This window comes from Streptosporangium sandarakinum (assembly GCF_050942225.1).
GTDB classification, from domain to species: Bacteria; Actinomycetota; Actinomycetes; order Streptosporangiales; family Streptosporangiaceae; genus Streptosporangium; species Streptosporangium nondiastaticum.
The window spans coordinates 4740512-4855404 of record NZ_CP192034.1; the positions used below are offsets into that span (position 1 = coordinate 4740512).

Annotated in this window: 100 protein-coding genes and 1 pseudogene (1 of these 101 cut by a window edge); 50 read left to right on the forward strand and 51 right to left on the reverse strand. The window is 73.0% G+C overall.

Going from position 1 to position 114893, the window contains the following annotated elements; translation table 11 throughout:
* Positions 1-14: 14 nt before the first annotated feature.
* From ACQP10_RS22360 to ACQP10_RS22395, 8 genes are all read right to left on the reverse strand, one after another.
* Complete coding sequence (locus ACQP10_RS22360; protein ID WP_346022313.1) at positions 15-266, reverse strand: zinc ribbon domain-containing protein; 252 nt, start codon at positions 264-266, stop codon at positions 15-17.
* A gap of 179 nt (positions 267-445) precedes the next feature.
* Positions 446-1927, reverse strand: coding sequence for a PucR family transcriptional regulator (locus ACQP10_RS22365; protein WP_433539649.1), 1482 nt, complete (start codon positions 1925-1927; stop codon positions 446-448).
* A gap of 43 nt (positions 1928-1970) precedes the next feature.
* Positions 1971-3839 (reverse strand): nitrilase-related carbon-nitrogen hydrolase, encoded by a 1869-nt coding sequence (locus ACQP10_RS22370; RefSeq protein WP_433539650.1) that lies wholly within the window; start codon positions 3837-3839, stop codon positions 1971-1973.
* A gap of 378 nt (positions 3840-4217) precedes the next feature.
* Positions 4218-5318: an alcohol dehydrogenase catalytic domain-containing protein gene (locus ACQP10_RS22375; protein WP_389998920.1), complete on the reverse strand. Its 1101-nt coding sequence runs from the start codon at positions 5316-5318 to the stop codon at positions 4218-4220.
* Positions 5318-6763, reverse strand: coding sequence for a purine-cytosine permease family protein (locus tag ACQP10_RS22380; protein ID WP_346022317.1), 1446 nt, complete (start codon positions 6761-6763; stop codon positions 5318-5320). The genes ACQP10_RS22375 and ACQP10_RS22380 overlap by 1 nt, the downstream gene beginning before the upstream one ends.
* Positions 6763-6930, reverse strand: coding sequence for a hypothetical protein (locus tag ACQP10_RS22385; RefSeq protein ID WP_179828456.1), 168 nt, complete (start codon positions 6928-6930; stop codon positions 6763-6765). The genes ACQP10_RS22380 and ACQP10_RS22385 overlap by 1 nt, the downstream gene beginning before the upstream one ends.
* 221 nt (positions 6931-7151) lie before the next feature.
* A complete protein-coding gene (locus tag ACQP10_RS22390; protein WP_399500848.1) occupies positions 7152-9467 on the reverse strand; it encodes a phosphoketolase in 2316 nt (771 codons plus the stop codon).
* A gap of 80 nt (positions 9468-9547) precedes the next feature.
* Positions 9548-9832 carry a DUF427 domain-containing protein gene (locus tag ACQP10_RS22395; protein ID WP_179828451.1) on the reverse strand — a complete coding sequence of 95 codons (285 nt, stop codon included), beginning with the start codon at positions 9830-9832 and terminating at the stop codon, positions 9548-9550.
* A 288-nt stretch (positions 9833-10120) separates the two neighbouring features.
* Here ACQP10_RS22395 and ACQP10_RS22400 point away from each other — a divergent pair, with 288 nt between their 5' ends.
* On the forward strand, positions 10121-11170 hold the full coding sequence (locus ACQP10_RS22400) for an NAD-dependent epimerase/dehydratase family protein (RefSeq protein WP_179828449.1): 1050 nt from the start codon (positions 10121-10123) through the stop codon (positions 11168-11170).
* A 141-nt stretch (positions 11171-11311) separates the two neighbouring features.
* Complete coding sequence (locus tag ACQP10_RS22405; protein WP_346022319.1) at positions 11312-12277, forward strand: DUF72 domain-containing protein; 966 nt, start codon at positions 11312-11314, stop codon at positions 12275-12277.
* Positions 12278-12372: 95 nt separating this feature from the next.
* Here ACQP10_RS22405 and ACQP10_RS22410 read toward each other — a convergent pair whose 3' ends face one another.
* The 14 genes from ACQP10_RS22410 to ACQP10_RS22475 all read right to left on the reverse strand — a co-directional run bounded on the left by ACQP10_RS22410 (position 12373) and on the right by ACQP10_RS22475 (position 24704).
* Complete coding sequence (locus tag ACQP10_RS22410) at positions 12373-12672, reverse strand: WhiB family transcriptional regulator (protein ID WP_386149604.1); 300 nt, start codon at positions 12670-12672, stop codon at positions 12373-12375.
* 148 nt (positions 12673-12820) lie between these two features.
* Complete coding sequence (locus ACQP10_RS22415) at positions 12821-14266, reverse strand: DUF2254 family protein (protein WP_389998930.1); 1446 nt, start codon at positions 14264-14266, stop codon at positions 12821-12823.
* Positions 14267-14372: 106 nt separating this feature from the next.
* Positions 14373-16037, reverse strand: a complete 1665-nt coding sequence (locus ACQP10_RS22420; RefSeq protein WP_433539651.1) for a catalase — start codon at positions 16035-16037, stop codon at positions 14373-14375.
* A 168-nt stretch (positions 16038-16205) separates the two neighbouring features.
* Positions 16206-16598, reverse strand: a complete 393-nt coding sequence (locus ACQP10_RS22425; RefSeq protein ID WP_179828439.1) for a ChaB family protein — start codon at positions 16596-16598, stop codon at positions 16206-16208.
* A 140-nt stretch (positions 16599-16738) separates the two neighbouring features.
* Positions 16739-17833, reverse strand: a complete 1095-nt coding sequence (locus tag ACQP10_RS22430; protein ID WP_433539652.1) for a DNA topoisomerase IB — start codon at positions 17831-17833, stop codon at positions 16739-16741.
* A gap of 509 nt (positions 17834-18342) precedes the next feature.
* On the reverse strand, positions 18343-18540 hold the full coding sequence (locus tag ACQP10_RS22435; RefSeq protein ID WP_433539653.1) for a hypothetical protein: 198 nt from the start codon (positions 18538-18540) through the stop codon (positions 18343-18345).
* 75 nt (positions 18541-18615) lie between these two features.
* A complete protein-coding gene (locus tag ACQP10_RS22440; RefSeq protein ID WP_399500842.1) occupies positions 18616-19035 on the reverse strand; it encodes an SRPBCC family protein in 420 nt (139 codons plus the stop codon).
* Between the two features lie 53 nt (positions 19036-19088).
* Positions 19089-20099: an aldo/keto reductase gene (locus ACQP10_RS22445; RefSeq protein WP_433539654.1), complete on the reverse strand. Its 1011-nt coding sequence runs from the start codon at positions 20097-20099 to the stop codon at positions 19089-19091.
* Between the two features lie 189 nt (positions 20100-20288).
* Complete coding sequence (locus ACQP10_RS22450; protein ID WP_433539655.1) at positions 20289-20780, reverse strand: VOC family protein; 492 nt, start codon at positions 20778-20780, stop codon at positions 20289-20291.
* Positions 20781-20946: 166 nt separating this feature from the next.
* Positions 20947-21081, reverse strand: coding sequence for a hypothetical protein (locus ACQP10_RS22455; RefSeq protein WP_346022327.1), 135 nt, complete (start codon positions 21079-21081; stop codon positions 20947-20949).
* A gap of 1 nt (position 21082) precedes the next feature.
* Positions 21083-22096: a TIGR03571 family LLM class oxidoreductase gene (locus tag ACQP10_RS22460; RefSeq protein WP_399500840.1), complete on the reverse strand. Its 1014-nt coding sequence runs from the start codon at positions 22094-22096 to the stop codon at positions 21083-21085.
* Between the two features lie 78 nt (positions 22097-22174).
* A complete protein-coding gene (locus ACQP10_RS22465; protein ID WP_399500839.1) occupies positions 22175-22996 on the reverse strand; it encodes an aldo/keto reductase in 822 nt (273 codons plus the stop codon).
* Positions 22997-23122: 126 nt separating this feature from the next.
* Positions 23123-24319: an MFS transporter gene (locus ACQP10_RS22470; protein WP_433539656.1), complete on the reverse strand. Its 1197-nt coding sequence runs from the start codon at positions 24317-24319 to the stop codon at positions 23123-23125.
* Between the two features lie 178 nt (positions 24320-24497).
* Complete coding sequence (locus tag ACQP10_RS22475; protein WP_433539657.1) at positions 24498-24704, reverse strand: VOC family protein; 207 nt, start codon at positions 24702-24704, stop codon at positions 24498-24500.
* Positions 24705-24931: 227 nt separating this feature from the next.
* Here ACQP10_RS22475 and ACQP10_RS22480 point away from each other — a divergent pair, with 227 nt between their 5' ends.
* Positions 24932-25396 (forward strand): MarR family winged helix-turn-helix transcriptional regulator, encoded by a 465-nt coding sequence (locus ACQP10_RS22480; RefSeq protein ID WP_433539658.1) that lies wholly within the window; start codon positions 24932-24934, stop codon positions 25394-25396.
* A 154-nt stretch (positions 25397-25550) separates the two neighbouring features.
* On the opposite strand, the gene ACQP10_RS22485 is transcribed toward ACQP10_RS22480, so the two are convergent.
* Positions 25551-26321, reverse strand: a complete 771-nt coding sequence (locus ACQP10_RS22485) for a hypothetical protein (protein ID WP_362759020.1) — start codon at positions 26319-26321, stop codon at positions 25551-25553.
* A 123-nt stretch (positions 26322-26444) separates the two neighbouring features.
* On the opposite strand from ACQP10_RS22485, the gene ACQP10_RS22490 reads away from it, so the two are divergent.
* From ACQP10_RS22490 to ACQP10_RS22525, 8 genes are all read left to right on the forward strand, one after another.
* A complete protein-coding gene (locus ACQP10_RS22490; RefSeq protein WP_346022333.1) occupies positions 26445-27449 on the forward strand; it encodes an AAA family ATPase in 1005 nt (334 codons plus the stop codon).
* Between the two features lie 268 nt (positions 27450-27717).
* On the forward strand, positions 27718-28644 hold the full coding sequence (locus tag ACQP10_RS22495) for a DUF58 domain-containing protein (protein WP_346022334.1): 927 nt from the start codon (positions 27718-27720) through the stop codon (positions 28642-28644).
* Positions 28641-29588, forward strand: a complete 948-nt coding sequence (locus tag ACQP10_RS22500) for a VWA domain-containing protein (RefSeq protein ID WP_346022335.1) — start codon at positions 28641-28643, stop codon at positions 29586-29588. The genes ACQP10_RS22495 and ACQP10_RS22500 overlap by 4 nt, the downstream gene beginning before the upstream one ends.
* 116 nt (positions 29589-29704) lie before the next feature.
* Positions 29705-30316, forward strand: a complete 612-nt coding sequence (locus tag ACQP10_RS22505) for a class I SAM-dependent methyltransferase (protein WP_346022336.1) — start codon at positions 29705-29707, stop codon at positions 30314-30316.
* Between the two features lie 122 nt (positions 30317-30438).
* Positions 30439-30999, forward strand: a complete 561-nt coding sequence (locus ACQP10_RS22510) for an RNA methyltransferase (protein ID WP_389998950.1) — start codon at positions 30439-30441, stop codon at positions 30997-30999.
* 178 nt (positions 31000-31177) lie between these two features.
* Entirely contained in the window at positions 31178-31975 is a 798-nt protein-coding gene (locus ACQP10_RS22515; protein ID WP_346022338.1) for a glycerophosphodiester phosphodiesterase, read from the forward strand.
* 171 nt (positions 31976-32146) lie between these two features.
* Entirely contained in the window at positions 32147-33508 is a 1362-nt protein-coding gene (locus ACQP10_RS22520; RefSeq protein ID WP_389998953.1) for an MFS transporter, read from the forward strand.
* A gap of 145 nt (positions 33509-33653) precedes the next feature.
* Complete coding sequence (locus ACQP10_RS22525; protein WP_179828419.1) at positions 33654-33998, forward strand: RNA polymerase-binding protein RbpA; 345 nt, start codon at positions 33654-33656, stop codon at positions 33996-33998.
* 88 nt (positions 33999-34086) lie between these two features.
* Here the strand turns inward: ACQP10_RS22525 and ACQP10_RS22530 are convergent, their stop codons facing one another.
* The gene (locus tag ACQP10_RS22530) at positions 34087-34758 is read right to left on the reverse strand and encodes an NAD(P)-dependent oxidoreductase (protein WP_433539659.1); all 672 of its coding nucleotides are present in this window, start codon (positions 34756-34758) and stop codon (positions 34087-34089) included.
* Here ACQP10_RS22530 and ACQP10_RS22535 point away from each other — a divergent pair.
* The 4 genes from ACQP10_RS22535 to ACQP10_RS22550 all read left to right on the forward strand — a co-directional run bounded on the left by ACQP10_RS22535 (position 34723) and on the right by ACQP10_RS22550 (position 37661).
* Positions 34723-35205, forward strand: coding sequence for a TetR-like C-terminal domain-containing protein (locus ACQP10_RS22535; protein WP_433539660.1), 483 nt, complete (start codon positions 34723-34725; stop codon positions 35203-35205). The two genes, ACQP10_RS22530 and ACQP10_RS22535, sit on opposite strands and share 36 nt — an antisense overlap.
* 328 nt (positions 35206-35533) lie before the next feature.
* A complete protein-coding gene (locus tag ACQP10_RS22540) occupies positions 35534-36346 on the forward strand; it encodes an isocitrate lyase/PEP mutase family protein (RefSeq protein WP_433539661.1) in 813 nt (270 codons plus the stop codon).
* Between the two features lie 62 nt (positions 36347-36408).
* Complete coding sequence (locus ACQP10_RS22545; protein WP_346022342.1) at positions 36409-37071, forward strand: NAD(P)H-binding protein; 663 nt, start codon at positions 36409-36411, stop codon at positions 37069-37071.
* A gap of 149 nt (positions 37072-37220) precedes the next feature.
* Positions 37221-37661: a type II toxin-antitoxin system PemK/MazF family toxin gene (locus ACQP10_RS22550; protein WP_433539662.1), complete on the forward strand. Its 441-nt coding sequence runs from the start codon at positions 37221-37223 to the stop codon at positions 37659-37661.
* A gap of 26 nt (positions 37662-37687) precedes the next feature.
* Here ACQP10_RS22550 and ACQP10_RS22555 read toward each other — a convergent pair whose 3' ends face one another.
* On the reverse strand, positions 37688-38593 hold the full coding sequence (locus ACQP10_RS22555; RefSeq protein ID WP_433539663.1) for an NAD(P)/FAD-dependent oxidoreductase: 906 nt from the start codon (positions 38591-38593) through the stop codon (positions 37688-37690).
* A 293-nt stretch (positions 38594-38886) separates the two neighbouring features.
* Between ACQP10_RS22555 and ACQP10_RS22560 the strand changes: the two genes are divergently transcribed.
* From ACQP10_RS22560 to ACQP10_RS22620, 13 genes are all read left to right on the forward strand, one after another.
* A complete protein-coding gene (locus ACQP10_RS22560) occupies positions 38887-39642 on the forward strand; it encodes a DUF3152 domain-containing protein (RefSeq protein ID WP_346022345.1) in 756 nt (251 codons plus the stop codon).
* Positions 39643-39776: 134 nt separating this feature from the next.
* On the forward strand, positions 39777-41117 hold the full coding sequence (gene gdhA / locus ACQP10_RS22565; RefSeq protein ID WP_179828404.1) for an NADP-specific glutamate dehydrogenase: 1341 nt from the start codon (positions 39777-39779) through the stop codon (positions 41115-41117).
* Positions 41118-41515: 398 nt separating this feature from the next.
* Positions 41516-42274 carry a CHAP domain-containing protein gene (locus tag ACQP10_RS22570; RefSeq protein ID WP_433539664.1) on the forward strand — a complete coding sequence of 253 codons (759 nt, stop codon included), beginning with the start codon at positions 41516-41518 and terminating at the stop codon, positions 42272-42274.
* 9 nt (positions 42275-42283) lie between these two features.
* Complete coding sequence (locus tag ACQP10_RS22575; RefSeq protein ID WP_433539665.1) at positions 42284-43336, forward strand: YhjD/YihY/BrkB family envelope integrity protein; 1053 nt, start codon at positions 42284-42286, stop codon at positions 43334-43336.
* 69 nt (positions 43337-43405) lie between these two features.
* A complete protein-coding gene (locus ACQP10_RS22580) occupies positions 43406-44317 on the forward strand; it encodes a LysR family transcriptional regulator (protein ID WP_179828398.1) in 912 nt (303 codons plus the stop codon).
* 108 nt (positions 44318-44425) lie between these two features.
* On the forward strand, positions 44426-45385 hold the full coding sequence (locus ACQP10_RS22585; protein WP_346022348.1) for a sugar-binding transcriptional regulator: 960 nt from the start codon (positions 44426-44428) through the stop codon (positions 45383-45385).
* 319 nt (positions 45386-45704) lie between these two features.
* Positions 45705-46799, forward strand: a complete 1095-nt coding sequence (locus ACQP10_RS22590) for an ABC transporter substrate-binding protein (protein WP_346022349.1) — start codon at positions 45705-45707, stop codon at positions 46797-46799.
* Positions 46800-46815: 16 nt separating this feature from the next.
* Entirely contained in the window at positions 46816-47604 is a 789-nt protein-coding gene (locus tag ACQP10_RS22595) for an ATP-binding cassette domain-containing protein (RefSeq protein WP_179828394.1), read from the forward strand.
* Positions 47601-48836 carry a sugar ABC transporter permease gene (locus ACQP10_RS22600; RefSeq protein WP_346022350.1) on the forward strand — a complete coding sequence of 412 codons (1236 nt, stop codon included), beginning with the start codon at positions 47601-47603 and terminating at the stop codon, positions 48834-48836. The genes ACQP10_RS22595 and ACQP10_RS22600 overlap by 4 nt, the downstream gene beginning before the upstream one ends.
* The gene (locus ACQP10_RS22605) at positions 48836-50323 is read left to right on the forward strand and encodes an FGGY family carbohydrate kinase (RefSeq protein ID WP_433539666.1); all 1488 of its coding nucleotides are present in this window, start codon (positions 48836-48838) and stop codon (positions 50321-50323) included. The genes ACQP10_RS22600 and ACQP10_RS22605 overlap by 1 nt, the downstream gene beginning before the upstream one ends.
* Positions 50320-51774: an FGGY-family carbohydrate kinase gene (locus ACQP10_RS22610; protein ID WP_433539667.1), complete on the forward strand. Its 1455-nt coding sequence runs from the start codon at positions 50320-50322 to the stop codon at positions 51772-51774. The genes ACQP10_RS22605 and ACQP10_RS22610 overlap by 4 nt, the downstream gene beginning before the upstream one ends.
* The gene (locus ACQP10_RS22615; RefSeq protein ID WP_179828386.1) at positions 51771-52385 is read left to right on the forward strand and encodes a histidine phosphatase family protein; all 615 of its coding nucleotides are present in this window, start codon (positions 51771-51773) and stop codon (positions 52383-52385) included. Before ACQP10_RS22610 ends, ACQP10_RS22615 begins: the two co-directional genes overlap by 4 nt.
* The gene (locus ACQP10_RS22620; RefSeq protein ID WP_428837526.1) at positions 52382-53404 is read left to right on the forward strand and encodes a 2-hydroxyacid dehydrogenase; all 1023 of its coding nucleotides are present in this window, start codon (positions 52382-52384) and stop codon (positions 53402-53404) included. The genes ACQP10_RS22615 and ACQP10_RS22620 overlap by 4 nt, the downstream gene beginning before the upstream one ends.
* Before the next feature lie 167 nt (positions 53405-53571).
* Here the strand turns inward: ACQP10_RS22620 and ACQP10_RS22625 are convergent, their stop codons facing one another.
* Genes ACQP10_RS22625 through ACQP10_RS22645 form a run of 5 tightly spaced genes read right to left on the reverse strand, consistent with a single transcriptional unit; the run spans position 53572 to position 58708 of the window.
* The gene (locus tag ACQP10_RS22625) at positions 53572-54465 is read right to left on the reverse strand and encodes a serine hydrolase (RefSeq protein ID WP_346022354.1); all 894 of its coding nucleotides are present in this window, start codon (positions 54463-54465) and stop codon (positions 53572-53574) included.
* Between the two features lie 55 nt (positions 54466-54520).
* Entirely contained in the window at positions 54521-56125 is a 1605-nt protein-coding gene (locus ACQP10_RS22630; protein ID WP_433539668.1) for an N-acyl-D-amino-acid deacylase family protein, read from the reverse strand.
* Positions 56122-56874 (reverse strand): amino acid ABC transporter ATP-binding protein, encoded by a 753-nt coding sequence (locus tag ACQP10_RS22635; RefSeq protein ID WP_179828915.1) that lies wholly within the window; start codon positions 56872-56874, stop codon positions 56122-56124. Before ACQP10_RS22635 ends, ACQP10_RS22630 begins: the two co-directional genes overlap by 4 nt.
* A gap of 23 nt (positions 56875-56897) precedes the next feature.
* Positions 56898-57836 carry an amino acid ABC transporter permease gene (locus ACQP10_RS22640; RefSeq protein ID WP_346022356.1) on the reverse strand — a complete coding sequence of 313 codons (939 nt, stop codon included), beginning with the start codon at positions 57834-57836 and terminating at the stop codon, positions 56898-56900.
* Entirely contained in the window at positions 57827-58708 is an 882-nt protein-coding gene (locus ACQP10_RS22645) for an ABC transporter substrate-binding protein (RefSeq protein WP_346022357.1), read from the reverse strand. Before ACQP10_RS22645 ends, ACQP10_RS22640 begins: the two co-directional genes overlap by 10 nt.
* A gap of 145 nt (positions 58709-58853) precedes the next feature.
* On the opposite strand from ACQP10_RS22645, the gene lysA reads away from it, so the two are divergent.
* The 3 genes from lysA (at position 58854) to ACQP10_RS22660 (ending at position 65888) form a co-directional block, all read left to right on the forward strand.
* Positions 58854-60134 carry a diaminopimelate decarboxylase gene (lysA, locus tag ACQP10_RS22650; protein WP_433539669.1) on the forward strand — a complete coding sequence of 427 codons (1281 nt, stop codon included), beginning with the start codon at positions 58854-58856 and terminating at the stop codon, positions 60132-60134.
* Positions 60135-60426: 292 nt separating this feature from the next.
* A complete protein-coding gene (locus tag ACQP10_RS22655; protein ID WP_189248796.1) occupies positions 60427-60627 on the forward strand; it encodes an MbtH family protein in 201 nt (66 codons plus the stop codon).
* Positions 60628-60791: 164 nt separating this feature from the next.
* Complete coding sequence (locus ACQP10_RS22660; RefSeq protein ID WP_433539670.1) at positions 60792-65888, forward strand: amino acid adenylation domain-containing protein; 5097 nt, start codon at positions 60792-60794, stop codon at positions 65886-65888.
* 250 nt (positions 65889-66138) lie between these two features.
* Here the strand turns inward: ACQP10_RS22660 and ACQP10_RS22665 are convergent, their stop codons facing one another.
* Entirely contained in the window at positions 66139-66675 is a 537-nt protein-coding gene (locus ACQP10_RS22665; RefSeq protein WP_433539671.1) for a YbhB/YbcL family Raf kinase inhibitor-like protein, read from the reverse strand.
* Positions 66676-66926: 251 nt separating this feature from the next.
* Between ACQP10_RS22665 and ACQP10_RS22670 the strand changes: the two genes are divergently transcribed.
* From ACQP10_RS22670 to ACQP10_RS22685, 4 genes are all read left to right on the forward strand, one after another.
* A complete protein-coding gene (locus tag ACQP10_RS22670) occupies positions 66927-67127 on the forward strand; it encodes an MbtH family protein (protein ID WP_433539672.1) in 201 nt (66 codons plus the stop codon).
* Between the two features lie 212 nt (positions 67128-67339).
* Positions 67340-72310: an amino acid adenylation domain-containing protein gene (locus ACQP10_RS22675; RefSeq protein ID WP_433539673.1), complete on the forward strand. Its 4971-nt coding sequence runs from the start codon at positions 67340-67342 to the stop codon at positions 72308-72310.
* A 32-nt stretch (positions 72311-72342) separates the two neighbouring features.
* On the forward strand, positions 72343-77769 hold the full coding sequence (locus ACQP10_RS22680) for an amino acid adenylation domain-containing protein (protein WP_433539674.1): 5427 nt from the start codon (positions 72343-72345) through the stop codon (positions 77767-77769).
* Positions 77766-78854: a TauD/TfdA family dioxygenase gene (locus ACQP10_RS22685; RefSeq protein ID WP_179828365.1), complete on the forward strand. Its 1089-nt coding sequence runs from the start codon at positions 77766-77768 to the stop codon at positions 78852-78854. Before ACQP10_RS22680 ends, ACQP10_RS22685 begins: the two co-directional genes overlap by 4 nt.
* A gap of 247 nt (positions 78855-79101) precedes the next feature.
* Here ACQP10_RS22685 and ACQP10_RS22690 read toward each other — a convergent pair whose 3' ends face one another.
* A complete protein-coding gene (locus tag ACQP10_RS22690; RefSeq protein WP_389999002.1) occupies positions 79102-79515 on the reverse strand; it encodes a pyridoxamine 5'-phosphate oxidase family protein in 414 nt (137 codons plus the stop codon).
* Positions 79516-79611: 96 nt separating this feature from the next.
* Between ACQP10_RS22690 and ACQP10_RS22695 the strand changes: the two genes are divergently transcribed.
* Both ACQP10_RS22695 and ACQP10_RS22700 read left to right on the forward strand, forming a co-directional pair.
* On the forward strand, positions 79612-79965 hold the full coding sequence (locus ACQP10_RS22695; protein WP_389999006.1) for a VOC family protein: 354 nt from the start codon (positions 79612-79614) through the stop codon (positions 79963-79965).
* A gap of 78 nt (positions 79966-80043) precedes the next feature.
* Positions 80044-81009: a helix-turn-helix transcriptional regulator gene (locus tag ACQP10_RS22700; RefSeq protein WP_179828362.1), complete on the forward strand. Its 966-nt coding sequence runs from the start codon at positions 80044-80046 to the stop codon at positions 81007-81009.
* A 67-nt stretch (positions 81010-81076) separates the two neighbouring features.
* On the opposite strand, the gene ACQP10_RS22705 is transcribed toward ACQP10_RS22700, so the two are convergent.
* On the reverse strand, positions 81077-81553 hold the full coding sequence (locus ACQP10_RS22705) for a PPOX class F420-dependent oxidoreductase (protein WP_389999009.1): 477 nt from the start codon (positions 81551-81553) through the stop codon (positions 81077-81079).
* A gap of 194 nt (positions 81554-81747) precedes the next feature.
* Between ACQP10_RS22705 and hypF the strand changes: the two genes are divergently transcribed.
* Complete coding sequence (hypF, locus tag ACQP10_RS22710; RefSeq protein WP_433539675.1) at positions 81748-84201, forward strand: carbamoyltransferase HypF; 2454 nt, start codon at positions 81748-81750, stop codon at positions 84199-84201.
* Positions 84202-84557: 356 nt separating this feature from the next.
* Here the strand turns inward: hypF and ACQP10_RS22715 are convergent.
* Both ACQP10_RS22715 and ACQP10_RS22720 read right to left on the reverse strand, forming a co-directional pair.
* A pseudogene (locus ACQP10_RS22715) lies at positions 84558-85220 on the reverse strand (CoA transferase); the annotation flags it as partial.
* Positions 85221-85336: 116 nt separating this feature from the next.
* Complete coding sequence (locus tag ACQP10_RS22720; protein WP_399501404.1) at positions 85337-86296, reverse strand: oxidoreductase; 960 nt, start codon at positions 86294-86296, stop codon at positions 85337-85339.
* A gap of 99 nt (positions 86297-86395) precedes the next feature.
* Here ACQP10_RS22720 and ACQP10_RS22725 point away from each other — a divergent pair, with 99 nt between their 5' ends.
* Positions 86396-87010, forward strand: coding sequence for a TetR/AcrR family transcriptional regulator (locus tag ACQP10_RS22725; protein WP_346022368.1), 615 nt, complete (start codon positions 86396-86398; stop codon positions 87008-87010).
* Here the strand turns inward: ACQP10_RS22725 and ACQP10_RS22730 are convergent.
* The 4 genes from ACQP10_RS22730 to ACQP10_RS22745 form a co-directional block, all read right to left on the reverse strand.
* On the reverse strand, positions 87007-87186 hold the full coding sequence (locus ACQP10_RS22730) for a hypothetical protein (protein WP_399501402.1): 180 nt from the start codon (positions 87184-87186) through the stop codon (positions 87007-87009). The two genes, ACQP10_RS22725 and ACQP10_RS22730, sit on opposite strands and share 4 nt — an antisense overlap.
* Before the next feature lie 32 nt (positions 87187-87218).
* Positions 87219-88403, reverse strand: a complete 1185-nt coding sequence (locus ACQP10_RS22735; RefSeq protein ID WP_179828357.1) for an acyl-CoA dehydrogenase family protein — start codon at positions 88401-88403, stop codon at positions 87219-87221.
* 18 nt (positions 88404-88421) lie between these two features.
* Positions 88422-89831 carry a CaiB/BaiF CoA transferase family protein gene (locus tag ACQP10_RS22740; RefSeq protein WP_433539676.1) on the reverse strand — a complete coding sequence of 470 codons (1410 nt, stop codon included), beginning with the start codon at positions 89829-89831 and terminating at the stop codon, positions 88422-88424.
* A 132-nt stretch (positions 89832-89963) separates the two neighbouring features.
* Positions 89964-90929 (reverse strand): LysR family transcriptional regulator, encoded by a 966-nt coding sequence (locus ACQP10_RS22745; RefSeq protein WP_433539677.1) that lies wholly within the window; start codon positions 90927-90929, stop codon positions 89964-89966.
* Positions 90930-91132: 203 nt separating this feature from the next.
* Between ACQP10_RS22745 and ACQP10_RS22750 the strand changes: the two genes are divergently transcribed.
* Positions 91133-92383: a serine hydrolase domain-containing protein gene (locus tag ACQP10_RS22750; protein ID WP_389999021.1), complete on the forward strand. Its 1251-nt coding sequence runs from the start codon at positions 91133-91135 to the stop codon at positions 92381-92383.
* Between the two features lie 49 nt (positions 92384-92432).
* Here the strand turns inward: ACQP10_RS22750 and ACQP10_RS22755 are convergent, their stop codons facing one another.
* Both ACQP10_RS22755 and ACQP10_RS22760 read right to left on the reverse strand, forming a co-directional pair.
* The gene (locus ACQP10_RS22755) at positions 92433-93338 is read right to left on the reverse strand and encodes a helix-turn-helix domain-containing protein (protein WP_346022373.1); all 906 of its coding nucleotides are present in this window, start codon (positions 93336-93338) and stop codon (positions 92433-92435) included.
* A gap of 108 nt (positions 93339-93446) precedes the next feature.
* Positions 93447-93692: a DUF397 domain-containing protein gene (locus tag ACQP10_RS22760; RefSeq protein WP_179828352.1), complete on the reverse strand. Its 246-nt coding sequence runs from the start codon at positions 93690-93692 to the stop codon at positions 93447-93449.
* A gap of 158 nt (positions 93693-93850) precedes the next feature.
* On the opposite strand from ACQP10_RS22760, the gene ACQP10_RS22765 reads away from it, so the two are divergent.
* On the forward strand, positions 93851-94426 hold the full coding sequence (locus ACQP10_RS22765; RefSeq protein WP_346022374.1) for an ATP-binding protein: 576 nt from the start codon (positions 93851-93853) through the stop codon (positions 94424-94426).
* Between the two features lie 102 nt (positions 94427-94528).
* Complete coding sequence (locus tag ACQP10_RS22770; protein ID WP_346022375.1) at positions 94529-95347, forward strand: SAM-dependent methyltransferase; 819 nt, start codon at positions 94529-94531, stop codon at positions 95345-95347.
* Positions 95348-95355: 8 nt separating this feature from the next.
* Here the strand turns inward: ACQP10_RS22770 and ACQP10_RS22775 are convergent, their stop codons facing one another.
* The 3 genes from ACQP10_RS22775 to ACQP10_RS22785 form a co-directional block, all read right to left on the reverse strand.
* A complete protein-coding gene (locus tag ACQP10_RS22775) occupies positions 95356-96990 on the reverse strand; it encodes a RecQ family ATP-dependent DNA helicase (protein ID WP_389999029.1) in 1635 nt (544 codons plus the stop codon).
* A gap of 188 nt (positions 96991-97178) precedes the next feature.
* On the reverse strand, positions 97179-97850 hold the full coding sequence (locus ACQP10_RS22780; RefSeq protein ID WP_346022377.1) for a fasciclin domain-containing protein: 672 nt from the start codon (positions 97848-97850) through the stop codon (positions 97179-97181).
* A gap of 329 nt (positions 97851-98179) precedes the next feature.
* On the reverse strand, positions 98180-98815 hold the full coding sequence (locus ACQP10_RS22785) for a hypothetical protein (protein ID WP_346022378.1): 636 nt from the start codon (positions 98813-98815) through the stop codon (positions 98180-98182).
* 18 nt (positions 98816-98833) lie between these two features.
* Here ACQP10_RS22785 and ACQP10_RS22790 point away from each other — a divergent pair, with 18 nt between their 5' ends.
* Positions 98834-99037 (forward strand): hypothetical protein, encoded by a 204-nt coding sequence (locus ACQP10_RS22790; protein ID WP_433539678.1) that lies wholly within the window; start codon positions 98834-98836, stop codon positions 99035-99037.
* Here the strand turns inward: ACQP10_RS22790 and ACQP10_RS22795 are convergent.
* Complete coding sequence (locus tag ACQP10_RS22795; RefSeq protein ID WP_433539679.1) at positions 99013-99672, reverse strand: VC0807 family protein; 660 nt, start codon at positions 99670-99672, stop codon at positions 99013-99015. The two genes, ACQP10_RS22790 and ACQP10_RS22795, sit on opposite strands and share 25 nt — an antisense overlap.
* A gap of 175 nt (positions 99673-99847) precedes the next feature.
* Here ACQP10_RS22795 and pgm point away from each other — a divergent pair, with 175 nt between their 5' ends.
* A complete protein-coding gene (gene pgm, locus ACQP10_RS22800; RefSeq protein WP_346022381.1) occupies positions 99848-101485 on the forward strand; it encodes a phosphoglucomutase (alpha-D-glucose-1,6-bisphosphate-dependent) in 1638 nt (545 codons plus the stop codon).
* Positions 101486-101601: 116 nt separating this feature from the next.
* Here pgm and ACQP10_RS22805 read toward each other — a convergent pair whose 3' ends face one another.
* The 4 genes from ACQP10_RS22805 to ACQP10_RS22820 all read right to left on the reverse strand — a co-directional run bounded on the left by ACQP10_RS22805 (position 101602) and on the right by ACQP10_RS22820 (position 104879).
* A complete protein-coding gene (locus ACQP10_RS22805) occupies positions 101602-102477 on the reverse strand; it encodes a diacylglycerol/lipid kinase family protein (protein WP_346022382.1) in 876 nt (291 codons plus the stop codon).
* A 74-nt stretch (positions 102478-102551) separates the two neighbouring features.
* Positions 102552-103055: a hypothetical protein gene (locus ACQP10_RS22810; RefSeq protein WP_346022383.1), complete on the reverse strand. Its 504-nt coding sequence runs from the start codon at positions 103053-103055 to the stop codon at positions 102552-102554.
* A 118-nt stretch (positions 103056-103173) separates the two neighbouring features.
* Entirely contained in the window at positions 103174-104067 is an 894-nt protein-coding gene (locus ACQP10_RS22815; RefSeq protein ID WP_346022384.1) for a TIGR03620 family F420-dependent LLM class oxidoreductase, read from the reverse strand.
* Positions 104068-104156: 89 nt separating this feature from the next.
* The gene (locus ACQP10_RS22820; RefSeq protein ID WP_179828332.1) at positions 104157-104879 is read right to left on the reverse strand and encodes an NADPH-dependent FMN reductase; all 723 of its coding nucleotides are present in this window, start codon (positions 104877-104879) and stop codon (positions 104157-104159) included.
* 430 nt (positions 104880-105309) lie between these two features.
* Between ACQP10_RS22820 and ACQP10_RS22825 the strand changes: the two genes are divergently transcribed.
* A complete protein-coding gene (locus ACQP10_RS22825; RefSeq protein WP_433539680.1) occupies positions 105310-106530 on the forward strand; it encodes a collagen-binding domain-containing protein in 1221 nt (406 codons plus the stop codon).
* On the opposite strand, the gene ACQP10_RS22830 is transcribed toward ACQP10_RS22825, so the two are convergent.
* Positions 106445-107587: an anhydro-N-acetylmuramic acid kinase gene (locus tag ACQP10_RS22830; RefSeq protein WP_433539681.1), complete on the reverse strand. Its 1143-nt coding sequence runs from the start codon at positions 107585-107587 to the stop codon at positions 106445-106447. The two genes, ACQP10_RS22825 and ACQP10_RS22830, sit on opposite strands and share 86 nt — an antisense overlap.
* 68 nt (positions 107588-107655) lie before the next feature.
* On the opposite strand from ACQP10_RS22830, the gene ACQP10_RS22835 reads away from it, so the two are divergent.
* The 3 genes from ACQP10_RS22835 to ACQP10_RS22845 all read left to right on the forward strand — a co-directional run bounded on the left by ACQP10_RS22835 (position 107656) and on the right by ACQP10_RS22845 (position 110877).
* Positions 107656-108666: an N-acetylglucosamine kinase gene (locus tag ACQP10_RS22835; RefSeq protein WP_433539682.1), complete on the forward strand. Its 1011-nt coding sequence runs from the start codon at positions 107656-107658 to the stop codon at positions 108664-108666.
* 85 nt (positions 108667-108751) lie between these two features.
* The gene (locus ACQP10_RS22840) at positions 108752-109927 is read left to right on the forward strand and encodes a UDP-N-acetylglucosamine--N-acetylmuramyl-(pentapeptide) pyrophosphoryl-undecaprenol N-acetylglucosamine transferase (RefSeq protein ID WP_399501394.1); all 1176 of its coding nucleotides are present in this window, start codon (positions 108752-108754) and stop codon (positions 109925-109927) included.
* Between the two features lie 209 nt (positions 109928-110136).
* Complete coding sequence (locus ACQP10_RS22845) at positions 110137-110877, forward strand: hypothetical protein (RefSeq protein WP_399501393.1); 741 nt, start codon at positions 110137-110139, stop codon at positions 110875-110877.
* A 192-nt stretch (positions 110878-111069) separates the two neighbouring features.
* On the opposite strand, the gene ACQP10_RS22850 is transcribed toward ACQP10_RS22845, so the two are convergent.
* The gene (locus ACQP10_RS22850; protein WP_389999063.1) at positions 111070-112626 is read right to left on the reverse strand and encodes a glycoside hydrolase family 10 protein; all 1557 of its coding nucleotides are present in this window, start codon (positions 112624-112626) and stop codon (positions 111070-111072) included.
* Between the two features lie 246 nt (positions 112627-112872).
* Here ACQP10_RS22850 and ACQP10_RS22855 point away from each other — a divergent pair, with 246 nt between their 5' ends.
* Positions 112873-114459 (forward strand): glycoside hydrolase family 3 protein, encoded by a 1587-nt coding sequence (locus tag ACQP10_RS22855; protein ID WP_389999066.1) that lies wholly within the window; start codon positions 112873-112875, stop codon positions 114457-114459.
* Between the two features lie 77 nt (positions 114460-114536).
* Positions 114537-114893, forward strand: partial view of a MurR/RpiR family transcriptional regulator gene (locus tag ACQP10_RS22860; protein WP_346022392.1) — the beginning only. It continues 537 nt past the right edge of the window; 357 of the gene's 894 nt are visible here — the first part of the coding sequence; the start codon lies at positions 114537-114539; its stop codon lies off the right edge, out of view.

The window sequence follows — 114893 nt, forward strand, 5'->3', positions numbered from 1 at the left end:
GAACACAGCGGATATCAGCGCAGGGACGCGCCGACGCCCCGACGAAGGCCGTCCATCTCGTCCCGGGAGACGTCGTAGGCGGCTCCGCAGTAGGTGCACTGCATCATGTATCTCTTCCGCACCGGGAAGAGCGGAATGAAGAACAGGCTGAACTTCGTCACCCGCTTCGCCAGCGCCTGAGCCGCGGTGTTGCCGCAGTTACGACAGACGAGAGTGACCATGCCAAGCCGCTGGATCGCGGTACGAAGACCGAAGATGAACAACATCACCCGCTCCTACCCGCCCCAGCCCAACTTCCACGTCGAACCCGCGAGGGGGCGCCGGTGTCTGGACCGAGGAGGGAGCGAGCGCAGCGAGCGAACGACGAGGGAAGACACCGGACTCCAGCCCCCGAGCCGCGACACGAAGTGTCGCCATGAGCGCAGCGAGCGAACGACGAGGGAAGTCAGCGGTCACCAGCCCCCGAGCCGCGACGCGCCAGCGTCGCAATGAGTAGAGAGAGGGCGAGGCGGTCGGTCGGTGAGTCGAGGTCCAGGCCGGTCAGTTTCGCCAGGCGGCGCAGCCGGGCGCGCAGTGTCTCGCGGTGCACGCCGGCCGCGGCCGCGGCCGGGTCCCAGTGGTGGTTGGCCTCGACCCAGGCCCGGGCGGCGGCGATCAGTGTCTCGCCGTCGGCCGTCTCGGTCACGGGTGCGAGCAGCGCGGCCGCGAACCGCTCCGCTTCGGGTGAGGCCAGCAGCCGGTCCAGTTCCATCACGGGTGTGTCGGCGTAGCGCACCACCGGCCGGTCCGGGCCGGTCAGCTCGGCGGCCAGGCTGGACTCGCGGATGCCGGCCGGGACCTCGTCGAGCGGCCTGGGCGCGGCGATCCCGGCGCGGGCGCCGTCGAGCAGAGGCTCCAGCCGTTCCTCGGTGAACCCCGGGATGACGAGCACGACCGTGCCGGCCCGGCCGTCGCCGGCCGCCCAGCCGCCGGCCGCCACGATCCGCTCGGCGGCGCGGCGATGGCCGGGGCCGGCCAGCGTGACGGCCGCGAACTCCTCGGGCAGCGGCAGGTCGGCCGCGGCGGCCACCCGCGCGGCCGAGCGGGCGTCGCCCTCGGCCAGCAGCCCGGCGATCGTCCGGCGCAGTTCGCGTTCGCCGCCCCGGTCGAGCACGGTGAGCAGGGCGGCGGCGGTGCCGATGATCCCGGCGGCCCACATGGGCCGTTCGCCGGCCGAGAGCGCGCCGACGCAGAGCGTGCCGCGCCGCTCGCGGGCCGGGCCCAGTGGGACCGCGGTCACCGGCTCGCCGTCCAGTTCGACCTGGAGGATGTGCCGTCCGGACCGGTCGCCCTGGCGGGCCAGTTCGGTGAGCGCCTCGGCGGCGGGGCCCGCGCCGGCGGGCGCGCGCAGCGCCACGGCGTGCCCGGCGTCCAGTACGGCGACCCAGCCGTGCAGTTCCCGCGCCAGCCGGTCGGCCACGGCCTGCCGTCCGGCGTATCCGGCTTCGGCGAGCTGCTGCTGTACCTTTCTGGCCTGTTCGGCCTCGCGCCGCGCCTCTGCGGCGTTCAGGTCGGCCACGGCCCGGTCCACCGCGACGAACGGCGTGCGGCGCGGGACCTCGATCAGCGTCAGCCGGTGGCGGCGGGTGGCGTGGACGACTTCGGCGGGGACCTCGGTGAACCAGGGGTCGAGGCCGAATCCGACGGCGCGGGCCCCGGCCTCGGCGAGCCGGGTCGCCCACCGTTCGGCCGCCGCGGCGGGGTCGTCCTGGTCGCGCAGCCACATGCCGCTGGTCAGCAGCAGTTCGGCGCCGTCAAGCCAGGGTGTGGGGTCGGGCTGCTCGGACACCGCCACCCAGCGCACCGGCTGGTCGAGCCCTTCGTGGCCCAGGACCACCCGCAGTCCGAGGCGGGCGTTGGCCAGCAGCCGTCGGATCGTCACCGCCATGGCTTTCCACCGTCCTCCGCGCGGCCGCCCCGGCGGCCGCCGGTCAGCGGGGCCGTCGCAGCATCTCCGCGCCGAACAGGTCGGTCCGGCGCCGTGCCAGCTGCGGTTTCACCGCGCACGCCTCCCCCGCGCCGTCCGTGCCCCGCACCGCGCATCGCAGCTTCGTCCAGCCTATCCCCGTGTTCAGCGCCTCCTTTCGGGGCACCGTGACGTGGTCGGGGCCGAAGACGCCGCCGGGTGTCGTGCCGGCGTTGGCCAGGGCGATCCAGACGTGGGAGTCGCCGGCGCGCAGCCGGGCGGGGTGGGCGAAGGCGGGCTCGGGGTCGCGCAGCGCGGCCGGGTTCAGCGGCACCCGGGTGCCGGGGAAGGGCACCGGGTAGGGCCAGTCCACCGCGGCGGGCACCGCGAGGACGTCGGCGCCGAGGACCGCGAGCGCCCGCGAGGGTTCGAAGGGTTCCAGCTCCTCCCCCGCCAGCAGCCCGAGCGAGCCCCACGGCCGGGTGACGACCGCCGGGGGCGCGTCGCCGGGCTCGGCCCAGGCGGCGTGCGCGCCCAGGTGGGTGACGTGGCGGCGGGCGGCCTCGCCGCCGGGGGTGACGAGCGTGACCGCGTACCGGACCGGACCCGGCCGGCCGGCCGAACCGTCCGCGCTCTCCGCGTTCCCGGCGTCGCTCCCGCCGTCGCCGGGTACGGCCAGCGCGGTCACCGCGTCGCAGCGGTGCCGTTCGCACCAGGCGCGCAGTTCCTCCAGCGCGGCCCGGGCCCGGCCCGGGTCGGGGACGCCGCCGGTCAGGTGGAAGGCGGGCAACACGGCGAGGTCGGTGCCTTCGGGCGGGGCGGGCAGATCGCCGGTGGGCCCGGCCAGTACGGCGACGCCCACGGACGGCCCGTCTCCGGCTGCGGCCCCGGGCATGATCCCGGTCCCGGCTACGGCCGCGTCCCCCGTCGCGCCCTCGGGCACGGTCCCGATCCCGGTCTCCGCCCCGCCGGACAAGGACAGACCGCTGGACAAGGGCAGGCCGCCGGGCGGCGTGGTCAGCGCCTCACGCTCGGCGCGCGGCCAGGTGGTCGAGCGGGCCAGCGGGCCGTACTCCGCGGGACGCCGGGCGGCCAGCCGCCGGTGGCGCGCGGTGGCCGCGGCGGTCAGGTCGAGGGTGGCGGTGACGAACCCGGGACCGTCGTCCAGGGCGGCGGTGACGTCGCCGGTGTGGTCGAGCACACAGCTTCCGCCACTGAACTGGAAGGAGTTGCCGGCGAGGGTCTCGGCACCGGCCTGGTCGGCGGCGACCAGCGGCAGGCCGTTCTCCCAGGCGCGCAGCCGCCAGGTGGCGCTGGGGCCGGGCTCGGCCACCCATGCGGTGGGCAGCGCGATCCAGTCGGCGCCGCGCAGCGCGGCGTACCGGGCCGGCTCGGGATAGTCGATGTCGGCGCAGATCAGCGGAGTGACACGACCCGCAGGGGTGTCCCACACCGGCGGCGACAGGTGGCCGTCCACCGCCCACAGGGGGTCGGGGACGAACGCCTGCGTCTTGCGGTAGGAGCCGACCGGCCCGTCGGGGCCGATGAGCACGCACGCGTTGTGCAGAGTGCCCAGCTCGGGGTCGAGTTCGGGCATGCCGAGCACGATCCAGGCACCGGTGGTACGGCACAGCCGGGTGAGCCGGCGCACCGACGATCCGTCCACGGGCTCGGCGAAGGGCCGCACGTGCTCCTCGGAGGACCACAGGTAACCGGTCAGGGCCATCTCGGGGGTCACGACCACCCGCGCGCCGGCCGCGGCGGCCGCCGCGACGAGATCCTCGATCGCCTCCAGGTTGGCGGCGACGTCGCCGTGCGCCGACTGGAGCTGGACGGCTCCGACGGTGACCGTGCCGGGTGCGCCGGGCCTGGGCGGGGTGGTGATCGCGGTCATGGTCTCCGATTCTCCGGTCGGTCCAGGAGTAGTGCTCATGGCGACGCTTCGTGTCACGGCTCGGGGGTCGTGTTCACGGCGACACTTCGTGTCGCGGCTCGGGGGCTGTGTTCACGGCGACACTTCGTGTCGCGGCTCGGGGGCTCATGTCCGGTGTCTTCCCTCGTCACTCCGTCGCTCCGCTCCTGCGTTCCTCGGTCCAGACACCGGCGCCCCCTCGCAGGCTCCTCAATCCAGACACCGGCGCCCCCTCGCAGGCTCCTCGGTCCAGTCAGCGGCGCCCCCTCGCGGGGAGCGGAGGGGGACGCCCGCCGCGGGGTGGCCGGACGGACGGGGGAGCATCCGGTCCGTGCCGCCCCGCGGCGGGCGGGAGCGGCGTCAGTCGAAGACGATGACGCTGCGGGTGCGGGTGCCGTCGCGCATCGCGTCGAACGCCTCGTTCACCTCGTCGAGCCGGACGCGGTGCGAGATGAGCGAGTCCAGCGGCAGCTTACCCGCGAGGTAGAGCTCGGCCAGCCGGGGGAAGTCCAGGCTCGGCACGGCTCCGCCGTAGTTGGAGCCGATGAGGGTCTTGCCCGCCTCGGCCAGTTCCAGCACGTCGATGCCGGCCTTGGCGCCCTCGGGCGGCAGACCGACGAGGACCCCGACGCCGCCGGGCGCCAGCAGCGACGGCAGCGTCTCGATGGTCTCGACGCGGCCGATCACCTCGAAGGCGTAGTCGGCGCCGCCGTCGGTCAGCTCGGCCACCTGGGCGGCGACGTCTTCACCGGCGCGCAGGGTGTGGGTGGCGCCGAACGAGCGGGCGGCGGCCAGCTTCTCCTCGGCGGTGTCCACCGCGATGATCGGGTGGGCTCCGGCGAGCGCCAGGCCCATGATCACCGCCAGGCCCACGCCGCCGCAGCCGACGACGACGGCCGAGGAGCCGGCGGGCACCCTGGCGTTGTTGACGACCGCGCCGACGCCGGTGGTGATCGAGCAGCCGATGAGGCTGGCGACGTCGAACGGCACGTCGGAGGGGATGCGGACCGCGGCCGACTCGGGCACGACGGTGTACTCGCTCATCGTGCCCACGGCGAGGTAGGGGTAGACGACGTCGTCGCCGTCGCGCAGCCGGGTGGTGCCGTCGGGCAGCAGGCACTCGGGCGCCCGGGTGCCGGTGCACGCCCACGCCTTGCCGGCCGCGCAGGCGCGGCAGCGGCGGCAGGGGTAGTACCACGACAGGATGACGCTGTCGCCGGGGGCCAGGCCGGTGACGCCCTCGCCGACCGCCTCCACGGTGCCGGCGCCCTCGTGGCCCATCACCGTCGGGGAGGGCAGGTTCCACTCGCCGTCGAGGACGTGCCGGTCGGAGCCGCACACGCCGGAGGCGCCGAGCCGTACCAGGACCTCGCCGGGGCCCGGGTCGGCCACCTGGATCTCCTTGATCTCCAGGCGGTTGCCGCGGCCGTCGTGCACGGCCGCCAGGGCGGTTCTGGGCATCAGGACTCCTTGTGCGTGGTGACGGGGACCGCTCCGGCGACGGCCGGGGCGAGGTGCCGGCGGTTGAGCGCACGGCTGAGGACGATGTGCGCGACCGCGGCGACGACCACGGCGGGCACCGAGGCGGTGAGCCAGTTGAAGGCGGGCAGCGTGTCGAGGGTCTGCGGGTTGTACAGCACCACGTAGGCGGCGGCGCCCAGCGCGGTGGAGATCAGCCCGGACAGGTTGAACCCGCCGGTGAAGTGGTACGGGCTGGCGGCGCGGTGCGCGTACAGGCCGCGCAGGTCCAGCCGCTGGCGGCGCACCACGAAGTAGTCGGCGATGACCGTACCGCAGATCGCCGCGAGGAAGGCGCCGCTCCAGGTGACGAACACCAGGAACCGGTCGTACAGCAGGTTCGGCCAGAAGCTGATGATCGCCGGGAGGAGGAAGAATCCTCCGGTGAGCCATTCCCAGCGGAATCTCGCCAGCAGCTCGCCGCCGGCCTGCCGCAACGCGAGGCAGGTCGAGTAGACGATGGAGGTGAGACTGGTGAGGTTGGCGAAGGCGATGAACAGCAGCGCCAGCATGCCGAGCCATTTGCCGCCGAGGGGGACCATCCACACGGTGGGGTCGGGGTCGCCGAGGGTCAGCGCGGCCGCCATGCCCACGACCTGGGCCACGATCGTCGCGCCGAACAGGCCGATGAAGCCCGGCCACAGTGCGCTGCGCGGGCGGTCGGTGAGGCGGGCCAGGCTGCCCATGACCGGCCACCACGACAGGCCGACGCCGAGGTTGAACTCGACGGCGAGGGCGAAGTTCAGCCCCTCGCTGGGGAACGGGTTCAGCGGCTTGGCCGCCAGCAGGTCGTTCCACGAGGTCTTGGTGAGCACCAGCACGATCATGCCGACGGTCAGCAGGGCCAGGCCGGGCGAGACGATGCGGTTGAGGAACCGCATCGTCAGCGGACCCTTGGCCAGGACGATCCAGGCGATCGCCAGCGCGAGAAGGGCCAGGATGGTCACCGGCAGCGCGTTGGGGCCGATGTCGGTGCCGAACACCTGGTTGGACACCTGCGTGGTGGCCCGCCCGAACATCACGCCGAGCAGCGCCGACCAGCCCATCTCGGTGAAGAGCACGACGGTGAACACCAGGACGGCGACCCCGCCGAACCCGAACACACTGCGCAGCAGGGTGTACTGCTCCACGCCGTAGCGCTGGCTGGAGACGACGCTGCCCAGCAGCATCACGGCGACGCCGATGGCGTTGCCGATGATCATCGCCGCCAGGCCCTTCTGGAAGCCCACCAGCGCGGCCGTGGAGCCGCCGACGAGGAACGCCCACGTCGCGATGGCCAGGCCGACGTTCACCCAGGTGAAGTCGGTGAAGTTCCAGACCCGCTCGCTGCGCAGCACGGGCAGCGACCCGAAGGTCGCCTCCTTGGCGACGTCTTCGTTGGCCGACATCACGCCATCACCCACCCGGCGATCGTGAGGGCCACGACGATGGCGGCCAGCAGCCACAGGTCGGCCGCGGCGAGGGGCGCGTGCGCCGGGTCGCCCGACTCGTCGCGTTCGAGGGTGACGAGCCGCCTGTCCAGCTCGGCCCGCAACGCGGAGTCCTTCACATCCATACGGTTAACCTCCAGGAACGGTCGCCCGACGGCGCCGGTCGTCTCCCGCGGACCGGCCGCGTGTGACGCGGAGCTCATCCGGCGGTTAACTCACCGTAAAAGGTGGTTCCTGAAGGTGTTCCCGCTGTATTTCCGCTGTTCGGGCGGCGATGATGGCGGATTTACCGTACGGCGGGGCCGTCGGGGACGGTCCGGAGCGGCCGTCCCCGGCGGCCGGCGGGTCAGTAGGGCCAGATCCAGTCGCGGATGTCGGTCGGGTCCTCGCCGTACTCGCGGGTGTGGGCGCGGGCGCGCAGGCGCTCGTCGGCCATCCGCTGGCGCAGGTGGGCGGCGGTGGCGCCGAGCCCGGGCACCCGGTCGATGACGTCCATGACCAGGTGGTAGCGGTCGATGTCGTTGAGCATCGCCATGTCGAAGGGCGTGGTGGTGGTGCCCTCCTCCTTGTAGCCCCGCACGTGGAGGTTGTCGTGGCCGTTGCGGCGGTAGGTGAGCCGGTGGATCGACAGCGGGTAGCCGTGGAAGTTGAAGATGATCGGCCTGTCGGTGGTGAACAGCGTGTCGAACTCGGTGTCGGACATGCCGTGCGGGTGCTCCGACTCCGGCTGCAGCCGCATCAGGTCCACGACGTTGATCACCCGCACCCGCAGCTCGGGCAGGTGCTCGCGCAGCAGCGCGGCGGCGGCGAGGGTCTCCAGCGTCGGCACGTCCCCGGCGCAGGCCAGGACCACGTCGGGCTCTGACCCGTCGTCGGTGGAGGCCCACTCCAGGATGCCCAGACCCCGGGTGCAGTGCGCGACCGCCTCCTCCATGGTGAACAGGTCCAGCACCGGCTGCTTGCCCGCCACGACGAGGTTGACGTAGTCGCGCGAGCGCAGGCAGTGGTCGGCGACGGACAGCAGGGTGTTGGCGTCCGGCGGCAGGTAGATCCGCACCACCGAGGGCTTCTTGTTCATCACCACGTCGAGGAAGCCGGGGTCCTGGTGGCTGAAGCCGTTGTGGTCCTGACGCCAGACGTGCGACGACAGCAGGTAGTTCAGCGAGGCGACCGGCCGCCGCCAGGGGATCTTCTGCGACGACTCCAGCCACTTGGCGTGCTGGTTGAACATCGAGTCGACGATGTGGATGAACGCCTCGTAGCAGTTGAACAGCCCGTGCCGGCCGGTCAGCAGGTAGCCCTCCAGCCAGCCCTGGCACAGGTGCTCGCTGAGCACCTCCATCACCCGGCCGTCGGGGCCGAGGTTCTCGTCGGTGCCGAGGGTCCGGGTGTCCCAGGCCCGGTCGGTGACCTCGAAGACGGCCGACAGCCGGTTGGAGGCTGTCTCGTCCGGTCCCATCAGCCGGAAGTCGTCGGGGTTGGCGGCGATGACGTCGCGCAGCAGGCCGCCCAGCACGCGGGTCGGCTCGGTGAGCTGCGTCGCCGGGGACTTCACCGCGACGGCGTGGTCGCGGAAGTCGGGCAGCACGAGCGGGCGCAGCAGCTCGCCGCCGTTGGCGTGCGGGTTGGCGCTCATCCGGAGCGGCCCGGCGGGCACCGTCTCCAGCACCTCCGGCACGGGCCGCCCGTCGGCGTCGAACAGCTCCCCGGGCCGGTAGGAGCGCATCCACTCCTCCAGGGCCCGCAGGTGTTCGGGGTTGTCGCGCACCCCGGTCAGCGGCACCTGGTGGGAGCGCCAGGTGCCCTCGACCTGCAGGCCGTCCACCTCGCGCGGCCCCGTCCAGCCCTTCGGGGTGCGCAGGATGATCATCGGGAGCCGGGTGGCGCGGCCCTCCTTGTACTCGGCGATCTCGTCGAAGACCCGGTCCAGGGTCTCGGCCATCAGCGGGTGCATGGCGGCCGGGTCGTCACCGGCGACGACGTGCGGGCGATAGCCGTACCCCTCCATGAGCTTGACCAGCTCTTCCTCGGGGATGCGGGACAGGATCGTCGGGTTGGCGATCTTGTAGCCGTTGAGGTGGAGGATCGGCAGGACGGCGCCGTCCCGGGCGTGGTTGAGGAACTTGTTGGAGTGCCAGCTCGCGGCCAGCGGGCCGGTCTCGGCCTCGCCGTCACCGACCACGCAGGCCACCACGAGATCGGGGTTGTCGAAGGCGGCGCCGAAGGCGTGGGCCAGCGAGTAGCCCAGCTCGCCGCCCTCGTTGATGGAGCCGGGCACCTCGGGGGCGACGTGGCTCGGGATGCCGCCGGGGAAGGAGAACTGCCGGAACAGCCGCCGCATCCCCTCGGCGTCCTGCCGGATGTGGGGGTACTTCTCCGTGTAGGTGCCCTCCAGCCAGGCGTGCGCGACCGCCGCCGGGCCGCCGTGTCCGGGGCCGACGATGTAGATCATGTCCTGGTCGCGCTCGGTGATGATCCGGTTGAGGTGGGCGAAGCAGAAGTTCAGCCCCGGTGTGGTGCCCCAGTGGCCCAGCAGCCGGGGCTTGATGTCCTCGGGCCGGAGCGGTTCGGACAGCAGCGGGTTGCCGAGAAGGTAGATCTGCCCGACCGACAGGTAGTTGGCGGCCCGCCAGTAGGCGTCGACGTGAGCGAATGCATCCATACACCGACAGTTCCTCAGCGGAGGGTTTCAAACCCTCGTCCGTCCGGTTCTCCCACGCGGGAGAACCGGACGGCCCGGCCTCAGTCGGTGACCTCCACGCCTCTCCAGAAGGCCACCCGGTCCTTGATCTGGGCCGCCTCGGGCTTGGGCTCGGCGTAGAACCACGCCGCGTCGGGGTTCTGCTTTCCGTCCACCTCCAGCGTGTAGTAGTTCGCCGTGCCCTTCCAGGGGCAGACCGTGGTCGTCTCCGACGGCCTCAGGTACTGCGGGAACACCGACTCGATCGGGAAGTAGTGGTTGCCCTCCACGACCCGGGTGTCGTCGCTCCGCGCGATGATCTCGCCGTTCCACCGTGCTGTCGCCATGCTCCCAGGCTGACACATCGCCGCCCGGAGATCCCGCGCCGCCCTCCCCCGGCCGGAAAGCACCACCCTTTCCGATCGGAAAGCACCACCCGCCCGGCCGGAAAGCACCACCCCTCCGATCGGAAAGCGCCCTCCCCTGATCGGAGAAAACCGTCTCCCGGCCGGGAAGCGCCACCCGCCCGCCGCGTGCCGGGGCTCCGCGCGGCGGAACTCTGCCGCCCTGCCGCATACGGCAAAGCCATCACCCGGTACGGGTTCGACCGCGCAGGCCGGGGCATTCCCGTACATATGCGCGTAGTAGTCGTCGGCGCCACCGGGAACGTGGGCACCAGCACGGTGTCCGCCCTGGCGGCCGATCCCGAAGTCACATCCATCGTCGGCCTGGCCCGGAGGATCCCGGACTGGAGTCCCGACAAGACGACATGGCGTTCGGTGGACGTCTCCACCGGCGACCTGGACACGCACCTGGCGGGAGCGGACGCCGTGGTGCACCTGGCGTGGCTGTTCCAGCCCACCCGGGACCCGGTGACGACCTGGCGGTCCAACGTGCTGGGCAGCATCCGGGTGTTCGAGGCGGCCGCCCGGCAGGAGGTCCCCGCCCTGGTCTACTCCTCCTCGGTGGGCGCCTACTCCCCCGGCCCGAAGAACCGGCCGGTCGGCGAGGACTGGCCCACCAACGGCTGGCCCGGCGCCGCCTACGGCCGGGAGAAGGCCTACGTGGAGCGGGTGCTCGACACCTTCGAACGGGACCATCCAGGCACCCGGGTGGTGCGGATGCGGCCGGGCTTCGTCTTCAAGCGGGAGGCGGCGACCGAGCAGCGGCGGCTGTTCGGCGGGCCGTTCATCCCCCAGCGGCTCGTACGGCCCGGCCTGATCCCCTTCGTCCCGGACAACCCGGGCCTGAGGTTCCAGGCGGTGCACGGCGAGGACGCCGGCGAGGCGTTCCGGCTCGCGGTCACCCGGCCGGTGTCGGGGGCCTTCAACCTCGCCGCCGAGCCGGTCGTCGAGCCGTCGACGCTGGCCGAACTGCTGGGCGCCCGGCTGCTGCCGGTGCCCGACTGGGTGCTCAGGGGAACCGCGGCGGCCGCCTGGTACGCGCGGCTGATCCCCGCCTCGCCCGCCCTGGTGGACATGGTGCTGAAGATGCCGGTCATGGACGTCACCCGGGCCCGTACCGAGCTGGGCTGGCAGCCCCGCCACACGGCGGTCGACGCGCTGCGGGAGCTGTTCGAGGGCCTGCGGGGCGTCGAGGGCATGGCGACGCCGCCGCTGTCGACGGAGACCGGCGGCCCGGCGCGGACCGGCGAGCTGAGCACCGGGGTCGGCAAGCGGCCGTGACCGCGGCGTCCCGTCCCCGCCGGACGGCCCGGCCCGGTGTCCCGGGCGCCGGGCCGGCCGCCGCGGCCACGGTGGGGGAAGGCGTCCGATGGGGTCGCCGCGACGGGTGACGGAGCCGTGCCGCGGGGCAGGGATGCGGGCATGACGACACCGCCCTCCTTCCCGCACACCGCCCCGCCGCCCGCCGCCCGGCGGCCCGGGGCGGGCCGGATCCTGGCCGGCACGGCCTCCTGGACCGACCGGTCGCTGCTGGAGTCGGGCTGGTATCCCGCGGACGTCTCCACCCCGGCCGAGCGGCTGGCCTACTACGCCTCGCAGTTCCCGATCGTCGAGGTGGACGCCACCTACTATCACCCGCCCGCCCAGCGCACGGTGGAGGCCTGGCGGGACCGGACGCCGCCGGACTTCACCTTCAACATCAAGGCGTTCTCGCTGCTGACCGACCACCCCACCCCGCCCCGGTCCCTCTACGCCGACCTGCGCGACCGCGTCGGCACGGCCAAGCGCAACCTCTACCTGCGCGACGTCGGCCCGGAGATCACCGAGGAGGTCTGGCAGCGGTTCCTGTCGGCGCTGGCGCCGCTGCAGGAGGCGGGCAAGCTGGGGGCGGTCCTGTTCCAGTTCCCCCCGTGGTTCGCCATCGGGGCGGCCCAGCGGCGCTACATCCTCGACTGCGTACGGCGCTGCCGTCCGATGCGCGTCTGCGTGGAGTTCCGCAACCGGACCTGGATGGAGCCGGAGCGCAACCGCGAGGAGACCCTGGAGTTCCTCGCCTCGCACGAGATCCCCTACGTCTGCGTCGACATGCCCCAGGGGCATCCGTCGTCGGTCCCGCCGGTGCTGGCCGTGACCGCCGGCGACCTGGCGGTGGTCCGCCTGCACGGCCACTCCGACCGATGGGTGGGCGGGACGAAGGAGGAGCGCTTCGCCTACCTGTACTCCGAGGAGGAGCTGGCGCGGTGGGCGGAGAACGTCCGGCTGCTGTCCGCCGAGGCCGCCGCCACTCATGTGATCTTCAACAACTACTGGGGTGACGGCTCGCAGCGCAACGCGGCACGGCTGGCCGAGCTCACCGGCCGGGACGGGTCAGGCGGCGGGGCGGCCTGAGGGAGCCCCGACCGGCGTACGGAGGGTCCCATCCGTGAAGCGGGGACGGCGGAGGGCGGCCCCGCCGGGGGCAGCGGACCCGCTGGGGGCGCGGGTCAGCTCCGGGCGGCCGCCTCGGCCTTCGCCCTGGCCTTGCGGCGCACCCCCGCCATGAGCGCCCTGCGCTCGTCAGGGGTGGTGCCACCCCAGACCCCGTACATCTGCTGGGTGTTCAGGGCGTAGTCCAGGCAGCGCCGCTTGACCGGGCAGCGGTTGCAGACGGCTTTGGCCTGCTCACACTGCTCCCGGCCGGGGCCTTCGAAAGAGACGGGGAAGAAGAGCTCCGGGTCCTCCTCCAGGCACAGGGAACTGCGGGACCAGTGGATGATGGGCACGACGTTGCCCTGTCCAGACATAGGCGATCCAATGAAGGTGAAAGGCGTGATGATTCGCAACTTGGCTTCTGGCTCGCGTGCCCACGGGAGATACATTCATACCTTTTAAGGCGAAAAATCGCGTTACTTTGCCAGCTGTTTCCCTACCCCGCCGCTCACGCCCCGCCGCTCAGCGGAACCGGAAGGACAGCGGGCCGGTCGGCGTCGAGTCGTCGAGGGAGTCGAGCATGTCCCCCTCCTCCCCAAGGCCGCTCTCCCGAGCCAGGCGCGGGCCCATCTCCCGCACCTCGTCGGCCAGGTCCTCCCGGCCGATCGCGTCCAGCGTGGCCCGCAGCTTGGCCAGGCCGTGCCCCATCTCCACGCTCGCCACGTGCGACAGCGTCGCGGGCAGCGCCCGTTGCAGGCTCCTGACCGCCACGTCGCGGTCCCGGCCCTCCAGCTGCGGCAGGATGTCGGCGAGGGTGGACAGCGCCGCGGCGCACGTCTGGTGCTGCCGGGAGGAGGTGCTCACCACCACCAGGTCCACCAGCGCGGTGACGATCCGCCGCTGCGCCACGTCCTCGTAGACCACCGGCAACGGCCCGCCGTACAGCTCGGCGTCGGGCACGCCCGCCGCCGCCCACCGGGCCGACAGGTCGCGCAGGGCCCCGATCGCCGCCACCGCCACGTCGGGGTTCTGCCGGGTGGAGTTGGCGGCCCAGGCGACGTGGCCGAGCTGCTCGACGGCGTGGTCGGGGTCGACGCCGGCGTTGCGGGACCGGTCGATCATGACGCAGGACAGGATGTTGTCGGCGACGTGGGCGCGGCGGCCGGCGTCCCCGCCCCGGATGTGGGCGACGATGTCGCCGTAGGCGAGCAGATCGCCGATCCGCACCCGGAACTCCACCTCGATCTCCTCCCCGGTGCCGCGCAGCAGGTCCTGCAGGCGGGCCGTGCTGATGTCGATCACGTACCCCGTCTCGCGGGTGGTCACCGAGGTCGGCTCGCCGTCCAGCGTCCGCCTGCGGCGGGAGCGGGCCACCAGCGGCATCTGGCGCAGCCTGGCCCGGATGGCGAGGTCCTGGATCGAACGCACCACGGAGGTGGGCCGCATCTGGTCGATCACGCCGTAGCCCATGAACACCAGCAGGACCAGCGCCCCGGCGGCCAGCACGACCGCCAGCATCGCCCCCACCCCGATCCACTCCGGGCGCGAGACGGCCATCACGAGATAGGTGAAGGTCGCGCAGCCCGCGAAGTAGCCGAAGTACGCCTGGTTGGCCCTGCGCCGCAGGAACTGGTCGAAGACCACCGGCGCGACCGAGGTGGACGTGTGGGAGATCGCCACCAGCAGCGCCGACAGCGTGAGCGTGGTCACCGTCACCAGACCGGAGGCGATCACGCTCAGCATCCTGAGCAGGTTGGCGTGCGGGAACAGCCGGAGGAAGAGGTCGTGCACGGCCCCGTGCGACCTCGACAGGGCGATGTCGGCGAAGACGGACACCGCGGCCAGCCCGACGAATCCGAGCACCATCAGCAGCGGTGTGAACAGGAACTCCGTCGCCGACAGCCGCCAGCGGACCCGCAGGTCCTGGGCGGGCGGCACGAACCTCTGGAGATGGGGGGCTTCGGGCACCGTGATCGACTGCCCCGGCGCGATGGCGGCAAACGCCGTAGAACCCCGTAGAACCCGCGGAAACCGGCGCCCGGACTCCGCGTCCGGGCGCCGGATCCGGCGGCCGTCAGGCCGTCTCGGCCATCCGCGCCCGCTCGTTGGGCACACAGTGCGTCATCTTCAGACCGCTCACGTCACGCGGACCGTTCTTGCCCAGGTTGGACAGCCGCCCCAGCTCCTCCTCGCTCAGGTCCTGGGTGGCCAGCGGCTCCAGGTGGGCGACGTCCTCCGGCCTGATGTCCAGCCCCTCGCCGACGCGCAGGCCCAGATCGTCGTCGATCATCAGGAAGTGCCAGACCATGCGCTCCTGGATGGGACGCTCGGCCTGCGACAGCAGGGTGACGAAGTTCAGCACCAGGTCGTCGCGCTCCCACTGCTCCATCAGCGCGTAGCGCTGGCCGGCCTGGGTGTAGTCGTTGGTCCGCGGGATGCGCTTGCGCGTCAGCCGCCCGGAGAGGACCGGCCCCTGCTCGTCGTGCGTCGGATAATGCGCCTCACGCAGCCCGCCGATGATGGACGGCTCGTAGTTGACGTGCGGGCTCTCCCCCTGGCCGTCGACGTAGAAGGTCATCTCGCCGTCGCGCTGGTTGGTCCGCACCTGGGCGTTCTTCGCCTGGTTCACCGGCAACTGCAGGTAGTTCGGCCCCACCCGGTGACGCTGGGTGTCGCTGTAGGAGAACGTCCGGCCGACCAGCATCTTGTCGTCGGAGAAGTCGAGCCCGTCGACCAGCACGCCGGTGCCGAAGGAGATCTGCTCGTTCTCGGCGAAGTTGTTCTCCACACCGCGGTTGAGCACCATCCGGCCGACCGGCAGCGCCGGGAACTCGTTCTCCGGCCACACCTTGGTGTCGTCCAGCGGGTCGAAGTCCAGCTCGGGATGCTCGTCGTCCGACATGATCTGCACCAGCAGCTCCCACTCGGGGAACTCGCCGCGGTCGATGGCGTCGCGCAGGTCCTTGGTGGCGTGGCCCAGTTCCTTGGCCTGCACGGCCGCCGCGTCCGCCGCCGTCATGCTCCGCACGCCCTGTTTGGGCATCCAGTGATACTTCACCAGGTGCGTCACGCCCTCGGCGTTGACCCACTTGTAGGTGTTGACCCCGAAGCCCTGCATGTGCCGGTAGTCGGCCGGGACGCCCCGCGGGCTGAACAGGTTCACCAGCATGTGCATGCTCTCCGGTGTCTGCGACATGAAGTCGAAGATCCGGTTGGGCTCCTGCCGGAACGTCACCGGGTCCGGCTTGAGCGCGTGGATCACGTCGGGGAACTTGATGGCGTCCCGGATGAAGAACACCGCCAGGTTGTTGCCGACGAGGTCCCAGTTGCCGTCCTCGGTGTAGAACTTCACCGCGAACCCGCGCGGGTCACGCGCCGCCTCCGAGGAGTCCCGGCCGCCGATCACCGTCGAGAAACGTACCGCCACGTCGGTGCGCTTGCCCGCCTCCTGGAAGAGCTTCGCCCTGGTGAACCGGCTGATCGGCTCGTCACCCAGCTTGCCGTACGCCTCGAAGAAGCCGTAGGCCGTCGTCCCCCGGGCGTGCACCACCCGCTCGGGGATGCGCTCCCGGTCGAAATGACTGATCTTCTCAAGGAACTGGTAGTTCTCCAGGGTCGCCGGGCCCCGGGCGCCGACCGTACGCTGGTTCTGGTTGTCATAGACCTGGTGCCCCTGCCGATTGGTCAGCGTCGGGCGCTCGCCACCCGGCTGCGACCCCATGCTCGACACGTCCGTCATGACGACGTTCCCTTTCCGTGTGGCGATCACTTCGGCGTACCGAGCCTCTCGGCACACGGAGTCCCCATATCCGGCGGTGTGCGGTTTATAGCGGGGAAGGAAAAGAATCTCCGTAACATGGAGACCCGCGTGAACGGTACGCGGCCGTCACGCGGGCATCCGGTTCCCTCAGCGGGACTTCGCCGTGGCCCTCCGATTGGCCTTCTTGATCGCGTCCACCAGCTCCTCCTTGCTCATCGAGGAGCGTCCGGGCACATCCAGGCGCTTGGCGACCTCGTACAGGTGCTGCTTGGACGCCTTGGCGTCGACCCCCTCGGCGGTCTTGCCGCGCTTCGGAGTGCTCTTGGCCGCCTGGGAGTCGGAGGGCCCCTTGCGGGACTTCTCCTCCCAGTGGTCGCCGACCTTCTCGAAGGAGTGCTTCAGCGCCGCGAACGCCGTACGATGCGCCCGCTCCCCCTCACCGTAGGTCTCCACCGCCGAGTCATGGGCCTTGCTCCAGGTCTCCTGCGCCTTCTTGGGAGAACGCTGGATGGTGGACGGCATTTCCTTCCGTGCCGGCATCGGAATCACCTCTCTCCCTCGTTCACCGGCTCCCTGCCCGCGTCACCGCCTTTCATGCGACCCCGGCCTTCACCCGATCCCGGCCTTCACGCGACTCTCCGCCTTCACGCGACTCTCGGCCTTCACACGCCTTTCCGCTTTCAGACGCCCCCGGCCTTCGCGCGACCCTCGGCCTTCACGCGGTCCCTGCGCCGGCCGCCCCCGCGCCGCGCCTTCCCGCGGGAGCCCTCCCGGGCCGAGTCCCGCAGCAGGGAGATCACCGCCTGCTCCACGCCGCCGTGCGTGGCCAGCTGCCCGAAGGCGGCGTCGGCGCCGAGCTTTCCGAGCGCGGGCCCGATGGTCCGGCCCCTCTCGTAGGCCTCGATGACACGCGGGTCGATGTAGGAGGCGCGGGCGACGGCCGGGGTGTTGCCCAGGTAGCCCGCCACCTCGTTCACCACCCGGCTGATCGCCCGCCTCCGGCCGGTCCTGGACCTGGCGCGGGCGGAGACCGCCAGGCCCACGGCGGCCAGGACCGTCCCGTGCCAGGTACGGAAGTCCTTGGCCGACACCTCGGTCTCCAGCGTCTCGCGCAGGTAGGCGTTGATGTCGTCGCTGCGCACGTCCACCCAGCGGGAACCGTCCCGGTAGCGCAGCAGCTCCCCCTCCTCCGCGGCCCGGTGCAGGGCGGTGACCACCTTGCACACGTCCGCGTCCATGATCTCCACCTCCCGCTGCTTGCCGCCCTTGGCCGGGTAGGAGCAGACGACGTGGCCCGCCGAGCAGGTGACATGCTCCATCCGGAGCGTGGCCAGCCCGAACGACTCGTACGCCTCCCCGCCGACCCGGAAGAAGCCGATGTCGAGCATCCGGGCCGCGGCCGCCAGCACCCGCTCACGCGTCAGCCCCCGCTGCCCCAGATGCTCGGCGACCCGCTCACGGAACTTGGGCAGCCGCTCGGCCATCTCCAGCACCCGGTCGAACTTCAGCCGGTCCTGCTCCCTGCGCCAGTCGTCGTGGTAGCGGTACTGGCGGCGCCCCGCGGTGTCGGTGCCCACCGCCTGGATGTGCCCGTCGGACCATCGGCAGATCCACACGTCGGTCCAGGCGGGCGGGAGCACCAGCGCCCGGATCCGGTCGAGGGCGCGGCGGTCGCGCACGGGCCTGCCGTCGGCATAGTGGTAGCTGAACCCGCGGCCCCTGCGCCGCCGTACGATGCCTGGTTCCGCGGGATTACTCTGGCGAAGTTCGGTCACGGCGGTTTCCCTACCCTGCTCATGGCGACGCTAGCGTGTCGCGGCTCGGGGCTGTGTTCATGGCGACACTTCGTGTCGCGGCTCGGGGGCTCAAGCCCGGCGCCTTCCCTCGTCACTCCGTCGCTTCGCTCCTCCGCTCCTCAGTCCAGACACCGGCACCCCCTCGCGGGCTCATGGCGACACTTCGTGTCGCGGCTCGGGGGCTCAAGCCCGGCGCCTTCCCTCGTCACTCCGTCGCTTCGCTCCTCCGCTCCTCAGTCCAGACACCGGCACCCCCTCACGGGCTCATGGCGACACTTCGTGTCGCGGCTCGGGGGCTCAAGCCCGGCGTCTTCCCTCATCACTCCGTCGCTTCGCTCCTCCGCTCCTCAGTCCAGACACCGGCGCCCCCTCGCGGGCCCATGGCGACAGTTGCGCGGGCTGGGGCTGACGCCGTGAGTGTCCGCGCGGCACGCTGCGTGAAGAAGGTGCAGGGTGATGGCCGCGCACGGCGCGGGCCATCGTGGTACTCATGGGCCGACCCGGGTGAGCACGGCGATGAGTCGAAGCAGGCCGTAGGCGGCCGTCAGGGTCTCGGCGTTGAGCACGACGGCGCGCCCGCCTCTGGTGGCGCCGGGAATGAGGGCGGCCAGGTCCTCCGAGCGCGGCTGATGCGGGTCGACCCCGATGTCGACGGGTTCGCAACCGCAACGGATGATGCTCGTCATGCTGCCGGACCGCCTGGCCGACGCTCTGCCGCAGGCGGTCGTTGGCCGGTCGTGGCCTCATGGGATGTTCGGGGTTCAGCCCGTCAGCGCGTTGTGCAGGGCTTCGAGCCCGTCGCGGTAGATGGTGGTGAACAGGTCGACCGCCTCGCCGTCGCTCACCCCGACCGGGGTGAAGCATCCGGACCACAGCACCTCGGCGGCGTCCTCGCGGCCGGGGACCGGGTGGACCCGCAGGGTGGACAGGTAGCCGGTGACGGGGAAGGGCGCCTCGACGATGGCGTAGGTGTAGTGACGCTCCGTCTCGCTGAAGGCCATCAGGCGTTCGATGATCACCTCACCGTCCGGGTTCGTCAGCCGGCGGGCGCGGCCGCCTTCGAGCATGGCGCTCTCGGGGATGTAGGGAAGCCAGTCGGGCAGGGCGTGGAACCCGCCGATGAGATCCCAGACCCGCTGCGGGGAGGCGGACAGGACGCGGCTGACCGAGGTCGATGCCATGGACGTTCTCCTGATGGTCGTGGCGGTACGGGTGGCCGGGTTCGCGGGCGGGCTCAGGCGCCGCCGGGGAGCGGTGCGGCGGGGCTGACCAGGCCCTGGGCGCGCAGTTCCTGCCAGAACGCGGCGGGGACGGTCTCGTTCAGGGCGGCGACGTCCTCGGCGATCCGGCTGGGACGGGTGGCGCCGGGGACGGCGGCGGCGGACACCGGGTGGGCGAGGGAGAACTGCAGGGCGGCGGCCTTGATGCCGATGCCGTGCCGCTCGGCGAGGGCCCTGAGTTTCCCGACGCGCTCGATGATCTCCGGCGGGGCCTGCTGGTACTCGAACTGGGTGCCGCCGGCGAGGACGCCGGAGCTGTAGGGGCCGCCGACGACCATGTCGACGTTCTGCTCCTGGGCCATGGGCAGCAGGCGCTGCAGGGCGTGCTCGTGGTCGAGGAGGGTGTAGCGGCCGGCGAGCAGGAACCCGTCGGGCCGGGGCTCCTCCAGGGCCAGGGTCAGCTCGATCGGCTCGGTGCGGTTGACGCCCAGGCCCCAGGCCTTGATGACGCCCTCGTCGCGCAGCCGCGACAGCACCCGGAAGGCGCCGGTGCGGGCCTCCTCGAACTTCTGCAGCCACAGGTCGCCGTGGAAGTCCTGGGCGATGTCGTGGACCCAGACGATGTCCAGCCGGTCGACGCCCAGGCGCTTGAGGCTGTCCTCGATGGAGCGCTCGGTGGCCTCGGCGGTCCACTCGTCGAGCATCCGGTTCGGGCGGCCGTGCTCGAACAGCCCGCCCTTCTCCCCGAGGTCGGGGACCTCGGTCTCCGGCTCGTCGAGGACGACCCGGCCGACCTTGGTCGACAGGACGTAGGAGTCGCGGGGCTTGGTGGACAGCAGGGCGCCGAGCCGGGCCTCGGCGAGGCCGGCCCCGTAGAAGGGCGCGGTGTCGTAGTAGCGGATGCCCTGGTCCCAGGCCGCCTCCAAGGTGGCGAGGGCCTCCTCGTCGGGGATCGCGCGGAACATGTTGCCGAGGGGAGCCGTGCCGAACCCGAGCCGGCCGGGAAGGATTTCGGTAAGTGACATGACATTTCTCCTTTCACCGTGCCGGCGCTGTGCCAGGCTCCTGAGCGGGGGGATGGTTCATCCGGCCGCCCGCGGCTCCGCGTACGGCACGGGGCGGCCTACGGCGACCTGGCGACGCGGCCGGCGGCTCATACCGGAGGCCGGCGACATGCCGGAGGCCCGCCCAGTCCGGCGGCCGCACAACAGGCTTCAATTGGAGGATCCGCCCTCGGTCCGGACGATCTCCAGGCCGGTGCCGTCCGGGTCGTTGAAGTAGGCGACCCGGGTGCCGAGTGCTTCGTCGGGGGTGACCTCGCCCGCGAGGAGCGTGTGGTCGGCGCCGAGGAAGTTGCGGCCGGCCTCTTTCATGCTCTGGTGCACCGCGTTGAAGTCGTCGGCCTTGAAGCGCGGGTGCATGGAGCCTGGGCGGTTCGCCGCTCCGTTCGTTCGTTCACCGAGCGGTTCCTGGAACCGGATGAGGTCGATGCCGATGTCGTCGAGATCGACCGTGGCGTACCGCGGTTTCGCGACGGGCGGTCCCTGCGATCCACCGAAGGGCACACTGTGCATGGTCTCGTCCGCGACGCCGGGCTCCCGCCCGGTGAGGGCTTTGCAGAATGCGATCGACGCGCCCAGGTCCGAGGCCGAGATCCCGACGTGGGCGGCTCGGGTGAGGTCCATCGGAGTGCTGGAAACGGCCACGACCCATCCTTCTCGTTCGCGCCCTGCCTTCTCAGCGGTGGTGCTGATCGGTGCAGGTCAGGTCCTGTGGGTCCCCCTGGAGTCAAGTTCCCTGCAGGCGGGGGGTGCCACTCCGAGTGAGTAAAGACTTTTCCTGATGGCTGGACAGCCTTCTTTGTCTGATCCGTCATGGATGTGCGGTACTCCTTGTTCGGCCGGGGATCACCTCCTGGTGCTCGAACGGCGTGCTGCGCCGCTCGGTGTGCCGCTTGGCCCGCGAGACGTCCTCGATCCCGAGCTGCCCGCTGAGACGCGCCGGCATCTCAGCGGGCACTTTCCCGGGCGGCGTGGACGGGGGCCGCGGCGAAGCGGGGCAAGACCTCTTCGGCGAGTTCGTGCAGCATCTCGTCGACGGGGCGGTCATTGGGGCGGAGGTTGAAGGAGACGTGGGCGACGCCGAGGTCGGCCATGGTTTCCAGGTGCTCGACCAGGGCCTTGCGGCCTGTGCTGAGGCCGAGCCGGATGGGGCGGGCCGGGGCGTCGGGGGCGTCCTGGAGGGTGAGTGCCATCGGGGTGAGGTACGGCTTGCGGCTGTCCGTCGACTCCCGCCACTCACGCGTCTTCAGCCGCAGCGCGCCCAGCTCGCGCGGGTAGTTGAGGGAGGCGTCGGCGTGTTCGGCGATCCAGTCCGGGGTCTGCTGGGCGCCGCCGGCGACGGCGATCGGTATGCCCGACCGGTGCACCGGCTTGGGCAGGACCTCCAGTTGCCGGTCGCCGCCCAGGCCCGCAGCGGGCCGCTCCAGCGGGCCGTGGCGCCAGGCGGCGCGCAGGGCATCCACACCCTTGCGGAATGCCTCGCCCCGGGCGTGGAAATCACGTCCGAACAGCGGGTACTCCACGGGGCGATCGCCGCTGGCCAGGCCGAGCAGCATCCGGCCGCCCGACAGGACGTCGACGGTGGCCGCCGCCTTGGCGACCAGCAGCGGTTCGCGCAGAGGCAGGACGACGGCGCCGGTGCCGAGGACGACGTTCCGGGTGGTGGCGGCGAGGTGGCCGAGGTGGGTGAAGATCTCGAAGACGGTGCCGGCGTCGCCGAACTGGACGGGGTCGTAGAGCGGGACGTCACGCAGCCATAGGGCGGCGAAACCGAGCCGGTCGGCCAGTTGGGCGAGCCGGGTGTGCTCGGTGAGGTCGGGGACGCCGAACGGTCGGCCGGCCTCGCGGTCGGCGCGCTGACGGGCGGGTCCCCAGTCGTTGTCGAGCGGCAGTTCCAGGCCGATGGTGAGGTGGCCGTCGGCGGGGGCGAGCTGGGCGAGTGCGGGATGAAGGGGTGTCATGGTGGAACCTCGGATGCGGTGGCAGCGGGACCGTTCCGGGCCGGTCGGGGCCGCCGGGAACGGCGGGGCTGCGATTCGTCAGTTGAACCGGTCCGGGTGTGGGCCGGTGCGCAGGTTGCGGTCGGTCGCGGCGATCGCTGCCATGTCCTCGTCGGTCAGCTGGAAGTCGAAGACGTCGAGGTTCTGGCGGATACGGGTCGGGGTGACCGACTTGGGAATGACGATGTTGCCCAGCCGCAGGTGCCAGCGCAGCACCACCTGGGCGGGGGACTTGCCGGTGCGCTCGGCGATCGCGGTGATCGCCGGGTCGTCCAGGACGGCGCCTTGGGCGAGCGGGCTCCATGCCTCGGTGGCGATGTCGTGCTCGGCGTGGAAGGCGCGCAGCGCGGCCTGCTGGAGGCCGGGGTGCAGCTCGACCTGGTTGACCGCGGGGACGAGCGCGCTGTTGTCCAGCAGGCGCTTGAGGTGGACGGGCTGGAAGTTCGACACGCCCGCGGCGCGGACCCGCCCCTCCTGGATGAGGCGCTCGATGGCCCGCCAGGAGTCCAGGTAGAGGTCGCGGGCGGGGGTGGGCCAGTGGATCAGGTAGAGGTCGAGGTGGTCGAGGCCGAGCTTGGCGAGGCTGGCGTCGAAGGCGGCCAGGGTGGCGTCGTATCCCTGGTCGGCGTTCCACAGCTTGGTGGTGACGAACAGCTCCTCGCGCGGCAGGCCCGAAGCGGCCAGCGCCCGGCCGACGCCGGCCTCGTTGCCGTAGATCGCCGCGGTGTCGATGCTGCGGTAGCCGGCCTGAAGCGCGGCGGCGACGGCGGAGGTGGTCTGGTCGTCGGGGATCTGGAAGACGCCGAAGCCGAGCTGAGGGATCTGGACGCCGTTGTTCAGCGTCACGGTGGGGACGGTCATGGATCGTTCAGTTCCTTACGGTTGCGGTCGATGAGGGGGCAGCGGACGGTCTGGGCGCCGATGAGGCCGTCTTCGAAGGGGTACGGGTCATCGGGTGGGTTCCTCCGGTGCGGCGGTGGCGAAGGATCAGTGGTGGACGGCGGTGGGAACGGGCATGACGGCCGCCGTGTCACGCACAGGGGCGCGGCGTTCCAGGACCGCGGACCAGAAGGCGAGGCCCAGCGCGGCGGCGGCGAGGACGGCGCCGACCCAGTTCGGGGCGGTGTAGCCGAGGCCGGCGGCGATGACGATCCCGCCCAGCCACGCGGCCAGGGCGTTGCCGAGGTTGAAGGCGCCGATGTTGACCGCGGAGGCCAGCGTCGGCGCGCCGTGCGCCTGGTCGAGGACACGCTTCTGCAGCGGCGGAACGGTGGCGAAGCCGAGCGCCCCGACGAGCAGGATGGAGATCGCGGCGAGGATCTTGCTGTGCGCGGTCACGGTGAACAGCGCGAGCACGACCGCGAGCCCGCTAAGAGTGGTGTACAGCATGGGCATCAGCGCCCGGTCGGCGTATCGGCCGCCGAGCAGGTTGCCGAGGAACATGCCGATGCCGAACAGCACCAGCAGCCAGGTGATGGCGCTGTCCGAGTAGCCGGCGACCTGGGTCATCATCGGCGCGATGTAGGTGATCGCCGCGAAGACGCCGCCGAAGCCGAGCACCGTCATCGCCATCGCGAGCAGCACCTGCGGGTTGCGGAACGCGGTCAGCTCCCCGCGCAGGCGGGCGCCCTGGGGCCGGGGCATGGCGGGTACGAGGGCGGCGATGCCGAGCAGCCCGGCCACGCCGAGCGCGGCGACGATCGCGAAGGTGGTGCGCCAGCCCACCGCCTGCCCGATGAAGGTGCCCAGGGGCACGCCCACGATGTTCGCGACGGTCAGCCCGGTGAACATGGTGGCGATGGCGCCGGCCTTCTTGCCCGGGGCGACCAGGTCGGCGGCGACCACCGAGCCGATGCCGAAGAACGCGCCGTGGGCGAACGAGGCCACCACACGGCCGCTCAGCATCAGCCCGAAGCCCGGCGCCAGCGCGGAGAGCGCGTTGCCGGCCACGAACAGGCCCATCAGCAGGATCAGGACCGTCTTGCGGCTGATCCTGGTGCCGAGCATCGTCATGAGCGGGGCGCCGATGACGACGCCGATCGCGTAGCCGGTGACCAGGAGGCCCGCGGTGGGGATGGACACCCCGTAGTCGGCGGCGATCTCGGGCAGCAGGCCCATGATCACGAATTCGGTGGTGCCGATCCCGAAGGCCCCGATGGCCAGGGCGAGGAGTGCGAGAGGCACGAGCGTAGCCCTTCACGTACGATTGCTGGTGCATGTTACAAGCTCAAACAATAATTGCAGACGCGTCATAAATGCAAACGCGGGTACTCTCCTTGCGCCTGATATCCCGATCCGCCCGGGATGCGGCGGCGCGCCGGCGCCGTCCCGGACAGGAGACGGTCCAGGCCGCACCCTCGCCTCAGGCCTTCGCCCGCCCCCCCGGACGGATGATCGCCACCGGACAGGGCGGGTGGCGAGGCCCGGATCGCCGGCGGGCGAAGCCGCCCTTCGGCTGGATGACCTCCAGGTTCGCGCCGTCCGGGTCGTTGAAGCAGGCGACCCGGGTGCCGACCGGCTCGGGGCCGATGTCCGCGAGAAACGCCTGGAGCCGACTCCCCGCAGACATGGGTTGTCACGTCACGTGGGCAAAGGCCGCTCCCGACGAAGGGCGGCCCGTTTCACCCGAGCGCGTTCTCGATCTCGCGCGAGGACGGACGGCCATGTCGATCCCGCTCCATGCCGGCACGACGGCCGCCACCCAGAGATACTTGCATAAGCGCTATACAGGATCTCGCCGATAATCCCAGGAAAGGGATATTCTCGGCTTCGACCGCACCGGAAGGAACCCGAGCCATGACCGCCACGGATCCCGCGCTGACCGCCCTCGCCAACGGATGGGCGGCCCTCTCCCTCCTGCACGGCAGGATCGAGACGCACATCGAGCGCGCCCTACAGTCCGCGCACGACCTCACCGTGCGAGAGTACTCATTGCTCGATGTGCTCAGCCGCCAGCACAGCGGCGAGGGCGGGCACCTCCAGATGAAGCAGGTCGCCGACGCGGTCGTCCTCAGCCAGAGCGCCACCACCCGCCTGGTCACCCGCCTGGAGGACCGCGGCCTGCTCTCCCGCTACCTGTGCCCGACCGACCGCCGCGGCATCTACACCGATGTCACCGAAGCGGGCCTGAATCTCTTGCAACAGGCCCGGCCGACCAACGACGCCGCCCTCAGAGAGGCGCTCGACGAAGCCTCCAAGAACCCCGAGCTGGCTCCCCTGGTCACGGCGGTCAAGGCGATGAACCTGACACGTCCAGCCTGACACGTCGGCTTCCCCGATCCCCCTTCGGCCTGGAGCACGGCGAACCCGGCGTGCGCCTGCCTGGTCGGCCCGAGCCGGCGGGAGATGTCGCGCCGGGACCAGCCCTGAGCGTGCGTTGTCCACCTGCAGCGTTTCCAACCCGGCCAGGGACCGGTCAGATGGGGGCGCCGTCGTCCTCGTCGCCCTCCCGGGGGCCCGGGGTCCCCGTACCGCTCTGCGAGGGGGACGGCGACGGCGACACGGTGGGCCGGTTGGGGTCCGGGGTGCCCGGGACCGGCGGCGGGGTCGGCACGAACACCGTCGCCGGCAGCGGCCTGCGCGGCGTCTGCGCCTCGCCCTCGGCACGCAGCAGCAGCCACGCCATCACCACCGTCATCACCAGCAGAACGGTCAGCACCACCCCGGCCAGGACCACCGATCGGCGGGGCTCGGTGGGCGGCGGGGCGGGCTTCGGCGGGCCGGGAAGCGCGGGCACGCGGTCGCTCACCCAGTACGGCGCGAAGTCCGGGCCGTGCCGCTCGCCGATCAGCATGCCGCGCACCAGCACCGGCTCCAGGAACCGCTCGGCGCCCGCCCGGGACGGCTCGTACGGCGTGGCCACCCACGGTGCGCTCCCGCCGTTCATCCCGAGCACCGGCGGCGCGTCGGCGGCGAGCGCGGTCCGGCCCCTGGTGGCCCTGGCCACCCACCCCCGCACGACCGAACGGCCGGACGCGGCCTCGCGGATCGCGGCGACGAACCTGTCACGGGCCGCCGGGTCCAGCGCCGCCCCCCGGGTCAGCACCGCGACCGAGACCGCCCTGCCGTCGGGGGCCTGCCCGAGGTAGACGAGCCCGGCCGGCCCCGCCCACAGGCGGGCTCGAAGGACGAAGGGCCCGAGATGGGGCGGATCACCGTACTGGAGCGGACTGGCCACGACTGCCATGAAAGCACACGCCCGCCGCCGCCCGCGGCCCGCGCGAGCCGCGGGCGGCGGGCCACGCGGAGACCGGGGGAAATACCCCCGCCCAGCCGTGCGGCGCGGGTTTTCATTTGGTGGAATGTCACCATGACCGTCGCCGAAGAACTGCCGCGCGAGATCGACACCGGACTGCTGCGCGAGGCCCTCGCCGAGGTGCGGCGGGTCATCGTGGGTCAGGACCACATGGTGGAGCGACTGCTGGTCGCGCTCCTCGCCCGCGGGCACTGCCTGCTGGAGGGCGTGCCGGGCGTCGCCAAGACCCTGGCCGCCTCGACGCTGGCCACCGTGGTGGGCGGTGACTTCGCGCGCATCCAGTTCACCCCGGACCTGGTGCCCAGCGACATCGTCGGGACGCGCGTCTACCACCCGTCACGGGAGTCCTTCGACATCGAGCTCGGCCCGGTGTTCGTCAACTTCCTGCTCGCCGACGAGATCAACCGCGCCCCCGCCAAGGTGCAGTCCGCGCTGCTGGAGGTCATGGCCGAGCGGCAGGTCACCCTCGCCGGCCGGACGCATCCCCTGCCACGGCCCTTCATCGTGCTCGCCACCCAGAACCCGATCGAGTCCGAGGGCGTCTACCAGCTCCCGGAGGTCCAGCGCGACCGGTTCCTCTTCAAGATCCGCGTCTCCCATCCCAGCGCCCAGGAGGAGCTGGAGATCCTGCACCGCATGAGCGTCACCCCGCCCGCCCCCAAGGCGGTGCTGGACCCCGGGCGGCTGATGGGGCTGCAGGCCATGGCCGACCGGGTCTCGGTGCACCAGCTCGTCGCCGACTACGTCGTCCGGCTGGTCATGGCCACCCGCTCACCCGCCGAGTACGGCCTGGCCGACCTGGCGGAGAGCGTCGAGGTCGGCGTCAGCCCCCGCGCCACCCTCGGCCTGGTCGCCGCCGGACGCGGCCTGGCCCTGCTCCGGGGCCGCGACTACCTGCTGCCCGACGACATCCGCGACGTGGCCGTGGACGTGATGTCCCACCGGCTGATGCTCACCTTCGACGCCCTCGCCGACGGCGTGGACCCCGACGACGTCGTCAGACGCATCCTCGCCGCCGTCCCCCCACCCCTGGTCGTCTGGAACCAGCCCGCCCGATGACCCGGAAAACCAAGGTCATGACCCTCGAGGTGAGGGACCCGCCATCCGGACCCAGAAGCGAGAAAACCCGCGAGGGGGCGCCGGTGTCTGGACTGAGGAGAGAGCGAGCGAAGCGAGTGAACGACGAGGGAAGACACCGGACTCAAGCCCCCGAGCCGCGACACGCAGCGTCGCAATGAGCGCAAAAGACACCGGACATGAGCCCCCGAGCCGCGACGCGCAGCGTCGCCATGAACACAGCCCCCGAGCCGCGACGCGCAGCGTCGCCTTGAGCAGGCTGGAGTTGACGATCGTCCGGCGGTTGGACGGGTTGCTGCACGGTTCCTACGAGGGGCTCATCCCGGGTCCGGGCAGCGAGGCCGGTGACAGCCGCGTCTACGTCCCCGGTGAGGACGACATCCGCCGCATGGACTGGGCGGTGACCGCCCGCACGGGCGTCCCGCACGTGCGGGACCTGATCGCCGACCGGGAGCTGGAGACCTGGGCGCTGGCCGACCTGTCGCCCAGCATGGACTTCGGCACCGCCGTCATGGAGAAACGCGACCTCGTGGTCGCCGCGATCGGCGCGATCGGCTTCCTGGCCGGGCGGATCGGCGACCGCTTCGGCGCCTACGTCCTGCACGACGAGCACATCCACCGGATGCCCGCCAGGAGCGGCCGTCCCGCCCTCTACGGGCTGCTGCACTCGCTGGCGGAGGCCCCCCGGGGCCGCCCCGTCGCCGACGCCCCCGACCTCGCCGAGGCGGTCGAGGTGCTCGCCTCGGTACGGCGCCGCCGCGGGCTGCGGGTGATCGTCTCCGACTTCCTGGGCGCCGAGCCCGTCCTCGATCCGCGTCTGGAGCCGCCCTGGGAGCGGCCGATGCGCCGGCTGGCCGCCCGCCACCAGGTGCTGGCCGTCGAGGTGATCGACCCGCGTGAGCTGGAGCTGCCCGGGGTGGGGCTGGTGAGCCTCGTCGACCCCGAGACCGGGCGGACCCGCGAGGTCCGGCTCACCGGCAGGCTGCGGGCGGCCTACGCCGAGGCGGCCGCCGCCCAGCGCGCGGCGACCCGCGCGACGCTGCGCCGCTGCGGAGTGGCGCACCTGGTGCTGCGGACCGACCGCGACTGGATCTTCGACATCGCCCAGTTCGTCCTGCGGCAGCGGCGCACGGCGCACCTGGCGCACCGGCATCCGACGTCAGGAGTGGCACGGTGACCTTCCTCTCTCCGGCCTGGCTGTGGCTGTTCGCCGCGCTGGCGCTGGTCGTGGCGGGCTACGTGGCCGCCCAGTTCGCCCGCCGGCGTCACGCGGTGCGCTTCACCAACCTGCCGCTGCTGGCACTGGTGGCGCCGGCCGGGCCCGGCTGGCGACGACACGTCGCCCCCACGCTGTTCCTGCTGATGATGGCCCTGCTGGTCCTGGGCGCGGCCCGGCCGGCCGACTCGGTGCGGGTCCCGCGCGACCGCGCCACCATCATCATCGCGCTGGACGTCTCGCTGTCGATGGAGGCGGGCGACGTCGCACCCAGCCGGATCACCGCCGCCAAGCAGGCCGCGCAGAAGTTCGTCAAGGACCTGCCCGAGCGGTTCAACGTCGGGGTGGTCGCCTTCGCCCGCTCCGCCTCGGTCGTGGTCTCCCCCACCACCGACCACCAGGCGGTCAACACCTCCATCGGCAACCTCAGCACCCGGGCCGGAACCGCGATCGGGGAGGCGGTGTTCAACTCGCTCGACGCCGTCCGCTCCTTCGACCAGCAGGCGGTCACCGACCCGCCGCCCGCCGCGGTCGTGCTGCTGTCCGACGGCGACAACACCTCCGGCCGTACGGTGGCCGAGGCGGTCGAGGCGGCGGCCTCCGCCCGGGTGCCGGTGTCCACGATCGCCTACGGCACTCAGGACGGCACCGTCACGATCGACGGCCGCGACGTCAACGTCCCGGTGAACAAGGCGACCCTGCAGAGTCTGGCGGAGGGCACCGGCGGCCGTGCCTACGAGGCGGAGTCGGGCAGCCAGCTCCGGGAGGTCTACGAGCAGATCGGCACCTCGCTCGGCTACCAGACGGTCGAGCAGGAGGTCACCCAGTGGTTCGTGGTGGCGGCGGCGCTGACCGGCATGGCGGTCGCCGCGGCCTCGATGCTGCTGGGCACGCGGCTGCCCTGACCCGGCCGCCTCCCGGCCGTGGCCGCTCCCCGCCCCGGACGCCGGGCGGCCCGCCGACGGGTCCCGGGGACACGGCCGCCCCGGCGCGGTCCCGGGCGTTGGTAACGTTCTACGACGTGGCACATTACTTCGAGGAGCGTCCCGAGACCGCCAGCCGTCCCGGCTCGGTCACGCTCGTGCTCCCCGACCTTCACCTGAGGATGGAGACCGACAGCGGGGTCTTCTCCCCCGAACGGGTCGACCAGGGCACCCGGATCCTGCTGGAGACCGTGCCACCTCCCCCGGCCGAGGGCGACCTGCTGGACCTCGGCTGCGGCTACGGCCCGATCGCCCTGACCATGGCCTCCCGCGCGCCCGCCGCGACCGTCTGGGCCGTCGACGTCAACCGCAGGTCGGTCGACCTGTGCGCCAGGAACGCCCGGAGCGCGGGCCTTGACAAAGTAAGGTCAGTGCATGTCGACGAGGTCCCGCCGGAGGTGCGGTTCCGGGCCATCTGGTCCAACCCCGCCATCCGCATCGGCAAGACCGCGATGCACGAGATGCTGACCCGCTGGCTGTCGCGGCTCACCCCCGACGGCGTCGCCCACCTCGTGGTCCAGAAGCACCTGGGGTCCGACTCGCTGCAGCGCTGGCTGAACGAGCAGGGCTGGCCCGCCACCCGAGCGGCCTCCCGCTCCTCCTACCGGGTCCTCAGGGTCGAGGCCCGCCCCGCGGACCGGAAGGGCTGAGACCCGCCCCGGCGGGGCCCTGCCTCCCCCGGGCGCCGGCCGTACGGCCCGGTGACGAACGACCCCGGCGAGCCGCGGCGCGCCCGGGTGAACCACGACGAACGAGGAACGGTGAACGAACGATGACCGCGAATCCGCGCAGGCAGCTGCGGCAGACGGACGTCAAGCGGCTCAACCGCACCTGGCGCAGGCACACCGAGGGGAGGCTCGCCCTGATCGTGGAGTCGGTGACCGGCCCGTTCAACATCGGCTCGATCTTCCGTACGGCCGCCGCCTTCGGGGTGGAGCACGTCTGGCTGGCGGGCAACGCCACTCCCCCGACCAACCCCAAGGCGCAGAAGACCGCGCTGGGCACCGACCGCCTGGTGGCGTGGGACGAGCCGGTCCCCGTCCTGGAAGCGGTGCGGGCCGCGAAGGACGACGGCTTCAGGGTGATCGCGGTCGAGCTGACCGGGGACGCGGTGCCGCTGCACGAGGCGAAGCTCGACGGCGACGTGTGCCTGGTGGTGGGCAGCGAGGACCACGGCTGCTCCCCGGCGCTGCTGGAGGCAGCCGACGGCGTCTGCTACATCCCGCAGGTCGGCCGGGTGGGCTCGTTCAACGTGGGGGTGGCCACCGCGATCGCGGTGGCCGAGGCCCGCCGCCAGGAGTGGGCCGCGAAGGGCATGCCCACCGGGAACTGAGCCCGCTCCCGGCGCGGCGCGTCCGGGAACCGGCCCCCTGGCGGGTGAAGCCGGCTCCCGCGGCGTCCGGCGCCGCGGGCACACGGCCGCGGGCGCCCGCTGTTTCACCGGGGCCACCGCGAACGTTCACCGCCCGTCCCGGTGACGCGCCCCGCCCTCAGGCGGCATACTCCTGCACGTGCAGCGCCGTTATGCCTTCCTCGACCATCCCGGCCCGCTCGCCTTCGCCCACCGGGGCGGGGCGGCCGAGGGCCGGGAGAACAGCCACGCCGCGTTCGCCCGCGCCGTGGAGCTCGGCTACACCTACCTGGAGACCGACGCCCACGCGACCGCCGACGGGGTGCTGCTGGCCTTCCACGACCACACCCTCGACCGGGTGACCGACCGGCGCGGCCGGATCTCCGACCTGCCCTACCGGGTGGTCCGGCAGGCGCGGATCGGCGGGGCCGAGGAGATCCCGCTCCTTGAGGACCTGCTGGGCTCCTGGCCCGGGGCGCGGTTCAACATCGACGTCAAGGAGACCTCGTCCATCGGGCCGCTGGCCCGGGTGATCAGGCGGACCAACGCCTACGACCGGGTCTGTGTCACCTCCTTCTCGGAGGAGCGGCTGGCCCGGGCCCGCGCCGCGATCGGCCGTGACGTGTGCTCCTCGCTCGGCCCGCTCGGCGTGATGTCGCTGCGCGCCGCCTCCTCCACCACCCGCTACGGCCGGCTGCTGGCCCGCCTGGCCCGCGCCGGGGTGCCGTGCGCCCAGGTCCCGCTGGGCTTCCGCGGCCTGCGGGTCACCACGCCCGCCCTGATCCGCACCGCGCACGCCCTGGGCATGCAGATCCACGTGTGGACCATCAACGACACCGGCGAGATGGATCGCCTGCTCGATCTCGGCGTGGACGGCGTGATGACGGACAACATCTCCGGCCTGCGCCGGGTGCTGGAGGAACGCGGCCTGTGGCACCCGGCGGGCCTGCCCGTCTGAACGCCCCGGCCGTCCGTCCGAACGGCCCGCCGCCCACCGACAGCCCCGGCCGCCCATCCGAACACCCCCGCCGCCCACCCGAAAGTCCCGGCCACCCGTCCGAACGGCCCGGCATCCACGGCCTTCCCGATCTTCCAGTTCCAGCCTCCCCCCAGTGAACCGAGGACCGTCATGACCGCCGAAAAGGTCACCGAGGACCTTTCCCCGTCCCCGAACCGCCTGCGCGAGCAACGCGGCTGGTACTTCTACGACTGGGCGAACTCCGCCTTCCCCACCACGGTCCTGACCGTCTTCCTGGGCCCGTACCTGACGACGATCGCCGAGACCGCCGCGGCGGGCCGGCCGTACGTGGACGTGCTCTGGTTCGACGTGCGGCCCAGCGCCTACTACTCCTTCGTGGTGGGTTTCTCGGCCGTTCTGCAGATCTTCCTGATGCCCGTCGCCGGGGCTCTGGCCGACCACACGGGCCGCAAGCGGGAGATCATGGGCCTGTTCGCCTATCTCGGCGCCGGGGCCACCGTCTGCTTCTGGTTCCTGTCGGGCGACCGCTATCTGCTGGGCGGCGCGCTGTTCGTGATGGCCAGCGTCTCGTTCTCGGCGGCGTTCGTCGTCTACAACTCGTTCCTGCCGGAGATCGCCGCGCCGGACGAGCGCGACCGGGTCTCGGCCATGGGCTGGGGTTTCGGCTACCTCGGCGGCGGCCTGCTGCTCGCCGTCCATCTGGGCCTGTTCCTCTACCACGACACCTTCCACGTGACGGAGGGCGACGCCGTACGGCTGGCGCTGGCGTCGGCGGGCCTGTGGTGGGGCGGGTTCACGGTCATCCCGATGCTGCGGCTGCGCAACCGGCGCGCGCTCGCCCAGGGCTCCGAGAGCGTGGGCCGGGCCGTCACCGGCACCTTCCGCCAGCTCGGCCGCACGATCGTGGAGCTGCGCCGGTACCCGCTGTCGCTGGCGTTCCTGGTGGCCTATCTCATCTACAACGACGGCGTGCAGACCGTCATCTCCTTCTCGGCCACCTACGCCGACAAGGAGCTCGGGCTGGGCCAGACCGTGCGGATCGGGGCGATCCTGATGGTGCAGTTCGTCGCCTTCGGCGGCGCGCTGCTGCTCGGCCGGCTGGCCGCCTCCTACGGCGCCAAGCGCGTCGTGCTGGCCGCGCTGGTCGCCTGGACCGGCGTGGTGGCCGTGGCCTATTTCCTGCCCAAGGGGGCGGCCCTGCCGTTCTTCGCGCTCGGGTTCGCCATCGCGATCGTGATGGGCGGCACACAGGCCCTGTCGCGGTCGCTGTTCTCGCACGTGATCCCGGCGGGCAAGGAGGCGGAGTACTACAGCCTGTACGAGATCAGCGACAAGGGCTCGACGTTCCTCGGGTCGTTCACCCTGGGCCTGGCGCTGCAGCTCACCGACAGCTACCGGCTCGGCATCGTCTCGCTGGTCATTTTCTTCGTGGTGGGTTTCGTCCTGCTCGCCGCGGTGAACCTGCCCCGGGCGATCCGCGCGGCGGGCAACCAGGTGCCCGAACGCCTCTGAGACATCTTCCCAAAAGCGCATCGCAGACCCGGCAAGGAACGCGCGATTGGATCTCCTCGTGTGTGGGAATCCACACACGGTATCAAGCGTTGTACGCCGTGGGAGACAAACCCCTCACGACGGGGCCCTCAGGAGGCATTGAGACATGGGCGAGCGTGCGCTACGCGGTACCCGACTCGGGGCGACCAGCTACGAGAACGACCGCAACACCGATCTGGCTCCGCGCCAGGAGGTGTCCTACATTTGCCCGAAGGGCCATCGGTTCGACGTCCCGCTCGCCGCCGAGGCCGAGATCCCGGCGACGTGGGAGTGCCGCATGTGCGGCGCGAACGCCCTGCGGGTGGACGGTGAGCTCCCGGAGGCCAAGAAGGCCAAGCCGCCGCGGACGCACTGGGACATGCTGCTGGAGCGTCGCACGATCGAGGACCTTGAGGAGGTGCTCAACGAGCGCTTGGCGATTCTGCGCGCCCAGCGCCGCAAGAGCGCCTGATCCGACGACCTGACGCGAGACCCCCGGCCCACGGCGAGGGCGCCGGGGGTCTCGTGCTGTCCGGGCGGGGCGGGCGGATCCGGCCGGTTCAGTAGCCGATGGTGAAGCGCCGCTGGACGAAGCGGGGTAGTTCCGCCTCGTCGATGAGTGCGACGGCGGCGTCCTCGGAGGAGATGCGGCTGCGTCCGGCGGCGTCGAGGACCGGCTGGTCTCCCCCGATCCGGAACCGTCCGGTGCGTCGGCCGGGGGCGATCTCCTCGGCCGGACTGAAGTAGGTCCAGAGCCGGTTGGAGGTGCGCAGGACGTTCAGGGCGTCCCGATGCCCGCGCACGGCGGCGGCGTACTCCCTCGGCAGTCCCGCCCGGTCGAGGCTCTCGTGCAGGAGTTCGTCGGAGTCCGCCCGTACGAGGCCGGGCTCGACCTCCAGGCTGCCGGCACCGCCGATCACGATCAGCCGGGTCCGGGGGTGGCTCTCCAGCGCCTTGAGCAGTGCTCGGGCGGCGGCGGCGTAGACCGTGGGATCGGCGATCGAACGCGACACGGTGTCGGCGAAGTCGGCAGCGGCGTTTCCGGGCTGGTATCCACTGATCAGGACGTCCAGTCCGGGCAGGACCGCGGCGATGCTCCCGGCATCGAGGACGTCGATGTTCTTCCAGACGATGTTCTCCCGCTCCTCGTCGATCCGGGTGGCGTCGCGGGTGAGCGCTGTGACGTAGTGCCCCCGGTGGAGGGCTTCGGTGACGACGCTCCCGCGGCGCATCCGGCCGATCGGATCCAGGCGTGGGCGCGGGCCTTCCGGGGGTGGGCCCTGGCCAATCCCGAGGGTTTCCGCCTCATCTACGGCGACCCGGTGCCCGGCTACCAGGCACCCGAGGGCGGCGCCGCCCCGGATGCCGCGCACCGGGTCTGCACGGGCATCGCCGCCCTCGCCGACGCCGCCTGGCCGCACACCGGACGTCTTCACGCGCGCAGCGACTTCCAGTGGTCCGACTTCGACGCCGGGCTGCTCGGCAAGGTCCGTCCGGCGTTCCCCGAACTGCCTCCGGCCGGCGTGGCACTCGCGCTGCGCATCTGGGGCCACCTGCACGGCCTGGTGTCGCTGGAGATCTACGGGCACCTGCGCACCCAGACGGTCAACCCCGACAAGCTCTTCCACGAGGAGCTGGCCCAGCTCGTCCGGTCGCTGGGCGTCGAACCCGAGGAGTGACGGCCCTCGGCACCTCCGGAGTCGTTCGCGGCCCCGGCGACCCGCGACCGGGACACCGCGTTCACCACGCGGCCGTGGCCGCCTCCCCCGGCGGGCACCCGGTGGGCACCGGCCACGGACGGGTGCCGGCCCCGGTTCCTCCCGGTGGGACGACCGTACGGGCAGGCGGCGGGCGGCCATACGCCCGGCGTACGGCCCGGCGGTCATACGCACGGCGGTCATACGGCGGGCGGCGGGTGGCGGGCTTCCGGAGGCGCGGGAATGGCCCGGTCCGGTGACGTGGAATCGGCTCTGGGGCCGGGCCTCTCCGGTCCTCTAGGGTCGGATCATGACCATCGCCGAGGACACGACGAACGACCGGCCCGCCCCCGGCAGGGCCGCGGCGCTGCGCGCGCTGCACGTGCCGGGGGACCCCTTGGTGCTGCCCAACGTCTGGGACGCCGCCTCGGCCCGGATCGTGGCGGCGGGCTTCCCGGCCGTCGCCACCGGCAGCGCCGCGGTCGCCCCGGTGCTCGGGTACGACGACGGGGAGGCGGCCCCGGCCGCGGAGATGCTGGCCGCGATCGCCCGGATCGTCCGCGCGGTGGCCGCCCCGGTCACCGCCGACCTGGAGCGCGGCTACGGCCTGGCGCCCGCGGAGCTGGTGGAACGGCTCGCCGCGACCGGCGCCGCCGGCTGCAACCTGGAGGACTCCGACCCGCGAACCGGCGAGATGGTCGACGCCGCCGAGCAGGCCGTCTTCCTCGCGGCCGTCCGCTCCGCCGCCTCCGCCGCGGGCGTGGACTTGGTGATCAACGCGCGGGTCGACGTCTACCACCACGGCTCCGGCTCCCCCGCCGAGCGGCTCGCCGAGGCCGTACGGCGGGGCCGTGAGTACCTGGCGGCCGGCGCCGACTGCGTCTACCCGATCTTCGTCTCCGAGCCCGCCGACATCGGCGCGCTGGCCGAGGGGATCGGCGGCCCGATCAACATCATGTTCCGCCCCGGCACGCCGTCACTGGCCGAGCTGGCCGGGCTCGGGGTCGCCCGCGTCAGCTTCGGCCCCGGTCTGTACCGGGCCGCGCAGGAGCACACCGCGCGACTGGTCGCGGCGATCCGGGAGGGCCGCAGCCCCTACGACCCGGAGTTCTCCGGGCGGTGACAGGCGCGTCCTCCGGGGTACGACGAGCCGTATTTCCACGACGTGTGTCAGAGGAGGCTCATATGCGTACGGTCATCGCCGGTGGCCACGGGAAGATCGGGCTGCGGCTGGGGCGGCTGCTCGCCGGGCGGGGGGACGAGGTCGTCAGCCTGATCCGCGACCCGGCGCAGGAGGACGACGTCCGCGGGACCGGGGCCGAGCCCGTCGTGTGCGACCTGGAGAAGGCGGGGGTGGAGGAGGTGGCCGCCCTCCTCGCCGGGGCGGACGCCGCGGTGTTCGCCGCCGGGGCCGGGGCGGGCAGCGGCGTGCCGCGCAAGGACACCGTCGACCGCGCGGCCGCGGTCCTGCTGGCCGAGGCGGCCGAGCGCGCCGGGGTCCGCCGCCTCGTCCAGATCTCCTCGATGGGGGCCGGGCAGCCGCCCCAGCCGGGCAGCGACGAGGTCTGGGCGGCGTACATCGACGCGAAGACCGCCGCCGAGAACGACCTGCAGGGCCGCCGCGACCTCGACTGGACGATCCTGCGTCCCGGGACGCTGACCGACGATCCCGGAGCCGGGCGCGTCACGCTGTCGCACCCGCCGGTGCCGCCCGGGCGGGTGTCCCGCGACGACGTCGCCGCGGTCATCGTGGAGCTGCTCGACTCCCCCGGCCCGCACCGCCACATCGTGGAACTCGTCGGTGGCGACGTCCCCGTCGCCGACGCCGTCCGCGGCCTGGCCTCCTGACCGCCCGCCCGGACCCGCCGGGACCGGGCGGGCCGATCGCGTCCGAGTGGATTCGGGCGGGTCCGGGCGGGTCCGGGCAGTCCAGCCGGACGTCCCCCTCGGCCCGCCCCCGGCGACTCCGCCGGGGGCGGGGTCATTAGGATGTCCGGATGCGTGATCTCGGTGAGGACCCGCGGCCGGCCCGGGGGGCGGTCCGCGAGGTCTACGGCGTGGACCGGACGGCGACCCTCGACTACTCCCCCGATTTGGACGGCCTGGCCGACCCGGGTGAGATCGTGTGGGCCTGGGTCCCCTACGAGGAGGACCCGGACCGGGGCAAGGACCGGCCGCTGCTGGTCGTCGGCCGCCACCGGCGGCGCCTGCTGGCGATGATGCTGTCCAGCCACGGCGACGACGACCCCCGCGAGTGGCTGGAGCTGGGCGCGGGTTCCTGGGACCGCGACGGCCGGGTCTCCTACCTGCGGCTGGACCGCGTCTTCGCGCTTGAGGAGGATGACATCCGCCGCGAGGGGGCGGTCCTCGACCCGGCCCGCTTCGCCCGCGTCGCCGCCGCCCTCGGCAGGATCCACGGCTGGTCCGTCGCCCGCTGACGGCCGGTCGGGACCGGTCAGGGCGTCTAGGCGGGCTCCACCGCCCAGGCGCCGCAGGCGTCGGAGATCATCGTGAAGGCCGCGACCGATCCGGCCGCGGCCGATTCGATCGCCGCCTGCGAGTCGGTGATGAGGTCTCCGGCGGCGTACAGGCCGGGCACGTTGGTGCGGCGGCACTCGTCGGTCTTGACGTAGCCGTCGCCGCCGAGCACCAGGCCCAGCCGCTCGGCCAGGCGCGTGATCAGCGGGACGGGCCGCTGGCCCGGCTGCCACAGCAGGGTCTGCCGTTCGACGAGCGTGCCGTCCTCCAGCTCGACCGTGTGCAGCCTGCCGCCGGTGTGGTGGAGCCTGCGGATCCTGCCCTCGACGACCCTGGCCTCGGGGACCGGCTCGGGCAGGGCGCCGTCGGCCAGGACGATCACGTCGTGGCTCCAGGCGGAGAAGCCCGCGGCGGCCGTCCTGGCGAAACCGGGGTCGGAGGTGACCACGCCCCAGGCGCGGTCCCGGTTCTCCCAGCCGACGCAGAACGGGCAGTGGATGACCGTCCTGCCCCAGCACTCGTCGAACCCCTCCACCTCGGGGCGGACGTCGATCACTCCGGTGGCGAGGAGCACCTGGCGCGCCCACAGCGGACCGCGGCGGTCGGACAGGACGGTGAAGCCCCCCTCGGGGTCGAGGATCACGTCGGTCGCGGTGGTCTCGTACATGTCGGCCATGCCGTACCGCGCCAGGTCGGTCCAGGCGCGGCGGCGGTACTCGTCGGGGGTGAGGCCGTCGAGGCCGACGATGCCGTGCACTCCCCTGGAGGGGGCGTTGCGCGGTGGTCGCCTCGTCTCCAGGACCGCCACCCGGCGCACCGAGCGGCCCAGCGTCATGGCCGCCGTCAGCCCGGCCGGCCCGCCGCCGATGATCGCCGCGTCGTAGTGCTGCACGGCGTGCTCCTTTCCGCCGGATCCACCGGCTCGGATCCGGTGCCTCCCGGTCCGCCGCCTCCGCCGCGGGCTCGCCGCGGCCCGCCGGGCGGGGACCCGCTTCCATGACCGTCTGCCTGGCAGTACCCCGGAACCCTGGCAGTACCCAGGAACTCGGGCGGTACCCCGGAACCGGACCGGGAGTCAGTCGCCGGGTGCCCGCGTGGGCCTCCCGGCTGATCGCTGACGGCGGGAGGTAATAAGGTTTACGGCCTATGTCCAGGAAGGTACAATTTTATGACCGCAAACCTTTTGTGGGCTTTCTTGCCCTCAGTATTTCAGCGACGCTGCTGGCCGGCGGCGCCACCCTGCTGAGCGGTCGTCTCGAACCGGTCCCGGACACACCCGGCACATCCGAGGCCCTGCCCCGGGTGCCGGTGACCCCCACCCCGCCCCCCGCGCCGACGGCGTCACCGCGGTCGTCCCCCGGAACGGACCGTCCCTTCCTCCTGGCCAACGGCCGCCGGCAGCCGCAGCGGATGAAGGTGCCGGCCTCGGCGGGCGGCCGCTACGCCGTCGTGGGCGGCGGGGCCGAGCCGCCGGCGGGCGGCAGAGGACGGGTGATCCGCTACATCGTCGAGGTCGAGCGCGGCCTGCCGTTCGACGGGCGGGAGTTCGCCGAGGCCGTGCACCGGACCCTGAACGACTCGCGGAGCTGGGGGTTCCGGTTCAAGCGCGTGGCGCGCGGGCCGGTGGAGATCCGGGTGTCGCTGTCCAGCCCCGCGATGACCGACCGGCAGTGCCTGCCGATGATCACCAACGGCATGCTGTCCTGCTGGAACGGCAGACGCGCGGTGATCAACGCCATGCGGTGGAACCAGGGCGTGCGGGGCTACAGGGGCGACGTCGCCACCTACCGGGAGTACGTCATCAACCACGAGGTGGGCCACGGCCTCGGCCACGGCCACACGCCGTGCCCCGGGCGCGGCCGGCGGGCCCCGGTGATGCTCCAGCAGACCAAGTCGCTGTACGGCTGCCGCCCGAACGCCTGGCCCTCCCCGGGCCGCTGACCGGCCTTCGGCGCCTGGCCGGCCGCCCTGCGGGCCCTCCCCGCGGGGCGGCCGGCCTCCGAAGATCAGCGGATCCGCGTCGCCTACTCTTGGCAGAGATCACTGTGATCGCTGCCAACACGAGGGGACGAGCGATGCTGCACGAAAGACTGGCGTCGATCTACGATAACGTTCTGAGCCGCAACCCGGGTGAGATCGAGTTCCACCAGGCCGTTCGCGAGGTGCTGGAGAGCATTGGACCGGTGCTCGCCAAGCATCCCGAATACGCCGAATCCAAGATCATTGAGCGCATCTGTGAGCCGGAGCGCCAGATCATCTTCCGCGTGCCGTGGGAGGACGACCGGGGCGAGGTGCAGATCAACCGGGGTTTCCGGGTGGAGTTCAACAGCGCGCTGGGCCCCTACAAGGGTGGCCTGCGCTTCCACCCCTCGGTCTACCTCGGCATCGTGAAGTTCCTCGGCTTCGAGCAGATATTCAAGAACGCGCTGACCGGCCTGCCCATCGGCGGCGGCAAGGGGGGCTCCGACTTCGACCCCAAGGGCCGCTCCGCGCGTGAGGTGATGCGTTTCTGCCAGAGCTTCATGACCGAGCTCTACCGCCACATCGGCGAGTACACCGACGTCCCGGCCGGTGACATCGGGGTCGGGCAGCGCGAGGTCGGCTACCTGTTCGGCCAGTACAAGCGGATCACCAACCGCTACGAGTCGGGGGTGATCACCGGCAAGGGGCTCAGCTACGGCGGCGCGCAGGTGCGGACCGAGGCGACCGGCTACGGCTGCGCGTTCTTCGTGGAGGAGATGCTGAAGGCGCGCGGCACGTCGTTCGACGGCCGGCGCGTCGTGGTGTCCGGGGCCGGCAACGTCGCCCTCTACACGATCGAGAAGGTGGAGCAGCTCGGCGGCGTGGTGGTCGCCTGCTCGGACTCCTCCGGGTACGTCCTCGACGAGAAGGGCATCGACCTCGCGCTGCTCAAGCAGGTCAAGGAGGTCGAGCGCAGGCAGCTGGACGCCTACGCCGAGCGCCGCGGCGGGGCGCTCTTCATGGCCGGCCGCTCCGTGTGGGAGGTGCCGTGCGAGGTGGCGATGCCGTCGGCCACCCAGAACGAGATCACCGGTCGCGACGCCGAGGCCCTGGTGGGGGGAGGCTGCATCGCGGTGGGCGAGGGCGCCAACATGCCCACCTCCCCGGAGGGAATCCGGGTCTTCCAGGAGGCGGGGGTGGCCTTCGGTCCCGGCAAGGCGGCCAACGCGGGCGGCGTGGCCACCAGCGCGCTGGAGATGCAGCAGAACGCCAGCCGCGACTCCTGGAGCTTCGAGTTCTCCGAGCAGCGCCTGCGGGAGATCATGTGTGACATCCACGCCCGCTGCCTGGAGACCGCCGACGAGTACGGCATGCCGGGCGACTATGTGGCCGGGGCCAACATCGGCGGGTTCAAGCAGGTCGCGGACGCGATGCTGTCGCTCGGCCTGATCTGAGGCCGCGCCCGCCCCGCACGGGGCCTCCCGGCGCGGGGCCTCCCAGCGCGGGTGGATTCCACCGGGCCGGTCGGTCCCGCCGGGCCGTCGCCCGGTCCGGCGGGTCTCCGGTCCGGGCGACGGTCCCCCGGTCCGGGCGACGGTTTTTCGGTCCGGGCGACGGTCTCCCGATTCGGGCCGGCCCCCGGCTGGACCGAGCCTTCCGGGCGGGCATGACAGGTCGGAAATGCCGGCCGTTCCCGTGACCCAGCGGATCTGGTAGCAAAATGCCGGACAAATAGCTCTTTTATCGGAAAAGGCCATCTTCTTCGCGTCGCACGGAATACAGTCCGGATTGTCGGACGGCGCCCACCCTTCGCGGAAGGGCGGAGGACACGCGGACGGGGTGGCTGACGGCCTTGGATCCGATCGGTGACGCACTGCTGAAGGCCATGGCGCCGGAGCTCGGGTACCGGCAGCGGGACGGGCAGCCCACCGTGTTCGGCCGGTGGTACTCGGCCAACGTCGTCCGGGACGCCGAGTACGAGAAGGCCCCCTGGTGCGACATGTTCATCGCCTGGGCCGCGGCGAAGGCCGGCGTCGCCGACTACGTCGGCCGGTTCGCCTGGACCCCCTCCCACGCCCGATGGTTCACCACGCACGGCGCGTGGTCGCGCACGCCCGAACCGGGGGCGCTGGTCTTCTTCGACTGGTCCGGCGGCGGGGACATCGGCGGCATCGACCATGTGGGAGTGGTCGAGAGCGTGGAGGGTGGAACGATCCACACGATCCACACGATCGAGGCGAACGTCGACGGCTCCCGGCTGAAGCGCAAGACCCGTGACGAGAGCAAGGTCGTCGGCTACGGCCTGCCGCGCAAGGTCAGGGAGAGCCTGACCGGCGCGCCCCCGGCCGAAGGGGCGCCGGTCCCCTCCGGGGTCACGCGGATCGAGGTGCGCCCGGCCCCCGGCCCCGGCGCGCCCGCCATGGCCTTCAGTACGGGGCCGTACGGCGTGCCGGCGGAGACGGTGCCGGTCGCCGGGCTGCTGGCCGTACTGCTCGTCGCGACGTTCCTGCTGACCAGGCGGCGGCCCCGTCCCGGGGCGGGCCGGCACCGCAGGCGGGGCCGCCGGCCGGACGGGGTGCCGGAGGGCGGTAGAGCGGCGGGCGCCGGGTAGTGTCCCGCCATGACGGTCACGGGATTCGCCGGGCGGATGGCGGCGTTCTGGACGCGGGCCCGCCGCCGCAACGGCTGGCTGGACCACCTGGTGCGCGCCGGGGTGCGGTACGACCAGGCGGACGGCGGGCGACTGTCGGCCGCGCTCACCTACTACTCGTTCTTCGCGGTGTTCGCGCTCGGGCTGCTGGGGTTCTCGATCATCGGGCACGTGCTGGACGACCCGAAGGTCATCACCACAGTGCAGGTCTTCCTGAGCGAGAACTTCCCCCGCCTGGACGTGGCGGCGCTGCGCGACGCCCGGGGCACGGCCGGGGCGATCGCCCTGGTGGGCCTGCCGTTGACCGGTTTGTTCTGGGTGGACAGCATGCGCTCGGCGATCCGGGCGATCTGGCGGCTGGAGGAGTATCCGGGCCCCTACCTCCTGCGCCAGGTGATCGACCTGGGCGTGCTGGCCGGGCTGGGACTGCTGCTGTCGGTCTCCCTCGCGGTGTCCTTCGCCGCCGAGTCGCTGCTGAACTGGATGTTCCTGCACACCGTGGGCGTCACCGACGACGCGACGAGATGGCTGCTGTCGGCGGTCTCGTTCGTGCTCGGCCTGGCGGTGAACACGCTGCTGGCCGCCGCCCTGCTCACCGTGACGCCCCGGCTGCGGCTGCCGCTCGGCCGGGTGCTGGGGCCCGCGCTGTTCGCCACCGCCGGGCTGGAGATCCTCAAGACCATCGGCCAGTTCTACCTGGAGACCACCGCGGCCAACCCCGCCTACCAGGTCGTGGCGGGCGCCGTCGGGATGCTGGCCTTCCTCAAGATCCTCAACCAGATCATCCTGTTCGCCGCCGCGCTGTGCGCCACCGGCACCGGCGGGCGGGTCGTCGATCTGGCGGCCCGCACGGAACGGCCCGAACGGCCCGAACAGACTGAACGGCCCGAACAGGCTGAACAGGCTGGACAGCCCGAGCGCTCCGGGCATCCGGAGCACCCCGGGAGCCCCGGAAGCCCCGGGAACCCTGGGCATCCGGAGCGTTCCGAGCGCCCGGCCGTGACCGCCGTCCCGGACGCCTGACCGGCCCGTTCCCCGGCCGGCGACCGCGCCGACTCCCTCATATCCTGACAATTACCCCATACTGAGGCGGTGTTGAGCAGTCACCGCCTCCGGGTCCTGCTGGAGGTCTTCCGTACGGGGAGCATCGCCGGTGCCGCGCGCGTCCTGCGGCTCTCACCGTCGGCCGTCTCCCACCAGCTGTCCCGGCTGGAGGAGGAGGCCGGGGTGGGCCTGGTCGAGCGGGGCGCCCAGAGCCTGCGGCTGACCGCGGCGGGCCGGCGGCTGGCGACCCGCGCCCAGGAGGTGCTCGACATCATCGAGGCCGCCGAGAAGGACCTGCTGGCGCAGGCCAGGGCCGACGCCGGGCAGCTGCGGATCGGGTTCTTCGCCTCGGCGGGGTACCGGCTGCTGCCGCTGGCGCTGTCGGCCTTCACCGCCCGCCATCCGGCGGTGGAGCTGGACCTGGTGCTCGGCCAGCCCCACGAGCTGATGCCCGACCTGGAGCGCGGCGCGCTCGACGTGCTGGTGGTCTTCGAGCACGCGCTCGACCCGTGGAAACCGCCGGAGGGGGTCGAGGTCACCCACCTGTTCGACGAGCCGCAGCTGCTGGTCGTGCCGCCCGGTCACCCCGCGGGCAGATCGCAGCGGGTACGGCTCGCCGACCTGGCCGGGGAGCCGTGGATCACCACCTACGGCACCGGCACCCCGGTCTCGGTGCTGGAGCGGGCCAGCGCGCTGGAGGGCTTCAGCCCGATGATCCGCTGCCGCAGCGACCACTACGAGGTCACGCTCGGGCTGGTGCGGGCCGGGCTCGGGGTCGCGCTGGTGCCCAGCCTCGGCGCGCGGGGCGCCCCCGGCGTCCAGGTGTGCCGGCTGGACGGGCCCCGGCTCTACCGCAGGATCGGCGCGGCGGCCCGCCCGACCAACCCCAACCCGGCGCTGCGCTCCTTCATCGACTACCTGCGCGACGCCTCGGCCCGGCTCCGCAACGCGTCGCACTGATCACCGGGCCGCGCCGGGGATCGCTAGCCTTTCCCTCGGAGGGCGCGCAGGTATAGTCAACGCTCATCCGTTCAGCACATATGTTCAGAGCCTAGGGAGAGCCCGCCCATGAACGCCGCCGACGCCGCACCGGAGGCACAGGCCCGGTTCCCCCAGGAGCTGATGTACGCGGCGGCGTCGCAGTACTACCTTGAGGACGCCACCCAGGCCGACATCGCCAAGCGGCTGGGCGTCAGCCGGGCCACGGTGAGCCGGCTGCTGACCGAGGCGCGCCGGCACGGCATCGTGGAGATCCGGGTGCACCGGCCGGCGACGCTGGAGGAGGGCCCGCTGGCCGCCGAGGTGGCCGCCGCGCTGGGCCTGCGGCGCGTCTTCCTGGTGCCCAGGGTCGGCGGCCCGGCGCTGGGCCCGTGGCTGGCCCCGGGCCTGGCCAGGGCGCTGGCCGCGGCGGGCCTGGAGTCCGGCGACGTGCTGCTCGTCTCCTCCGGCAGCACGGTCTACGAGTGCGCGCGGGAGAGCCTGGGGCGGTTCCCCGGCGTCACGATCGCCCCGGCCGTGGGCGGCCAGGAGGACCCGCAGCCCTGGTTCCAGACGAACGAGACCACCCGCCTGCTGGCCGAGCGCGTCGGGGGCGTGCCCAGCTACCTGTACGCGCCCGCCCAGCCGGGCCCCGAGCTGTTCTACTCCCTGCAGCACGAGCCGTCGGTGCGCAAGGTCATGGACCTGTGGGCGCACGCCAGGTGCGCGATCGTCGGCGTCGGCTCGCCGCCGCTGACGCGCCAGGTCGTGCCCGCCTTCGTGCCCCGCCACGCCGACGGCCTGCGCGACGCCGTCGGCGACGTGTGCTCGCGCTTCTACGACCGCGACGGCGAGCCCGTCGGCTACCCGGGCAGCGAGCGGCTGGTGGCGACCAGCCTGGAGCAGCTGCGCCGCATCCCCGTCTCGATCGCGGTGGCGGTCGGCCCGGAGAAGGTCCTGTCGATCGTCGCCGGGGCCAGGGGCGGCTACTTCAACCAGCTCGTCACCGACGCCCTGACCGCGGAGAGCCTGCTGTCGGCGACCCGCTGACGAGAGGCGGCCCCCTGACGAAAAGGTCCTGGCAGAAGGGGCCCCGCCGTACCGCGCCGTCCGCCGCCGGGCCCGCTGACGGACGGTGACGCCCCCGCGCGCCCCGCGCTCCGGGAAGGAGCTCCCCGGTCACCACGCGCGGATGAAGACCAGGTCACAGGCTCGGAAAATCCCTGAACACTTTTGCTGGACAAATATTCCGGACACGGCTAGCGTGTTCGGCCACGGCGCATCACCGCGTGTAGCGGACCGTGCCCGACCTCGGGGGACCGCGTAGCAGATCCGCTCCGCGAGGACACAGCAAGCAAGGGAAGAATCCGTGAAGAAAGCTCATATGCGGACATCGGCGTTCGCCGCGGTGGCGGTCATCGCAGGCATGGCGCTCACCGCCTGTGGTTCCGACTCCACCGGAGCGGACGGCGGCACCGGCGGCAGCGGTGGCGGGAGCGCGGAGAATGCCAAGGTGGCCTTCCTCATGCCCGACCTCGCCTCCACCCGGTACGAGCTGGCCGACAAGCCGCTGTTCGAGGCGAAGATGAAGCAGCTGTGCCCAAGCTGCACCGTCATCTACCAGAACGCCGACTCCGACGCCTCCAAACAGCAGCAGCAGGCCAACTCGGCTTTGGCCCAGGGCGTCAAGGCCATCGTGATCGACCCCGTCGACTCCGCCGCCGCCGCGACCATCGTCAAGTCGGCGCAGGCGCAGAACGTGCCGGTCATCGCCTACGACCGGCCGATCCCCACCACCCCGGCCGACTACTACGTCTCGTTCGACAACGAGAAGATCGGCTCGATGATCGGCCAGTCCCTGGTCGACCACCTGAAGAAGGAGAACGCCGAGGGCGGGATCCTCCAGGTCAACGGCTCCCCGACGGACGCCGCCGCCGGCCTGATCAAGAAGGGCATCCACAGCGCGGTCGACCCGAGCGGCTTCAAGCTGCTGGCCGAGTTCGACACCCCCGACTGGTCGCCGGAGAAGGCCCAGGGCTGGGTCAGCGGCCAGATCACCAAGTTCCGCGACCAGATCGCGGGCGTGGTGGCGGCCAACGACGGCACCGGAGGCGGCTCGATCGCCGCGTTCAAGGCGGCGGGCGTGAAGGTGCCGCCGGTCACCGGCAACGACGCCGAGTCGGCCGCCGCCCAGCGCATCATCTCCGGCGACCAGTACAACACGATCTCCAAGCCCATCAAGACCGTGGCCGAGGCCGCGGCCGACGTGGCCTACCAGTTCGTGCAGGGCAAGAAGCCCGCGGGCAAGACCACCCTCTACGACACTCCCTCGGAGCTGTTCACCCCCACGGTCGTGACCAGGGACAACATCAACGAGGTGCTGTTCCAGAGCGGAATCATGAAGGCGTCCGAGGTGTGCACGGGTGAGTACGCCAAGGGATGCGCCGAGCTCGGCATCAAGTAGATCTCGAGGAGCCCCTTTGTCCGCCACCCAGCAAAAAGACAGCGTCCTGTCCCTGCGCGGGATCAGCAAGACCTTCGGTGCGGTCGCCGCGCTCACCGACATCGACCTCGATGTGGCGGCGGGTCAGGTCGTGGCCGTCGTCGGGGACAACGGCGCCGGCAAGTCGACGCTGGTCAAGGTCCTGTCGGGCGTGCACTCGCCGGACTCCGGCACGATCACCTTCGACTCGAAGACGGTCGGCATCCCGAGTCCGGCGGCCGCCCACCGGCTCGGCATCGCCACCGTCTTCCAGGACCTCGCGCTGTGCGAGAACCTCAACGTGATCCAGAACCTCTTCCTCGGCCAGGAGCTCCGCCCGCTCCGGCTGAACGAAGTGGCGATGGAGACGCGCTCGTGGGAGCTGCTCCGCCAGCTCTCGGCGAAGATCCCCAGCGTGCGGGTGCCGGTGGCGTCACTGTCGGGCGGCCAGCGGCAGACCGTCGCGATCGCCAGGTCGCTGCTCGGCGACCCGAAGATCATCATTCTCGACGAGCCGACCGCCGCCCTGGGCGTCGCGCAGACGGCCGAGGTGCTCAACCTGGTCGAACGGCTCCGGGAGAACGGCCTGGGCGTCATCATGATCAGCCACAACATGGCGGACGTGAAGGCGGTCGCCGACACCGTGGCCGTGCTGCGGCTGGGCCGTAACAACGGGGTGTTCGACGTGAACGACGTCTCGGTCGAGGACATCATCGCCGCCATCACCGGCGCCACCGACAACGTGGTGTCGCAGCGCCGGGCGCGCCGCAAGGAGGGGCTCTCATGACCACCACGCTCGCCACCGACCGGCAGGACGAGCGGCTGCAGAGCCGCGAGGGGCTGCGCGGCGCGGTCACCGACGTGATCGAGCGGGCCCGCGGCGGCGACCTCGGCGTGATCCCCGTCGTGGTCGGCCTCGTGGTGATCTGGGCCGTGCTGCAGATCCTCAACCCGGTCTTCCTGTCCAGCACCAACCTGGTCAACCTCACGCTGGAGTCGGCCGCGGTCGGCGTCATCGCGCTCGGCATCGTGTGCGTGCTGCTGGTCGGGGAGATCGACCTGTCGGTCGGCTCGGTCAGCGGCCTGTCCGGCGCGGTGCTGGCGGTGCTGTTCGTCGACAAGGGGCTGCCGGTCTGGGCGGCCATCCTGGCGGCGATCGCGCTGAGCGCGGCGATCGGCTGGGTGTACGCCCAGCTGTTCAACCGCTTCGGGGTGCCGAGCTTCGTCATCACGCTGGCCGGGTTGCTGGCCTTCCTCGGCCTGCAGCTGTACGTGCTGGGCACCAAGGGATCGATCAACCTGCCGTTCGACTCGGCCCTGGTGAACTTCGCGCAGCTGGCCTTCGTGCCGCAGTGGCTGTCGTACACCTTCGCGGTCGTCGCCGCGGCCGGGCTGTTCGCCAGCGGCTACCTCCACGCCCGGGAGCGCCGCCGGGCGGGCCTTTCGGCCAGGACCACCTCCATGCTGGCCGTACGGAGCCTCGCGCTGCTGGCGGTGCTGGCGTTCGTGGTCTGGTACCTCGGGCGGACCCGCGGCGTCGGCTGGATGTTCGTCCTGTTCGTCGCGCTGGTGCTGGTCATGCACTACCTGCTGTCGCGCACCAAGTGGGGCAGGTCGGTCTACGCCGTCGGCGGCAACGTGGAGGCGGCACGGCGGGCCGGCATCAACGTCCGGGCCGTCTACACCTCGGTGTTCATGCTCTGCTCCTCCTTCGCCGCGGTGGGCGGCATCCTGGCCGCCGCCCGGCTGGCCGCCGCCAACCAGAGCAGCGGCGCCGGCGACGTGAACCTCAACGCCATCGCCGCCGCCGTGATCGGCGGGACGAGCCTGTTCGGCGGGCGCGGCACCGCGTTCGGCGCGCTGCTCGGCATGATCGTCATCCAGTCGATCTCCAGCGGCCTGACACTGCTGAACCTCGACTCCTCCATCCGGTTCGTGGTGACGGGCGTGGTGCTGCTGCTGGCCGTGGTCGTCGACTCGGTCGCGCGCAAGTCGCGGACCTCCCACGGGCGGGCCTGATGGCGGCGATCTGCGTCGACGCCGGAACCACGGTGGTCAAGGCGGTCGGCTACGACGAGGCGGGGGCGGAGGTCGCGGTCGCCCGGCAGGAGACCGGCGTGTCCCGCCCCGCGCCGGGCCACGCCGAGCAGGACATGAACACGGTCTGGGCGGCGGTCGCGCGCACGGTGCGCGCGGTCGCCGACCGGCTCGCCGACGCCTCGGCCGGGACCGTCGACTTCGTCGCGGTCACCGCCCAGGGCGACGGCGCCTGGCTGGTCGGCCCCGACGGTGAGCCGACCGGCCCGGCGATCCTGTGGAACGACGGCCGGGCCACGGCCGCGGTGGACGCCTGGAACCGCTCCGGCGCGGCCGGGCGCGCATTCCGCGTCAACGGCTCCGCCGCCGCCTCGGGACTGCCGCACGCCATCCTCACCTGGCTGCGGGAGCACGACCCCGAGCGGCTGGAACGCTCGGCGGCCCTGCTGACCTGCGGCGGATGGATCTTCTCCCGGCTGACCGGGGAGACCGCCGCGGACGAGTCCGACGCCTCGGCGCCGTTCATGGACCTGCGCGCCCGCGCCTACTCCCCCGAGCTGATGGCGCTGTTCGGCCTGGAGTGGGCCGCGCGGCTGCTGCCAGAGCCGCGCGGCGACGCGCGCCGCGTCGCCGCGCTCACCGCGTCCGCCGCCGCGTCGCTGGGCCTGCCCGCCGGGACCCCGGTCGTGATGGCCCCCTACGACATCGTCTCCACCGCCGTCGGGGCGGGCGCGGTGGGCGACGGCCGGGCGTGCAGCATCCTGGGCACCACGCTGTGCACCGAGACCATCGTCGCCGAACCCGGCCTCGACGGCCCCGCCGTGGGCATCACGATCGCGGCCCCCGGCGGCTACCTGCGGGCCTTCCCCACCTTCGCCGGGGTCGAGGTGATCAACTGGGTCTGCCGCCTGCTCGGGCTGCCCGGTCCGGCCGCCCTCGGCGAACTGGCCGCGGCGAGCCCGCCGGGCGCGGGCGGGCTGGCGTTCCTGCCCTACCTGTCCCCCGCCGGGGAGCGGGCGCCGTTCTGCGACCCGCTCGCCCGGGGCTCCTTCCTCGGCATGTCGTTCGACCACGACCGCGAGCACATCGCCCGCGCCGTGTTCGAGGGCCTCACGTTCGTCGTCCGCGACTGCCTGGACGCCTTCGGCCCCGCCGTGCGGGAGCTGCGGGTGTGCGGCGGCGGCTCGGCGAGCGACCTGTGGGTGCGGATGATCGCCGACGTCACCGGCCTGCCGGTGCTCCGGCCGGCCGACGCCGAGGTCGGCGCCCGCGGCGCCTTCCTCGTCGGCCTGGCCGCGACGGGCGCCGCCGCCGATCTTAAAGAGGCGGCCGGGCGCCACGTGCGGCTGCGCGACGCCGTACGGCCGCGGCCCGGTGCCTACGAGACCTTCTACCGGGACTTCCTCGCGCTGCGCGAGACCGCCGCCCGGTCCTGGCCACTGCTCGCCGAGACGCGGAGCCGCTCATGAGCGTGTGGATCGGCATAGACCTGGGCACGCAGAGCGTGCGCGTGATGGCCGTCACCGGCGACGGCCGGGTGCTCGGCGCGGCGAGCAGGCCGCTGACCAGCCACCGCGACGGCCCCCGGCACGAGCAGGACCCCGAGCAGTGGTGGGAGCAGCTGGCCGCCGCCGCCCGCGAGGCGCTGCGCGACGTGCCGCCCGGCCCCGTCGGCGGCGTGGCCGTGGACGCCACCTCCGGCACGATCCTGCTCACCGGCGACGACGGCCGGCCCCTCACCCCCGGGCTGATGTACGACGACCGGCGGGCGGCCGACGAGGTCGATCGGGTCAACGAGGCCGGCGCGCACGTCTGGGACCGGCTCGGCTACCGCCGCATGCAGGCCAACTGGGCGCTGCCCAAGCTGCTGTGGCTGCTGCGCGACGCCCCGGCCGGGGCGCGCCTGGCGCACCAGAACGACTTCGTCAACCGCCGCCTGACGGGCCGGCCGGTCGCCACCGACCTGAGCAACGCGCTGAAGACGGGCGTCGACCTGATCGGCGAGCGCTGGCCGTCGGACGTCCTGGACGCCCTCGGCGTCCCCGCCTCCGTGCTGCCCGGCGTGGTACGGCCCGGCACCGTGCTCGGCGAGGTCTGCGCCGGGGCCGCCGAGGCCACCGGCATCCCGGCGGGCACGCCGGTGGTCGCCGGCACCACCGACGGGTGCGCGGCGCAGCTCGGCGCGGGCGCCCTCACGCCCGGGAGCTGGAACTCGGTGATGGGCACCACGCTGGTGCTCAAGGGCGTCACCCGGGAACTGGTCCACGACCCGCTGGGCGTCGTCTACTCCCACCGCGCCCCGGACGGCTCGTGGCTGCCGGGCGGCGCGTCCAGCACCGGCGCGGGCGTGCTGGCCCGCGACCTGGCCGGGCGCGACCTCGACGCGCTCAGCCGCCTGGCCGCCGGGCGCTTCGGATCCGGCGGCTCCTCCGCCGACCCGTCCGCCACCGTCTACCCGCTGGTCTCGCGGGGAGAGCGGTTCCCGTTCGCCGCGCCGGAGGCGGAGGGCTTCACCCTCGGCCACGTCGGCGACGACGTCGACCGCTACGCCGCGATCCTGCGCGGCGCCGCCTACATCGAGCGGCTCTGCTTCGACTACCTCGATCTGCTCGGCGCCCCGGTGGACGGCGAGATCGTGCTGACCGGCGGCGCGACCCGCAGCGCCTACTGGAACCGGGTCAGGGCCGCCGTGCTGGGCCGGCCGGTGACCCTGCGGGAGAACGCCGAGCCCGCGCTCGGCATGGCCGTCCTCGCCGCCGGGCCCGCCTCGGCGGCGCGGATGGTCCGCACCCGCGAAATCGTCGAACCCGGCGGTGAGGACCTGCGCGAGCACTACCTGCGGTTCGTCGCCGAACTGGAGGACCGCGGCTGGCTGCCCACGGAGGCCGCCGCTCACGCCCGGAGAAGGAGCACCCGATGACCCGGCTCGTACTGGCCCGCCACGGCGAGACCGTCTGGCACGCCGAGAACCGCTACGCCGGCGTCACCGACGTCGAGCTGACCCCGCGCGGCCACGAGCAGGCCGGACGGCTGGCCGCCTGGTCCGCCGCGGCCGGGCTCGCCGCCGTCTGGACGTCCACGCTGAGCCGGGCCCGGATCACCGCCGAGGCGAGCGCCCGCGCGGCGGGCGTCGAACCGCGGGTGGACGCCCGGCTGTGCGAGCTCGACTTCGGCCGGGGTGAGGGGCTGACCTCCGCCGAGATGCACGAGCGGTTCCCCGAGGCCCGCGCCGCCTTCGAGGCCGATCCCGCCGCCCATCCGCTGCCCGGGGGCGAGGACCCCGGGCGGGCCGCCGCCCGGTTCACCGCCGCCCTGGGCGACATCGCCGCCGCCCACCCCGGCGGGCGGGTGCTGGTGGTGGCCCACACGACCGCGATCAGGCTCGCGCTGTGCGGGCTCATCGGGGTACCGCTCGGTTCCTACCGGCGGCTCTTCCCGCGCCTGGACAACTGCGCCGTCACCGAGCTGCGCCTCGACGGCGGGCAGGTCGCGATCCTGCAGTTCAACTCTCCGATTGGAGCCGTTCGTTGACCATCCGAATCCTCGCCGCCGGTGACCACTTCGTGCGCAGCGACCTCCTGGCGGACGCGCTCAGGCAGGTGGTCCCCGGCGGCGCCGACATCCGCGAGCTGACCCTGCCGTGGCCGGTCGTGCCGTTCGGCCGGGTGGGCGAGGTCGACGAGGCGTCCGACGTGGAGGAGGAGCTGATCGAGGCGCTGCGCGGCGTGGAGATCTGCGTGACCCAGATGGCGCCGCTGACCCGGCGGGTCCTCGACGCCTGCCCCGACCTGAAGCTGTTCTGCGTCAGCCGGGGCGGCCCGGTCAACGCCAACCTCCAGGCCGCCACCGAGGCCGGGGTGACCGTCACGTTCGCGCCGGGCCGCAACGCGGTCGCCACCGCCGAGCACACGGTGGCCATGCTCCTGGCCGCCACCCGGCGCATCCCGCAGACCAACGCCGACCTCGCCCGGGGCGTGTGGCGGGGCGACTACTACATGTACGACCACGTCGGCCCGGAGCTGGAGGGCGGCACGGTCGGCCTGGTCGGCTACGGCGCGATCGGCAGCCGGGTGGCCCGCATGCTGGAGGGGTTCGGCGCCGAGGTGCTGGTGTACGACCCCTACGTCACCGGCGTCCCCGGCCAGGTGGGGCTGGAGGAGCTGCTGCGCCGTTCCCGCTTCGTGTCCCTGCACGCCCGGGTCACCCCGGAGACCACCGGCATGATCGACGCGAAGCGGATCGCGCTGATGCCCGCCGGATCGGTGCTGGTCAACTGCGCCCGGGGCGCGCTGCTCGACTACGACGCCCTGTGCGACGCCCTGGACTCGGGTCACCTGTTCGGCGCCGCGGTGGACGTCTTCCCCACCGAGCCCATCCCCGAGGGGTCCCGCCTGCTCACCACGCCCAACCTGGTGATGACCCCGCACCTGGCGGGGGCCAGCAAGGAGACGGCGGCCAAGGCGGCGCGGATCGTCGCCGAGGACGTGGCCCGCTACCTGCGCGGCGAGCCGGTCGCCCACCACGCCAATCCCGCCCTCGCCGCCTCCTGAACCGCCGCTCCGGAGGCCGTTCCCGGCGTGCCGGGGTTCCCTGAGGACCCGGCGCGCCGGCCTCCCGGGGTGGCGCGGCGGGCGCACCCGCCCGCGCCCGCCGGCTCGTGAGAACGCCCGGACCCCCGCGACGGGGATCCGGGCGTTCGGGCTTTCCCGATGGAGCCTCAGGAGGTGAGACCCGCCAGGCGGGCGATGGCCAGGCCCGCCCGGCGGGCGCTCCGCACCAGGGCGTGCTCGCTCCCGGCGGGCCCGTTGGCCACCACGGCGTAGCCGATCCGACGCTCCGGGCCGATCATGACGCCCACGTCGGCGCGCACGCCGGTGTCGGTGCCGGTCTTGTTGGCCACCCAGACCATCCCGCGCGGGGGCGCGGCGGGGATCACGCGGTCCTCGGGCTCGTGCGGCAGCAGGGCGGGCACCAGGCTCCGGTCGGTGTTGTGCGCCATCCAGCGCAGCATGGTCCGGCTCCACTCCTCCGCGCCGTCGAGCCGGGCGGCGAACCGGGCCAGCTCGCCGGCCGTGCCGAGGGCGAAGGCCGGCGGGTGCGACGGCAGCCGGGGCTCGCGGATCCGGTCCAGGACGCGGGTGCGCGTGAAGCCCAGCCCGGCGGCGACCTCGGCGACCCGGTCCAGGCCGATCCGGCGCAGCAGCGCGTTGGTGGCGGTGTTGTCGCTCACCGAGGCGACCAGCACCGCGAGATCCCCGACCGGCCAGCGGTCGCCGGACAGCGCGCCCATCAGGCCGGAGCCGCCGCAGCGGTCATCGGGGCGGATCTCCACGGTCTCGGCCTCCTCCAGCGCGCCGGCGGCGATGTCCCGGGCCGCGGCGGCCAGCAGCAGCAGCTTGCCGGTGCTGGCCAGGACCAGCTCGGCGTCCTCGTGGCGGGAGATCATGCCGGGCACGGACACCGCGACCGTGCCGGGACCGTCAAGGCCGTCCAGGTCGCCCGTGACATCCAGACCGTCCAGGCCGCCCGTGTCGTCCAGGCCGTCCGGAGTGTCCGGTCCCGCCGGGCCCTCCCGGTTCGCCGGGCCGTCCGGCGTGCCGTACTCGGTCATCGTCCCGTCCCCTCCGTCGTCCGCCGTACGGTGCCCGTACCGCCGTGACCGGTTCTCATACCGCAAGCACCGCCCCGGGCCGGACGCCGGTCCCGGCGCCGTCGCGGACCACCGTCTCACCGGCGACGAGCACCGAGTGGACGCCCGCCGGCGGCAGCAGCGGGTCGGCGAAGGTGGCGCCGTCGGCGACCGTGCCGGGGTCGAAGACGACCAGGTCGGCGTGGGCGCCGTCGGCGATCACGCCGCGCCCGGCCAGCCCGAACCGCTCCGCCGCCATGCCGGTCATCTTGTGCACCGCCGTGGGCAGGTCGAGCAGGCCCAGCTCCCGGACGTAGCGGCCCAGCACCCGCGGGAACGTCCCCGCCCAGCGCGGGTGGGGCCGGCCGCCCGGCTTGGGCACCCCGTCGGAGCCGATCATCGAGTACGGCGCCGCCAGCACCCGCCGCACGTCGTCCTCGATCATCGAGTGGCTGATGATGGTGACCTCGCCCTGCTCTGCCACGAGCAGGTCGGCGGCCATGTCGAGGGGGTCCTGTCCGCGGGCGGCGGCCAGCTCGGCGATCGTGTGCCCCTCCGTCTCGGAGTGGCGGGGCGCGCAGGCGACCGAGATGCGGTCCCACCCGCCGTTGCCGACGGTGTTCTCCCAGCCGGGCACGCCCTCGGCGATGGCCCTGCGCATCAGGTCACGCTGGCCGGGGTCGGCCAGGCGCACCGTGAGCGCGGCGACCCCTCCCTCGGAGGCCCAGGGCGGGAGCATCGCGGCCAGCGCCGTGCTTCCCGCAGTATAGGGATAGACGTCGCAGGTGACGTCCATCCCTCCGGCGCGCAGCGCGGCGATCCTGGGCAGGGTCCGCTCGGTCCGCCCCCAGGCGTACTTCCCGGCGGTCTTGTGGTGGGAGACGTGCAGTGCCGCGCCGCTGCCGCGGGCGATCTCCACGGCCTCCTCCAGCGCCTCCTCCACCCGGGACATCTCGTCGCGCAGGTGGGTGACGTACGGCTTGCCGTGCCGGGCGGCGACGGCCGCGAGCGCGGTCACCTCGCCGGTGCCGGCGTAGGTGCCGGGGGTGTAGATGAGGCCGGTGGACAGGCCGGCGGCGCCCGTCGTCAGCGCCCGGTCCAGCAGCGCGCACATGGTCTCCAGCTCGGCGGCGGTGGCGGGCCGGTCCACCGGTCCCATCACCCCCGAGCGCAGCGTGCCGTGGCCGACCAGCGAGGCCAGGTGGTTGGCGCGGGGAACGGCGGCGTGCGCGGCGGCGAACTCGGTGAAGCCCTCGTACATCCCGACGTCGCCGCCGAAGGAGACGCGGGTCTCGGCGCGCATCGCGGCCAGCCGTTCCGGCAGCGCGGGAAAGAGGCTGGAGCCGCAGTTGCCGCAGATCTCGACGGTGACGCCCTGCAGCACGGAGGCGCCGGCCAGGTCGCGGCCCGTCTCGCCGCCGATCAGGGTGACGCCGTCGGAGTGGGTGTGCACGTCGATGAACCCGGGCGCGACGGCCAGTCCGGTGACGTCGCGCACCTCCCGGGCCCCGGCGCGGGAGCCGGGCGGCAGGAGGGTGAGGCGGCCGGCGTGGACGCCGACGTCGGCGTGCCGGGCCGCGCCGGGACCGGCGGTGCCGTCGATCACCAGGCCGCCGGTCAGCAGCAGGTCGAGGTCGCTCAAAGCACCTGCCCCAGGAAGGCGCGGAAGCGCTCGTGGCGGGGGGCGGCGAGCACCTCGCGGGGGTTGCCGCGCTCGACGACCACTCCCCCGTCGATGAAGATCAGGTCGTCGCCGACCTCGCGGGCGAAGCCCATCTCGTGGGTCACCACCATCATGGTCATGCCGCTGGCGGCCAGGTCGCGCATGACGGCGAGGACCTCCTGGACCAGCTCGGGGTCGAGGGCGCTGGTCGGCTCGTCGAAGAGCATCAGCTTGGGGTCCATGGCCAGGCTGCGGGCGATCGCCACGCGCTGCTGCTGGCCGCCGGAGAGCTGGGCCGGGTAGTGGCCGGCGCGGTCGGCCAGGCCGACGCGTTCCAGCAGCTCCATCGCCCGGGTGCGGGCCTTGTCTTTGGGGACGCCCCTGACCACGACGGGGCCCTCCATGACGTTCTCCAGCGCGGTGCGGTGCGGGAACAGGTGGAAGCGCTGGAAGACCATGCCGATGTCCTGCTTCTGGCGGGACAGGGCGGCGGGGCTGAGGTGGTGCAGCCGGCCGTCGCGCTCGGCGTAGCCGATGAGGTCGCCGTCGACCCAGATGCGGCCGGAGTCGATGGTCTCCAGGCGGTTGACGCAGCGCAGCAGCGTCGACTTGCCGGACCCGGAGGGGCCGACGACGCAGACCACGCCGCCCACGGGCACGTCCAGGCTGATGCCCTTGAGCACCTCGACCGCGCCGAAGCACTTGCGCACCGAGCTGATCCGCACCATGGGCCGAGTGCCGGTTCCGGTCGTCACGCGTTCCCCCTGCCGAACGGCCGCAGGTTGCGGCGGATCCTGGTCGGCAGCGCGTGGTGACCGCGCTCGAAGCGCTTCTCGAGGAAGTGCTGGCCGACGCTCGCGATGGTGGTGAGCACCATGTACCAGATGGAGGCCACGATCAGCATCGCGATGACCTCGAAGTTGCCCAGGTAGATGCGCTGGGAGACGGTGAGCAGCTCGGCTCCGGCGATGACCGAGACCATCGAGGTGGTCTTGAGCATCGAGATGAACTGGTTGCCGGTGGGCGGGACGATCACCCGCATCGCCTGGGGCAGCACGACCCGGCGCAGCACCTGCCGGTGCGACATGCCGAGCGACTCGGCCGCCTCGCGCTGGCCGGGGTCCACCGAGCGGATGCCCGCCCGGACGATCTCGGCCATGTAGGCGCCCTCGTTGATGCCGAGGCCGAGCAGGGCCGCGGTGAAGGGCGTGATCAGCTCGTTGGCCTGCCACTCGAACAGCTTGGGGCCGTCGAAGGGGACGCCGATGCCGAAGGTGGGGAAGACCAGGCCGATGTTGAACCAGAAGATGAGCTGGACCAGCAGCGGGGTGCCGCGGAAGAACCAGGTGTACAGGGTCGAGGCGCCCCGCAGGACGGCGCTGCCGGACAGCTGCATCACCGCGGCGAGGACGCCCAGGGCCAGGCCGATGGCCATCGACAGCACGGTGAGCTGGATGGTGACCCACAGGCCGCCCAGGACCCGGCCGTCACCGAGGTAGGCGACGATGACGTCCCAGTGCAGGTTCTCGTTGACGATGATCGTGTAGGCGAGCCAGACCAGGAAGAACCCGGCGACGAGTGCCGCGATCCACCGGCCGGGCCGGGGCGGGCGGATCGCGTCGATGGGCAGGTCCGGCTCCTGGGCGGCGGCGGAGGTCCCGGGTTCTCCGGGGATCTTGGTCACTTCCACGGCTTGGTGTTCACCATGACCTCGGGGACGGCGTTGGCGGCCACGCCGTACTTCTCCAGGATCTGCCGGTAGCCGCCGTCGGCGATCAGCTCCTGCATTGCCTTGGCCACGGCGTCGCGCAGGCCGGCGTTGCGCCGGTCGATCGCGATGCCCCAGGGGCCGGCGTCGTACTGCTCGGACAGCACGTCGTACTTGCCGGTCTCCTTGGCGTACATCGCCGCGACGGGAGAGTCGACGATGGTGGCGACGGCCCGGCCGGAGTCGATGCTCAGCAGGCCGGTGGGGGCGTCCTCGCTCTGGATGATCTTCATCTTGTCGGCGCACTTGGCGTCCTGGCGCTGGCCGATGGCGAGGTTGGAGCTGCCCTTGGCCAGCACGACGGACCGGCCGCACAGGTCCTCAAGGGTCTTGATGCCCTCGGGGTTGCCCTTCTTGACCATGATGGCGCCGCCGGCGTTGAAGTAGTCGACGAAGTCGACGGCCGCGCGGCGCTCCTCGGTGTCGCTCATCGAGGACATGGCGATGTCCCAGTTGCTCGCCTGCAGGCCGGGGACGAGGCCGTCGAAGGCGGCGTTGGTCACCTTGGCCTTGAGCCCGAGCTTGGCGGCGATGGCGGCGGCCAGGTCGGGGTCGACGCCGATGAGCTCCTGGGTGCCCTCCTTGTACATCTCCATGGGCGGGTAGCCCTCCGAGGTCGCCATCCGGAGCTCGCCGGTCTTGCGCACCGACTCGGGCACCAGGTCCTTGGCGGACTTGCCGGCCGCCGCGGCGGCGCCGCTCGTGTCGCTCCCCGACGACGAGCGCCCGCAGCCGCCGGCGAGTGCCGAGACGACCAGCGCGGCAGCAACGACTGAATACAGGCGCTTTGTCACGGAACCTCCTGCTTTGCGAATAGTGCAGCTCATCGTGCCGACGGTGGATAACGACCCGAACACACCTGAATGCTTGCGAGTCTGAGCCCCGAAATATTCGATGCTCGGCCCGCGCGGCGACCGCCCGGCCCTACCGTCGTCACCCATGAGCCTGGTGATCGAGAACGGCTGGCCGCGCACCGCGGAGTGGACCGGCGGGGAGCTGCGCCTCGGCGGGATCGGCGTGCGCGACCTGGCCGCCGAGTTCGGCACGCCCGCCTACGTCCTCGACGAGGAGGAGTTCCTCGCCCGCTGCGCGCTGTGGCGCGACGCCCTCCCCGACGGGGAGGTGCACTACGGCGGCAAGGCGTTCCTCTGCCCGCAGGTGGTGCGCTGGCTGGACGGCGCCGGGCTCTGCCTCGACGTGTGCACCGGCGGCGAGCTGGCCGTCGCCATGGCCGGGGGCATGGACCCGGCGCGGGTGGTCTTCCACGGCAACAACAAGTCCGTCGCCGAGCTGCGCCGCGCCGTCGCCTGGGGCGTCGGCTGCGTGGTCGTGGACTCCTTCACCGAGATCGAGCGGCTCGCCGCCCTGGCCGCCGAGGCCGGGACGCGCCAGCGCGTGATGATCCGGGTCACCCCGGGCGTCACGGCCCACACCCACGAGTTCATCGCCACCGGCGGCGACGACTCGAAGTTCGGCTTCTCACTGAACGCCGGCCTGGCCGCCGAGGCGGTCCGCCGCGTCCTGGCGGAGGACTCGCTGGAGCTGGCCGGCCTGCACTCCCACATCGGCTCGCAGATCACCGACCTCGGCGGCTTCGCCCTGGCCGCCGGCCGGATGGCCGCCTTCCTCACCGCCTGCGAGGACGAGCACGGCGTGACCATCCCCAAGCTGGACCTGGGCGGCGGCCTGGGCATCGTGCACCGGCCGGGCGACCCGGTGCCGCCGAGCCCCGCCGAGGTGGTCGCCGCGCTGCGCGCGGCCGTGCCCTCCCGGGTACGGCTCGCCGTCGAGCCCGGCCGCTCCATCGCCGGGCCCACCGCCGTCGCCCTCTACGAGGTCGGCACCGTCAAGGACATCCCCGGCGTGCGGACCTATGTCAGCGTGGACGGCGGGATGAGCGACAACCCGCGCCCGGCGATGTACGGCGCCGCCTACACCGCGGTCCTGGCCTCCCGCGCCTCGGACGCCCCGGAGCGGCCGATCACCGTGGTCGGCAGGCACTGCGAGAGCGGCGACGTGCTCGTCCGCGACCTGCCGCTGCCGGCCGACGTGCGGCCGGGCGACCTGCTGGCGATCCCCGCCTCGGGCGCCTACCAGCGGTCGATGGCCAGCAACTACAACCACGTGACCAGGCCGCCGGTGGTCGCGGTGCGCGACGGGGCGGCGCGGGTGATCGTGCGCCGTGAGACCGAGGAGGACCTGCTCCGCCTCTACGTCTGACCTGGGGCGCGGGCCGGGGTCCGGCGCGTGCGGGCATGCGACGGCGAGGCGCGGCCGGTCATCGTTCTTCTCCCCCGTCTCCTGCCGGTGATTCCCGGCATAGCGGGATCTTGTGGTGTTTCTCCGGCGCTGTCAAGGGTTGACAGCGCCGCGGTCTCGAACGGCATACTCCGGATTCGCACTACTTCAACATAGGACAGGTGTGTCCGGCCATCGGTGGGCCCCGCGTGGTACCGCTGCGTCCGATCGACCGGATGGCACGGACGACCACACCTGACGGCACGGAGTTCACATGAGCAACCCGTTCGAAGAAGAAAACGGCCGCTACCTCGTTCTGGTGAACGGCGAGGGACAGCACTCCCTCTGGCCGGTTTCCATCGACGTCCCGGGCGGCTGGGAGGTCGCGCACGGTGAGGACAGCCGGCAGGGCTGCCTCGACTTCATCAACGCGCACTGGACCGATATGCGGCCGCGCAGCCTTTCCGGGTCCTGAGTCGGCGGAACCCGCACGTCCGCCCGGCACATCGCCGGTCTTCCTGCTTTTCGCGGCTTTTCCGGAGCGCGGAACCACGGTCCGCGCTCCCGGCCCGCGCCTCCCGGGCCACGAGATTCCCTCCTCCCCGCAGGTCCACCGCCATGCTCCAAAATGGAGGTTTCGTGAAATACCCCTCTTTATCGGCCAATCTTGCTGAAATCTTCGAGGCGCGGGTGGCGGCCGACCCGCACGCCGAGGCGGTGGTCTGCGGCGAGGTCCGGCTGAGCGCGGCCGAGCTCAACGGCCGGGCCAACGCCCTGGCCCGCCGCCTGCTCACCGCCGGCGTCGGACCCGAGACCCCCGTACTGGCCCTGCTGCAACGCTCCGCCGACGTCGTCGTCACCATGCTCGCCGTCGTCAAGGCCGGCGGCGCCTACGTCCCCCTGCACCCCGCCCTGCCCGTGACCCGGATGCGCTGGATCGCCGAACAGACCGGCGCACCCGTCCTCGTCACCGACACCGCCAACGCCGGACACGACCTGGCCGCACACCTCACCCCCCTGATCGTCGGCACCGACACCGACCCCGACAACCTCGACCTCGACATCGCCGCCGACCGGCTGGTGTACGCGATGTTCACCTCCGGATCCACCGGCACCCCCAAGGGCGTCGCCGTCACCCACCGCAACATCCGCTCCTTCGCCACCGACCGGCTGTGGGAGAGCCCCGCCCAGCGACGGGTGCTGTTCCACACCGCCTCCTCCTTCGACGTGTCCATGTACGAACTGTGGGTGCCCCTGCTGGGCGGCGGCACCATCGTCGTGGCACCCCCCGGCGTCGTCGACGCCGCCACCCTCACCTGGGCCCTGGACCGGGAGGGGGTCAGCGCCGTCTTCCTGACCACCGGCCTGTTCAACGTCCTGGCGCAGGACCACCCCGGCCTGCTGGCCCGCGTCCCGGAACTGTGGATCGCCGGTGAGGCCGCCTCCCCGGCCACCGTGGAGCGGGTGGTCCTCGCCGGGGGCAACGTCTTCAACGGCTACGGCCCCACCGAGACCACGATCTACGTCACCGCGCACCACGTCACCGAGCCCGGTCCCGTCGTGCCGATCGGCCGGCCCCTGGACGACACCCGCGCCTACGTCCTGGACGACCACCTTCAGCCCGTCCCGCCCGGCGTCCCCGGCGAGCTCTACATCGCGGGCGAGCATCTGGCGCGCGGCTACCTGGGCCGGCCGGATCTGACCGCCGAACGCTTCGTCGCCTGCCCCGAGGAGCCCGGCGAGCGGATGTACCGCACCGGCGACCTCGTCCGCCGGCTGCCCGACGGAACCCTCGACTACGTCGGCCGGGTGGACAACCAGGTCAAGATCCGCGGTATCCGGATGGAGCTGGGCGAGATCGAGGTGGTCCTGGACCGCCATCCGGACGTGGCCCAGACCGTCGTCCTGGCCCGGGAGGACCGTCCCGGCGACAAGCGGCTGGTCGCCTACCTCGTCCCGCGCGCCGCGGACACGGGAACGGACGCCGGCGTCGGCGCCGATGCGGACGCGGAGGGGTTCACCGGCCGGGTGCGGCGTTTCGCCGAGGACAACCTGCCCGCCTACATGGTCCCCTCGGCCTTCGTGGTCATGGACGCCCTGCCGCTCAACCACAGCGGCAAGGTCGACCGCCGCGCCCTGCCCGCCCCGGAGACCACGGCCTCCGGCACGGCCCCTCGCACCCCCGTCGAGGAACGGCTCTGCGCGCTGTTCGCCGAACTGCTGGCCGTACCCGGCGTCGGCATCGACGACGACTTCTTCGCCCTCGGCGGCCACTCCCTGCTCGCCATGCGCGCCGTCACCGCCATCCGCTCCGCCTTCTCCACCGAGCTCCAGATCCGCGAGATCTTCGAGGCGCCGACCGTCGCGGATCTGGCCGTACGGATCGAGAAGGCGAAGACCGACGGCGCGGTCCGCGCCCGGCCGGCGCTGGTCCGCGCCGAGGACGGTGACCGCTCGGAGCTGTCGTTCGCCCAGTACCGGGTCTGGCTCGTCGACCAGCTCGCCGAGAACGCGAGCCTCTACACGATCCCGCTGGTGCTGCGGCTGTCGGGCCGGCTGGACCGGGAGGCGCTGCGCGCCGCGGTCGCCGACGTGGCCCGACGGCACGAGACGCTGCGCACCGTCTTTCCCGCCCGGGAGGACCGGCCGACGCAGCGGGTGCTGGAGAGCATTCCGGACCTGACGGTGACCGAGGTCGCCGAGGCGGAGCTGGACGCCGCGATCCGGCGGACGGTGCTGCGGCCGTTCGACCTGGCGTCGGAGCCGCCGATGCGGGCGGAGCTGTTCGCGCCGACGTACGCGGGGGACGCGCGGGCCGTACGGTCACCGGGGACCGCCACACAGCCGGCCGGAACGGCGGAGCCCGGCGACGGCGGTGAGCACGTCCTGGTGCTGGCCTTCCACCACATCGCGATCGACGGGTGGTCCCTCGGTCCGCTGGAGCGCGACCTGGCCACGGCCTACGCCGCCCGGGTGCGCGGCCAGGAACCCGGCTGGGAACCACTGCCGGTCCGCTACAGCGACTACACGCGCTGGCAGCGCGAACTGCTCGGCGACCCCGCCGACCCCGGCAGCCTGATGGGCGAGCAGACCGCCCACTGGCGCGCCACGCTGGCCGGGATGCCCGACGAGATCGCGCTGCCCGCCGACCGGCCCCGGCCCGCGACGAGCGAGCACCGGGGCGAGGCGGTGTCCCTGAGCCTGTCACCCGAGTTGCACGCCCGGCTGCTGGCGGTGGCCCGGGGCGGGCAGGCGACGCTGTTCATGACGTTGCAGGCCGGGCTGGCGGCGCTGCTGACCCGGCTGGGCGCCGGCGCCGACGTGCCGATCGGCGCCCCCGTGGCCGGCCGCACCGACGAAGCCCTGACCGACCTGGTCGGCTTCTTCACGAACACGCTGGTACTGCGCACCGACACCTCGGGCGACCCGACCTTCCGCGAGCTGCTGGCCCGGGTCCGCGAGACCGACCTGGCCGCCTTCGCCAACCAGGACGTGCCGTTCGAGCAGCTCGTGGAGGCGCTGAACCCGCCCAGGGTCTACAGCCGCCCGCCGCTGTTCCAGGTGATGCTGGCCCTGCTCAACACGCCCGGCGCGGGCGCCGAGCTGCCCGGGCTGACGATGGCGCTGGACCCGGCGTACTCGCTGTACGGGTTCGGCGGCGCCAAGTGCGACCTGCTGCTCGGTCTGACCGAGGACTTCACCGCCGACGGCACCCCGGCCGGGGTGGACGGTGTGCTGCAGTACGCCACCGACCTGTTCGATCAGGACACGGCCGAGACGATCGCGGCGCGGCTGGTGCGGCTGCTGGAGGCCGTCGCCGCCGACCCCGACGCCCCGATCGGCGCGGTGGACCTCCTCGACCCCGCCGAACGCCGCATGCTGCTCACGGAGTGGAACGACACCGCCGCCCCCACCCCGCAGGGCAACCTGGCCGAACTGTTCGAGGCTCGGGTGGCGGCCGACCCGCACGCCGAGGCGGTGGTCTGCGGCGAGGTCCGGCTGAGCGCCTCCGAGCTCAACGGCCGGGCCAACGCCCTGGCCCGCCGCCTGCTCGCCGCCGGCGTCGGACCCGAGACCCCCGTACTGGCCCTGCTGCAACGCTCCGCCGACGTCGTCGTCACCATGCTCGCCGTCGTCAAGGCCGGCGGCACCTACGTCCCCCTGCACCCCGCCCTGCCCGTGACCCGGATGCGCTGGATCGCCGAACAGACCGGCGCACCCGTCCTCGTCACCGACACCGCCAACGCCGGACACGACCTGGCCGCACACCTCACCCCCCTGATCGTCGGCACCGACACCGACCCCGACAACCTCGACCTCGACATCGCCGCCGACCGGCTGGTGTACGCGATGTTCACCTCCGGATCCACCGGCACCCCCAAGGGCGTCGCCGTCACCCACCGCAACATCCGCTCCTTCGCCACCGACCGCCTCTGGCACGGCCCCGCCCACCGGCGGGTCCTGTTCCACACCGCCTCCTCTTTCGACGTGTCCATGTACGAACTGTGGGTGCCCCTGCTGGGCGGCGGCACCATCGTCGTGGCACCCCCCGGCGTCATCGACGCCACCACCCTCACCTGGGCCCTCGACGAGGAACACGTCACCGCGATCTTCCTGTCCACCGGCCTGTTCAACGTCCTGGCCCCCGACCACCCCACCCTGCTCGCCCGCGTCCCCGAACTATGGATCGCCGGCGAAGCCGCCTCCCCCACCGCCGTCGCCCACGTCCTGGCCGCCGGCGCCACAACCGTCTACAACGGCTACGGCCCCACCGAGACCACCGTCTACGCCACCGCCCACCCCATCACCACCCCCGGCCCCGTCGTCCCGATCGGCCGCCCCCTGGACAACACCCGCGCCTACGTCCTGGACGACCACCTCAACCCCGCCCCACCCGGCGTCCCCGGCGAGCTCTACATCGCCGGCGAACACCTGGCCCGCGGCTACCTGCACCGCCCCGACCTCACCGCCGAACGCTTCATCGCCTGCCCCCACGGCCGACCCGGCGAACGGATGTACCGCACCGGCGACCTCGTCCGCCGACTGCCCGACGGAACCCTCGACTACCTCGGCCGCGTCGACGACCAAGTCAAGATCCGCGGCATCCGCATCGAACTCGGCGAGGTCGAGAACGTGCTGGGCCGCCATCCGGACGTGGCCCAGACCGTCGTCCTGGCCCGGGAGGACCAGCCCGGGGACAGGCGGCTGGCCGCCTACCTCGTCCCGCGCGCCACGGACGCGGGAACGGGGACGGATGCCGCCGCCGGGGCGGACGGGGCCTCGGGCGCCCACCCGGGCGTGGGCGCGGAGGAGTTCATCGGCCGGGTGCGGCGCTTCGCCGAGGACAACCTGCCCGCCTACATGGTCCCGGCCGCGTTCACGGTCATGGACGCCCTGCCGCTCAACCACAGCGGCAAGGTCGACCGCCGCGCCCTGCCCGCCCCCGCCCGGCAGGAGGCCGCCGCCGTCGCGTTCGTCCCGCCCCGCACCGACGCCGAACACCTCGTCGCCGACGTCTGGACCGACGTGCTCGGCAACACCCGCGTCGGCGTCCACGACGACTTCTTCGCCCTCGGCGGCAACTCCCTGCTCGCCATCAGGGTGCGGTCGCGCATCAGATCCGCGGTGGACCTGGAGATCCCGATCAACGTGATCTTCGCCAACCCCACCGTCGAGAAGCTGGCCGACGCCGTGGAGGCACTGCTGATCGCCGACATCGAGGCCGGAGGTCACTAGGACCTGTCTTGTGGATCCTCGTCACGGCGAGAATCCACGGAGCAGAACCCCGAGCCCGCCGCCCGGCCGCCGCGGCATGCCGATCCGGTATGCCGCGGCAGGCCGGGCGAGCCGTGCCGGATGCCCGAAGGACATCGGACGGCCGGAGGGGAGCGGTGTCCGGAGGAGACGGGGTGCCGGAAAAGCGTTCGGGCCCCTCACCCGCCGGTGAACCGGGGCGGGTGAGGGGCCCGAGGCGCCGAACGGCCGGTCAGACCGCGGAGTCCGGCACGCCGTACTCCGCGACGAGCACCGCGCGGGCCAGGGCGTAGTGGTTGATCGTGCCGCTGAAGACGGCGGCCGTCTGGTCGGGGGTGACCTCGATGCTCTCCACCCCGAGGGCGTGCACGGCGAAGACGTAGCGGTGGGCCGGGCCGGGAGGCGGGGCCGCTCCGCCGAAGTCGAAGGTGCCGTAGTCGTTGCGGCCGTGCAGGGCGCCCTTGGGCAGCCCCTCCATGTCACCGCTGCCCGCGCCGCGCGGCAGCTCGGTCACGTCGGCCGGGATGTCGGCCAGCACCCAGTGCCACCAGCCGCTGCCGGTGGGGGCGTCCGGGTCGAAGCAGGTGATCGCGTAGCTCTTCGTCCCGGCCGGCGCGCCGGACCAGCGCAGGTGCGGGGAGACGTTGCCGGCTTCGTAGACGTGCGCGTCGGGCAGGACCTCGCCGTGCACCAGGTCGTCGCTGACGACCGTGAAAGCCGGCACCTGCCGTAGATAGTCGTATGGCATGGGCGCGCGACCGGCCATCATTCCCCCGTCTTCGTTCCTGACTCCTGGCTGAGGGGATCCTGTTCACTTTCCCCCTCAGTGTCAAGGGTTGACATCACTTTTCCGCTCAGCGTCAAGAGTTGACATTACTGCACATGCATAGGAGATACTCCCCCTTCGGGGTGTTAGTGACTTAGACGGTGGGATCGGTCGCTTTCCGGTGATGTGCGGTAACCCTGCGTTCCGGTTGACAAAGACGTCCACGAGACCGTTTCCGAAAGCACGGAGTTTCCATGAGCAATCCGTTCGACGATGAGAGCGGCAGTTACCTCGTCCTGGTGAACGGCGAGGGACAGTACTCCCTCTGGCCGGCCTCCGCCGAAGTTCCCGGCGGATGGGACATCGCGCACGAAACGGACAGCCGACAGAGCTGCCTGGACTTCATCAACGCGAACTGGGCCGACATGCGGCCGCGTAGCCTGCAGACGTCCTAAAAAGGGCATTAAGGCCCTAAAAAGGGCATCAGTGTCCTGAAAGGGGCACCGATTTCCTTCTCTCCGGGCGACTACCGCCACGAGCCGTGTTCAGGACCGGATATTCCGCGCGGCTGAGCCGTGGCTGAACAGCGCCTGTGCCATCGGTTCGGCTTTTCGCCTCATCGTGCCCTGGGGCCCCTGTGTCCCCGTGCCCTGAACCTGGAGATTCCGTGAACCCGATTTCTTTGCGGCGGAGCCTTGCCGCGCTGTTCGAGGCGCGGGTGGCGGCGGCTCCGCACGCCGAGGCGGTGGTCTGCGGCGAGGTCCGCCTGACCGCGGCCGAGCTCAACGGCCGGGCCAACGCCCTGGCCCGCCGCCTGCTCACCGCCGGCGTCGGGCCGGAGTCACCGGTCGCGGTGCTCATGGAGCGCTCGGCCGACGTGGCGGTGGCGATGCTGGCCGTCGTCAAGGCCGGCGGCGCCTACGTCCCGCTGCACCCGGCCTATCCGGTCGCCCGCATGCGGGCGATCCTCGACCAGGCGGGCGCGCGGATCGTGCTGACCGACGCGGCGCACGCCGGCCACGAGCTGACCGAGCACGCCGCCTCCCTGACCGTGGGCGACGACACCGACCCGGAGAACCCGGGCCTGGACATCGCCGCCGACCGGCTGGCGTACGTGATGTTCACCTCCGGTTCCACCGGCGCCCCCAAGGGCGTCGGCGTCACCCACCGCAACATCCTCTCCTTCGCCGCCGACCACCGCTGGCGGGAGCACGACCGCGTGCTGTCGCACTCCTCGTTCGCCTTCGACGCCTCCACCTACGAGCTGTGGGTGCCGCTGCTGAACGGCGGCGTCGTGGTCATGGCGCCGCCCGGCGCCGCCGACGCCGGGACGGTGGCCCGGATGCTGGACGACGAGCGGATCACCGCGGCGTTCATGACGACCGGCCTGTTCAACGTGCTCGCCGAGGAGGCGCCGGAGCTGCTGGCCCGGATTCCCTCGCTGTGGACCGGCGGCGAGGCCGCCCACCCCGCCGCGATGGAGCGGATCGTCCTCGCCGACGGCATCGTGCACAACGCCTACGGCCCCACCGAGAACACGACGTTCTCGGTCTCCTACCCGGTGGAGAAACCCCCGTCGGGCGCCGTTCCCATCGGCCGCCCGCTGGACGCCGTCGGCGTCCACGTCCTGGACGGGAACCTGCGGCCCGCCGACGAGGGCGAGCTGTACCTCACCGGGGAGCAGCTGGCGCGCGGCTACCTGGGCCGGCCGGATCTGACCGCCGAACGCTTCGTCGCCTGTCCCCACGGAGAGCCGGGCACGCGGATGTACCGCACCGGTGACCTGGTGCGGCGTCTGCCCGACGGGGACCTCGAGTTCGTCGGGCGCGCCGACGGCCAGGTGAAGATCCGCGGCTTCCGCATCGAGCTGGGTGAGATCGAGGCGACTCTCGCGCGGCACCCCGAGGTGGCCCAGGTCGCCGTCCTGGCCCGGGAGGACCGTCCCGGCGACAGGCGGCTGGTCGCCTACCTCGTCCCGCGCGCCGCGGACGCCGGTCCGGGCGCGGACACCGGTGAGCTCGCCGACCGGGTACGGCGGGCGGCCGGGGAGACGCTGCCCGCCTACATGGTGCCGTCGGCGTTCGTCGTGCTGGCGGCGCTGCCGCTCAACCACAACGGCAAGGTCGACCGCCGCGCCCTGCCCGCCCCGGAGACCACGGCCTCCGGCACGGCCCCGCGCACCCCCGTCGAGGAACGGCTCTGCGCGCTGTTCGCCGAACTGCTGGCCGTACCCGGCGTCGGCATCGACGACGACTTCTTCGCCCTCGGCGGCCACTCCCTGCTCGCCATGCGCGCCGTCACCGCCATCCGCTCCGCCTTCTCCACCGAGCTCCAGATCCGCGAGATCTTCGAGGCGCCGACCGTCGCCGCGCTCGCCGCCCGGATCGAGCGGGCCGGCGGTGAGGGCGGCGGCCGGCCCAGGCCGGTCCTGGCCAGCGGCGGGGAGTCCGGACGCCCGGAGCCGTCGTTCGCCCAGTCGCGGCTGTGGATCTCCGACCGGCTCGCCGAGAGCGTGAGCCTCTACACGATCCCGCTGGTGCTGCGGCTGTCGGGCCGGCTGGACCGGGAGGCGCTGCGCGCCGCGGTCGCCGACGTGGCCCGGCGGCACGAGACGCTGCGCACCGTCTTCCCCGCCCGGGACGGCCGTCCCGAGCCCCGGGTGCTGGAGAGCCTGCCGGACCTGACCGTCACCGGGATCGTCGACGGGTCGGAGCTGGACGCCGCGATCCGGCGGACCGCGCTGCGGCCGTTCGACCTGGCGTCGGAGCCGCCGATGCGGGCGGAGCTGTTCGCGCTGCCGCCGGCCGGCGGGCGGGACGAGCACGTGCTGGCCCTGCTGTTCCACCACATCGCGATCGACGGGTGGTCCCTCGGCCCGCTGGAGCGCGACCTGGCCACGGCCTACGCCGCCCGGGTGCGCGGCCAGGAACCCGGCTGGGAACCACTGCCGGTCCGCTACAGCGACTACGCCCGCTGGCAGCGCGAACTGCTCGGCGACCCCGCCGACCCCGGCAGCCTGATGGGCGAGCAGACCGCCCACTGGCGCGCCACGCTGGCCGGGATGCCCGACGAGATCGCGCTGCCCGCCGACCGGCCCTGGCCGGCGGCGCCCGGGCACCTGGGCGAGTCGGTGTCCTTCACGCTTCCGGCCGGCCTGCGCCGGCGGCTGCTGGCGGTGGCCCAGGCCGATCAGGCGACGCTGTTCATGACGTTGCAGGCCGGGCTGGCGGCGCTGCTGACCCGGCTGGGCGCCGGCGCCGACGTGCCGATCGGCGCCCCCGTGGCCGGCCGCACCGACGAAGCCCTGACCGACCTGGTCGGCTTCTTCGCCAACACGCTGGTGCTGCGCACCGACACCTCGGGGAACCCGACCTTCCGCGAGCTGCTGGCCCGGGTCCGCGAGACCGACCTGGCCGCCTTCGCCAACCAGGACGTGCCGTTCGAGAACCTGGTCGAGGCGATCAACCCGCCGCGGGTGCCGGGCCGTACCCCGCTGTTCCAGGTGATGCTCGGCCTGGTGAACACCTCCCCCGCCGAGAGTGGGGGCGCGGGGCTGACGATGGCGCTGGATCCGGCGTACTCGCTGTACGGGTTCGGCGGCGCCAAGTGCGACCTGCTGTTCGGTTTCACCGACGGCGGCTCCGCCGACGGCGCCGCTGCCGGGGTGGAGGGTGTGCTGCAGTACGCCACCGACCTGTTCGACCGGGGCACGGCCGAGACGATCGCGGCGCGGCTGGTGCGGCTGCTGGAGGCCGTCGCCGCCGACCCCGACGTCCCGATCGGCGCGGTGGACCTCCTCGACCCCGCCGAACGCCGCATACTGCTCACGGAGTGGAACGACACCGCCGCCCCCACCCCGCAGGGCAACCTGGCCGAGCTGTTCGAGGCTCGGGTGGCGGCCGACCCGCACGCCGAGGCGGTGGTCTGCGGCGAGGCCCGGCTGAGCGCGGCCGAGCTCAACGGCCGGGCCAACGCCCTGGCCCGCCGCCTGCTCGCCGCCGGCGTCGGGCCGGAGTCACCGGTCGCGGTGCTCATGGAGCGCTCGGCCGACGTGGTGGTGGCGATGCTGGCCGTCACCAAGGCCGGCGGCGCCTACGTGCCGCTGCACCCGGGCCTGCCGGTGAGCCGGATGCGCTGGATCGCCGAGCGGACCGGCGCGCGGGTGGTGCTGACCGACGCCGTCTACGCCAAGCACGAGCTGGCCGAGCACGCCCGGGCCGTGGAGGGCGTCCAGGCGATGACGGCCACCGAGGAGAGCGACCCGGAGAACCTCGGTCTGGAGATCGCGGCGGACCGGCTGGTGTACGCGATGTTCACCTCCGGATCCACCGGCACCCCCAAGGGCGTCGCCGTCACCCACCGCAACATCCGCTCCTTCGCCACCGACCGCCTCTGGCACGGCCCCGCCCACCGGCGGGTCCTGTTCCACACCGCCTCCTCCTTCGACGTGTCCATGTACGAACTGTGGGTGCCCCTGCTGGGCGGCGGCACCATCGTCGTGGCACCCCCCGGCGTCATCGACGCCACCACCCTCACCTGGGCCCTCGACGAGGAACACGTCACCGCGATCTTCCTGTCCACCGGCCTGTTCAACGTCCTGGCCCCCGACCACCCCACCCTGCTCGCCCGCGTCCCCGAACTATGGATCGCCGGCGAAGCCGCCTCCCCCACCGCCGTCGCCCACGTCCTGGCCGCCGGCGCCACAACCGTCTACAACGGCTACGGCCCCACCGAGACCACCGTCTACGCCACCGCCCACCCCATCACCACCCCCGGCCCCGTCGTCCCGATCGGCCGCCCCCTGGACAACACCCGCGCCTACGTCCTGGACGACCACCTCAACCCCGCCCCACCCGGCGTCCCCGGCGAGCTCTACATCGCCGGCGAACACCTGGCCCGCGGCTACCTGCACCGCCCCGACCTCACCGCCGAACGCTTCGTCGCCTGCCCCCACGGCCGACCCGGCGAACGGATGTACCGCACCGGCGACCTCGTCCGCCGGCTGCCCGACGGAACCCTCGACTACCTCGGCCGCGTCGACGACCAGGTCAAGATCCGCGGCATCCGCATCGAACTCGGGGAGATCAACGCCGTGCTGGGCCGGCATCCCGAGCTCAGGCAGGCGGTGACCGTGGTGCGCGAGGACCAGCCCGGCGACAGGCGGCTGGCCGCCTACCTCGTCCCGCGCGTCGCGGACGCCGGCCGCGAGGGCGAGCTCGCCGACCTGGTGCGGCGCTTCGCCGAGGACAACCTGCCCGCCTACATGGTCCCGGCCGCGTTCACGGTCATGGACGCCCTGCCGCTCAACCACAGCGGCAAGGTCGACCGCCGCGCCCTGCCCGCCCCCGTCTGGCAGGAGACCGCCGCCGTCGCGTTCGTCCCGCCCCGCACCGACGCCGAACACCTCGTCGCCGACGTCTGGACCGACGTGCTCGGCAACGCCCGCGTCGGCGTCCACGACGACTTCTTCGCCCTCGGCGGCAACTCCCTGCTCGCCATCAGGGTGGCCGCCAGGATTCGGGCCGCCGTGGACCTGGAGATCCCGATCAACGTGATCTTCGCCAACACCACCGTCGAGAAGCTGGCCGACGCCGTGGAGGCACTGCTGATCGCCGACATCGAAGGACAGGGCGCCTGAGCGCCGCTGTCCCGCAAGGAAGGAAACCGTAGATGACCGACCAGCTGTCGGAACGCGCCGTCACGCTCTCGGCCGACAAGCGCGCCCTGCTGGCGCAGCGATTACGAGGACGGGCGGCGACCGTCACGGTCCGGCCCCGGTCCCCCGAGACCGAGCCGCCGCCGTCCAGCGGACAGGAACGCCTGTGGTTCATGGAGCAGCTCGCCCCGGGCAACACCGCGTACACGATGCCGCTGACGCTGCGGCTGACCGGTGAGCTGGACGCCGCGCTGCTGGAGGCCGCGCTGACCGCGCTGGTCGCCCGGCACGAGGCGCTGCGGATGCGCTTCCCCAGCCAGGACGGGCGGCCCAGGGTCGTCATCGACGAGCCCGGCCCCGCCACGCTGAAGGTCATGGCGGCGGACGACGCCGCCCGCGCGGCCGAGATCGTCGGGGAGGAGGTCAGGCGGCCGTTCGACCTGGCCGCCGACGCGCTGCTGCGGGCGACGCTGGTCCGCATCGCGCCGGACGACCACGTGCTGCTGCTCGCCGTACACCACGTCGTCAGCGACGGCCGGTCGCTGGAGATCATGGCCGACGAGCTCTTCGCCCTGTACGCCGGGCTGCGCGACGGCACCCCGGTGGAGCTGCCGCAGCCGCAGGCGCAGTTCGGCGACTTCGCCGTGTGGGAGCGGGAGCGGCTGGGCGGCCCCGAGGTCGAGCCCGACGTCGCGTTCTGGCGCGAGCAGCTCACCGGGATGCCCGACCTGGAACTGCCCACCGACCACCCGCGCCCGGCCGAACAGCGCTTCGAGGGCGCGCTGTCCGCCTTCACCTGGGACGCGGAGCTGACCGAGGCGGTCCGGGAGCTCGGCAGGGCGCACGGCGCCACGCTCTACATGACGCTGCTCGCCGCCTACCAGGCGGTCCTCGCCCGGCTCGCCGGCCAGGACGACTTCGGCGTCGGCTCGCCGGTGGCCGGACGGCCCTACCGGGAGCTGGAGGGCGTGGTCGGCTCCTTCGTCAACATGGTGACGCTGCGCGGCCGTACCGGGGACGACCCGACGATCGCCGAACACCTGCTGCGCACCCGGGAGACCGTGCTGGGCGCGCTCGGCCACCAGGACTACCCCTTCCACCAGCTGGTCAACGACCTGCGGGTGGAGCGCGACCCCAGCCGGTCGGCGATCTTCCAGGTGACCTTCGCGCTGAACAACCGGGCGGAGCCGGCCCGCGGCGTCGCCGGGCTGGAGATCGCGCCGTTCGAGTTCCCGCTCACCATCACCCAGTTCGACCTCGCGCTGTACGTCACCGAGGCCGACGAGGGGCTGGAGGGGTTCTTCACCTACCGCACCGACCTGTTCGAGGCCGCGTCCGTCGAGCGCGTCGAGCGCGCGATGCGGCGCTTCCTGGAGCAGGCCGTCGCCGACCACGGGCGCCGTCTGTCGGAGGTGTCGCTGCTCGGCGACGCCGAGCGCGAGGCGCTGCTCGGCGAGTGGGCCGGCACCCGCACCTGGGAGCCGTCGTACCGCACGCTCGGCGAGATGGCCGAGGCCCAGGCGGAGCGGACCCCGGACGTCCGCGCCCTGGTGGCCGGAGACCGGTCGCTCACCTTCGCCGAACTGCACGGCCGGGCGAACCGGCTGGCCAGGCGGCTGCGCGGGATGGGCGTCGGCCCCGACGCCCGCGTCGCGATCTGCCTGGAGGGCAACGTGGACGCCGCCGTGGCGATCCTCGCGGTGCTCAAGGCGGGCGGCGCCTACCTGCCGCTGGACCCCGAGCAGCCGACCGACCGGCTGGAGTTCCTGCTCGCCGACTCCTCAGCGGTCCTGCTGGTCACCAGCTCGTCGCTGCGGGACAGGGCGCCCGGCTTCACCGGTCCCGTCGTGGAGCTCGACCGGCTCGGCGACACCTCCGACGAGGACGACGGCCCGCTGGAGCCGCTGGCCGGCCCCGGCGACCTCGCCTACGTGATCTACACCTCCGGCACCACCGGCCGCCCCAAGGGCGTCGGCGTCCAGCACCGCCACATCGTGGCCTACCTGGAGTACATCCGCGCCGAGTACGGCATCGTGCCGGACGCCCACTTCGGCCTGCTGCAGTCGCTCGCCTTCGACTTCAGCATGCTGATGTTCTACCTGCCGCTCACCGGCGGCGGCACCCTGCACCAGCTGCCGCGCCGCGGCTCCGGGCACGAGCTGGCCGAGGCCATCGCGCACCTGGACTACCTGAAGATGACGCCCTCGCACCTCGCCGCCCTGGGCGCCGAGGTGGAGCCGGAGCGGCTGCTGCCGCGCCGGGCGCTCATCCTGGCGGGCGAGGCGTCGCCCACCGCGTGGGTCCGCGACCTCGCCGCCCGCACCGACTGCGCGATCTTCAACAGCTACGGTCCCACCGAGACGGTCGTCGCGGTGACCACCGAGCGGGTGGACCCCGAGGCGGCGGCGCCCGGCACGGCCTGGCCCATCGGCCGCCCGCTGCCCGACGCCCGCGTCTACGTGCTGGACCGGGCGCTGCGCCTGGTCCCGCCGGGCGTGGCCGGTGAGCTGTACATCGGCGGCGACACCCTGGCGCGCGGCTACCTCGGCCGTCCCGGGCTGACCGCCGAGCGTTTCGTCGCCGACCCCTACGGCGAGCCGGGCGCGCGGATGTACCGCACCGGCGACCTGGTGCGCCGGCTCGACGACGGCCGGCTGGAGTTCCTGGGCCGCACCGACCACCAGGTGAAGATCCGCGGCTACCGGGTGGAGCTCGGCGAGATCGAGGCCGCGCTCGGCACCCTGCCCGGCGTCGTCCAGGGCGTGGTGGACCTGCGCGGAGACCACCTGGTGGCCTGGCTGGAGAAGGAGCCGGACGCCGCGGAGGCGCCGGTGGCCGAGCTGCGGGCGCACCTGCTGGACCGGCTGCCCGAGTACATGGTCCCCGGACGGTTCGCCTGGCTGGACCGGTTCCCGCTGCAGGCGCACGGCAAGGTGGACCGCCGCGCCCTGCCGGACCCCGAGCCGGAGCGCGCCGACCAGCGGGCCGGCTACACCGCGCCGGAGGGGCCCGTCGAGGAGGCCGTCGCCACCATCTGGGCGAACGTGCTGGACCTGGAGCAGGTCGGCGCGAACGACGACTTCTTCGACCTCGGCGGCCACTCTCTGCTGGCCACCCAGGTCGTGGCGAGGATGCGCAAGGCGTTCCCCGACAGCAAGCCGCCGATCGGCGTGCTGGAGATGTTCAAGAACCCGACCGTCGCCCAGCTCGCGAAGCTGATCGTCGAGCGGCGCGGGGAGACGGCCGGGCCGCGCCGGATGCTCGCCGAGCTGACCCGCCCGATCGCCCCGAAGGACCGCCTCGGCACCGTCGTCTGCGTGCCGTACGGCGGCGCCAACGCGGTCGTCTACCAGACGCTCGCCGACGCGATGCCCGCCGGCTACTCCCTCTACGCGGTCGCCGCACCCGGCCGTGAGCCGGGTGAGGAGGCGCAGCTTCCCTTCCAGGAGGTCGCCGCGCAGTGCGTCAAGGAGATCGCCGAGCACATCCAGGGCCCGCTGGTCATCTACGGGCACTGCGCGCCGGGCAGCGCCCTGGCCATCGAGCTGTCCAAGCAGGTCGAGGCGTCCGGACGTGAGCTGGACGCCCTCTACCTGGGCGGCATCTTCCCGTTCGCCAAGCCCAGGGGCCGCTTCCTCGGCCCGCTCAGCACGCTGATCAACGACCGCCTGCACGGCACCCGCAGCATCGCGGCCGAGCTGCGCGCGCTCGGCGGCGACATGACCGGCCTCGACGAGGAACAGGTGACGTTCACCGTCGAGCTGATGCGCCAGGACGGCCGGATGGCCGAGGAGTACTTCACCGACCTGTTCGCCACCGAACAGCCGCGGCTGAAGGCGCCGATCGTCTCGGTCGTCGGCGAGCGCGACCCCAGCACCGAGTTCTACCAGGAGCGCTTCAAGGAGTGGTGCTTCCTGTCGGAGACGGCGTCGCTGGTCGTCATCGACGAGGCCGGGCACTTCTTCCCCAAGTACCGCGCCGACGAGCTGGCCCGGATCGTCACCGGGACGCACCGCGCCGACGACGCCTGGCGGCGGGAGCACTCCCGCGAGGCGGGCGGCACCTGGTGGCTGCAGGAGACCGTGCACCGGAAGGCCGCGCGCACCGAGCGCGAGCCGAGCATGCGCCGCTTCCTGCCCATCGCGCTGGGCCAGCTGGTGTCGCTGGTCGGGTCGGCGCTCACCGAGTTCGCGGTACCGATCTGGATCTTCCAGAAGACCGGGTCGATGGCCCACTTCGGGCTCATCGCGCTGCTCGCCCTGGTGCCGGGCATCGTCGTGGCGCCGCTGGCGGGCGCGGTGGTCGACCGCTACGACCGGCGGCGCGTGATGATCGCCGGTGACGCCGCGTCGGGCCTCACCCAGGCGGTGATGCTCGCGCTGCTGCTGACCGACCGGCTCACCGTCGGCCCGCTGTACGGGCTGATAGCGATCGTCTCCGTCTCGGTGACGTTCCAGCGGCTCGCCTACCAGGCGTCGATACCGCAGCTGGTGCCCAAGCGCTACCTGGGCCACGCCAACGGCATCGTGCAGCTCGCCATCGGCAGCGGGCAGTTCCTGGCCCCGCTCATCGCGGTGGGCATGCTCGCCGCGATCGGGCTGGAGGGCATCCTGACCGTCCAGGTCGCCGCCTACGCGTTCGCCGTCCTGGTGGTCCTGCTGGTGAAGTTCCCCACCGCGCTGGGTCTGCGCCGCCGCGAGCCGATCTCCGCGGAGATCGTCAACGGCTTCCGGTACTCGCTGGGACACCGCGGCTTCCGCGCGATGCTGTTCTTCTTCGCCGGGGTGAACCTGTTCCTGGCGCCCATGTTCGTCATGGTCTCGCCGCTGGTGCTGTCGTTCTCCACCTTGGCCGCCGCCGGCACGGTGGCGGTCGCGGGCGGCGCCGGCGCGATCGTGGGCGGCCTGGTGATGAGCCTGTGGGGCGGCCCGACCCACCGCAAGCTGCGCGGCGCGATCGCCTCGGCCGGGCTGATGGCCCTCGCGGGCCTGGTCACCGGGTTGCAGCCCAACCTGTGGCTGATCGGCGTCGGCGCGTTCGGCATGTCCTTCTCGCTGTCGCTGATCAACGGCATCATCGCCACGATCATCCAGGTGAAGGTGCCGCACCGCTTCCAGGGCCGGATCATCGCGGTCAACACCATGATCGCCGCGGCGACCGTGCCCATCGGCTTCGGCGTCGTCGCGCCGCTCGCCGCTCCCCTGCTCGACCCGCTGATGGCCGCCGGCGGCCCGCTCGCCGGAACCGTCGGCGCGCTCATCGGCACCGGCCCGGGACGCGGGCTGGGGCTGTTCTACCTGATCTGCGGGCTCGCCATGGGCCTGCTGACCCTCGCCGGTCTGCGCGTCAGGACGCTGGCGCGCTTCGACGACGAGGTGCCCGACGCCAAGCCCGACGACCTCATCGGCATCGAAGAGCTGGAAAGGACCCACGCCGCATGAACACCACCATCGACTGGGAGGTCAGGGACAAAAGGCCCGCCGCGGCCGACGCCCAGGGCGCGGACCTGGGTGAGACCTGCGAGTGGCTGCGGGAGAGCCGCGAGGCCATCCGCGCGGGGCTGGACGAGCACGGCTCCGTCTACCTGCGCGGGCTGCCGGTCAAGACCATCGAGGACTTCGCCGAGGTCCGGGACGCGCTGGTCTCCAAGCTCGCCGGGTACGTCGAGAAGGCCACCCCGCGCAGCCACTTCGGCAAGGACGTCTACTCCTCCACCGACCTGCCGCCGTCACACGCGATCCGCCCGCACAACGAGAACAGCTACGCGCTCAACTTCCCCGGGATCCTGATGTTCGGCTGCCTCGTCGCCCCCGACGAGGGCGGCGCGACGCCGACCACCGACGTGCGCAAGGTCCTGCGGGACATCCCCGCACCGCTCGCCGACCGCTTCCGCGAGCACGGCTGGTCGCTGGTGCGCAACTACGGCGAGCACATCAGCCTGGGCTGGCGCACCGCCTTCGCCACCGAGGACAGGGACGAGGTGGCCGCCTACTGCGCGGAGAACCACATCGCCCACGAGTGGGTCGGCGACGACCAGCTCCGCACGAGGCAGCGCCGTTCGGCCACCATCCGCCACCCCGGAACCGGTGAGGAGGTCTGGTTCAACCACACGGTCTTCTGGAACGAGTGGGCGCTCGACCCGGACGTCCGCGAGGTGTTCATCGATGACCTGGGCCACGAGAACCTGCCCTTCAACACCGCCTACGGCGACGGGGAGCCGATCTCCAAGGAGGACATCGAGACGATCGACGAGGCCTACCGCCGGGCCACGACCAGGGAGACCTGGCGGGTGGGTGACATCCTGATCGTCGACAACATCCTGGCCGCGCACGCCCGCGAGGCGTTCAAGGGCCAGCGGAAGATCGTGGTCGCCATGGGCGACCCGATCGCGCTGGCGGACTGCTCTCCCACCGTCCAGCCGCTGGCCGGCTTCGCCAAGCCGCTCGCCGCGGCGGCCGCCGCCCCCGCCGCGGCCCCGCAGGACGCCAAGCCCGGCAAGCGCCGCTGGTTCGGCCGCCGCTCCTGACCCGCCGGGCGGTCGCCGACGACCCGGTGACCGCCCGCGCGACCGTCCCCACCGGCCGGTCCCGCGCCGCCCTCCGCGGCACGGGACCGGCCGGTCCGGTTCTCCCGGGTTCTCCGCCGGCGCCCGTCCCGGCGACCCGGACACCTCCCCGGACCGTCGGCGCCCCCACCGGCCGCGTGACCGGCGGCGTCCTCCCACCGGCCGAGTGACCCGCGGCGTCCTCCCACCGGCCGCGTGACCGGCGGTGTCAGACGTTGCCCAGCACCCGGGTGACGCTGATCTCGATCACCACCCGGGCCGGGTTCTCCCGCGGCCTGCGGTAGCGCAGCTCGTACCGGCGCTCGGCGTCCTCGACCGCCTCGCGGTCGCGGCGGATCACCGCCCGCCCCTCCAGGGTGGACCAGCGGCGCCCGTCCACCTGGCAGACCGCCACCGGCGCCCCCTCCCCGCCCGCCTCCGGCAGGTTGCGGGCCTTCAGCGACGTGCCCGAGGTGATCACCCGGGCGATCCCGGAGTCGACGTCCAGCGTCACCCCCACGGGGACGACGTGCGGCGTGCCGTCGGCCCGGAGCGTGGTCAGCGTGCACAGGTGGCGCTCCCGCCAGAACTCGCGGAACTCCTCCCCCTGCCCCTTCAGCACGCCGTCCTTCCCGATGTCCATACCTCTTCCTTCGATTCCCTTCCGCGGCCGGATGCCTGTCCCACCACCGAGCCGGAATCCTCCCATACGACCCGAACAGGGCCGTACGATCGGGGGGTGATCATCCGTCAGAGTCAGCTCGTCGTCGACTGCGCGGACCCGGCGCGGCTCGCCGCGTTCTGGGGGGCGCTCATGGGCGCCGCACCCGTGGACCGCGACCCCGGCTGGTCCTACATCGACCCGCCGGAAGGGCTGCGCCTGGCCTTCCAGCGGGTCCCGGAGCCGCGTTCCGGCAAGAACCGCCTCCACCTCGACCTCGAGGTGGAGGATCTCACCGGCGCGGCCGACGCGGCCGTCGCGCTGGGCGGACGGCGGTCGGGCGCGGCGCAGCGCGACGCCGTCGGCGCCTTCCAGGTCATGCACGACCCCGAGGGCAACGAGTTCTGCTTCGTGGCCGGGGCCGTGCCATGAGCGCCGAGGCCGGACCATGAGCGCTGACCGCTCCGCCCGCTTTGCGGAAGAATCCGGACCAGCGGAAGAATCCGGACCATGCGCGCCGATCGCCTTGTGGCCGTCCTGTTGCTGATGCAGGCCCGTGGCCGGGTGACCGCCGCCGAGCTGGCCACCGAGCTGGAGGTGTCCGTCGCCACCGCCCGCCGTGACCTTGAGGCGCTGTCGGCCGCGGGCGTCCCCGTCTACCCCCAGCCCGGCCGCGGCGGTGGCTGGTCCCTGGTCGGCGGCGCCCGTACCGATCTCAGCGGCCTGACGGCGCCCGAGGCGCGGGCGCTCTTCCTGCTCGTCGGCCCCGCCGCATCCGTCTCGGCCGAGGCCAGGGCGGCGCTCCGCAAGCTCGTACGGGCCCTGCCCTCGACCTTCCGGGCCGACGCCGAGGCCGCCGCCGAGGCCACGGTGACCGACCCCGTCCGGTGGGGCGAACACGACAGGCCCCGGCCCCCGATGGTCGACCTGCTGCAGAGCGCCGTGATCCGGAGGCGCAGGGTCCGCCTGACCTATGCCGATCATGCCGGGGAGCGGACGGAACGGCTGGTCGACCCGTGGGGCCTGATCGACAAGGACGACGTCTGGTATCTCCTCGCCGGGACCGACCGGGGGCGGCGCACCTTCCGCGTCGACCGGGTCGCCCAGGCCGAGCCGACCGGCGAGCCCGCCGAACGCCCGGACGACTTCGTCCTCGCCGCCGCCTGGCAGGAGGTCGTCGACCAGGTCGAGCGGCGCCGCTCCCGCACCTGGGCGACCGTGCTCATCGAGGAGCGGTTCGCGCCGATCCTGCGCGACCGCTTCGGACGGCACTGCCACATCGACGGCGAACCCGACCGGGGACGCGTCCGGGTCCGCCTCGCCGCCCCCACCCCGCTGGACATCGCCCGCGACCTCGCCGGCTGGGGCGCGCTGGTCGAGGTCGTCGAACCGCGCTCGGTCCGTGACGAGCTCGCCCGCATCGGCGCCGAACTCGTCGCCCGCCACGGCGGCGGGAGCGACCCCGGCGAGCGCTGACCCCGGCGACGGCTACGGGCGCACCGGGCCCCGAGGCGGGAAGGCGCGCCGGCCGGCACCCCGCCGGTCAGCGGCCGGGGCTGTAGACCACCTGCTCGGGCGTCACCCGCACCGTGACGCGCTCCTCGCCCGGCTGCCGGTAGGGGTAGGTGTCCACGCCGAGGTACTTCTTCGCCAGGCGGTCGATGACCTCGTCGGCGCCCTCCTCCTCCAGCTTCGCGGTGCCGGACACGCTGACCAGGTGGAAGGCGTTCTCGGGGTCCAGCACGCTCACCGACACCCGGGGGTCGGCGCGCAGGTTGCGGTCCTTGACCCGGCCCAGGGCCGTGTTGAAGACCACGTCGTCACCGTCGACGTCGACCCAGACGACGGTGTTGTGCAGCGAGCCGTCGGACCGGACCGTGGTGGCCCACCCGTGGATCGGCCGCCGGAGCAACTCCTTGGCGTCCTCGTTCAACTTCCCCATGCCGACTCCTGTCTCGATCGCCTTCTTCTCGCCCTCGAACATCATCTTTCCCCGGTCTGTTCCCTCTTTCCGGCTCATTTTTCGTCCACTGCCCTTTACGAAGTAAGACAAGGACCGAACCGGGGACGGGCAAGATCGGGGAAAGACTTCCGGTCCGGCGGGGCCGCCGCCCCGGGCACGGGAATCGATCACGCGGCGGGGCCGTGCTCCGCGGGATGACGGGTACGGCGGGCGCCGGAGGCGGCGGACGCGCCGCGGGGTGCTGGAGGGCGATGGACGGCGGGCGGGCGGGCGAGCGGGTCCGGGCGGCGATCCGGGTGGAGGGCACCGTACAGGGGGTGGGTTTCCGGCCCTTCGTGTACGGCCTGGCCACCCGGCTCGGCCTGGACGGGCTGGTCGGCAACGACGAGCGCGGGGTGTTCATCGAGGTCGAGGGGGCATCGGCGCTGGTAGGGGAGTTCACCTCGGCGCTGCGGGACGGCGCGCCGCCGCTGGCGGCGGTGGAGCGCGTAGCGGCCGTCCCCGTCCCTGTCACCGGCCGGTCCGGGTTCGCCGTCGTGCCCAGCCCCCCGGGCGGGCGGCGCCGGGCGCTCGTCACCCCGGACGCGGCGACCTGCGCCGACTGCCTGCGCGAGCTGGACGACCCGGCCGACCGGCGGTACGGCTACCCGTTCGTCAACTGCACGAACTGCGGGCCCCGGTTCACCATCGTCACGGACCTGCCGTACGACAGGCCGAACACCACGATGGCGGGGTTCGCCATGTGCGGCGACTGCGAGCGGGAGTACCGCGACCCGGCCGACCGGCGCTTCCACGCCCAGCCGGTGTGCTGCCCGGCGTGCGGGCCCCGGCTGCGGCTGCTCGGCCCGGCCGGCCGCGAACCCGCCCCTCCCCCGCCGTCCTCCACCGCCCCCGGCGGAGCCGTCCCGAAGGGAGCCGTCCCGAAGGGAGCCGCCTCGGACGGGGCCGCCTCGGACGGGGCCGCCTCGGACGGGGCCGCCCCGGACGGGGCCGCCTCGGACGGGGCCGTCCTGGACGCGGCCGCCGCGCTGCTCCGGGCCGGGGCGGTGGTCGCGGTCAAGGGCCTGGGCGGCTACCACCTGGCCGCGGTGGCCGCGTGCGGGCCGGCGGTGGCGGCGCTGCGGGCCCGCAAGCGCCGCGAGGACAAGCCGTTCGCCGTCATGGCGGCGGACCCGGAGGCGGCGCGGCGGCTGTGCGAGGTGGACGAGGCGGCCGAGCGGCTGCTCACCGGCGCCGCGCGCCCGATCGTGCTGCTGCGGCGGCGGCCCGGCGCGCGGCTCGCGCCGCGGGTGGCGCCGGGAGACCGGTGGCTGGGCGTGATGCTGCCCTACACCCCCCTGCACCACCTGCTGCTGCGGCGGGTCGGCGAGCCGATCGTGCTGACCAGCGGCAACCTCGGTGACGAGCCGATCGCCCGCGACGACGGCGAGGCCGTGGCGCGGCTGGGCGGGGTAGCGGACGCCTTTCTGGCCCATGACCGGCCGATCCGGGCGCGCGCCGACGACTCGGTGGTCCGCGTCTTCCGCGGCGGGCCGCTGCCGATCCGGCGTTCCCGGGGGTACGCGCCGCGCCCGCTGCCGCTCCCCCGTCCGGCTCCCCGGCCCGTGCTGGCCTGCGGCGCGGAGCTGAAGCACACCTTCTGCCTGGCCAGGGGCGGGCGGGCGTTCGTCTCCCCGCACGTCGGCGACCTGGAGAACCACGAGACGTTCCGGTCTTTCACCGAGGGGGTCGCGCACCTGCGGCGGCTGCTCGGCGTCACGCCGCGCCTCGTCGCCCACGACCTGCACCCGGAGTACCTGTCCACCAAGTACGCGCTCGCCCTGGAGGGCGTCGACCGGACGGGAGTGCAGCACCACCACGCGCACGTCGCGTCCTGCCTGGCCGACAACGGGGTGGCGGGGCCCGTCATCGGGGTGGCCTTCGACGGCCTCGGCTACGGCGCCGACGGGACGCTGTGGGGCGGGGAGTTCCTCGTCGCCGATCTGGCCGGGTTCGAGCGGGCCGGGCACCTTGCCACCGTGCCGATGCCGGGGGGCGCGGCGGCGGTCAGGCAGCCGTGGCGGATGGCCGCCGCCCACCTCGATGCCGCCTACGCCGGGGACGTCCCCGGTGACCTGGCGGTGGTGCGGCGCAACGCCGGGCACTGGGAGGCGGTGGTCGCGCTGGCCCGGCGCGGCGTGAACGCCCCGCTCACCTCCAGCGTGGGCCGGCTGTTCGACGCGGTCGCGGCGCTCGCCGGCGTCCGCGACGTGATCACCTACGAGGGGCAGGCCGCGGCGGGGCTGGAACGGCTCGCCGACGAGGACGAGAGGGACGGGTACGGCTGCCGCCTGACCGGCGGGGCGCCGTTCACTGTGCCGGGGGCCGAACTGGTCCGGGCCGCGGCCGAGGACCTGCGGGCGGGCGCGGCGCCGGGGACGGTGGCCGCCCGGTTCCACAACGGGCTGGCCGCGGCGGTCGCGGCGGGCTGCGAGCGCCTGCGGGAGGCGCGGGGCCTGGGCACGGTGGCGCTGTCGGGGGGCGTCTTCCAGAACGTCCTGCTGCTGGAGCGGACGGTCGCCCTGCTGGAGGAGCGCGGCTTCACCGTCCTGACGCACCGGCGGGTACCGCCCGGCGACGGCGGGATCAGCCTCGGCCAGGCGGCGGTGGCCGCCGCCCGCGACCGGCTCGGCCGACCGCCCGCCTCGGCTTCGCCTTCCGGCTGACGACAGCCCGTTGCTCTGGAGGGCAAGGCGGTCGACGACCGCCTGGAGATGCTGGATCCGCTGGTCACCACCGAGCCGGCCGGCTTTCCGCCTCCCTCTTCCTGCTCTCCGGTACGGCTCGTCCACATGGGAGGATCCGTACCCCACAGGGTCGGCGGGGCGCTCCATGTCCGGGGCGCACCTTCGTAGTGGACCGGGGGCAGGGCGTGGCGGAGCGGCCCGTACGGCGAGGCGACCTTCGCCAGCCAGGGCCTTGAGTCGTAGCCGTCGCCTTCGACCGGCGCGGAGCGCAGATCGTGCAGTAACCAGGAGGCGGTACCCGCGAGGGAGAACCTCAGCCACCGTCCAGCGCCGGTGAGCTGCCGGTCGCTCAACGCCCGCAGGACCGCGGCGGCCAGCAGATACCCCGTTCCGTGGTCCAGTGCCTGCGCCGGCAGCACACCGGGGCGGCCGTCGGCCCCGGCTTCGATCACGGCGATACCGCTCGCCGCCTGGACCAGGCTGTCGAAACCGCGCCGCGCCGCCCACGGCCCCGACCAGCCCCAGGCGCACAACCGGGCGATGATCAGTCCGGGACGCCGTGCAAGGAGCGTATCGAGGCCCAGATCCTCCAGCGCGCCGGGCCGGTAGCCGAGGACCACGACATCGGCCGAGCTGAGGAGGTCGGCGAAGGTGCGGCGGATGCACCGTCCCGCCAGGAGGGGCCACGGCCACGGCCAGGCCGTCGGCCGCGCGCCAGAAGCCGGAAAGCGGCGCGAAGGACACCGGAGCCTGGCCGTCGATGCGCAGGTGCCGTTCACTGACGAACGCCGTGGACACCGCCGCCTCCCGGACCCGTACCGCGGGCACCGGCACCGCGTTGCGCCGCGCCAGCAGTTCCGCGGCCGCCAGCGAGCACACCCCCACGCTTGCCCGGGCCGGCTCCCGCACGGGCAGACGGGCCGGCAGGACCTCACCCGCTCCTTCGTACGACACCTCCTCGGCCAGCTCTGCCGGCCCTTCGAGAGCAGTCCAGGCATGGACGGTCGCTGCGTCGTTTCTGTGCGTCACCCGCCCAGCTTGCTCCATCTTCACCAGCTCGCCGCCGGGACTTGCGCGCCCCGAAGAAAACGGCAGAAGAGGTAGTGGATGAACGCTATGGCAGGGGTGTCGCTCTGACGGCGGATAGGGCGTAGGTGACGCCGGTAAGTCGTTCGGACAGCTGCCAGAGGCGAGCGGCTGTGGCGGTGTCGCGGATGGCGCGCTCGCGAGTCCGACGAGTGGGCTCGCCACGCAGTTGCAGTACACCGTCGGGAACGATGTAGCCGCCGCCGGGCAGGTCCGGCACGGTCGCCGCGTGCAGGGAGGTCTTCGCCCCTTCCGGGGTGGGGCGGAAGGCCACGCGCACCATCAGGCGTGTGAGGGTCGCATACAACCGTCCCCTGCTGCTGTTGGCGCCGCCGGTGAGCACGTTCGTGCGGGTGAGTCCAGGTGCGACGGCCATGCTGCGGAGCTTGTGCCCGGCGGCGTCGGCCCGGCGCTGCAGTTCCATCGCGAAGTAGAGGTTGGCCCGCTTGGACTGCACGTAGGCGAACGCCGTGCGGTAGCGGCGTTCGGCGTTGAGGTTCTCCAGGTCGAAGCGGGCGAAGCGCTGACCTTCGCTGCTGACGGTGACCACCCGTGGATCGGGCGCGGCGAGCAGGTGCGGCAGGAGCAGGCCGGTCAGGGCGAAGGTGCCCAAGTGGTTGATGCCGAACTGCGATTCGAACCCGTCGGCTGTCCGGGCGTACGGCACCATCGCCACCCCGGCGTTGTTGACCAGCAGATCAAGCCGACCGCGGTCCCAACCGGTGGCGAACTCCCGAATGGAGGCCAGACTGCCCAGGTCCAGGCGCCGCAGTTCCAGGTGGGCCCCGGGCAGCTCATCCTGCATGCGGGCGAGGGCGGCCTGGCCGCGCCCGGGGTCACGGCAGGCCAGCACGACATGCGCGCCATGGCGGGCCAGCTCACGGGCGGTGACGTAGCCGATGCCGCTGTTGGCTCCGGTCACTACCGCGACCCGTCCCGTCTGGTCGGGGATGGCATGGAAGGTCCAGGGACGAGAGTTACGCATCATGTGCCACCTCAAGGGGACGCCGACGAATGTATCGCAACTCCGAGTTGCGATACATTCATCTTGTCACCCGCCCTGCGGATATCGCAACTTGGAGTTGCAATGCAGTCTGATCAACCCTCTGCCCGGCCGATCGGCCGCGGCGCCAAAGTACGCGCCGCCGTCCACGCCGCCACGCTTGCCGAACTCGTGGACAAGGGCTATGCCGCGTTGAGCGTCGAGAACGTCGCGCAACGCGCCGGGGTCCACAAGACGACGGTCTACCGGCGCTGGAAGGATCGCGAGAGCCTGCTCACCGATGCCCTGGCCGAGCACATGGCGATGGACATCCCCGTTCCCGACACCGGGGCGATCGAGACCGATCTGCGAGCGCTGGCACGCTCGATCGTCCAGATGTTCACCAGCCCGACCGGGCAGGCCATCCTCGCCGCGATGTTCACCGGAGCAGCCCATCTCCCGGAGATCGCCGCAGCACGGCGCCATGTTTTCGCCGACCGTCTCGCCAGGGCCGAACCCGTGGTCACACGCGCCATCCGGCGCGGCGAACTTCCCGGAGACACCGATCCCGCCGAGCTGTTGAAGACCTTGGCCGCGCCGATCTACCTGCGCCTGCTCATCACCGCCGATCCGGTCGACGAGACGACCGCCGACCAGGCGGTGCACGTCGCGCTGACCGCCGCGCGCGGCGGCGCCCTGCGAACAGATCGCGGCCGCTAGGTCAGGAGCCGCCTCTCAACGGACAGGTGGCGATGGAGCGAGGCATGGGGGATACCGGTCTTGACGGCGATCCGCGCCGGCGAGGCGCCTTCGGCCTTGAGCAGCCGGGCGTGGTCGATCTTCTCAGCGGGGTGCGCGACGGGACGCCCCACGTGCTTGCCCTCGGCCTCGGCCACACTCGGCGCGGGTGGGGGGACGGCGCCGTGGATCAGACGAAGGCGCTGTGGCCGGTGATCGCCTTGCCGACGATGAGGGTGTTCATCTCCCGGCTGCCCTCGAAGGAGTAGATCGCCTCGGCGTCGGCGAAGAGCTTGGCGATCTCGTGGTCCAGCACGATGCCGTTCCCGCCGAACAGCTCGCGGGCCCGGGAGACCACCTCGCGCATCCGCGTCGTGGTGAACGCCTTGGCCAGCGCGGCCTGCGCGGCGCCGGCCCGGTCCTCGTCCGCGAGCTGGGCCAGCCGGACCATCATGCCGAACGACGCGGTGATGTCGGCGAGCATCCGGACCAGCAGGTCCTGGATCATCTGGAAGCCCGCGATGGGGCGGCCGAACTGCACCCGCTCGACGGCGTAGGCGCGGGCCAGCTCGTAGGCGCGGACCGACACGCCCAGCGCCTGCCAGGCGACGTTGCCGCGGGTCCTGCGCAGCACCTCGGCGACGTCGCGGAAGCCGTTGACGCGCTGGAGCCGGTCGGCCTCGGGCACCTCGACGCCGGTGAGGGTGATGTCGGCGTTCTGCACCGCGCGCAGGGCGATCTTCCCCTCGATCTTGGAGGTGGTGAGGCCGGGGGCGCCCTTCTCCACGACGAAGCCCTTGACCTGGTCGTCGGCCACGTCGCGGGCCCACACGACGATCAGGTCGGCGAAGGTGCCGTTGCCGATCCACCGCTTGGCGCCGTCGAGGATCCAGCGGTCGCCCTCGCGGCGGGCGGTGGTCCGCATGCCGCCGGCGACGTCGGAGCCGCCCTCGGGCTCGGTGAGCGCGAACGCGCCGATCTTGTTCCACTTGACCATGTCGGGCAGCCAGCGGTGGCGCTGCTCGTCGCTGCCGCCGCCGTCGATGCTGCCCATGGCGAGGCCGGTGTGCACGCCGTGGGCGACGGCGAGGGAGGGGTCGACGCGGTTCATCTCCAGCGAGACGAAACCGTTGAACAGCGCCCGCTGCGGGGCGTGGCCGCCGAACTCGGGGTAGGCGTGCCCGGCGAGGTCGAGTTCGGCGAACTTGCCGATGACCTCGAAGGGGAACTCCGACGACTCCCACGCCGCCCGGGCGAGGGGCCGGACCTCGCGTTCGAGGTAGTCGCGGATCTCGGCGAGCCGCGCCCGCTCGGCATCGGTGAGCAGCTCGGCGAAACCGAAGAAGTCCGGATCGGGGTTGGCGTGCTTCGCCATGGAGATCACCTTGTTCTTTCAGTTCGGGGGTCGGTGCTCGGACACTTCCGATGCCCCCGGTTCCGCGGGGCAGGCCTCCGCCGGGCGGATCTCCGTACGGCGGGTTCCGGTACGGCGGGCATCCGTGGGACCGGTCCCCTCGGGGCGGGCCCGCGCGGCTGCGCGGCGGTCCAGCTCGGCCAGCACCTCCTCGGTGTCCTGGCCGGGACGCGGCGCGTGGCGCCGGACGGAGGCCGGGGTGGCGGAGAAGGCCACCGGCACCCCGATCACCCGGTAGGGGCCCTCGGTGGGGTGCTCGGCGACGTCCATCAGGTGGCCCTCGCGGACGTAGGGGTCGCCGGACGCCTCCTCCAGCCGCAGCACCGGGCCGAACGGGATGCTGTGCTTGGCGCAGACCTCGGCCCACTCGGCGGTGGTCAGCGCCGGGGTGACCGACTCCACCATCTCCGACAGGGCGACGCCGTCCCGGACGACGTCGATCTTCTCGCCGTTGACCCGGGGGTCGTCGGCGAGGTCGGGCCGGCCGGCGGCGGCGAAGAGGTCGCGGTGGTTCTGCGGGCTGTAGGGGATGATCATCGCCAGGCCGTCCCTGGTCGGCCGGGCCCGGTGGCCCCGGTTCAGGGCGGGGGCGTACCCGGTCGGCGCGAGGGGCGGCTCGAAGGTGTGCCCCTGCAGGTGCTCGACGAGGTTGAAGGCGATCATGGTGTCGGCCATCGGGACCTGCACGAGCTGGCCCTGCCCGGTGGCGCGCTGGTGGACCAGCGCCGCCAGCGTGGCGTAGACGATGGTCAGCGCGCTGACCTTGTCGGCGATGATGGTCGGCAGCACCACCGGCCGCGCGATGTCGGCGGCGCGCTCGGCGACGTCGATCAGGCCGGAGGCGGCCTGGATGGTCTCGTCGTAGGCGGCCAGCCCGGCGCGGGCGGAGTCGGGGCGGAACCCCTGGGCGTGGGCGTAGACCAGCCGGGGGAAGCGCCCGCGCAGGCTCTCGTGGTCCATGCCCAGCCGGCGCAGCGCGCCGATGCGCATGTTCGTGATCAGGACGTCGGCCGTGGCGAGCAGGTCCATGGCCCGCCCGCGGTCGGCGTCGTCCTTGAGGTCGAGGCGGACGCTGCGCTTGTTGCGGTTGACGTTGAGGTACAGCGACGTCATGCCCGGGGTGCGGTGGACGGTGCCGTTGCGGGCGGTGTCCCGCGGCGGCTCGATCCTGATGACGTCCGCCCCGAGGTCGCCGAGGATCTGGGCGGCGTAGGGGCCCATGACGACGGTGGACAGGTCGATGACCCGCACCCCCGCCAGCGGCCCGGACGGCTCCCCCGCCGGCGGCCCGGACGGTTCCCGAGGCGGCGCGGCGGTGACGGCGGGGTTCTCCGGCTCGGGCGCCCGCCGCGGCGTGGCGGCGCCGGTGTGGTTCTTCGGCTCAGGCATTGCGGCTCCCGACGGGCGCACGCACCCGTGAAGTGTTCTGCGTATTTCTCTCCTATTCAAATTACCCGCCGATACTTAGCCAGGCGAACTATTGGCTCGACCGATACGGAAAAGGCGGCGTGACCGCCGCGGTCACGCCGCGGGAGGCGCTTTCGGGAAACGGATCACACGACGGCTCCGAAGGGGCTCGCCGAGTCCGGTCATCTCTTTCGCCCGCGCGACGAGACGACGCAGCGCCGGGTCGGCGACGTACCGGTCGGCACGCCAGACGAGCCCCGTGACCAGGGACGGATCGAAATCCGAGAAGGGCAGGAGCACCGTGTCCTCATGGCGGTACCTGCGCATGGCGGTCCGCTCTCCCAGTATGGAGACGGAGAACGCCGAGCCCTGCGCCACGATTTCCCCGGTGCCGGTGTAGTCCCCGGTTTTCAGGCGGACTCGCTGTTTTACTCCCGCCTCGGACAGCTCTCGGTCCAGCCGGTCGAAATAGGCGGGCGCCAGTCCGGGGGCGGCCACGACGTAGGCGTGGTCCCTCAGCTCGGCGAGCGAGACCGAGGTGCGCGAGCCGAACTCCGCGGCCGGGAGCACCGCCCCCAGCGGCTCGGCCAGCACCTCCAGCACCTCGAGCGCCGCCGCCTCCGGGCCGCGCACCGGCAGCCGGACGAACGCCGCCGCCAGCTCACCCCGGGCCACCGCCCGCGCCAGGTCCTCGCTGCCGCCCGGCCAGCGCCTGAGGTCGTACCACCCGGCGAGCCGGCGTTCCAGGGTGCGCAGCCCCTCCCGGAGGCTCTCGTGCAGTCCCGGTGGGACGCCGACGAGGACGACGTCGCGCCCGCCGGCGGACACCCGGCTCAGCCGCCACGGGATGTCGTCGGCGCGGGCCAGGATGTCCCGGGCGATGGGCAGCAGCGTCGCGCCCGCCTCGGTGAGGCGGACGTGGTGGGAGTCGCGCTCGAACAGCGCGGCGCCGAGCTCGTGTTCCAGGTCGCGCACCCGGCGGCTCAGCGGCGAGGCGGCCATGTGCAGCCGCCGCGCCGCCCCCGAGAAGCTGAGCTGCTCGGCGACGGCGACGAAGTAGCGCAGGTGGAACAGCTCCACACCAGCGATGCTACGCGCGGCCGTACGGCCGGCCCCGTCCGCCGGGCGCGCGACCGCACGTGGCCGCCCGGCCGCCGCGCGCGGGCGGACACGGCACGCACCCCTCCGGCGCCCGCCGTACCCGGGCGAACCAGAGATCACTCCCAGGAAATGTCCGTAAGATGCTGATCTTCCTGAAGTAGACCGATGTTGGAGGCCAGAAAGTGACGACGCTCAGCCGCCGGAACCTGCTCAGGGTGGGCGCGGGGGCGCTGCCCGCCCTCGCGCTGGGCACCCGGCCCGCCCTGGCGGCTCCCCTCCTGCCGGAAGTCACGGTCTCCGGCACCGCCCCCTCCTCGCTGGCCGGGTTCGACAACGTGATGAAGACCTTCGTCAAGGAACGGGGCATCTCCAGCGCGCAACTCGCGATCACCAAGTACGGCAAGCTCGTACTGGCCCGCGGATACACCTACTCGGACGGCTCACGCTATGTCCCGCAGACGACCCCGACCTCGCTGTTCCGCATCGCGAGCCTGAGCAAGCACATCACGGCCACCGCGATCATGCGACTGGTCCAGGACGGCAGGCTGAGCCTGTCGGCCCCGGTCACCACGCTGCTGGGCCTGTCGGCCACCGCCGACCCCAGGCTCGCCCAGGTGACCGTGCTGCGCCTGCTGCAGCACCTCGGCGGCTGGGACCGGGACGCCTCGGGCGACCAGCTCTGGCAGGACCACGCGATCTCCGCCGCGCTGGACGTGCCGCTGCCGATCAGCCAGGACGACATCGTCCGCTACGCCACCGGACGGCCGCTGGACTTCGACCCGGGCTCGAAGATGGCCTACAGCAACTACGGCTACCTGCTGCTCGGCCGGATCGTCGAGAAGGTCTCCGGCATGGACTACGAGTCCTACGTCCGCCAGACGCTGCTCGCCCCGGTGGGCGTCACCCGGATGCGGATCGGCCGCAGCCTGCGGTCGGAGGCGCTGCCGGGCGAGGTGTCCTACGCCTCGCAGTACACCCGCAAGACGGTGCTGGACGACTCCGGCACCGTGGTGCCGTACCAGTACGGCGGGTTCAACGTGCCCAACCATGACGCCAACGGCGGCTGGGTGGCCTCGGCGGTGGACCTCGTGCGGTTCGCCCGCGTCTTCGACGCCGCCGGAACGGTGCTGAACTCCACGTCGATCTCCCGGATGTTCGCCAAGCCGGAGATCGGCGTCAGCGGCGACGGCTGGTGGTACGGCGCCGGCTGGTACGTCCGCCAGGTCACCGGCCACCTCAACACCTGGCACGCGGGCAGCATGCCGGGCACCTACACCTACCTGGCCCGGCTGCAGAACGGCTTCACCTACGCGGCCCTGTTCAACCGGCGGGAGGAGACGGGCACGCTCGACTTCGACGTGCTCAGCCCGCAGATGAACGCCGTCAAGGTGACGAGCTGGCCCACGACGGACCTGTTCGCGAAGTACCTCTGATGCTCCGGTGCGGCTCCGCCGCCCGTCCGCGCGGGCGGGCGGCGGGCCGTCAGAGCTCGTCGCGGATCCGCCTGAGGATCTCGGGGGTGCGCGAGGCCGGCTCGGCCTCGATGCAGAGCCGCTCCATCACCTCGATGTAGCGCTCCACCTCGTCGCGCTTCTCCAGGTAGACCGCGCTGGTGAGCTGCTCCAGGTAGACGATGTCCGGCAGGTCGGGCTGGGCGAAGCGCAGGATGCTGAAGGGACCGCCGGCCGCGGCGTGGCCGCCGACGCTGAACGGCACGATCTGCACCGTCACGTTCGGCAGCTCCAGGGCTGCCAGGATGTGGTCGATCTGGCCGCGCATCACCTCGGCCCCGCCGAGCGGGCGGCGCAGCACCGCCTCGTCCAGCACCGCCCACAGGTGGGGCGGGTCGGAGCCGCGCAGCACCCGCTGGCGCGCCATGCGCAGCCGTACCCGGCGCTCCAGCTCCTCCTCGCCCGCGGCGGGGAAGCCGAGCAGGATCACGGCCCGCGCGTAGTCCTCGCTCTGCAGCAGGCCGGGCACGAACTGGACCTCGTAGTTGCGGATGCCGGAGGCCGACTCCTCCAGGCCGACGTAGGTCTCGAACCAGTTCGGCAGGACGTCGTTGTAGTTGTGCCACCAGCCGGTCTGGTTGGCCCGCTCGACGAGGGAGAGCAGGGGCCGGCGCTCGTCGTCGTCGGTCACGCCGTACATGGTGAGCAGGTCGGCGACGTCGCGGACCCGGAAGCTCACCCGGCCGAGCTCCATCCGGCTGATCTTCGAGTGGGAGGCGCGGATGGCGTGGCCGGCCTCCTCCAGGGTGATGCCGCGGCCCTCCCGGAGCCTGCGCAGCTGGGCGCCGAGCATGATCCGGAGAACCGTCGAGCTGCCCCTCGGCGCGGCGATGGGAATCGGAACGGCCGGTTCGCCGTCGGCGCGAGGTATGGTCATCAGCAGTCCTTCGTGCGCGGAACGCGACCCCCCGCCCACTCTTTGTGGCCGTCGCGAGCCTTCACCGTACTCCGATCACTCGTTCCCGGCCACAGCGAATTTTATTCTTCAACCAATCGTGACAATAAGGTCGTCGAAATCCCCGCCCTTCACTCCCCTGACGAAGGCGTCGAGGTCGTTCCGGGTGTAGACCAGGGCCGGCCCGTCGGGGTCGCGGGAGTTGCGTACGGCGACCGCGCCGCCGGGCAGGGGAGCCAGTTCGACGCAGTTGCCGCTGGGGTTGCTGAACCGGCTCTTGCGCCACACCGCTCCAGCCAGCAGAGCCGCCGAGACGCCGTTGAGCTGCTCGTTCATCCTCGCCTCTCACGGGAACCGCAGGGAAGAAACGCCTCGATCATAGAGCTTTGTGCATCTGCACGTGCATCTGTACTTGCTTATGCACAACACTCATGGGCAATATAGCTATTCGCATTGCGCTTGTTACGCGAACGCCACGCATCCCAAGGTCACAGATGACTGGTCACCCCACGCACCCCGCCCCCTCCCTCCGGTCCGAGACCGGCGGATGGGAGCGGTGGCTGTCCCTCCTCGGCCGCATCCTTCCCCCGGGCGGCCCACCCCCATGGTCCGGCGCCGAGGTCCCGGCCGGGCAGCTCCGCCTGGCCGCGCGCGGACTGTCCCACGATCGCCGGGCGGCCCGCACCGCGCGGGAGTTCGCCGCGGCCGCGCTGGTGTCCTGGGAGCTCGAACCCCTGGTCGACGACGCCTCCGTGGTGGTGTCGGAGCTGGTCACCAACGCGGTGCGGCACGGGCTGCGGGGAGATGCCCGCGCCCGGCCGTTCCACGACGTCCGGGTCGTCGTCTGCCACACCGAGCGCGCGGTGCTGTGCGCGGTCACCGACCCCCGCGACGAGGGCCCCCGGCTGCGCGAGCCGGACCACGAGGCCGAGAGCGGCCGCGGCCTGCAGGTCGTGCAGGGGATCTGCGAGACGTGGGGATGGGCCCCGCTGGAGACCAGCGGCAAGGCCGTGTGGGCGTCGTTCGCCCTTCCCGGCAGGACCGCCCGGCGCCTGGAGGCGTGCCGCTGAGCCGCGGCGGAAAAATAAGAATATTTCTCTTTTTATCCACTCGCCGATGTCTATCCTTCGCCGCCGGTGTTCTCTACCCTCACAGGCGACGAGGGAGGTGACATGAACGGCACGGACCGGCGTCCGCCACCGCGGCTGGACACGAGCACACCCAACGTCGCCCGGATGCTGGACTACATCCTCGGCGGCAAGGACAACTTCGCGGCCGACCGGGAGGCCGCCGAGCAGATCCTGGCGATCGCCCCGGAGATCAGGAACATGGTCGAGGAGACCGAGGCGTTCCTCGGCCGGGCGGTGCGCCACCTGGCCCACGAGGGGATCGACCAGTTCCTCGCCCTCGGCTGGGGCCTGCCCACCCGGGAGAACGTCCACCAGGTCGCCCGCTCGGTCGCCCCCGGGGCCCGCGTGGTCTACGTCGCCGACGACCCGGTCGCGCTCTCCCACGGCAGGGCGCTGCTGGCCACCGACGACGCCACCGCCGTCGTCCGGGGCGACGTCCTCCACCAGGACGAGCTGATGGCCGACCCGGAGCTGCGGGCGCTCATCGACCCCGACCGGCCGACGGCCGTCCTGATCACCAACGCGCTCCAGTTCATCCCCGACGAGGACGACCCGTACAAGAGCGTGGCGCTGCTGCGCGACTCGCTGGCGGTCGGCAGTCACCTCGTCATCGCCCACGCCGTCTTCGACGACCACCCCGAGGTGGCCGACCCGATCACCGCGGTCTACCGCAGGGTCCTCAGCCGCTACGGCGAGCGGGCCGCACGCACGCGCCGCGAGGTGCTGCGCTTCTTCGACGGCATGGAACTGGTGGAGCCGGGCTTCGTGTACGCCCGCCACTGGCGTCCCGACAACCCGCTCGCCGCGCGGCGCCCCGCCAGGACCTGGACGATGGCCGGGGTGGCCCGCAAGACGGGCTGACCCGCCCGTCAGCGGGCCGCCGTCAGCAGGCCCTCGCGCTCGACCGCCTCCAGGAGGAGGGTCTTGTACCCGACCTCGTCGAACAGCACGGTGATGCGGTCGCTCTCCCTGCTCATCACCATGCCGTCGCCCCAGGAGCTGTGGTGCACCTTGGCGTGCATGGCGAAGGAGTCGCTGGGCTCGGGCCCGGCGGGCGCGCCCTCCCGGCAGGTGTCGCACGCGCCGCAGGCGCGCTCGTACGGCTCGCCGAAGTACTCCAGCAGGAACCGGCGGCGGCAGCCGGTCGTCTCGGCGTAGCCGCGCATCATGTCGATGCGGGACTCGTCGATGCGGCGGCGGGTGTCGTCGATCTCGACGGCCCGCGCCGTCGCCTCCTTCGGCTCCGGCCCGCCGGGGACGACGCGCACGTCGCCCTCGGTGGTGACCTCGACCGCGCCGACCTTCTCCAGCAGGTTAACCACCCGGGTGAGCCGGGTGGGGCCGACGTCCAGCACGGCGCGCAGCTCGCCCGCCGGGACGGCGCCGCCGTGCTCGCCGAGCAGCGTGGCGGTCCGCAGCAGAAGCTCCTCGTCGGCCCGGCCTCCGGCGAAGAAGCGGCGCAGGCCCAGGTCCTCCGGCCGGTAGAACAGCACGGCGGAGGCCGGGCCGCCGTCCCGCCCGGCGCGGCCGATCTCCTGGTAGTAGGAGTCGGGGGACTCCGGCGGGGCGGCGTGCAGCACGTAGCGCACGTCGGGTTTGTCGATCCCCATGCCGAACGCCGAGGTCGCCACGACGACGTCGACCTCGCCGTCGCGGAACAGCTCGTGCACCCGCTGCCGTTCGGCCGCCTTCATGCCCGCGTGGTAGGCCTCGACCCGGCGGCCCCGCTCACGCAGCTCGGCGGCGTACTCCTCGGTGGCGCGCCGGGTGGCGACGTAGACCAGTCCGACGCCCTCGCGGGAGGCGGCGTCCTCCACCAGCGCCCGCCGCAGGTCCTCGGCGGTGACGAAGCGGCGCACCTCCAGGTCGATGTTGGGCCGGTCGAAGCCCCGCACGATCCGGTGGACGTCCCTCAGGCCCAGCGTCTGGACGATCTCCTCCTGGACCGACGGGGTGGCCGTGGCGGTCAGCGCCGCCACCGGCGGATGGCCGAGGGCCTCGATCACCCGCCCCAGGCCCAGGTAGTCGGGGCGGAAGTCGTGTCCCCACGCCGACACGCAGTGGGCCTCGTCGATGGCGATCAGCGAGGGGCGGGCCGCGCGGAGCCGCTCGATCGTCTCGTGCTTGGCGAGCTGCTCCGGGGACAGGAACAGGAACTCCGCCGTGCCCTTGCGGATCGCCTCGAAGGACGCCTCGCCGTCGGACTGCGCGGAGTTGACGGCGACCGCCCCGCCGGCGTCGGCCTCCCGCAGCCCGGCCACCTGGTCGCGCTGCAGGGCGATCAGTGGCGACACCACCACCGTCGGCCCGTCGATGAGCAGTGCGGGGATCTGGTAGACGGCCGACTTGCCGGCCCCGGTGGGCATGACCACCAGCGTGTCCCCGCCGTCCATCAGGTGGCGCATGGCCTCCGGTTGCCCGGGACGCAGGTCGTCCCATCCGAAGGCCTCGCGGGCGGTCTCCCTCAGCCGCCGCGCCACCTGGCCGGACCCGCCCTCGCTCATAACGACTCCCCCGTCCCTGCTCGAATACCCCGCCCGTTCCCACGGACGGGCGGGGTAGTCCTCGACGAGGAGACGAAGGAGAAAGGCCTCGTCAGAAGCTCGGCCGGAGGCGCCGTCAGTGGCGCCGCCGGGAGCGCCGTCGGAGGCGCGGTCAGGGGCGTCCGCCGCGGGCGCCCCCGCCCGGCCGGTCAGCTCGGCGACGCCGAGGCCGACGCCCCGGCCTCGGGCATCAGGACCGAGTCGATGAGGTAGATGGTGGCGTTGGACGTCTGGATGTTGCCGCAGAGGATCTTGGCGTCGTTGACGGTGTACTCCTCACCGGAGCCCGAGACGTTCAGCGTGCCGCCGCCCACGGTGGTCAGCGTCCCGCTGGCGAGGTCGGCCTGGGTCTTGCGGCCCTCGACGACGTGGTTATGGATGATCTTGGTGAGCTGTTCCTTGTCCTGCAGGACCTTGGCCATGGCCTCCTTCGGGATCTTGGTGAAGGCCTCGTTGACGGGTGCGAACACCGTGACGTCCTGGGCGGACTTCAGCTGGTCGGTCAGCCCGGCGGCGTGGACGGCCTTGTTGAGCGTGGACAGCTGGGGAATGTCCTGCAGGGCCTGGTCGAGCGACTCGTTCTTCAGCTCGGCCGGGCTGCCCTTGCCCTCCGCCGGCAGCTGGGAGCAGCCGGGGCCGAACGGCTGGCCCGCCTCACCGGCCGACGGCGAGCCGGACATCTCGGTGGGTCCGGGGGAGGTCATGTCCGTAGGCCCCGGGCTGGGCGTGGTCAGGAAGGAGGCCGCGGTGACGGCCTGCGCCGCCGGGGCCGCCGCCAGGGTGAGGGCCGCCAGTGCCGAGGCGAGAAGAGACTTCTTCACGGTGATCTCCTTGTCGGACGGTTGAGCCCTCCGGGATCCGGTCGGGCGGACCCGAAGGTGCCCATCGTTCTCTTCGTTGATCGATTCCCCCACAATTTGCCGATAAATACCGCATAAGGTGACTCTTGACTACATATCTCCCTAAGTGATCAGTTGGGGGCGCGGCCATGGTGTGTCGCCGTACCGGGGGGTGGACGGTCCCGACGCTCCACGCCCGACGCTCCACGCCCGGCACGGCTCGGAGCGGGCGGCGGCCCGAGGCCGGCCGGTACGGCGTCGGCCGGGGCTCGCGGGGCTCACGGGGGCTCGCGTGCGGCCCCACGCGGGCTCTATCCGAGCCGTACCGTGATCTCCCCGCCGAGCTGGAAGCCGCCGGTCAGCTCCAGGTCGTCGCCGCTCCAGAAGCGGCCGGGGTCGTACCAGTGGGGCCGGCGCCCGGCCGGGAGCAGGCCCATCTCCTCGTAGGTGACGGCGACGACCTCCGCGCAGTAGGCGCTCTCCAGGGTGTTGCCGGTCGCGGCGCGCCGGAGGGCCCGCGGCATCCGCCCGCGCAGCCAGCGCCCGGCGAGCCGGGCCGTGGAGGGGAACGGCGTGCCGTCCAGCCGGGAGATGACGCGCAGCACCGCGTCCTCCATCTCGGCGGTGACCTCGGGTTCGAGCTGGCGCAGCCAGCCGCGCTGGCCGTACCGGGTGGCCCAGACGCGGACCGCGTCGCGCAGGTCGTGCAGCTGGACGCCGCGCTGGTGGGTGCCGGACCACAGGTCGGGCAGCGACCGGCCCAGCTCGGCGTGCCACATCAGGGGAGGCATGTCCTCGATGACGACGGACATGCCGACGTGGTTGACGGGGCTGTTCGTCACCGTCTGGATGGCCCGGTCGGGCACGCTGCGGCCGCGGAACAGCCACACGTCGCCGGTGCGGGTCAGGTTGACCGCCTCGTCGAGGCTGACGCTTTTGCCGATCACGGGAAGTAGCCTAGGCACATGCGGTGGTGGAAGATAGTCGGCCTGGCCGGGGTGGCGGGTGTCGCGGCGACCGGGGCGGTGGTGGTCCGGGCCGAGCGGCGGCGGCGTTCCTACACGCCGGAGGAGATCCGGGCCCGGCTCCGGGCCCGCCTGGAGGAGATCGAGGAGACCTCCGCGACCGGATCCGGCGCGGACGGTCACTCCAGCGCGGCGGAGGCGTAGACGCGGCGGTCGAACAGGCCCGCGCGCACCTGGTAGACGTTGACGATCATCAGCATGAGCACCGAGTAGAGCGCGTACAGCCCGCCGTTCAGCCCCACGGCGAGATCGACGGGCAGGGCGAAGGCGATCACCGCGCGGACCGCCGCGTCGGCCAGCGCCCCGGCCCCCCAGATGATCGTGGAGACCCGCCAGATGCGGCGGAAGAGCGGCGAGTGCTCCCACAGTTCGTCCCACGGCCGCCACCGGGCGACGGCCCACCCCTCCAGCAGCGGCCGGGACAGCCGCATCGCCATCGGCCTGGGGCCGTGGACCGGGTCGCCGCCGCGCGCCGAGTACAGGAACCACCCGCCGAAGACCGCCATCAGCAGGGCTCCCTTGAGGAGGATGAGGCGGGGACTCCCGGTGACCAGCGTCAGGCCGGCCCCGGCCAGCGTCACACCCGTCATGAAGAGGCCCACCGGGTCGAGCCGGCGCTCCCTGACGAAGGTGAGGGTCATGCCCGCGCCCGGCATCAGCGAGCAGGTGAGCAGCGCGGCGGTCTCGCCGAGGCCGGCCGCGCGCAGCAGGTAGTAGAGCCCGGCGGGCGCCACCAGGTCGACCAGCAGGAGGAGCCCCGCGCGGGCGCGGCCGTTCATCGGGGCCCCCGGGACCGGCTCGGCACGCGCACCGTTTTTACTCCCATGAGTAATAAATAACTCAGCCAAGTAATAACCGCAAGGGGTGAACGCCGAAGGGGGCGGTGAGCCGCCGATACGCGGGTAAGTACCGTTGGCCTTGGCGATGTGGCCCCGGTGAGGTGAGGAGAATCTGATGACGCACGACCGCGCGGGCAAGCCCGCACAGCCGTCCGACCTGGTCGACGTGGCCCGGCTGGTGACCGCCTACTACTCCCTGCGCCCCGACCCCGGCGAGGTCGGCCAGCGGGTGGCGTTCGGAACCTCCGGTCACCGCGGCTCGGCGCTGAAGACGGCCTTCAACGAGGACCACATCCTCGCCACCAGCCAGGCCATCGTGGAGTACCGGGCGGAGCAGGGCATCGACGGCCCGCTGTTCCTCGGGGCCGACAGCCACGCGCTGTCGGAGCCGGCGCGGGTCTCGGCGCTGGAGGTCTTCGCCGCCAACGGGGTGCGGGTCCTGATCGACGACCGCGACGGCTACACCCCGACCCCGGCGGTCTCCCACGCGATCCTCACCCACAACCGGGGCCGTACGGCCGGCCTCGCCGACGGCGTGGTGGTGACGCCCTCGCACAACCCGCCCGCCGACGGCGGCTTCAAGTACAACCCGCCGAACGGCGGCCCGGCCGACACCGACGCCACCTCCTGGATCCAGGACCGCGCCAACACCCTCATCGCGGAGGGGCTGAAGGGCGTGCGGCGCGTCCCCTACGCGAAGGCGCTGGCCGCCGAGACGACCGGGCGCTACGACTTCCTCGGCACCTACGTCGACGACCTGCCCTCGGTGCTGGACCTCGACGCGATCCGGTCGGCCGGGGTGCGGATCGGCGCCGACCCGCTGGGCGGCGCGAGCGTCGCCTACTGGGGGGAGATCGCCGAGCGGCACCGGCTGGACCTGACGGTGGTCAACCCGCTGACCGACCCGACGTGGCGGTTCATGACCCTCGACTGGGACGGCAGGATCCGGATGGACTGCTCGTCGCCGTACGCGATGGCCTCGCTGATCCAGAACCGCGAGGCGTACGACGTGTCCACCGGCAACGACGCCGACGCCGACCGGCACGGCATCGTCACCCCCGACGGCGGCCTGATGAACCCCAACCACTACCTCGCGGTGGCGATCTCCTACCTCTACTCGCACCGGCCGGACTGGCCGGCCGGCGCCGGGGTGGGCAAGACGCTGGTGAGCAGCGGCATGATCGACCGGGTGGCCGCCGACCTGGGCCGGCGCCTGGTGGAGGTGCCGGTCGGCTTCAAGTGGTTCGTGCCGGGGCTGCTGGACGGTTCCCTCGGCTTCGGCGGCGAGGAGAGCGCCGGGGCGTCGTTCCTGCGCCGCGACGGCGGGGTGTGGACCACCGACAAGGACGGGATCATCCTGGCGCTGCTGGCCTCGGAGATCACCGCGACCACCGGCCGCTCGCCGAGCGAGCACTACGCCGCGCTGACCGGGAGGTTCGGCGACCCCGCCTACGCCCGGGTGGACGCCCCCGCCTCCCGCGAGGAGAAGGCGATCCTGTCCCGGCTCTCGGCCGACCAGGTCACCGCCGACACCCTCGCCGGCGAGCCGATCAGGGAGGTGCTCACCACCGCGCCCGGCAACGGCGCCCCGCTGGGCGGGGTCAAGGTCGCCACCGACAGCGCCTGGTTCGCCGCCCGCCCCTCCGGCACCGAGGACGTCTACAAGATCTACGCCGAGTCCTTCAAGGGCCCGGAACACCTCACCCAGGTGCAGGAGGCCGCCCGGGACCTGGTGTCGCAGGCGCTGAAGTGAGGGGACCCCGCGGGTCCGGGGCGGGGCACCGGCCCGGACCCGCGGGGCGGCGCCCGGGGCGGTGACCCGAAGGGCCGGTGACGGCCCGCCCGGCCGGACACCTCGAGGTCACGACGCTAGGCGAACATGCGCCAGGCGGCGGGGACGACCCTCCAGTGCCGCCTGGCCGCCGGGCCGGTCAGCTCGCCGTCGGCGTTCGCCGGCACGGGCTCGCCCTCGACCGCCACGTCGCGGCCCCGGGCGGTGACGACGTCCCGCAGCTCCGGGTGGCGGCCGCCCCGCAGCCGCAGCGCGTAGACGAGCCGCCGCACCGGCCCGGTGGTCAGCGCCGCGACGACGTCCACCATGCCGTCGTCGGGCCTGGCCTCGGGGGTCAGCGGGGTGCCGCCGCCGATGGTGACGCCGTTGCCGACACCGAGCATGAGCAGCCGCCGGTCGGTGAGCGTCCGGCCGTCCACGGTCACGCGCAGCCGCCAGCCGGTGCTCCGCACACCCGCGAGCAGCGCGCCGACGGCGTAGGCGAGCTTTCCGAGGCCGGGCTTGAGCGGCGTGGCCCGCTCGGACGCCTCCGCCCCGACGCCGAGGTGCACCGCGTTGACGACGATCCCGCCCTCGTCGTCCACCAGCAGGTCCAGGGGGCGCGGCCGGCCGGCGAGCACGACGCGGGCGGCCTCCTCCGGGTCCAGCGGGATGCCCAGACCGCGGGCGAAGTCGTTTCCGGTGCCCATGGGGATCAGCCCCACGACGCGGGAGCCCAGCTCGCCGCGCCGGTGCAGGGCGGCGACCGTCACGTGCAGCGATCCGTCACCGCCCAGCACGACCACGTCCCGGCCGGGGTGGGCGTCGAGCGCCTCGCCGAGATCCCTCTCCCCCTCACCCGTCATGACCTCGACGACGTCGGCCCCGGCGCGCAGCGTCTTCAGCGCCGCGTCCCGCGCGGCGTCGTCGGCGCTTCCCGCTCCCCCGTTGCAGACCGCCAGCAGCTCCGCCATGCCGTCCCCTCCCGGTTCCCCTCCCGTGCCTCACCTCCCCGGTCACTGCCCGCCACGGGCGCGGTCACGCGCGGTCAGCCCGCCCTCCACCAGCGGGCCGCCGTCCAGGTCCCCGCGGCGAGGGCGAACAGCCCGCCGAGGCCGTACGCCCAGGCGGTCGTCGTCTCCGACAGGTAGCCGTTGCCCACGATCAGCACCGCCATGACCACCACGCTCAGCATGCCCACGCCCAGCCCGGTGAGCAGGGCGAGCAGGAACGCCTTCAGCAGGCGGACCGGCAGCCGGTCCCGGCGGGGCGGCGCCAGGACCGCCACCAACCGCCGGACGACGATCTCGGGGTCGTCGCCCAGCCGCCCGGCGGCGAACTGGGTGGGCATCCGGCCGTGCTCCGGCTCGCTCAGGTAGATCCATCTGCTGCCGTCCAGGAAGACCGCCGCGTCGGCGGAGCCGGGCAGGCGCAGCGACAGGAAGGGGGTGCCCTCGGGGAACTCCCTGCGGTCGTGCCGGATGACGGGCGCGGTGGCGTCGAACGCCGCGCTCAGCGCCCGCAGCGCCCGCTCATCGATCAGGTCGCCCATGGCGCTCTCCCCCTCCCCCGTATGTCCATGGTTTCGTACGGCGAAGCGGAGTGGTTGCCGGACCCCGGGTTCCCGGGCCACCGGCTCCTCGGCGGCCCCTCGGCGGCCTTTCCGTCCCTCAGTTCCGGGGCCGCACGGCCAGGGCGGGCGCCAGCTCGGCGAGCTGGGTGACGCCGCGGCGCAGGTCCGGAGGGAGCGGCTGGAGGGCGACGTGGTCGGCCCCGGCGGCGAGGTGGGCGTCGACGCGCCTGGCGACGGCCTCGACGTCGCCCCACGCGACGATCGCGTCCACGAGCCGGTCGCTGCCGCCGCCGGCGAAGTCGTCGTCGCCGTAGCCGAGGTGGCGGAGGTTGCCGGTGTAGTTCGGCAGCCTCAGGTAGGGGCCCATGTGCTCGCGGGCGATCCGCCGGGCGGTGGCCGGGTCGCGTTCCAGGAGGACGGCCTGCTCGGGGGCGAGGATCGGGGCGGATCCGAGGATCTCGCGGGCCGCCCTGGTGTGCTCGGGCGGCACGAAGTAGGGGTGGGCGCCGTCGGCCTTGTCGCGGGCGAGCTCCAGCATGCGGGGGCGCAGCGCGGCCAGCAGCACGGGCGGGGGCGGGACGGCCTCCATCGGCAGCGCCTCCCGCGCCTGGCGCATCGCGTCGAGGTAGGCGCTCATCGCGGCGCGGGGGCGGCTGTAGTCGTGGCCCCGGGAGGTCACCAGGGGTGCGTGGCTGACGCCGATGCCGAGGGCGAACCGGCCCGGGTACGCCTCGCCGTACGTCCAGGCCCCGGCCGCCATGGCGGTGGCGTCGCGGACCCAGATGTTGGCGATGCCGGTGGCGACCGTGACCTCGCGGGTGGCGGCGAGCAGGACGCCCGCGGTGCTCATCGCCTCCCGGCCGGCGGCCGCCTCGCCGTACCAGATCGTGCCGTAGCCGAGGTCCTCGATCTGCGCCGCGGCCCGTCGCGCGTCCGCGACGGGGGCACGGGTGAGAAGGGGGTGCCACACGCCGATCTGTCCCAAGCCCATGGCCGCCCCCCGTCAGCTCGCGCGGGACCGGCCCGGCCGGTCCCGCGCCCGTTCCGCCCGGACGGCGGAACGTCATCCCGTCACGGGGACTACCCCGCCTGGGTCCTGGCCAACACCTGCGGCGCGGCCGGCGCCGGGAGCCTGACGGACGCAGGGGACGGGATGGGCGCCGAACCCGGGGCGGGGACCGTACGCGCGGCGGGCGCCGGGAGCCTGACGGACGCCGGAGACAGGACCGCCGCCGAACCCGGGGCGGGGGCGGGAACCGTACGCGTGGCGGACGGCGGGACCGTGGCGCCCTGCGGCGCGCACAGGTGGCGCAGCACCGGGCGGAGCCGGTCGCGGAGCTCCGGGTCGGCGATCCGCCCGGCCTCGTCGAACCGGCCCGCGGCCGGCGACACCGGCAGGTCCACGCCGTGCACGACGGCGCCGGCGACGCCGAGGACGCGGCGCAGCTCGATCTGCGTCCAGATCGCCTCGTACGGGCGCAGGCAGGCGGTCACCACGCCGACCGGCTTGTCCACCAGGACCGCGCCGCCGCGCCGGGACGCCCAGTCGAGGGCGTGGCGGAGCTGCGGGGGCAGGACGCTGTACGCCGGGGCGGCGATCAGCACGCCGTCCGCGGCGGACAGCGCCCGGCACAGCTCCTCCACCGGGCCCGGAAGCGGGCCGTCCCCGAACGGCGGGACCTCCTCCAGCCCCTCCCAGATCCCGAATCCGGCCGAGGCCGGCAGTTCGTGCCCGGACGCCTCCAGCAGCCTCCTGACGTACGCTCCCGAGCGCAGGCTGCCCGCGATTCCAATGATCTTCATCCCCGACCCCATTCTGTCGCCACGCTGCGACGTATGAGCGAGGGAAAACTCGCCGACGCGGTCACGCGAACGCGGCCGGCGGCGCGCGAGTCCCCAGGCTGTCCGGCAAACCCGCTGTACGAAGGCGGGGTGACCCACCACGGAAGATCCCTCTGCGGCCGCCCGGGAGCGGTTCCGTCCCCCGTCCGGACCGGACCGGTGGGTGCTCCTCTCCCGGGTGCCGCCACGACACACGTCACCGGGCTTCGCGCTCCATCACGTCGTTCGCCCCTGCCCCCGGAAACGGGTCCCGAACATGACGTACATCACATCTTTCACAGAGGATCGCCAGATTCCCTCCAGGAACATCCGGCGCTCGGCGCGGCGCGGCCGGGAACGCGCCCCCGCTCCCCAGACTCGGCCGGGGAGACGGATCGGGTACGGGGGACGCATGCGCGCGCTGAGGCACTGGCTGGGGCTGGGAGCCTGCTGCATCGGCGCGGGGGTCTTCGCGCCGGTCCCCGTCCCGGTGCGGGAACCGGTCAACCCGGTCAGCGGGAACAACGGCTTCACCGTCATGGTGGAGCGGGACGCCACGCTGGCGAGCGGCGGGAACGAGGGCACACTGGCGATCGGCGGGGACCTCGTCCTGGCCGGTGACCACCGGGTCGCCCTCGCCACGGCCGGCTCCCACGTCGTCAGCGGCGACACCCGGCCGACGGCGCTGGTGGTGGGCGGCCGGGTGGCCTTCGGCCGGAGCGCCGCCACCGGCCGCGTCGCGGTCCTCTCCCGCGGCCACGCCAAGATCGGTTCTCTGGCGGGCTCCGTCGTCATGGACACCGACGACAGCGGGGTGCCGGCCCGCACGCGGGTGAACGCCACGGGAGACTACGAGGACCCCAGGCGGGTCGAGCTGAGCGTCCGGCAGCCCGCCGCCTCGGTGGGCCCGGCCACCGTCTTCGACTTCCGGCGGCTCTTCGGCACCTACCGGGAACGGGCGGCGGCGCTGGCGGAGTGCGGGAACAACGTCGTGCTGCGCGACGCGACCGGCCGGCCGTTCCCCGGCGGGACGGTCCCTCCGGGCTCCACCGTGCGGATCGGCCTGACCCGCGGCGTCACCAACGTCGTACGGACGACCGGCCGGGACCTGGCCGCCATCGCCCGTCTGGTCTTCGGCCGCGGGCCGACGGCGGCCTCGCCCCTGCTGGTCGTCGTGGACACCACCGCCGAGGGCGGCGTCCTCACCTGGGTCCCGCCCGTCGTCACCGGGATCGGCGGGAAACAGGCGCGCTTCGTCCTGTTCGACTTCCCGGACGCCGTCTCGATCACCATGCCCCCCGGGCGGGGCGGGACCGTCAAGGGGACGATCTACGCGCCGGACGCCACCCTGACCGACACGAACCCGGCCGGCATCGACGGCAACGTCATCGTCGGCTCCCTCGTCCAGGGCGGGCCGGGGAGCGACGGCGGGAGGATCCGCGATCTTCCGTTCGGCGCCGTCCTGGACTGCCCCGCCGCCGCTCGTGCCGACGCCCGTCCTCCATCGGGCGGAGCGGCCGTCAGGCTTCCATCGGGCGGAGCGGCCGTCAGGTGGAAGCGGTCCTCATACGCAGCCGGGCGGGTGCCCGGGGCGGCGGTTCGGGCAGCCGCAGCGGCCCCCGGCCGGGGGTGACGCTGCCGAGCACCCGCGGCCCCGAGGCGCCCGTGCACCCCGGGACGGTCCCGGGCAGGCCGTGGGCGGTCAGCCAGCCGAGGAAGGAGAAGGCGATCGCCTCCTTGGCGCCGGACGGCACGCCGAGCTCGTCGCTGAGCACGATCCGCGTCTCCCCGGCGCGCTCGCGCAGCATGGCCATCATGACCGGGTTGCGCGTCCCGCCGCCGGAGGCGACGACGGTGCCGAGCCGGTGCCGCCGGATCTCCGCGGCGGCGGTCTCGGCCGTCAGCGCGGTCAGTGTCGCCACCAGGTCGGGCAGGGCCAGGCCGTACGGCCCGGCGACGGCGTCGAGGTAGCCGGGGTGGAACAGCTCCTTGCCGGTGCTCTTGGGCGGCGCCGCCCGGTAGTACGGCTCGGCCAGCAGCTCGGTGAGCAGCCCCTCGTGCACCGTGCCGGCCGCGGCGAGCCGCCCGTCCTCGTCGTACGGCAGGCCCGTGGCCGCCGCGACGGCCGCGTCGATCAGCGCGGACGCCGGGCCGGTGTCGTAGGCGAGGCCGGGCTCCTGGACGGTCAGGTTGGCGATGCCGCCGAGGTTCAGGGCGCCGCTGCGGCCGGGCAGCCCGGCCAGCAGCGGCAGGTCGAAGGAGGAGACCAGCGGGGCGCCCTGCCCGCCCGCGCTCACGTCGCGCGAGCGCAGGTCGGAGACCACGGGGACGCCGGTCCGCTCGGCGATCCAGGCGGCCTGGCCGAGCTGGAGGGTGCCGCGCACCCGCCCGTCCTCGACCCAGTGGTAGAGCGTCTGGCCGTGCGAGCAGACGAGGTCGACCGGCCCGCAGCCGGCGGCGGCGTCGGCGAACGCCTGGCCGATCAGGGTGTCGAGGCGGCAGACCTCCCCCATGTCGGCCGGGCGGGGCGGCAGCGCGGCGACGATCCGGGCGCGCAGCGCGGCGTCGTAGGGCCGCTCGCCGACGTGCTCCACCACCCCGGTGAGCACGTCGCCGTCCAGCGACCAGTCCACCACCGCGCTGTCGATGCCGTCGTGAGATGTTCCCGAGATCAGACCGAGTACCCGCACACCTTCTCCTTGCAGGATTTTTTCACGACAATATAGTCACAGGAAGATTGGCTACAGATGGAGCTTCCGTGACGGCACTGGTCATCGGCGTTGACGGCGGCGGGACGAGCACGCGGTGCGTGGTGGCGACCGTCTCCGGGGAGGTCGCCGGGCGGGGATACGGCGGGGGTTCCAACATCCTGTCGTCCGCCGACCCGGGCGGCAGCCTGCGCGGGGCGCTGCTGGCCGCGCTCGCGGGGCTCGACCCCGGCGAGGTGACGGCCGGCGTGTTCGGCCTGGCGGGCGGGGACTCGGCGCGCGAGCGGACCGAGGCCGTCGCCACGGAGGCGTGGCGGGCGGCCGGCCTGGCCGGGCGGCCCTCGGTGGTCTCCGACACGCTCCCCGCCTTCGCCGGGGCGACCGCGGAGGCGTCCGGCGCGGTCCTGATCGCCGGGACCGGCGCGGTGGCCGCCCGGATCGACGACCGGCGCGTCACCGGCCGGGCCGACGGGTACGGCTGGCTGCTCGGCGACGAGGGCTCCGGAACGTGGATCGGGCGGCGCGCCGTACGGGCGGTGCTGGCCTCGGTCGACGGGCGGGCGGCGCCCACCGCGCTGCTGGGCTGCTTCGGCGACGCGGCGGAGCTGGCACCGTCGCGGTCGCCGGGGCGGACGGGACCGGGGCCGGCGGCACCGGGGCCGCTGGGATCGGCGGGATCGGCGCCGTCGGCGCAGGAGATCGTGCGGCTGGTCCACGCGGGGATCGCCGAGTCCGGCCCGGCGTGGCTCGCGCGGCTGGCGCCGGCCGTGGAGGCCGCAGCCCGGGACGGCGACGCCGCGGCCACGGCGATCCTGGATGAGGCCGCGCGGCGGCTGGCCGCCACCGTGGGAGCGCTGGGTCCCGTCTCGGGGCCGCTGGTACTGGCCGGCTCGCTGCTCACCGAACCCACGCTGCTCGCCGGGAAGGTACGCGCCGGGCTGGCCGGGACCGTGGTCACCGCCCGCGACAGCGCCGCCGGGGCCGCCGCCCTCGCGCTGCACGCGGCCGGCGCGGGCGCCGTCCCCGACCCGCTCGCCGCCCACCGCCACCTGATCGGCTGACCCCCCTCCGGCGGCCGGGCTCCGTGCCTCGCCGCCGTCCCGGGGCCGTCTCTCCGCGGTGCGGGCAGCCAGTAGGGTTCATCCGGTGACCAACGCTCCTCGTCTCTCACGCCCCTTCCGGTTGATCGTCTCGGGAGGAGGTACGGGCGGCCACACGTACCCGGCCCTGACCGCGATCCGCACGCTGCGGGACCGGCTCGCCGCGGGCGGCGGATCGCTGGACGTCCTGTGGATCGGCACCGAGGAAGGGCTGGAGGCGCGTGTCGCGCCGGCCGAGGGGATCGCGTTCACGACGGTCGCCACGGGCAAGATCCGCCGGTCGAGCAATCCGCTGAAGATGCTGTCTCCGGCGAACATCCGGGACATGGCGCGCGTGCCGCTCGGGGTGCTGCAGGCCAGGAGGGTGATCGCCGGTTTCCGGCCGGACGTCGTTCTGGCGACCGGGGGTTACGTCGCCGTCCCGGCGGGCCTGGCGGCCCGCATATGCCGCCGGCCGCTGGTGCTGCACGAGCAGACGGTGCGGCTGGGGCTGGCCAACCGCAGGCTCGCGCGCCGGGCGACGCGCATCGCCCTGTCGTCGGAGTCGTCGCTGCCGCTGCTGCCGGAGTCGGTGCGCGCCCTCGGGGTCGTCACGGGCAACCCGGTCCGCCCCGAGGTGCTGGCGGGACACGCGGACAAGGCGGTCGGGGCGCTGGGGCTGTGGGGCTTCGACCGGCGCCTGCCGACCGTGTACGTCACGGGCGGCGCCCAGGGCTCCCAGCAGATCAACGATGTGGTCCGTGACACGCTGCCGTGGCTGCTGCAGCGGGCGAACGTGGTCCACCAGTGCGGGCCCGCGCACGTCGACGCGCTGCGGCGGAGCGCGGCGGCCCTTCCGCCGGAGGCGGCCGCCCGATACCACCTGGCCGGGTTCGTCGGGCCGGAGCTGCCGGACGTGCTGGCCCTGGCCGACGTGGTGGTCTCCCGCAGCGGCGCCGGGACACTGGCCGAACTGACCGCGCTCGGCAAGCCCGCCGTGTTCGTCCCGCTCGCCACGTCGGCCGGGAACGAGCAGGCGCACAACGCCCGCCACCTGGAGAGCACCGGAGCCGCGGTGGCGCTGACCGGTGAGGTCACGGCGGCCGATCTGTGGCAGGCGGTGGAACCGCTCCTGGCCGACCCCGCCCGGCGGGCGGCGATGGCGCATCGGGCGAGGGCGCACGGAAGGCCGGACGCGGCGGACCGGCTGGTGGACGTGATCCTGTCCGCCGCGTCCGTCTGATCCTCGCGGGACGCCACGGCGGGCGCCGGACGGTGTGGAGCGCCGTGCCCGTTTCGATCGGCAGGGCACGGTCGCCGAACGCGTCGCCGCCGGGCGGTGCGGGGCTTCGTGCCCGCCCCGATCGGCAGGGCACGAGAGGGCGCGGTCGTCGAAGGCGTCGCCGCGGGGCCTCGCGGGAACCTCGGCGGGCCGGCGGCGGTATCGATGGCATGAAGCGAATCCTGCTCATCGCGGCGCTCCTCGCGCCCGTCCTGGCGTTGGCGGCCCCCGCCCGTGCGGGCGGCTGGGCCGTCACCTACCTGGACCCGGTCCCCGGGGACATCCGCCCGCAGACCCCCTACGTGCTCGGGTTCTGGCTGCTCCAGCACGGCACCCACCCCTACGACGGCGCGAACCTGGGCGAGGTCGGGCTGAGGTTCGTCCAGGGGAGGAAGAGCGTCGAGTTCCCCGGGGTGGCGCTGCGGGAGCCGGCCCACTACGCGGCGGCCGTGTCCCTGCCCCGGGGCACCTGGAGGGTGGAGGCCGTTCAGGGCTGGTTCTCCCCATACGAGATCGGCACCGTCACCGTGCCGGGGAGCTTGGAGATCAATCCGGTTCCCGCCGACCTCCGGCGGGCCATCGACGCCCAGGGTCCGCAGGAGGACCACTGGGGGGACATCCGCCCGCCGGGGATCCCGCCGTCCGGGATCGCCCCGCCGGCCCGTTCCACCGGCGGCCCCGCCACCCCGTCCGCCCCCGCCTCTCCCGCGGCGCCGCCCGGCCGGACGGCGGGGGCGTCCGGCGACGGTGACGCCGGCGACGCGGTGACCACCGCGTCCGTCGAGTCCGGCGAGTCCGGCGCGGAGGCCGGGTCCGGGTGGCCGATGCCGTACGGGGCGGCCGCCGCGGCGGGGCTGGTCATCCTCGGCGGCGCGGTGCTGGTCCGCCGCGGTCGGGCGCGGCGGCGCTGATCCTCCGTGCCCGGCCACGTCGACGGGCACGGAGGCGCCCTGCGGCGTCCCGTACGGGTTCCGCCGGGCCGGGGCGCGGGACGGAGCCCGCCACAGGAGCCGTCACCGCGTCCCGGCCGGCGCGCGGACCGTTACCCCGCGCCTGCGCGCCGGCCCGCGGTGCTCAGGTGCCCGCGGGCCGGCGCGCGGGGCTCAGTGCGCGCGGCGGACGTCGCTCGGCGCGCTCTGCCGGCTGACCCGGTCGACGGCCGTGACGTAGTAGTGGGAGTTCCCGCCGCCGTCGGAGTCCACCCAGCGCACCTGCTTGCCGGTGGCCGGGACGAGCGCGACCAGGTTGCCGGCGTCGTCGAAGTCCCCGGGCTGGGCCGGGCGGTCGAGCCGGAAGACCGCGTACTGGAACGGCGTCTCATGGCCCCTGGCCTGGATGCGCAGCTCGACGCCCCCGGATCCCCTCTTGGCCCAGACGAGCACCGGGCGCTCCGGGGCCCGGCCGTGCGCGAGCCTGGGCAGCAGCGGGGGAAGCGCCGGGCGGGTGTAGTGGGCGGCCACGGTCCGGGTGACCGAGCCGATCCGGTCGTCGCGGACGTCGGCGGAGTTGTACCAGATGTCGCCGCCCACCTCGGGGTGGCTGCGGTTCAGGGTCAGGTGGTTGGTGAGCTCGTCGGGGCGGAACCACTCGGCGGGCTGGCCGGCGGCGCCCGCCTTGTAGGCCGCCTGGCCGATCCACAGCTCGGTGCCGGTGCCCGCGGCCACGCCGGACCACCAGGGGACCAGCTTGGCGTAGTCGGCGTTCGACTGGCCGATGTACCAGTAGATCTGCGGGGCGATGTAGTCGAGCCAGCCCTTCTTGACCCAGCCGCGGGTGTCGGCGTGCAGGTTGTCGTAGGACTGGCTGCCGCCGGTGTCCGAGCCCAGCGGGTCGGTGGACTTGTTGCGCCAGATGCCCGAGGGGCTGATGCCCCAGGCGACCTCGGGCTTGGCGGCCAGCACGCGCTGCTGCATCTCCGAGACCAGCAGGTCGACGTTGTTGCGCCGCCAGGCGGCCAGGTCCGGGAAGCCCTGGCCGTACTTGGCGAAGGCGGCGGCGTCGTCGAAGGCGGTGGTGTTCACCGGGTAGAAGTAGTCGTCGAAGTGCAGGCCGTCGATGTCGTAGCGGGTGACCGCGTCCATCATGGCGTCCTGCACGAACGCGCGGACCTCCGGCAGGCCGGGGTTGTAGTAGATCTTGCCGCCGTAGGGGATGATCCAGTCGGGGTGCTTGCGGCCCGGGTGGTCGGGGTGCAGCTTGGCCGGGTCCGGCTGCATCGACACCCGGTAGGGGTTGAACCACGCGTGGAAGGTCAGGCCGCGCCGGTGGGTCTCCTCCACCAGGAAGGCCAGCGGGTCGTAGCCGGGGTCCTGCCCCTGGGTCCCGGTCAGGTACTCCGACCACGGCTCGTACGGCGAGGGCCAGAAGGCGTCGGCCGTCGGCCGGATCTGCACGAACACCGAGTTGAGCCTGCGAGCCTGGGCCAGGTCCAGCCAGGCGAGATACTCGGCCTTCTGCTGCTCGACGGTCAGCCCGGGCTTGGACGGCCAGTTGATGTTGACCACCGAGGCGATCCACATGCCGCGCATCTGGCGCAGCGGCGGGACGTATCCGCCGGCGGAGGGGGAGGCGGCGGAGGCGAAGGCGGGCAGCGGCGCGGCGCTCGCCGCGGCGGCGAGCGCGAGGCCGCGCAGGACGGTGCGTCGGGTGGGTGAGCTCATGCAGACTCCAAGGGGGTGTTCGCCCGTAACCCGCTTCGGCCGCGGATCGTGGCGGACGGGCCGCGGAACCGCACATCACGGGTCCGCTGCCGTCGCCGACGCCCTCGGCCGAACACGAGGTTGATCGCGGGTGTCTCGACGGCGAGAATGGCAGAAATCTACTTTTGAGGCAATGAAGATGAAAGAAAGTGTCATGGATGTGTAACCTGCCCAGGACGTCCGGTGAGTCCCGGTGAGAAGGTGACGATGAGCGACAACATGTCCGGCAGCACATCCTCCGGCGGTTCCGGCCGGTCCGGCGGGTCCTCCGGCGATGCCGGCCTGGCCCGGATGGCCATGACGGTGCTCCAGCCCGGCTTCGACGGCACCGAGCCGCCCGAGTGGCTGCGGCGGGCGCTCGGTGAGGGCCTCGGCGGCGCCGTGCTGTTCGCCCGCAACCTCACCGGCCCGGCGCAGACCGCGGAGCTGGTCGCCGCGCTGCGGCGGGAGAACCCGGACGTGATCGTCGCGGTCGACGAGGAGGGCGGCGCGGTCACCCGCCTGGAGGCGGCGGCCGGCAGCTCCTGGCCGGGCAACCTCGCGCTCGGCATCGCCGACGACGCCGGCCGTACCGAGCGGGTCGCCCGGGGCATCGGCCGCATGCTCGCCGCGGCCGGGATCACCCTGGACTACGCCCCCTCCGCCGACGTCAACGCCGATCCGCGCAACCCGGTGATCGGCATCCGCTCCTTCGGAAGCGACCCCGCGCTGGTCTCCCGGCACACCGCGGCCTGGGTCAGGGGCATGCAGGGCGCGGGGGTGGCCGCCTGCGCCAAGCACTTCCCCGGCCACGGCGACACCGTCACCGACTCCCACCTGGCGCTGCCCACCGTGCACGCCTCCCTCGACCTGCTGCGCGAGCGCGACCTGCCGCCGTTCCGGGCGGCCGTCGAGACCGGCGTCCGGGCCGTCATGTGCGGCCACCTGCTGGTGCCCGCCCTCGACCCCGACCACCCCGCCACGCTGAGCCGGTCGATCCTGACCGGGCTGCTCCGCGAGGAGCTGGGCTTCGACGGCATGCTGGTCACCGACGCGATCGAGATGGGCGCCGTGGCGGCCCTGCACCCGCCCGGCGAGCTCGCCGTCCGCGCGCTGGCCGCCGGGGTCGACGCGATCTGCGTCGGCACCTCCTCCCCCGGCGGGGAGAGCGTCCTCGCGTTGCGCGACGCGATCGTGGCGGCCGTGCGCCGCGGCGAACTGGCCGAGGAACGGCTGGCGGAGGCCGCGGCGCGCGTGCTGGACCTGGCGGCCTGGTACACCGCGAACGCCGCCGCCCGCGCCAAGGTGACCGGGGAGCGCGAGGAGGCCTCCGGCGAGCTCGGGACGGGCTCCGGGGAACTCGGGATGGAAGCCGCCCGCGCCGCCCTGCGGGTCACCGTACGGGACGCCCGCCTCGCGCCTGCGCTCCCGCTCACCCGCCCGCCGCTGGTCGTGGACATCGCCCCGCGGCTCAACCTCGCGGTGGCCCCCGGCACGCCCACCGGCATCTTCGGCGCCATGACCGAGCTGATGCCGGGCACCACCGGGCACACCGTCACCACCGACTCCCCCGGCCTGCCCGACCTCGGCGAAGGCGGTGAGGCGGGCCGGCCGCTCGTGCTGGTGGCGCACGACGCCCACCGCCAGCCGTGGGCGGCCGAGATCCTGGCCCGCGCCGTACGGCTGCGCCCCGACGCGATCGTGGTCGAGACCGGCGTGCCCGGCGAACCCGCCGGCGCCGTGCACATCGCGACCCACGGTATTTCTCGGGTTTCCGCCCGGATCGTCGCTCTCCACCTGACCTGCGGACAATAGGCTTGATCCCGGCAGGAGCGGCGAGCCGGGCGGCGACCTCCGGCCTGAGGACCGGGTCTCCACGCTGGAGGTAATTGATGAACGACCATGACGACCCCACACCGGGGAACCTGGTGGCCACGGTGCGGGCCGTCCTGCCGTCGCTGACGCCGGCCGCCCAGGCCATCGCCCGCCTCATCCTCGACGACCCGGGAATGGTGGCCCGCAGCACGATCACCGAGTTCAGCGCGGTCTCCGGGACGAGCGAGGCCACGATCGTGCGCACCGCCCGCGCCCTGGGCTTCGCCGGCTACTCCCAGCTCCGCTTCGCCCTGGCCGCCGCGGTGGCCAGGGAGGAGCCCGAGCGACTCGTCCCCGGCGACCTGGGGCCCGACGACCCGCTCACCGACGTGATCGCGAAGGTGGCCAGGGCCGAGTCGGAGGCACTGGCCGAC

Coding starts and splice junctions, on each gene's coding strand:
- ACQP10_RS22810 (WP_346022383.1), bottom strand. CDS start 103,055: ATGGGCGACCTGATCGATGAGCGGGCGCTGCGGGCGCTGAGCGCGGCG.
- ACQP10_RS22545 (WP_346022342.1), top strand. CDS start 36,409: ATGCGTACGGTCATCGCCGGTGGCCACGGGAAGATCGGGCTGCGGCTG.
- ACQP10_RS22700 (WP_179828362.1), top strand. CDS start 80,044: ATGCGCGCCGATCGCCTTGTGGCCGTCCTGTTGCTGATGCAGGCCCGT.
- ACQP10_RS22375 (WP_389998920.1), bottom strand. CDS start 5,318: ATGCCCAGAACCGCCCTGGCGGCCGTGCACGACGGCCGCGGCAACCGC.
- ACQP10_RS22575 (WP_433539665.1), top strand. CDS start 42,284: ATGACGGTCACGGGATTCGCCGGGCGGATGGCGGCGTTCTGGACGCGG.
- ACQP10_RS22455 (WP_346022327.1), bottom strand. CDS start 21,081: ATGCCGGCGCGTCTCAGCGGGCAGCTCGGGATCGAGGACGTCTCGCGG.
- ACQP10_RS22720 (WP_399501404.1), bottom strand. CDS start 86,296: ATGATGCGTAACTCTCGTCCCTGGACCTTCCATGCCATCCCCGACCAG.
- ACQP10_RS22610 (WP_433539667.1), top strand. CDS start 50,320: ATGAGCGTGTGGATCGGCATAGACCTGGGCACGCAGAGCGTGCGCGTG.
- ACQP10_RS22475 (WP_433539657.1), bottom strand. CDS start 24,704: ATGTCTGCGGGGAGTCGGCTCCAGGCGTTTCTCGCGGACATCGGCCCC.
- ACQP10_RS22850 (WP_389999063.1), bottom strand. CDS start 112,626: ATGAGCTCACCCACCCGACGCACCGTCCTGCGCGGCCTCGCGCTCGCC.
- ACQP10_RS22725 (WP_346022368.1), top strand. CDS start 86,396: ATGCAGTCTGATCAACCCTCTGCCCGGCCGATCGGCCGCGGCGCCAAA.
- ACQP10_RS22395 (WP_179828451.1), bottom strand. CDS start 9,832: ATGGCGACAGCACGGTGGAACGGCGAGATCATCGCGCGGAGCGACGAC.
- ACQP10_RS22765 (WP_346022374.1), top strand. CDS start 93,851: ATGACTGGTCACCCCACGCACCCCGCCCCCTCCCTCCGGTCCGAGACC.
- ACQP10_RS22615 (WP_179828386.1), top strand. CDS start 51,771: ATGACCCGGCTCGTACTGGCCCGCCACGGCGAGACCGTCTGGCACGCC.
- ACQP10_RS22480 (WP_433539658.1), top strand. CDS start 24,932: ATGACCGCCACGGATCCCGCGCTGACCGCCCTCGCCAACGGATGGGCG.
- ACQP10_RS22420 (WP_433539651.1), bottom strand. CDS start 16,037: ATGACGGACGTGTCGAGCATGGGGTCGCAGCCGGGTGGCGAGCGCCCG.
- ACQP10_RS22435 (WP_433539653.1), bottom strand. CDS start 18,540: ATGACGAGCATCATCCGTTGCGGTTGCGAACCCGTCGACATCGGGGTC.
- ACQP10_RS22400 (WP_179828449.1), top strand. CDS start 10,121: ATGCGCGTAGTAGTCGTCGGCGCCACCGGGAACGTGGGCACCAGCACG.
- ACQP10_RS22460 (WP_399500840.1), bottom strand. CDS start 22,096: ATGACACCCCTTCATCCCGCACTCGCCCAGCTCGCCCCCGCCGACGGC.
- ACQP10_RS22855 (WP_389999066.1), top strand. CDS start 112,873: ATGAGCGACAACATGTCCGGCAGCACATCCTCCGGCGGTTCCGGCCGG.
- ACQP10_RS22530 (WP_433539659.1), bottom strand. CDS start 34,758: ATGCGCCGCGGGAGCGTCGTCACCGAAGCCCTCCACCGGGGGCACTAC.
- ACQP10_RS22540 (WP_433539661.1), top strand. CDS start 35,534: ATGACCATCGCCGAGGACACGACGAACGACCGGCCCGCCCCCGGCAGG.
- ACQP10_RS22425 (WP_179828439.1), bottom strand. CDS start 16,598: ATGCCGGCACGGAAGGAAATGCCGTCCACCATCCAGCGTTCTCCCAAG.
- ACQP10_RS22600 (WP_346022350.1), top strand. CDS start 47,601: ATGACCACCACGCTCGCCACCGACCGGCAGGACGAGCGGCTGCAGAGC.
- ACQP10_RS22385 (WP_179828456.1), bottom strand. CDS start 6,930: ATGGATGTGAAGGACTCCGCGTTGCGGGCCGAGCTGGACAGGCGGCTC.
- ACQP10_RS22820 (WP_179828332.1), bottom strand. CDS start 104,879: ATGAAGATCATTGGAATCGCGGGCAGCCTGCGCTCGGGAGCGTACGTC.
- pgm (WP_346022381.1), top strand. CDS start 99,848: ATGACGCACGACCGCGCGGGCAAGCCCGCACAGCCGTCCGACCTGGTC.
- ACQP10_RS22740 (WP_433539676.1), bottom strand. CDS start 89,831: ATGCCTGAGCCGAAGAACCACACCGGCGCCGCCACGCCGCGGCGGGCG.
- ACQP10_RS22380 (WP_346022317.1), bottom strand. CDS start 6,763: ATGTCGGCCAACGAAGACGTCGCCAAGGAGGCGACCTTCGGGTCGCTG.
- ACQP10_RS22770 (WP_346022375.1), top strand. CDS start 94,529: ATGAACGGCACGGACCGGCGTCCGCCACCGCGGCTGGACACGAGCACA.
- lysA (WP_433539669.1), top strand. CDS start 58,854: ATGAGCCTGGTGATCGAGAACGGCTGGCCGCGCACCGCGGAGTGGACC.
- ACQP10_RS22670 (WP_433539672.1), top strand. CDS start 66,927: ATGAGCAATCCGTTCGACGATGAGAGCGGCAGTTACCTCGTCCTGGTG.
- ACQP10_RS22490 (WP_346022333.1), top strand. CDS start 26,445: ATGACCGTCGCCGAAGAACTGCCGCGCGAGATCGACACCGGACTGCTG.
- ACQP10_RS22845 (WP_399501393.1), top strand. CDS start 110,137: ATGAAGCGAATCCTGCTCATCGCGGCGCTCCTCGCGCCCGTCCTGGCG.
- ACQP10_RS22405 (WP_346022319.1), top strand. CDS start 11,312: ATGACGACACCGCCCTCCTTCCCGCACACCGCCCCGCCGCCCGCCGCC.
- ACQP10_RS22625 (WP_346022354.1), bottom strand. CDS start 54,465: ATGACCGAGTACGGCACGCCGGACGGCCCGGCGAACCGGGAGGGCCCG.
- ACQP10_RS22465 (WP_399500839.1), bottom strand. CDS start 22,996: ATGACCGTCCCCACCGTGACGCTGAACAACGGCGTCCAGATCCCTCAG.
- ACQP10_RS22510 (WP_389998950.1), top strand. CDS start 30,439: ATGACCGCGAATCCGCGCAGGCAGCTGCGGCAGACGGACGTCAAGCGG.
- ACQP10_RS22775 (WP_389999029.1), bottom strand. CDS start 96,990: ATGAGCGAGGGCGGGTCCGGCCAGGTGGCGCGGCGGCTGAGGGAGACC.
- ACQP10_RS22735 (WP_179828357.1), bottom strand. CDS start 88,403: ATGGCGAAGCACGCCAACCCCGATCCGGACTTCTTCGGTTTCGCCGAG.
- ACQP10_RS22485 (WP_362759020.1), bottom strand. CDS start 26,321: ATGGCAGTCGTGGCCAGTCCGCTCCAGTACGGTGATCCGCCCCATCTC.
- ACQP10_RS22825 (WP_433539680.1), top strand. CDS start 105,310: ATGCGCGCGCTGAGGCACTGGCTGGGGCTGGGAGCCTGCTGCATCGGC.
- ACQP10_RS22520 (WP_389998953.1), top strand. CDS start 32,147: ATGACCGCCGAAAAGGTCACCGAGGACCTTTCCCCGTCCCCGAACCGC.
- ACQP10_RS22390 (WP_399500848.1), bottom strand. CDS start 9,467: ATGGATGCATTCGCTCACGTCGACGCCTACTGGCGGGCCGCCAACTAC.
- ACQP10_RS22755 (WP_346022373.1), bottom strand. CDS start 93,338: ATGACCATACCTCGCGCCGACGGCGAACCGGCCGTTCCGATTCCCATC.
- ACQP10_RS22680 (WP_433539674.1), top strand. CDS start 72,343: ATGACCGACCAGCTGTCGGAACGCGCCGTCACGCTCTCGGCCGACAAG.
- gdhA (WP_179828404.1), top strand. CDS start 39,777: ATGCTGCACGAAAGACTGGCGTCGATCTACGATAACGTTCTGAGCCGC.
- ACQP10_RS22635 (WP_179828915.1), bottom strand. CDS start 56,874: ATGGTGCGGATCAGCTCGGTGCGCAAGTGCTTCGGCGCGGTCGAGGTG.
- ACQP10_RS22690 (WP_389999002.1), bottom strand. CDS start 79,515: ATGGACATCGGGAAGGACGGCGTGCTGAAGGGGCAGGGGGAGGAGTTC.
- ACQP10_RS22655 (WP_189248796.1), top strand. CDS start 60,427: ATGAGCAACCCGTTCGAAGAAGAAAACGGCCGCTACCTCGTTCTGGTG.
- ACQP10_RS22360 (WP_346022313.1), bottom strand. CDS start 266: ATGTTGTTCATCTTCGGTCTTCGTACCGCGATCCAGCGGCTTGGCATG.
- ACQP10_RS22805 (WP_346022382.1), bottom strand. CDS start 102,477: ATGGCGGAGCTGCTGGCGGTCTGCAACGGGGGAGCGGGAAGCGCCGAC.
- ACQP10_RS22525 (WP_179828419.1), top strand. CDS start 33,654: ATGGGCGAGCGTGCGCTACGCGGTACCCGACTCGGGGCGACCAGCTAC.
- ACQP10_RS22665 (WP_433539671.1), bottom strand. CDS start 66,675: ATGATGGCCGGTCGCGCGCCCATGCCATACGACTATCTACGGCAGGTG.
- ACQP10_RS22790 (WP_433539678.1), top strand. CDS start 98,834: ATGCGGTGGTGGAAGATAGTCGGCCTGGCCGGGGTGGCGGGTGTCGCG.
- ACQP10_RS22760 (WP_179828352.1), bottom strand. CDS start 93,692: ATGAACGAGCAGCTCAACGGCGTCTCGGCGGCTCTGCTGGCTGGAGCG.
- ACQP10_RS22815 (WP_346022384.1), bottom strand. CDS start 104,067: ATGGGCTTGGGACAGATCGGCGTGTGGCACCCCCTTCTCACCCGTGCC.
- ACQP10_RS22795 (WP_433539679.1), bottom strand. CDS start 99,672: ATGAACGGCCGCGCCCGCGCGGGGCTCCTCCTGCTGGTCGACCTGGTG.
- ACQP10_RS22685 (WP_179828365.1), top strand. CDS start 77,766: ATGAACACCACCATCGACTGGGAGGTCAGGGACAAAAGGCCCGCCGCG.
- ACQP10_RS22370 (WP_433539650.1), bottom strand. CDS start 3,839: ATGACCGCGATCACCACCCCGCCCAGGCCCGGCGCACCCGGCACGGTC.
- ACQP10_RS22585 (WP_346022348.1), top strand. CDS start 44,426: ATGAACGCCGCCGACGCCGCACCGGAGGCACAGGCCCGGTTCCCCCAG.
- ACQP10_RS22410 (WP_386149604.1), bottom strand. CDS start 12,672: ATGTCTGGACAGGGCAACGTCGTGCCCATCATCCACTGGTCCCGCAGT.
- ACQP10_RS22440 (WP_399500842.1), bottom strand. CDS start 19,035: ATGGCATCGACCTCGGTCAGCCGCGTCCTGTCCGCCTCCCCGCAGCGG.
- ACQP10_RS22445 (WP_433539654.1), bottom strand. CDS start 20,099: ATGTCACTTACCGAAATCCTTCCCGGCCGGCTCGGGTTCGGCACGGCT.
- ACQP10_RS22550 (WP_433539662.1), top strand. CDS start 37,221: ATGCGTGATCTCGGTGAGGACCCGCGGCCGGCCCGGGGGGCGGTCCGC.
- ACQP10_RS22705 (WP_389999009.1), bottom strand. CDS start 81,553: ATGAGCCGGAAAGAGGGAACAGACCGGGGAAAGATGATGTTCGAGGGC.
- ACQP10_RS22605 (WP_433539666.1), top strand. CDS start 48,836: ATGGCGGCGATCTGCGTCGACGCCGGAACCACGGTGGTCAAGGCGGTC.
- ACQP10_RS22365 (WP_433539649.1), bottom strand. CDS start 1,927: ATGGCGGTGACGATCCGACGGCTGCTGGCCAACGCCCGCCTCGGACTG.
- hypF (WP_433539675.1), top strand. CDS start 81,748: ATGGACGGCGGGCGGGCGGGCGAGCGGGTCCGGGCGGCGATCCGGGTG.